The sequence below is a fragment of the Altererythrobacter sp. Root672 genome, from assembly GCF_001427865.1.
In the GTDB taxonomy this organism is placed as follows: Bacteria; Pseudomonadota; Alphaproteobacteria; order Sphingomonadales; family Sphingomonadaceae; genus Croceibacterium_A.
Window position 1 is genome coordinate 502,838 of record NZ_LMHH01000003.1, and the last position, 88,616, is coordinate 591,453.

An 88,616-nucleotide genomic window follows, 5' to 3' on the forward strand; every position below is an offset into this window, starting at 1 on the left:
CCGTCGTTGATTAGCAGGCGCTGGCCCGGCTCGAGCAAGCCGAACAACTCCTTGTGCGGCAGGCACACGCGCGTGCCGTCGCCCAGCGCGGTATCGCGGTCGAGCGTGAACTTGTGGCCGTGCGGGATGATCGCCTGGCCGCCGGCGAAGGCGCCGACGCGCAGCTTCGGACCCTGTAGGTCGCACAACACCGCGATCGGGCGGTTGAATTCCTTCTCCAGCGCGCGGATCGCGGCGATGGTTTCGGCGTGTCCTTCGTGTTCGCCGTGGCTCAGGTTGACGCGGAACGCATCGACCCCGGCCTTGAACAGGCGACGGAGCATGTCGGGGTCGCGGCTGGCCGGGCCTACCGTGGCGAGGATCTTGACCTTGCGGCCGCGCGGTTCGAACTTTGTCATGCCTTCGCGCCTATGGCAGAGCCGTACGACAACACAAGGACAGGAAATGCCCCAAAGCCCCGATCCGCTCGATCAATTACCCGATGACGTCGCCGCCGCCGCTTTTCGCCGGCTGGTGCGGCATCTTCGCCACCGCCACGACGCGCAGAACATCGACCTGATGGGCCTCGCCGGCTTCTGCCGCAACTGCCTGGCCGACTGGATTCGCGACGGGGGGTACGAAGGCGACAAGGCCGCGGCGCGCGAACTGATCCACGGCTTGCCGATGGACGAGTGGAAAGAGCGCTTCCAGACCGAGGCGACGCCCGAGCAGCTCGCGCGCATGGACGCGAGCCTGGCGCGCAACCCGGGAACCTGAGGTCCTTCGACAAGCTCAGGACGAACGGGGTGTGTGGTGGAGGCTCGGAGTCCGAGCCAAATCTTGCTTACTCCCCAAAAGCCGTTCGTGCTGAGCTTGTCGAAGCACGCCCGCCATCGCTATCGGACGGCCAACTGATTCTCACACACCGGAGTTCTTAAAATGGCCGAAACCGCCGACGACCGCCTGCGCCTCCTGATCGAACGCGTCGAGCGTCTCGAGGAAGAGAAGAAGGGCATCGCCGACGATATCCGCGACGTCTACATGGAAGCCAAGGCGGTCGGTTACGACGCCAAGATCATGCGCCAGATCGTCCGCCTGCGGAAAATGAAGCCCGACGATCGCGCCGAGATGGAAGCCATCCTCGACGTCTACAAGGCTGCGCTCGGCATCAGCTGAGGCTCGCTGGCGGGGGCGTTTCGGGCTAAAGCGCTTCGGTGCTCACGCTGATCCGCCCCGCCGATCCCAGCCGCGATGCCGCGGCTTGCGCGGCGATCTATGCGCCGTACGTGACCGACAACTGGGTCAGCTTCGAACTCGATCCGCCCGACGCGCCAGAGATGGCGCGCCGGATGGGCGAGTACGGCGATAGTCACGCCTGGATCGTGGCGGAGGCGGCTGACGGCATCGCCGGCTATGCCTACGGCTCGCCGCATCGCAGCCGCGCCGCCTATGCCAGCTCGTGCGACGTCGCGGTCTATGTCGATCCGGCTCACGCCAGGCAGGGCCTTGGCCGCGCGCTCTATGCCGAGCTGTTCCCCTTGCTCGCTCGCAAAGGCTGCCACGCTGCCTTTGCCGGGATCGCCTTGCCGAACGAGGCGAGCGTCGGCCTGCACGAGGCGATGGGCTTCACGCCTGTCGGTATCTATCGCGAGGTCGGCTGGAAGCTCGGCGGCTGGCGCGACGTGGGCTGGTGGCAGCGGTTGCTCTGAACCTTGCGCCCGGTGTAAGGCGCCGCATCGATTCAGCCACGAGAAAAAGACACCCATGGCCGGCCATTCCAAATTCAAGAACATCATGCACCGCAAGGGCGCGCAGGATAAGAAGCGCTCCGCGGCCTTTTCCAAGCTCTCGCGCGAGATCACCGTCGCGGCCAAGTCGGGCATGCCCGATCCCGACATGAACCCGCGCCTGCGCCTGGCCGTCAACAACGCCCGCGCGGCCTCGATGCCCAAGGACAATATCCAGCGCGCGATCGACAAGGCCAGCGCCAACGAAGGCGATGACTACGAAGAGATCCGCTACGAAGGCTATGGCCCGGCGGGCGTGGCACTGATCGTCGAGGCGCTGACCGACAACCGCAACCGCACCGCCACCAACGTCCGCACCGCGTTCTCCAAGAACGGCGGCAACATGGCGGCGACCGGCGCCGTGAGCCACGGGTTCGAGCGCATGGGCATGATCGAATATCCCGCGAGCGCGGGCGGCGAGGAAAAGGTCCTCGAAGCCGCGATCGAGGCCGGTGCCGACGACGTCGAAAGCGACGAAGAGGGTCACACGATCTGGACCGGCATGGACGGGATGCATGAAGTCGCCAAGGCGCTCGAAGCCAGCCTCGGCCAGGCCGAAAGCGTCAAGCTGGCGTGGAAGCCCAACCTCACGGTCGATGTCGCCGAAGGCGACGTGCAGACGCTGATGAAGCTGGTCGACGCGCTCGAAGACGATGACGACGTGCAGGCCGTATGGGGCAACTACGAAGTCTCCGACGAGGTGATGGAGAAGCTCTCCTGATCCTACCAGGAACGGGGAGGGGGACCGCCGACGAAGTCGGGGGTGGAGGGGCACTCCCGGTGCTCCATTTGCTCACAGGTTTCGTTTCCCTGCCCGTGCCCCTCCACCATCCTGCGGATGGTCCCCCTCCCCGTGCCGGGGAGGATTTATGCTGATACTCGGTCTCGATCCCTCGCTGTCATGCACCGGCTGGGGGATCGTGCGCAGCGAGGGAGCGCGACTCAGCCATGTTGCGCATGGGCAGGTTCCGACCGATCCCAAGGCGCCGATGGCCGCGCGCCTGCATCACCTGCACGACGCCATTGCTGCCGTGATCGGCGCGCATTCGCCCGATCGCGCGGCGGTGGAGGAAGTGTTCCTCAACAAAAACCCGCAATCGACGCTCAAGCTGGCGCAGGCGCGCGGGGCGGTGCTCGCGGCTTGCGGGCAGGCCTCGCTCCCGGTCAGCGAACACGCCGCGCGACTGGTCAAGAAGGCGGTCGTCGGCACTGGCGCGGCGGAAAAGCAGCAGGTCCAGGCGATGCTCAAGATCCTGTTGCCAGGCGTGAAGATCGAGGGCGCCGATGCTGCCGACGCGCTCGCCGTTGCGATTGCCGACGCGCATTTGGGAGGCCGCTGATGTTTCTCGTCGTATTCCGCAACCGCAAGCGCGCCGACATCGACTACGCCGCCTATCAGGCGGACTCCGAGCGGATGCTGCAACTGGCACAGGCTCAGCCCGGATACCTCTCGTTCAAGAGCTACGTCGCCGACGATGGCGAGGTGATCGCGATGTCCGAATGGGCCGACGAGGCCGCTGCCCTCAACTGGCGGCGGCAGGTCGAGCATCTCGAAGTCCAGGGCCGCGGCCGCAACGACTACTACGAGAGCTACACGCTGTTCGCCTGCGACAACCCGCGCATCCACGAATTCCAGCACAAGGCCCGGCAATGAGCATCGAGTTCTACGGCATTCCCAACTGCGACACCGTCAAGAAGGCGCGCGTCTGGCTCGACGCGCAGGGGATCGCCTACACCTTCCATGACTACAAGAAGGAAGGTGCCGATCCGGCCAGGCTGGCGAGGTGGGTCGAGCAGGCTGGCTGGGAGAAAGTGCTCAACCGCGCCGGGACCACGTTCAAGAAGCTGCCCGACGCCGACAAACAGGACCTCGATGCCGCCAAGGCCGTGACGGTGATGGCCGCCAACCCGAGCTGCATCAAGCGGCCGGTGGTCGAGTATCCGGGCGGCCTGCTGGTCGGCTTCAAGGAAGCCGATTGGGCGGTAGCGCTCGGCTAATCCAGATAGCGGGCGATTAGCTCCGCTTCGTCGCGCAAGCGCTGGGCGGGTTCATCTTGCCCGTGGCGTTCGTAGTCCTCGGCGGCGGTCAGGCGCTCGTGCCGTTCCTTCGTCAGGATCGCCTGCGTCGCGGCAGTGTCGAGCTCTAGCCGGGCCACCTCGCCGCTCGGGTCGCCGAATGCGCGCGAGCTGGTGTTGTCCTGCATTCCGGGCACGGCCTCGGCGTTGTCGAGCGCGGCGATCAGCACGCGCAGCAGCCGAGCTTCGTCGGCGGCGCGCGCCTGCACGGCGGCCTTGAGGTCCGCGCGCAGGCGCTGCTTGAGTTCGGTCGCGCTCATGTCAGCTCAGGTAGTAGTCCTTCGCCGCCAGCGGCTGCGGCGCCTTTTCGCCCAAGTGCGGGGCGAGGCTGATTTCCACCAGGCGGCAGATCGCGTCGAGCGGCAGGGCGTTGGGCGTGGTGCCGAACGGGTGGCTCAAGTCCTCGGTCACTTCGGCAAGGCCGAGGAAGACATAGGCGACGATGCCGACGAACAGCGGCGTCATCCAGCCGGCCGGACCGACCAGTGCCAGGGGGAACAACAGGCAATAGAGGTAGGTCGTGCGGTAGATCAGCAGCGAATAGACGTAAGGCAGCGGCGTGGTCGCGATGCGCTCGCAGGCGGTCTGCTGCTGAGTGAGGCTGCCGAGGCGCTCCTGCAGCGCCTTGGCGCCGAAGCCGTCGATCTGAGCCGCGCGATAGGCCCAGGCGGCCTCTTCGGCGATCGCGTCGAGCGCGGCGTTTGGCGGGTGGGGGGCATCGGCCAGCTTTCCACCGAGGGATTTGGCCTGCGGGTCGTTGGGCAACTGGCGCAAGTTGGCGCGGTGCAGGTGGATGAAGGCCAGCGAGAGGCGGATCATCTTTTCCTGGCTGGCGCGGTCGCTCACGAACATCTGCACTTCGCGGGCGAAGCTGCGCAGGTCCGCGAGCAGGCCGCCAAGCAGCTTGCGGGCCTCCCACCAGCGGTCATAGGCCGCGTTGTTGCGGAAGCCGAGGAACAGCGAGAGCGCGATGCCGAATACGGTGAAGCCGATCGCGTCGATCTCGGGGAAGGACGGCAGGGTGTCGTGGAGCACGACCATCACAGCGGAGAACAGCATCAGCAAGCCGATGCGTGGGGCGATCGCGGGCACTATCGAGCCGCGGATGGCGAAGGCGAGTTCGAGCTTGGTGGGTTTGTCGCGGACAATCATGGTGCGAGGCCCTTAGGGGCGGATTGGCCATGAGGGGAAGGGGGTTTGCGCCCCCTCCAGAGTTCGCGCGGGTGGGTCATCCTCGCCCTTCAACAGGCTTAGGACGAAGTGGGGTAGAGATGCGGTCGCTCGTGCCTCACCGAGCGAGCTCGGGGAGGATCTGATCAATCGACCAGCTTGCCGCCCTTCACCACGGCGGACACGTTGGTCAGCACCGTGACGTCCGCCAGCGGATCGCCGTCGACCGCCACTAGGTCAGCCCAGGCTCCCGGCGCCAGCGTGCCGACCTCGCCCTTCTGCCCCAGGGCATCAGCCGCGTTGACTGTCGCCGCGCGGATCGCCTCGATGGGAGTCATCCCGTAGTCGACCATGATGCGGAACTGCCCCGCCGCAGTTTCGTGCGGCATGATGCCAGCGTCGGTACCGAACAGCATCTTGACGCCCGCCGCATGCGCGCGGCGGAAGTTGTCGCGCTGGATCTGGGCGATCTGGCGGTCCTTCTCGAGGTTCTCTTCCAGCACGCCGTTCTTCTGGCCCTCGGCCTGGGTGTACTCGGTGTTAAAGATATCCATAGTGAGCCAGGTGCCGTGCTGCAGCGCGAGGCGAATGCCCTCGTCGTCGATCAGGCTGGCGTGCTCGATGGTGTCGATCCCGGCGCGGATCGCGGCCTTGATCCCGGCGGCGCCGTGGGCGTGCGCGGCGACCTTGAGGCCCCAGAAGTGCGCCTCGTCCGCAATCGCGCGCAGTTCTTCCTCGGTGAGCTGTTGCTGGCCGGGTTCGGTATTGCGCGAGAACACCCCGCCCGTGGCGCAGACCTTGATTACCTCGGCGCCGTACTTGCGCTGCTCGCGCACATGGGCGCGCAGTTCCTCTGCCCCATCACCGGCGCCGGGGCTCTTGGCGTGGAAGCTCGGCGGCAGGTAGGTCTCGTCGCAATGCCCGCCGGTGGCGCCCAGCGCATAACCGGCGTTGACGATGCGCGGGCCGGGCACCCAGCCTTCGTCGATCGCCTGGTCGACACCGGCGATGTTGTAGTCCTCGTCACCGACGTTGCGCACGGTGGTGAAGCCGGCATGCAGCATGCGGCGCGCGTTCTCGACTGCGAGCACGGTCCAGAACCGGTCGGTGAATTGCAGCGAGCTGTAGCCGCTATATTCGGGACGCCCGTCGAGGTGGACGTGCATGTCGATCAGGCCGGGCAGGATGGTCTTGCCGGAAAGGTCGATCACTGTGGCGCCAGCGGGGGCGGCACCGCTGCTGACCTCGGCGACCCGCCCGTCCTCGATCCGGATCAGCGGCGCTTCCACATAACGGCCGCGCTCGACGTCGAGCAGGCGCCCGGCGGTGACGTAGACGGTTTCGGCCTGGGCGGTGCTGGCCAGGCCAAGGGCGGTCAGCCCGGCAATCAGGTAACGCATTCTGGAAAGCCCCCCGGTTCTAGGTCCTCGTGGCGGTCACGATGTAGTTGAGCGACAGGTCGCTCGAGAGATGCAGGCCCTTCATCGGCGAGAACGCGATCCCGCGCGGCTCGCTCATGGTGAGGCCGGCCTCGGCGAGTAGCTCGCGCAGTTCGTCGGGCGTGGCGAAGTCGTCCCAGTGATGGGTGCCGCGTGGAACCATGCCGACTGCCTCGGCCGCGCCGATCAGCAGCAGGCGTGATTGCGGGGTGCGGTTTGGGGTTGAAAGCACCATCAGTGCGCCGGGCGCGAGACGGTCCGCCAGTTGCGAAACGAAGGCCGCCTTGTCGGCCACGTGCTCGATTACTTCCATCGAGGTGACTAGATCGAACTGACCCAGGCCGAGTGAGGAGAGCTCGCCTGCCATGTAGCGGATGTCGAGCCCGGAGCCTTCGCTGTGGATTGCCGCTGCCTCGACGTTCTCAGCCGCCGCATCTACACCGGTCATGTCCGCGCCGAGCCGGGCAAGCGGCTCGCACAGCAGACCCGCACCACAACCGACATCGAGTGCGCTCTTGCCCGCGAGCGGCTTCATGCTGGTGGAATTGCCGTCCCAATGGCGGTCGATCGCTTCGCGCAGAAAGGCCAGGCGCACGGGGTTGAGGCGGTGCAGCATGGCCGAGCTGCCCTTGGGGTTCCACCAGTCTTTCGCCAGCGCAGCGAAGTGCGCCGCTTCCTCCGGACGGATGGTTGCATTTGCGACAGTTGCATCGGGCATCGCTCACCCCTAACAGCGCGCGGAACTTGAGACCAGCAGGAGCGCTAATTCGTGGCCCGCATTGTGATGAAATTCGGCGGCACCTCTATGGCCGGGACCGAGCGCATCCGCCGCGTGGCCAATATCGTGCGCAAGCAGCAGGCCGCCGGGCACCAGGTTGCGGTGGTCGTTTCGGCGATGGCTGGCGAGACCGATCGCCTGGTCAACTTCTGCCGCGAGGCCAATCCGCTTTACGATCCGGCGGAATACGACGTCGTCGTCGCCAGCGGTGAGCAGGTCACGAGCGGCCTCCTGGCGCTGACGCTGCAAGCCATGGGCTGCAAGGCGCGTTCGTGGCTCGGCTGGCAGATGCCGATCCATACGGCTGAGGCGCACGCCAAGGCGCGCATCATGGACATCGATTCCGCGGCTCTTGTTGAGGCGATGGATGGTGGCGAGATCGCCGTCATCCCCGGCTTCCAGGGTCTTTCCGCAGAGAACCGCGTCACTACGCTCGGCCGTGGCGGTTCGGACACTTCGGCGGTCGCGGTGGCTGCGGCAATCGGCGCCGACCGGTGCGACATCTACACCGACGTGGACGGGGTCTACACCACCGATCCGCGGATCGTCGCCCGGGCGCGCAAGCTCAAATACGTTACGTACGAGGAGATGCTCGAGCTGGCGTCTGTTGGCGCGAAAGTGCTGCAGACGCGGTCGGTCAGTCTGGCGATGAAGGAAGGGGTGCGCGTGCAGGTGCTCTCCAGCTTCATCGACGAGGATGCCCCGCCGGCAGACGACCTGCCCGGCACGATGATCGTCTCCGACGAGGAAATGGAAGGTTCGCAGATGGAAAGCCAGCTGGTCACCGGCATCGCTCACGACAAGAACGAGGCCCGTGTCGTACTCACCCGCGTGCCCGACCGGCCGGGCGCCGTGTCGCACATCTTCGGCCCGCTGGCCGAAGCGGCGATCAACGTCGACATGATTATCCAGAATGTCGGCCGCGATAAGGGCGAGACGGACGTGACTTTCACCGTCCCCCAAGCCGACCTCGCCCGCGCCCAGGCGCTGCTCGAGGACAAGCGCGACACCATCGGCTTCAACCGCATCATCACCGACAGCAAGGTCGCCAAGATCTCGGTCGTGGGCGTCGGCATGCGCAGCCACGCGGGCGTCGCAGCGACGATGTTCCGTGCGCTGGCCGATCGCGGCATCAACGTGCAGGCGATCTCCACCAGCGAGATCAAGATCAGCGTGCTGATCGACGAGGACGAGACCGAGCTGGCCGTGCGCGTGTTGCACACGGCTTACGGGCTCGATTCGGACGAACCGGCGGAGTGATTTGAAAACCAATCCTCCCTGTCGCGAAGCGATGGGGAGGGGGACCGTCCGCGAAGCGGATGGTGGAGGGGCTGGCGTTGTGCAATTGGCTCCGGATACACCAATATTCATCAGTAATATCACGTATTTAAGTTTCAATCTGGTGAATTAGCCTTCCTGGAGCCGGTCAGCAAAACAGCGCTGCGGCTTTATGGGAGAAAACCGATGAAATGGACTAAAGGAAAGCCCGCCCTTTCGTTGCCAGAACTTGCCAGTCCCGTGGATAAGGCAGGCGCAACCGAGTCGGTAGCCATCATCGCCGTCATTTGGGCGATCGTTATCGCTTCCTGATTTCGGCCTCTGATTTCAAGAAGAGGGGGACTTCGTGTCCCCCTCATTCGAGGGGGCCAGGAGATGGAATTCAACGAAATCGCCCAACATCTCGATGATGAGATAATTAGGGCGCGTGATCCGGACGCCTTTTTTGATCTGTCATTGAGCGTCTTTGCGGAAGCTCTGGCTCGCAACCTGCACGTCGAAGTCATGAATGGCATTTTGACTCAGATACGCGACAATCACTTACCTATTACCGCTGACCGGACGTCTGGAAGTTTCATAGTATTACATAGAACTCCGTTCAGCGGATGGTCTGTAATATTTCATAATAGAATAACTAGATATTTGTACCTATCTCCTATTAACGCCATTCAATCAAATATAGGGAAGACCGACTCTGTAAAAGTCGTTCGATATCGCTGCAATCGGCCAAATGATTTTTCTGTCCTGGATCGTGATCTTTCAATAACTGAGATTGAAAGCGTGACCCCCGGCAAAAATCAGATCGTAATGCGGCCCGGATCGACTGATATATTGGATTGGCGGCCTGCCAGTGACACGGGGGCGAGGGGTTTGACCCTTCGCCTGAATGGCTCGCCGTTAGAGTCTTTCGAATGGACCTTTTCTCGAGAGACCAACAAGGCCATTGCCCTCGCGCCAATCGAATCATTTGAAAGCAATTTGACGACTTTATTGACGTTATTATCGACATGCGGAAACGGCGAAACAGTCGATCTAGTTCTTCCTCTTCTTCAGCATGAACGTCACTTTGTTCGTTGGGCTGCTGCGCAGACGATTGCTGCCATTGACGAAGAAGCTGGCCTTAAGGCGATCGCCAAGTTGACGTCCGATCCTCATCCTGAGGTGAGGTCTTTGGCTAGATCGAAGGAAAGCCCACTCCTTGGCGGGGAGATAATTCGATGAGTCAAATACTCGACATCGAAACAGATAAATCGTTCGAACTTGATGAATTTTTCGATTTCATCACGTCGAATGTCATCCCTGGAGACAGCGACAGCCTCTTAGAGCACGCATGGTCACTTCGAGCACTGGCAAACAATCGGGAATTTGTTCTGAATTGTTACCACAATGAATTAATTGATATAATTGATGGCGCGAGCAAAAATGGAAATCAACCTCAGTCTCTGCACATAAAGAGCAATAGTGATTTCTACCTTAGGGCAAATATCTGGTTGCCTATAAAGCTTGGTAAGCGAACGGAGGAGTTTGAGAAGAGATTATATTCATATGATTTGCCACACGATCACAACTTTGATTTCTTAACTATTGGGTATTTCGGTCCTGGCTATGAAACCGATATATATACGTATGACTATGCTCTGTATGAGGGGTATGCCGGAGAAGGGGTTGACCTCGAATATCAGGGTCGTTTTCAACTCAGTCCTGGGCGGATGATCAATTTTCGATCCGGAAAGGACCTTCATATTCAATATGTGCCGGAGGACGTGTCAGTTTCTCTCAATATTATTTGTCGAAATTCAATGCCGAATTGGCAGCAGCAGTATATTTTCGATGTAGAAGAGTCGAAAATCGTAGGGGGGGCAGGAGATCTACTTTCAAATCGGCTATTCATCATCGAGTCTGCTGGTTGGCTTGGGAACGATGAAACTGTTGGAATTCTAAAGGATATTATTCGCGATTTTCCATGCGATAAGACCAAGGCGGTGGCATTGAACGCCATTGGAGGCATTGCACCCGCCGAATTTGAACGCGCTGCCATAGACGCAACTTCTTCTGTTGTTGAGTTGGCCTCCAAGACACCAGTGACAGGCAATTTCGCGAGATCGCACGCCGGTGGGTGAACGTCCGGACACTCTTCCAGGTCGAAAAAGAGAAAGTGGTCGTCGGCTCGCTTCAATAATTTTCACGTTCGGCTTCCTGTTCATGGCGAGGTGGACAGCCGGAGCATTGCCCCCAGAACCAGTCGCAGGGTTCGTGTCAGTAAGTTCCCCGATCCTGGCGGCAATATGGGTTTGGAGAAGCGGCTCGCGGCCGCAAGGCATCGCGGACATTGCAAAAGTCTGGGCGGGAGCACAGCTTCTCCTTCTCCTGGTGACCTATCCCGAGTGGTTGTCCAGCGAACTCGATCAACCGCTCCTCTTAGCGGCACTAGCATTTCCGGTGGGACTTCACCTCATGCTTGGGTTTGTTCGGGTTCTGGTGGCGCGGCCGACGGCCCACGATTTGGATGAGCGCGTTCTTGAGGCGTTTTTTCCGGTGAAGATGGCCCCCGTGTTGCGTCTCGAACTTGGGATATTGTGGGCGGCTTTCACCAGTTGGCGTCGTCCGGGCCTTTCGACGGGCGAAAGGTCTTTCACATCATACGGCATGATTGCGCCAATGCTTGTTGCGGTACTGGTGCTCAGCTTCGTCGAGATCGCTTTGCTCCATATCGTCTTGCGGCAGCTGTCGCATGACCTCGCGTCAGTCGTCACCGCGATCGGAATCTTTAGTGCGATCTATATCTTCGGATTGCTGAAATCACTCCGCAATCGCCCGTCCATCTTGAGCGCCAATCACGTCACTTTGAGGATTGGGAATATCCAATGGGCAAGCTTCCCAAGAACCGTACTGGAAAAGGTAAGCCGAATTCTTCCAGGCGTGCCGATTGAAGAAGGCCTGGCCAAGATGGGGGCTGCCTCTTCTCCCAACGTCCTGATGCAATTTCATGGACAGATCACTTTGCACGGGCCGTTTGGAACTTCGAAGTCCGTCTCGAAACTAGGCATCCACGTGGATCGACCGGATGAATTCGTCGACGCATTGCGGTCGGACGGTCCCTAACAGCCCTCCTACTCCGTCGTCTTCCCATCAAAATGCTCGTGCGCCTTGTGCGCATCCTCGCAAGTCACGTGCACCGTCCCGTCGATATGCTCGGGCGGGCCGTAGATGGTGTAGAGCTTGAGCGGCGCTGAGCCGGTCGCCTTGACGTTGTGCTTCGCCCCTTGCGGCACGATCACCGCATCGTCGTCCTTCACCGCGTGGTCGACGCCGTCGATCGAGATGATCCCCTCGCCGCCTTCCACCCGGAAGAACTGGTCGCGGTCGTCGTGGACTTCGGCGCCGATCTCCTCGCCGGGATTGATCGACATCAGCACCAGCTGGATATTGTGCCCGGTGTAGATAACCCGGCGGAAGTCGGTGTTATCCAGTGTCAGCTTCTCGATATCGTCGACGAACCCCTTCACGCGCGGTCTCCTGCTGGTTGTGCAGGGAATATGCGGCAGGCGCGGGAATGGTTCCGGGAGGGGCGGGCGACGGCGCCGTGCCGCCGCCCGCATGAGGTCACTTCAGGTTAGAAGCGGCCCGCATCCATCACCTTGGTCCAGGCCTTGACGAAGTCCTTCACGAACTTCTCCTGGCCGCCCTTCTCGGCATAGACCTCGGCTACCGCGCGCAACTCCGAATTGGAGCCGAACACCAGGTCGGCGCGGGTCGCGCGCCAGGTCTCGTGGCCGCCGGCGCGGTCGGTGGCGATGTATTCCTCGTCATCCGAGCCATCGACCGCCTTCCACACGTTGGTCATGTCGAGCAGGTTGACGAAGAAGTCGTTCGTCAGCTGGCCCGACCGCTTGGTGAAGTGGCCGTGCCCACGCTCGCCGTGGTTGGCGCCGAGGACACGCAGGCCCCCGACCAGGACGGTCATTTCCGGCACCGACAGGCCGAGCAACGAGGCGCGGTCGAGCATCAGTTCCTCGGTCTTCACCGCCAGCTTCTTCGGCAGGTAGTTGCGGAACGCATCGGCCTGCGGTTCCATCACCGCGAAGCTTTCCGCGTCGGTCTGCGCCTCGGAAGCGTCGCCACGGCCGCCGGTGAACGGGACCGCCACGTTAGCGCCCGCATCCTTGATCGCCTTCTCAAGGCCAACCACGCCGCCGAGCACGATCGCGTCGGCCAGCGACAGCGAGCCGCGCAGGCCGTCCAGCGTGCCTAGCACCGTTGCGAGTATCGCCGGTTCGTTGACCTCCCAGTCCTTCTGCGGCGCCAGACGAACGCGTGCGCCGTTGGAGCCGCCGCGGAAGTCCGACTTGCGATAAGTGCTGGCAGAGGCCCAGGCGGCCTTAATCAACTGGCTCACGGTAAGTCCGCTCGCGGCGATCTTGGCCTTCACCGCGCTGACCTCGGCTTCCGAAGGGGTGGTGCCCGCGGGAACCGGATCCTGCCAGATCAGGTCTTCGGCCGGAACTTCCGGTCCGAGATAGCGGGCCTTGGGGCCCATGTCGCGGTGGGTCAGCTTGAACCAGGCGCGGGCGAAGGCATCCTTGAAGGCCTCGTGATCGTTGCGGAACTTCTCGCTGATTACGCGGAATTCCGGGTCGATCTTGAGCGCCATGTCGGCGGTGGTCATCATCGTCGGGACCTTGATGTTCGGATCCCACGATGCCGGTGCCATATCCTCGGGCTTCTGGTTGACCGGCTGCCACTGCTGGGCCCCTGCGGGCGAGTGGACGAGCTCGTAGTCATAGTCGAGCAGCAGGCGGAAGTAGTTCTCGCTCCACTCCGTCGGCGTATTGACCCACGCGCCCTCGATGCCGCTGGTCACGGCGTGTTCGCCAATGCCGCCGCTCTCGTGGCTGGAAACCCAACCGAAGCCCTGCGCCGCGAGATCGCCGCCAGCCGGAGCCGCGCCGAGCAGCGAGGCGTCGCCATTGCCGTGCGCCTTGCCGAAGGTGTGGCCGCCCGCCGTGAGCGCGACGGTTTCCTCATGGTTCATCGCCATGCGGTGGAAGGTTTCCTTGATGTCGCGCGCTGACAGCAGCGGATCGGGATTGCCGCCCGGTCCTTCCGGGTTGACGTAGATCAGACCCATCTGGATCGCGGCGAGCGGGCCTTCGAGCTCTTCCAGGCCTTGTTCGAGATCGATGCGGGTCTGCACGCCTTCGTTGACCCACTTGTCTTCCGAGCCCCAGTAGATGTCGCGTTCTGGCTCGAACACGTCGGGACGGCCGCCGCCGAAGCCGAAGACCGGGCCGCCCATGCTTTCGATGGCGACATTGCCGGTCAGGATGAACAGGTCGGCCCAGCTGATGGCCTTGCCGTACTTTTGCTTGATCGGCCACAGCAGGCGCCGGGCCTTGTCGAGGTTGCCGTTATCGGGCCAGCTGTCGAGCGGGGCGAAGCGCTGTTGCCCGCTGTTGGCGCCGCCGCGTCCGTCGGCCGTGCGATAGGTTCCCGCCGCGTGCCAGGCCATGCGGATGAAGAACGGGCCGTAGTGGCCATAGTCCGCCGGCCACCAAGGCTGGCTGTCGGTCATAAGGGCGGTCAGGTCGGCCTTGAGCGCGTTATAGTCGAGCGTGTTGAACGCTTCGGCATAGTTGAAGTCTTCACCCAGCGGGTTCGACGGGCCGTTGGGATTGAGGATCTCGGTCGCCAGCATTTCGGGCCACCAGTCCCTGTTGGTGCGGCCAAGCAAGCTGCGTACTCCGCCCGTATGTCCCATCGGGCAACCGTCGATTGAGCCTGTCTTCGCATCCATGATCCGTCTCCTCTGAGTGGCGATTCTTTCGTTGAGGCTAGCTCCGCCTTTGCATCGAGCGAAGCGATTAACTTGCGTCACCGAGTGCGGAAAAAGCGATTAATCGCCGGTCCAGATCCTCCCCGAGCTTGTCTCGGGGAGGTGGCGCGCGCTGCAAGCGCGTGACGGAGGGGTAGGCGGCCAAGCGCAACACCCCTCCACCACCGCCTCCGGCGGCGGTCCCCCTCCCCGAGCAAGCTCGGGGAGGATCTAGGTTGCGCCACGCTTGCAGCGAAAGCGATCGCCCATTAAGCGGCGCCGATGACAGCCTTTCCCAAGACTTCAGCCCTGATGCGCCGTGGATCTGAGTTCCTCGGTAGCGAACATGCCATCCTGTGCGGCGCCATGAGCTGGGTTTCCGAACGCAATCTCGTCTCGGCGATCAGCAATGCCGGCGGCTTCGGGGTGATCGCCTGTGGCGCGATGACGCCCGAGCTGCTCGACGCGGAGATCGCCGCGACCAAGACGCTCACGGTGAAGCCGTTCGGCGTCAACCTGATTACAATGCACCCCGACTTGTTCGAACTGATCGAAATCTGCGGCAAGCACTCGGTCGGTCACGTCGTGCTCGCGGGCGGCATTCCGCCCAAGGGCAGTGTCGAGGCGATCAAGGCGTTCGGGGCGAAGGTCATCGTGTTCGCGCCGACCTTGGCGCTGGCGAAGAAGTTGCTCCGTTCGGGCGGTGACGCGCTGGTGATCGAAGGAATGGAAGCCGGCGGTCACATCGGTCCGGTGGCGACGAGCGTGCTGGCGCAGGAATTTCTGCCCGAACTGGCTGAGAGCCACGTGGTGTTCGTCGCCGGCGGCATCGGCCGGGGCGAGGCGATGGCCGGCTACCTCGAGATGGGTGCGGTCGGCGTACAGCTTGGCACCCGTTTTGCCTGCGCGACCGAATCCATCGCGCATCCCGACTTCAAGAAGGCGTTCTTCCGCGCCAACGCGCGTGACGCCGTGGCCAGCGTACAGATCGACCCGCGCCTGCCGGTGATCCCGGTTCGCGCGCTCAAGAACAAGGGCACCGAGGAGTTCACCGCCAAGCAGCGCGAAGTCGCCAACCTGCTCGACGCGGGCTCGGTCGACATGGGTGAAGCGCAACTGCTAATCGAACGCTTCTGGGCCGGCGCGCTGCGCCGTGCGGTAATCGACGGCGATGTCGAGAACGGCAGCCTGATGGCGGGTCAGTCGGTCGGTATGGTCAGCAAGGAAGAGCCAGTCCCCGAGATCATCGCTGCCCTGATGGCCGAGAGCGAGTCTGCGCTAAACCGGCGGTAGTGATGGCTGGGGGCGTACAAATTAGGCGGGCGACACTCGCCGATCTTGATGCGCTGGCGGTGCTGTTCGATGGGTACCGGCAATTCTATCGGCAAGCGCCGGACCTTGATGGAGCGCGGACATTCCTGTCTGACCGGCTCACCAAAGCGGAGTCGGTGGTTTTCCTTGCGAGCGATGACGTCGGGGCCGTGGGGTTCACCCAGCTCTATCCGTCATTCACTTCCGCCGGCATGGCGCGCACCTTCATCCTGAACGACCTGTTCGTCGCGCCCGAAGCGCGCGGGCAGGGGGCAGGGTCGGCGCTTTTGCGACATGCGGCAGAGTTCGCCCGCAACGAGGGCTCGGTTCGCTTGACCCTGTCGACGGCGGTCGACAATCGCACCGCTCAAGCCGTCTACGAGCGCGAAGGCTGGCAGCGCGACGAGGCCTTCCTCACATACCAACTGGCATTGCTCACGAAATAGCCATCGGAAAGCGCGCGGTCGTTATCGGCGGGCTTATCGCCCAGAACTGGCCGGTGCCGCGACCTTGGCAACTGCCAGGTCCAGCATGATCTCGCGCAACTGTGCGGGCTGGTCGACCATCACGAAGTGGCTCGAATGGCTGTCGTGGTACTCCCAGCCGCCTTCCGCCTGCACTTGGTCGCGGAAGCGGACGAAGGGGGAGGGTTCCCAGTTGCTGGCGAAGATATAGGCCCGGCGGGGGATCTTCTCTTCCTCTCCGGTGAGGCGCACGGCTTCGGTCAGGGTTAGCAGTGGGTGGCGGCCGATCTGGCCGGGCACGGGCTCGAAATCGACCGAACCGATCGGGGCGACGAGGCCGGGCGTGTATTTCTGGCTGTCGATGTACCAGTTGTGCTCGAAGTCGCCGGTAATGTCCCACAGCGACTCCCCGTCGGCGGGCAGGAAGGCGTCGATATAGGCGATCGCGTCGATCTTCGATCCGAGCCGCGCCGCCACACCGGTGATGACCATGCCGCCATAGGAATGGCCGGCCAAAATGAAGCGCTTGAAGCCCGCATCCTCGATCTGCTCGCAGACGTCGCCGATGTGGTTGGATAGCGTAATGCCCGGATGCAATTGGGCCGATCGCGTTCCGAGGCCCGTGAGAGCCGCAACCAGGACCCGATGGCCTGCTTCGCGCAGATCGCCCGCCAATTGCTCGTAGCCATGCCCACCGCCCCAGGCGCCGTGGACCAGCACATAGTTCGCCATCGCACGCTCCTCACTTACCGTCCCCCCTGCGGGGGAGGAGCCGTCCCGAGAACGGTGCAGGAGCCGGATCAGAGCCGGTGCAGCCCTGGCACGGAACTTATCCGCCATCCCTTGGATGCCCCGCGGTAACATGCCCTGATGTGAGCCGTTGCCAAGGGGGACTAACCCCCAAAGCAATGGCCCATGAACCCGTAGGGTCCATGGGCCATCTTCGGGTAAGGCCTCGGGGGGGAGTGAGGCCTTGCCTAGCTTATTAGGCCGGAACGGCGTTCCGGCTGGTGCGCCAGCCAGTGGCGTAGGTGTCAGCCGCCATCTTGCCGTACGGCACCGGCGAAGCAATCGCACGGACGTTGAGCTGCTTGTGCGGCTCGACCGTGGTCTTCTTGGTGCCGCCGTTTTCCTCACCCCACACAACGTGGAGCTCAGTGCCGAGCGGGATTTCGTGGTCGATGGTGGCCAGGCTGAGCGCCTTCTTCTCGTTGTACGAGTAGCCGGTGAACAGCGACAGACCCACGGTGTTGCCGTCGGCATCCACGACGCGGTCGTAGTTGCTGTTGGCGTAGTTCGCGAGCGGAAGGTCGAAGAACTTGTACTGCTCGCCCTCGGGGTCGAACATCGAGCCTTGGATCTTCTTCATGTCGTCCGCGCTCCACTCGAGCGTGACCTTCTTGCGCTGGACCGACGGATCGATCTTCTTCAGCGCGTCGGCGCCGATGAAGTCGTGGTCGAACTTCACGAATGGGCCGTAGCCGAGTTCCCACGGGTTCAGGTAGTACTCTTCGATCGACTTGCCGACGAACGAACCACCGATCGCGCCGGTAGCTTCATAGCTGTCGGCACCGAGCCACTCGCGGTAATCCTTGAGTTCGTCGCCGGTGTAGATCGGAGGCAGCGGGCTCGGGATCCAGCCCGATTCCAGCGTGTTCGACGGATAGGCGCGCGAACCGACGGCGATCAGGCCGAATTCTTCACCAGCCTTGAGGATCTCGTCGCGGATGTAATCCTGCTCTTCGTACGGACCCCAGATTTCGAGACCCGGCGAGCCGGCCATGCCGTGACGCAGGGTGCGGACGGTCTTGTTGCCGATCTTCATCTCGCTCATGTTGAAGAACTTGAGCTTGTCGAGCTTCTCGCCGTTGAGCTTCTCGATCACGTTCCAGGCCTGCGGGCCCTGGATCTGGAAGCGCCAGGAGATGCGGTTCACCGGCTTGCCCATCGGGCGGCTCGGCGAGCGCGGATCGTTGATGATGTCGACGTTGTAGCCGCCCTTCTGGGCCTGGAACATCAGCCAGTTGGCAGCCGGCGCGCGGCCGACATAGACGAACTCTTCCGGAGCCAGGTAGAAGATGATGCCGTCACCGATGACGTGACCGGCCGGGGTGGTCGGAACGTACTGCTTGGCCTTGTTGACTTCCCAACCGGCCGGCGAGTTGACCATCGTGTCCGAGAGGAGCTTCAGCGCGTCCGGACCCTTGATGTACAGGTCGAACATGTGGTGCGACTGGTCGAACAGCACTGCGCTGTGCTGCCAGGCCCACTGCTCCGAACGCCAGTTGGAGAACTCAGGGGCAACGACCGGATAGACGTAAGCGCCGATCTGGGAATTGCGCAGCTTAGCCACGATATCGGGCGTATTCTGCAGGATCTGTTCAAGATTCTGGGCCATCAGACTTCCTCTCATCTGTGAATGAATCACGTATGCGAAATTGTATGCGCCGCATACAATATTGGGCTAGGCACGCAAGTGGAAAGCGGCCCTCCGATGCAGGAGGGCTGTGAGAGGACAAAGTGGCATGAATGTGGAAGCGCTCGATCACGTAAACATCATCACCGATAGGCTTGATGAGACGGCAGAATTCTACGGAAAACTGCTCGGCCTGGTGCGCAAGGACGCACCCCCGCCGCTCACGCCGCAGACGGCGACGTGGATGTTCGACGCCGAGAATCGGGCGATTATCCACATCAATTCGCTCGACTGTTATCGGACTTATGATCGTGAAGTTGAGCCCGGTTCGCTGACCGGCGCGCTGCACCATGTGGCGCTCAAGTGTGTCGGATATGACGAGGTGAAGGGTCGGCTCGACGCGATGGGGGCGGAGTATCAGGAGAACCTGGTGAGCGCGATCAACTTGCGGCAGATTTTTACGCCCGATCCGAACAACGTGCTGCTGGAGCTGAACTTCTTCGCCGATTGAGGCGCGGAGGGACAGAGATCACACCTGCCTCCCGTTCGTGGTGAGCTTGTCGAACCACGCTGGCGTCCTTCGACAGGCTCAGGACGAACGGAAAAAGAGAAAGGGCATGTCACGCAAAGGCGCAAAGGCGCAAAGGCGCGAAGAACTCGTTCAACATCGTCCCCCTTTTCGTCATTCCCGCGAACGCGGGAACCTAGCGCGGAGCAGCGCAAGGAGTCGACTGGGTCCCCGCGTTCGCGGGGATGACGACGGGTGGGTATTAGATCTTCGCGCCTTTGCGCCTTTGCGTGATCAAAAATCCTCCCCGAGCTTGCTCGAGGAGGATCTTTAGAACTGCTAGGTCGCAGCCGCCGTCGGCGTAGCGGCCGCCGCTGGAGTCGGCGCCGGCCGAACCGTAACCGGATCGCCTGTTGCCGGCGTGGCTGTGAACGAACCGTCAGCCGCAGGCGTGGTTTCGGTGTAGCAGGCCGCCTCTACGCCAGCGGTGGTCGGGGTGAAGCAGGTCTTGCCATCGACAACGGCCCAGGTGCCCTGCGCGGTCACGACGCCCTTTGCGTCGGTGTCGGTGTAAGTTCCGTCTGCGGCCAGCACGGTGTTGGACACTGTGCCGTCCTTCGTCGTGACCTGGTAAGCGCCTGCCGGAGAGCCGTTGGCCGAGACCAGGGCCACAGGCTCCGGTGTCGCAGTGGGCGTTTCGGTGGCTTCGGGTTCTTGTGCCGGCTGGTTGTTACAGGCGGCGAGGACCAGCGGTAACATCACCATCATCAACTTGCGCATGGAGGCTCTCCCTATTCAGGAAGCGACCGCGGCGCAGCAGGTACCACGTTGCTGATCCAAGAAGAACCAACTTCGAAGATCAGACCGGCTTGGTCCCCGCGGTCGTCGTCCGGTACATCTCGCGCCGGTAGCCGTCGTAGTCGTTGGGTCCGAGGTGCATCGCGGTGCGGTTGTCCCACATCGCCACCATGCCCGCCTCCCAGCGCAAGCGGCAGCAGAACGCGGCCTGGGTGCAGTGCACGACCAGGAAGTCGACGATCGGCTTGGCTTCGAAGGTGGTCATGCCCTCGAACCCGGCGGTGTAAGTGTCGCAGATGTAGAGCGATTCCTCGCCAGTCTCCGGGTGGGTGCGCACGAGCGGGTGGTAAGTCCCGCGCTGGCCCTGTTCGAACTGCTCCTTGTCGGCGAACGGGATCGCCTTGCCCATCAGCTTGGTCTGCGTGGCGTAGTTGTTTGCTGCGCTCATGTGCACCCGCAGGGGGCGGAGCATGTCCTGGTAGGTCTTGCTCAAGTGGCGGAAGGCGAGCGCGCAATTGGCCCAGCTGGTGTCGCCGCCGAACGGCGGAACCTCGACCGCGCGCAAGGTGGTGATCGCGGGCGGCTCTTCGAGGAACGGCGAGTCGGTGTGCCAGCCGCCGCCGAACAGGCTGGCGGACTTGGTCTCTGCTTCCTTGATGATCGGGTGGACCTCGCGATGGCCGGGCACCCCTTGCGTATAGGCATCGACCGCGAAGGGCCCGAGCCGCGCGCCGAATTCCTCATGCTCGGCATGAGTGAGGAACTGGTCGCGCAGGTAGATCATCTTGTGGCGATAGAGCGCCTGCTTGAGTTCCTCGAACGCGGCGTCGGATAAGTCCGGCAGGCGCACACCGACGATCTCGGCTCCCATGGCGCCCGAGAGCGGCTCGACCTTGATGTGCTCGTATTCGAGAGCATGGTTGTCGAAGTCACCGGCCGGGGTGACGCGGATTTCCCACATGGTTCAGGCTTCCTTTGGCGCTCCGGCGATCCGGGGGGCGGTCTCCGTCAGGAACAATGCCGCGAACCCGGCCAGCAAGGCAAGCGCGATGCAGATGATGAAGACTGCGGAGAGGCCGTAGCTATCGGCCACCTGGCCCGCGACCGGGGGCAGGATTACTCCGCCGACGAACTCGGCCGTGCCCATCGACAGGCCGACCGCCGTCGTGACCAGCGCGGGGCTGACGCTCTCGGCGGGAACGGTGGCGCAATAGAGCGGGGCGATGCCCAGCGGCAGCCAACCGATCAGGATGGCGCCTGCCAGCAGAGTCGGGTCGCCGGGCAGCAAGAGGAGCGCGAGAGGCGAGCCGACGCAGGCGAGCGAACCCCAGATCAGAACCGGCTTGCGGCCGATGCGGTCGGACAGGAACGGCAGGCCGATACCGCCGACGATGCCGGCAATGCCGCCCATCGAAATGACCCAGCCCGCAGTGGTGGGCGAAAGGCCTTTGTCCTCAGTCAGAAACAGCGAGAGGAAGGTGTTCTGCAGCACCAGCCAGGCGGTTACGCAGGCCGCGACCGCGAGGGCCACGCGCATGTTGCGCAGGGCTAGCAGGGTGCGGAGGGCCTGGACGAAGTTGGCAGCAGCTTCGTTCTGAGCGGGTGGCGTTTTCGGGTCGGGGCACATGAACACCGCGAGGAGCACGGCGAGCAGCAGTCCCGGCAGGATCGAGAGGAACATCGCGGTGCGCCAGCCGTGGTCGTCGGCCAGCTGGGTCGCCACGATTGGGCCGAGGAAGCCAGCCAGGCCGAAAGCGCCGACCATCTGCATGAAGCCCATGTTGACCCCGCGCCGCTCGGGTTGGCTGGTTTCGGCGATGACGGTCTGGCCGATCGGCACCATCGGTCCCTCGGCAATGCCGAGCGCGAAGCGGGCCGCGAGCAGGGTGGTGAAGGTCAGCGCCAGCCCGCCTGCGCCCGAGCCGAGCGAGAACACCAGGGTGCAGATGATCAGGATCGTCTTGCGCCGTCCGGTGCGATCGGCGAGGCGCCCGCCGAAGAAGGCGCTCAATGCCACCGCGCCCGATAGGGCTCCCGCGAGCCAGCCCACTTCGGCGTTCGAGAGGCCGAGGTCGGCGACGATGTACGGCGCAAGAAACGCCACCGTCAGCCGATCGAAGGCGACCACACCGTTCGCCAGCGTGAGCAGCAGCAGCAGCGTCAGTTCGTAGCGCCGGCCGGTAGGCGCAGCTTGAGCGATTGTGGCCATGTCTCTCCCTCTCCCCGTCGCCCGTCGTTGCGAGCGAAGCAATCCGGGGCGGTTCTACGCCGCCCCTGGATTGCGCAGGACGATGAGGGAGGGCTGGGCCCCCGTCAATCGGTCAGGCCAGTTCGATCACCGTCTTGGCGAAGCTCTCTGGACCCCAGGCGTGGGCATAGGCATCCTTGGCCTGGTCGAAGCCGAAGCGCCGGCCGATCAGCGGCTTGATGCCGTTGGCATCGACCGCCGCGTTGAGACGCCGGGCCATCGCGGCCGGGCCAACGAAGATCCCGCGCATCGAGCCCGCGGTCATCATCAACCCGCGCGGGTTGGGTCCACCTTCGGGAGACAGAACGCCGATCAGCGCCACTTCACCCTGGCTGCGCAGGGCAGCCATCGATTGCTCCGCCGTGCCCGCGCCGCCGACTTCGACGACCTTGTCCACGCCGCCCAGATCCTGGCCGACGAAGCGGCCCCAGTCGGGGATCGTCTTGTAGTTGACCGTGTGCGCGGCACCGAGCTCGCGGATGCGCTCCAGCTTCTGGTGGGAGGAGGAGGTTGCGATCACCTCGCACCCGCCAGCGCGGGCGAGTTGCAAGGCCAGCATCGACACGCCGCCGCTGCCGAGCACCAGCACCCGGTTGCCGGGGACGAGGGCGCGCGGTCCTTCGAACAGAGCGTTCCATGCCGTCACGCCGGCGCACGGGAGGCAGGAGGCCTCGGCATAGTCGAGGCTCTCGGCCATCGGCACGACTCCGCTCTCCGGCAGCACGACCAGTTCGGCGAGCATGCCCGGCGAGAAGCCATCGCCCAGGGCGGCGCTCATGCGCGGCGGGCCGTCGACCCAGTTCATGAAGAACGAGCCCTGAACCCGGTCGCCTTCCTTGAACTTGGTCACGCCTTCGCCGACGGCAACAACTTGGCCCGCACCATCGCTGAGCGGCACGGCCGGAGCCTTCAGCGCTCCGCCAAAGTACTTGCCCGCCGCCACGGCGAAGTCGCGGTAATTGATTGAACAAGCATGGACTTGAATCAGAACTTCACCTGGCCCCGGTGTCGGGTCAGGCAGGGTCTCGACGTAAAGCTTGTCGAACCCGTCCGAGCTCGCCGGCAACATCCATGCACGCATATATTGGTTTCCCCTTAGTCTTGCCCTGTGCTCTCCCACCGGAAAGGGAGAGGCGTTGCGGTTGGCAGTGTTCCGCCTAACCTACCTGGAGACGGTTAGCAGCGATGGCCGCCCGCCTCCAGTCATCTCCCCAGCCGGGACGATTTGGTCAGCGGTCGCCGCTCCAGGTGCGCAAGCCGGGGGCCGTGCGATCCTCGCCCTTCAAGGCTTCGGCAACGGCGGGACGAGCGGTAACCCGCTCGCGCCACTCGACCAGGCGCGGGTACTTGGCGGCGACGTCCTTCTCCGGGAACATCCGCTCCACCATCATCCCGCAGTGCGAGTAGAAGTTGATGTCCGCCAGGGTGTAGGCATCCCCCGCCAGCCACGCGGTTTCGCCCAGCTGCTTTTCGACCTTAGCGAGCGCGTAGTCGATCTTGTCGCTGGCGTTCTGCAAGTCGGCTTCGGAGAAGCCCGAACGCGCCGTCGCCCACTTCTTGCGCTGGTCGGGCAGCGGGATGTGGCTCAGCAGTTCCTCGAACGACCCATCGTCGATGTTGCGTGCGATCACGCCAACCAGGCGGTGCCAGCCGTGCATCGAGACGTGGTTCATCACGTGCTCGTCGACGAACTTGTTCCAGTACCGCATCCGCGCCGCACCGACCGGATCGCGCGGGCGAAGCGGCGGCGCGTCAGGGAAGGCGTCCTCGAGGTATTCGTTGATGACCGTGGTGTGGGTGATGATCGTCCCGTCATGGTCGAGCACCGGCACCTGGCCTTCAGGGTTGATCGCCACGAACCAGTCGGAGTGCTGCTCGAACTTGTGCAGGTCGACGTAGATGCTCTCGTAAGCGAGCCCCTTCTCCTTGAGCGGGAGCATGGACTTGAGCGAATTCGCCAGCGGTTCGGCGTGGTAGTACTTCAATGCCATTTGTTAGACCTCGATGCTTTCCAAAACGCCCCCGTCGACTGCCCAATCCTGCCCCGTGACATGGCTCGCCGCGTCGCTGAGCAGGAACGCCGCGACCTCGGCCAGTTCTTCCGGAGCGCCCATGTGACGCATGGGGATGCGGGCTTCGATCTTGCCTTGCTGCTCGGGCGGAATGCGGTCGAGCGCTTCGGTGCGGATGAAGCCGGGGATGATGCAGTTGGCGCGGACGTTGTGCGGCGCCATCTCCACCGCGATCGCGCGGGTCAGGCCGAGCACGCCGTGCTTCGAGGCGACGTAAGCCGGGTTCATCGCCATGCCGCGCTTGGAGCCCATCGAGCCGGTGACCAGGATCACGCCCTTCTTGGCCTCGATCATCGAGGGCAGGACTTTCTGGATCGCCCAGAACACGCTGGTGAGGTTCACGCGGATGGTCTGTTCGAACACCTCGGGGTCGAAGTGGACCGCGGGGGTGAAGCCGCCGGTGAGACCGGCGTTGGCGAACAGGCCGTGGATCGGGCCGAAGTGCGTGGCTGCCGCGTCGAGCGCGGCTTCGAGCTGGGCCTTGTCGCCGACGTCAGCAGCAAAGCCCGCGGCGTTGGCGCCGATCTCGGCCACGGCTTCGTCGAGCATCTCCTGACGGCGGGCGAGCAGCGAGACCCTAGCGCCCCGACTGGCGAGCAGCTTGGCCGCGACTAGGCCGATCCCGCTCGACGCGCCGGTGATGACGATATGCTGGCCGCCAAAATCCATCAGGTATCCCTCTCCCGTATGAAGGCCGCCCATTGCGGGGCGGCCGGATGGTCGCTTCGTTCCGGCGACCACTGTTGTTCCATGAGCGCCCGTGCCACAGGCTCGGGCATTCCGGCAACGTCGCGATTGTAGCGGTAGCAGAATGCCGAAGCACGCCAGTTAAGGATGCAATGGACGTGGACCGGCCCGTCGGTCGCTTCCAACGCCTTTGCGAATGCCTCGTAATGCGCTTCCTCGGGCGCGTCGAATGGCACGGGAATGTGGGTGTAGCCGATACCCTGTGCGGCGAATGCGTTGTCCGCATCCGGCAAGGCTTCGGGATTGTCGGCCATGGCGAGAAAGATGACGTGCTTGACGCCGATCTCGGCCAGTCGCTCCGGGTCGGCCTGCTCCAACTTCCCGGAGGTCGACAGGCGCTCCGACAGGCGCTGCCATGCGAGGATGTCGTCGGGGTCACGCATCGCAGCTTCTCCGTTCGTGGTGAGCTTGTCGAACCACGCTTAGCGCCTGCCTGTCCTTCGACAAGCTCAGGACGAACGGAGGGGGGAGTTTGAGCGGCGGATCAAGCCAGCCCCAGCACCTTCGCCGCGTTGTCCTTCATGATCAGCGGCATGACTTCCTCGCGGAAGCCCACTTCGGCCGCGGCGGCCATCCACTTGTCCGGGTGGATCAGCGGAAAGTCGGTGCCGAACAGCATCTTATGCTTGAGCTGGGTGTTGGCGTACTGGATCACCTGCTTGGGGAAGTACTTCGGGCTCCAGCCGGACAAGTCGATGAACACGTTGTTCTTGTGCAGCGCCATCGACAGGCTCTCGTCGACCCAAGGCCAGCTGGGGTGGGCGAGGATGATCTTCATGTCAGGGAAGTCGACCGCGACATCATCGATCAGGATCGGCTGGCCGTACTTGAGCCGCATGCCGCCACCGCCGCGCATGCCGGTGCCCATGCCCGAGTGGCCGGTGTGGAAGATCGCGGGCAGACCGTATTCGGCGATCACTTCGTAGATCGGGTAGGCCATGCGGTCGGCGGGATGGGCGTTCTGGGCGATGCCGTGGAACTTGAAGCCCTTGACCCCATAGTTCTCGATCAGGTCGCGCGCCTCACGGGCACCGTACTTGCCCTTGTGCGGATCGATGCTGGCGAAAGCCATGCAGATGTCGTCGTTCTTGGCGGCCTGTTCGGCGACTTCGTAGTTGCTCACGCGCTTGGCGCCCATCGCGCTTTCGCAGTCGACCGTGAACAGGACGAGCGCAATGTTGGATTCGCGGTAAAGCTCGATGATCTCGGGCATTTTCGGCCGTTCGCGCGGCGCCTTGAAGTAGGCGCTGGCGGCATCGAAATACTTGCCCATGACCGGATCTTCCGGATCGTGGCAGGAGACCTCCGCATGGACGTGGACGTCGATGGCGCGGATCTTGGCGAGGTCGATGGGCACGTCTGCGGTTCCTGAATCGGTTCGGTCGTTGCCCCCATGCATTCGGGGGGCAGGTATGACAAGGCCGGCCTGTCACGCTCCGCGACAGGCCGGCCTCGCTATCCCGCTCACGCGGGAACCATGGCTCCAGCGTTAGAGCTGGATGATGACCGTCTTGGTTTCCTGGTAGCATTCGAACCCGGCCTGGCCCTGTTCACGACCCAGACCCGACTCCTTGTAGCCGCCGAACGGCAGCGCGGTGTCGATCGTGGCGTGGCAGTTGCCCCACACGGTGCCCGATTTGATCTTCGAGGCGAGGCGATGCATCGCGCTGACATCCTTGGTCCAGACGCCGGCGCCGAGGCCGAAGTTGGTGTCGTTGGCCATCTTGGCGACCTCGTCGAGGTCTTCGAAGCGCTGTGCGACGACAACCGGTCCGAAGATCTCTTCGCGAACCACGCTCATTTGCGGGTTCACGTTGGCGAGGATCGTCGGGTTGACGTAGTAGCCGCCGTCGCTGGCCGGGGCGTCGCCGCCCATGACCACGCTGGCGCCGTCACGCTTGCCGGCTTCGATGTAGCCGAGCACCTTCTCGTGCTGCTCCTTCGACACCAACGGGCCCATGTGGCCGGCGGGGTCGAGCGAAGCGCGCGGGCTCCAGAAGTCGGCGGTCTTGGTCATGCCTTCGAGCACGTCGTCGAAGATCGACTTGTGCGCGAACAGGCGCGAACCGGCGACGCAGACCTGGCCGGAGTTGAAGAAGATCGCGCCGGCAACGCCCGGAGCGGTCGTGGCGACGTCGACGTCCGGCATGACGACGACCGGGCTCTTGCCGCCCAGCTCGAGCGTCACGCGCTTCATCGTGTCGGTGGCGTTCTTGTTGATCACCTTGCCGATCTCGGTCGAGCCGGTGAAGGCGATCTTGTTGACGTCGGGGTGCTTGACCATGCGGTCGCCCGCGGTGTGCCCGTTGCCGGTGATGATGTTGATCACGCCTGCCGGGAAGCCGGCTTCCTGCACCAGGTCGGCCAGCTTCAGCGCGGTGAGGCTGGTCTGTTCGGCTGGCTTGAGCACGGTGCAGCAACCCGCGGCGACCGCCGGAGCGATCTTGAGGCAGGCCATCAGCAGCGGGAAGTTCCACGGCACGATCTGGGCGCAGACGCCGATCGGCTCCTTGACGGTGTAGCTGAACACGGTGCCGGTCGGCATGGTGTAGGGGTTGATTACCTGGCCGCCGGTCTTGCTGGCCCAGCCGGCCATGAATCGGATCTGGCTGATCGCGCCCGGGATATCGACCGCGCCAGCCATGCCCTTGGGCTTGCCGTTGTCGATCGCTTCGAGCTCGGCAAACAGGTCTGCGTCGCGTTCCAGCAAGTCGGCGAAGCGGTGCATGACACGTTCGCGCTGCATCGGCGGCAGGCCGTACCAGCGGTTGTCGTCGAATGCGGTGCGTGCGGCGGCGACGGCCCGATCAACATCCTTGTCCGAAGCGTCGACGATCTTGCCGACGATTTTGCCGTTCGACGGGTCTTCGACGTCGAGCGTCTTGTCGTGCGAAGAATCGACCCACTCGCCGTTGATGAACAGCTGCGGCTTGCGTGCCAGGAAATCCTTGGCGGCCTGAGAATACTCCCGCTGAGTGCGGTCGATGGTGGTGACTTCGTTCATTTACAGGTCCTTTCCCGAAACGAATCCCTGTTTGCGGTCAGACTAGCAAACGGGGGACGGGCACGCCACGGCGCGCCTCTTGCTAACGGTCGTTACAATCGCGTGGCGGCTGTGTCGATTCCTATCCGTCAGGTGGTGGAGGGGCGGGCCGCCGCCTTCCCCTCCAGCACCTTGTCCTCGTTCGCGCGCTTGATGATGTACTGGCGGACGGCCTCGATCTGGTCGCGGCTGAGCGACGGGGCGAAGCTGACCATGCCGTTGTCTTTCAGGGCGCCGTCATGGACGATCGCCATGAAGGTGTCCTGACTCTCGATCGCCGCGCTACGCCGCAAGTCGGGCAGCACGGTCGAGCCGATCGCCGCGTCGTTGTGGCACTGGCTGCAATAACGGCCGAAGCTGTACTTGCCCGAAGCGACTTGCGCGGCCGTTCCGGTGAACGGCGGCGGATCGAGCGGGCGGCGGTCGAACGGCTTGGCCGGCGGAAGCTTGGCGGTGCCGCCGAGCTTGAATACCAGCAAGCGCGAGATGTTCGGCAACGGACCCGACTGCTCGGTCAGGATGCCGCCGGGCGAAAGCGGGAAGACCCCGCCCCAGCCGGCCAGCACCGCCACGTATTGCTCGCCGTTGATGCTGTAGGTGATCGGCGGAGCGATGATGCCGGTCTGGGCCGGGAACGACCACAGCTTGCGGCCGTCATGCGCGCCATAGGCGGTGAAGTTACCCGCCGCGGTACCCTGGAACACCAGGCCGCCGCCGGTCGAGAGCAGGCCGCCGTTCCACGGACCCGGATAGGGCACGCGCCAGCGCTCCTTCTGCGCCACCGGATCCCAGGCGATCAGCGCGCCCTTGGTGGCGGCTGCTGCGGCTTCGCGCACAGCGGCATCGGCCGGCATGGCGCCTGCCGAAAGGTCGATGCCGGTGTTCATGCCGCGGTTGAGGTCGGGCTTCCAACCGGCTTCAGGAAAGTAGGGGAAGGCGGCCTCGATCGCAGGGATGTAAACGAGCCCCTCGTTCGGGTTGAAGGCCATCGGGTGCCAGCTATGCCCGCCGCCCGCGCCCGGCGTGCTGACGAACGGCTTGCCGGTGAGGTCGAAGCGGGCCTCAGGGTTCACGATCGGGCGGCCGGTCTTCATGTCGATGCCGCTGGTCCAGTTCTGCGGCACGTAGTTGTTGGCCGAGATCAGCTCGCCCGTCGCGCGGTCGAGCACGTAGAAGAAGCCGTTCTTGGGCGCCTGCATCAGGACCTGGCGCATCTTCCCGCCGATCTCGATGTCGGCCAGCATGATGTGCTGGGTGGCAGTGAAGTCCCAGGTCTCGCCCGGCGTTTCTTGGTAGTGCCAGACGTACTCGCCGGTCTTGGGCCGGATGGCGACGATCGAGGACAGGTACAGGTTGTCCCCGCCGCCGGGCGAGCGGATGGCCTGGTTCCACGGAGAGCCGTTGCCGACGCCGATGTAGAGCAAGTCGAGCTTGGGATCGTAGGCCATCGCGTCCCACACGGTCCCGCCGCCGCCGAGCTTCCAGAAGTCGCCCTTCCAGGTCTCGCGCGCCTTGGCGAGGTAGTCGGGTTCCTTGCCGTCCTCACCCGGTGCGCCGGGCACGGTGTAGAAGCGCCACGCCTGCTCGCCGGTCTCGGCGTCATAGGCCGTCACATAGCCGCGCACGCCGAACTCGGCGCCGCTGTTGCCGATGATGACCTTGCCGTCGATCACGCGCGGAGCGCCGGTGATGGTGTAGGACTTGGTCTGATCGACCGTGACCTTGGACCAGGCTTCCTTGCCGGTGTTGCGGTCGAGCGCGACCAGGCGGCCGTCGAGGGTGCCGAGGTAGAGCTTGTCGCCCCACGCGGCCATGCCGCGGTTGACGACGTCGCAGCAGGCCTTGGGCCCGGTTTCGCCCGGCACCTTCGGATCATAGTCCCACAGCGGCTTGCCGGTGGCGCCGTCGTAGGCCTTCACCTTGCTCCAGGCCGTGGTGACGTAGATCTTGCCGTCGATGACCAGCGGCGTGCCTTCCTGGCCGCGCGCGGTGTCGAGATCGGCGAACCAGGTGAGACCGAGCTTGCCGACCGTATCGCCATTGATCTGATCGAGCGGGCTGTAGCGCTGCTCAGAATAATCGCGGCCGTAAGTCATCCAGTTGGCGGTGTCGGCGGCGGCGTTGACCAGCTGCTCTGCCCCGATGCCGTCGCTGACGGCGTCCTTCTTGCACCCTGCGAGCGCCAAGGCCGCGCAGGCTGCTGCGATCAAGATTCTGTGCTTCATGTCCGGCAGTGCTCTCCCTGGGGCACGTCGGCGACGTGACCCTTATCTTTGGGTCCTGCCTAATGTCGCCGCGCCCGTCCGGTCAAGCGGCGCGACAATACGGGATTTTCCCCGTTGCGGTGCAGCATGACTTAGGCTTATCAAGTGCACGTCAGTCGAGCGCGAGCCCGCGTTATGACCCTGGCCTAGCTTTGAACACTAGCCAGACAGGACACTTCCATGCCTACAAAGCTGCCGTCTCGCGCCGACCACGTCGGCTCGTTCCTCCGTCCCCGCAGCGTGATCGAAGCGCGCGAGCATCGCTCGGCGGGCAATATCGATTACTCCGAGCTTCGCGCGATCGAGGATCGGGCCATTGCGGACCTGATCAAATGGCAAGAGAGCCTCGGCCTCAAAGCCATTACCGACGGCGAGTTCCGCCGGTACTTCTTTCACACTGACTTCCTGCTCCAGCTTGATGGCGTCGAAGAGCATGGCGGCATTGCCAAGGCGTTCAAGAACGACACCGGCAAGGACGTCCACTTCGCTCCGCCGAAGATGGTCGTTTCGGGCAAAGTGCAGCACAAGAAGCCGATCCAGCTGGCAGACTTCGAGTACCTCGCCAGCCTGACCAGCGCGACGCCCAAGGTCTCGATCCCGAGCCCGACGATGTTGCACTTCCGCGCCGGGCGGGAAGGCATCCCGATCGATGTCTACCCGACGATGGACGAGTTCTATTCGGACGTCGCCGCTGCCTATCGCGCCGAAGTCGACAGCCTCGCCGCGGCGGGTTGCCGTTACATCCAGATGGACGATACCAACCTCGCCTATCTGTGCGACGACAGCCACCGGGCCGATGCAGCGGCTCGCGGAGTCGATCCGAACGACACCCCGCGCCAGTACGCCAAGCTCATCAACGAGAGCTTCAAGAGCGCCCCGGCCGACATGATCAAGGCCGTGCACCTGTGCCGCGGCAACTTCCGCTCAAGCTGGGCGGCAGAAGGCGGCTACGAGCCGGTGGCCGAGATCATGTTCAACGAGCTCGATATCGACGCGTTCTTCCTCGAATACGACGATCCGCGCTCGGGCGACTTCGCGCCGCTGCGGTTCCTGCCCAAGGGCAAGACCGTGGTGCTCGGTCTGGTCACCACCAAGCTCGGCGAGCTCGAAAGCAAGGACGACATCAAGCGCCGGATCGACGAGGCGACCAAGTACGCCGATATCGACCAGCTGGCGCTGAGCCCGCAATGCGGGTTCGCCTCGACCGTCCACGGCAACGACATCACCACCGAGCAGCAGGCCGACAAGATTCGCCTGGTGATCGAAGTGGCGGATGAAGTGTGGGGCTCGGTCCCGGCGATGGCGGGCTGAGGACCCAATCCTCCCCGACCTTGTCTCGGGGAGGGGGACCGTCCGCGAAGCGGATGGTGGAGGGGTGTTGCGTTTTGCCGCCTACCCCTCCGTCACGTGCCTGCGGCACGCGCCACCTCCCCGAGACAAGCTCGGGGAGGATTTGCGCACCCTCTCCCGCAAACGGGAGGGGGATGATACACCTCTCCAAAACCTGGGGAGGGAAGGATGCCGAACAACCGCATCGACATGGTCGATGCCCTGCGCGGCTATGCGCTGCTGGGGCTGTTCCTGGTTCACTGCGTCGAACGGTTCGAGCTCTACTGGCTCGATCCCATGCCAGACCCGTGGTTCGACGGGGTCATGGCAGTGTTCGCGGGCAAATCGTTCGCGATCTTCGCCCTGCTGTTCGGCTTCAGCTTCGCCACGATCATGGCCAACGAGCGGGCGCGGAAGAAGGACTTCACCCTGCGGTTCGTCTGGCGGCTGGTGCTGCTGTTCGGGATCGGCACCCTCCATGCGCTCGTCTATCGCGGAGACATCCTGCAGGTCCTGGCTGCGGTCGGGCTGCTGATGATCCCGTTCGATCGGGTGCGGTCGGACAAGGTCCTGCTGGCGATCGCCTTCCTGCTGTTCCTGCAGATTCCACTGCTTGCCCGAGCGTGGTTCGCGGGAAGTGCGGACTGGACGGCGGCGCAGCCATACTTCTTTGGGGACACTGGCCTCGCTACGCTGGCCACAGGGTCGTTTGCGGACGTGGTGCACGTGAACGCCGGACCGGGACTAACCGGCAAGTGGTCGTTCTATCTCGAAACCGGCCGCGTGCTCGAAGTCGCTGGCCTGTTCCTCATCGGGATGGTGCTGCAGCGGCGCAAGCTGTTCGCGCAAGCGGCGCAGCAGCGCGAGGCGTGGCTGGCGATCGCCGCCGCAGGAGCGGGCGTTTGGATCCTTGTCAGCCTGCTTGAGCCGCGGATCCTGCCTCCGGGACCGGACGCGGGCGGCTTGCCGATGCAGCGCCAGGCGATGGAATGGTTCACCGGTCAATGGCGGGCGCTCTCGGCGATGGCGCTCCACGTATCGTTGTTCGTGTTGGCCTGGCACTCGCCGCTCGGTCGCGGGCTGGCCACGCTAGCTCCCGCGGGGAAGATGACGCTGACGCTCTATGTCGGTCAGTCGTTGGTGGCTGCGCCGCTGCTTTACGGCTTTGGGTTGGGGTTGTTCGACGACCTCTCGTCGGCCCAGCTCGTCGGCCTAGGCGTCGTTACGTTCGCTGCCCAGATGGCCCTAGCGGCGCTGTGGTTTCGTTACTTCCGTTATGGCCCGCTCGAATGGCTCTGGCGGGCTGCGACCCGCACCGACTTCAGCCTTCCCATTCGCGCAAAGTAAAAGGGCGGCCCCGAGAGGCCGCCCTTCCACTTTTTCTCGCCGAAGCTCGATCAGAACGTCTTCTTGACGCTGACCGCCCATTCGCGCGGCCGTCCCGGCAGGCCGGTCACGAAACCGGCGCCAGCGCGGGTAAGATCGAACAGGGTCTGGAAGTAGTACTTGTCGAACAGGTTGGTAACTTCCAGTCCGAGTTCCAGATCGCCATCCTCGTTCTTCCACGTCAGCCTGGCGTTGGCGACGGTGTAGCCTTCGATCAGGTTCGTCGGTGCGTTCACGGCATTCGTGTAGACCGAGCTCTGATAAGCGGCGTCGACACGCGGCGTGAGCGACCCGGACGTACCCAGCGGCACTTCGTACTGGGCGCCGATCGACCACTTCCACTCCGGCGTGTAGGAGGAAACCATGCCCGCCGTGATCCCGCTCGCCGGATCCAGAGAGTCGCCGATGTAGTCGAAGTCGGTGTAGCTAGCCGAGCCGTCGATCAGTAGGCCATCGATCGGCTTGATCGTGGTTTCCAGCTCGATACCCTTCACGTGGGCGTCGCCCGCATTTGCCGGCAGCGCGCAGGGCACGGCAAAGCCGGCGCCTGCCTGCGGGCAGTTGCTGAGAGCGAGCTGGACGTCGTTGTAGTTGCTGTAGAAGGCAGCGACGTTGAAGCGCACAGCGCGATCGAACATCTGCGTCTTCACGCCAACTTCATACGATTCCAGCGTTTCCGGGTCGAACGGCAGAACCTGCTGGGCGAAGAACGGACGGGGGTTGATGCCGCCACCCTTGAAGCCCGTCGACCACTGAGCGTAGGCCGAAACGTCCGGAGTGATCTCGTACATCGCGTTGAGGCGATAATCGACCCGGCTGTTGTCGTAGTTGCCGGTCACGCCGTTCAGAGCGCCGAGCTGCGGGTGGACCTGCCCGTCGGGGGTGAGCCGGACGTAGGTGTAGTCCTTGTGCTCGTCGGTATAGCGAAGGCCGCCGGTCAGGGTCAGCGGATCGATCGGCCTCCACGCAACGTGCAGGAACGCGGCCTTGGTGTCGGCATTGACCGGATCGTCACCCACGAACGGAGCCAGCCCGGCATACCGCAGGTCCTGCTGAGTGGCGTAAACCGAACGCTGGTCCATGTAGAAACCGCCGAGGGTGTACTCGAGGGTATCGTCGAGCGCCGTACCGTTGAGGCGCAGTTCCTGGCTGAACGACCAGAACGACAGGTCGCCCGAACCGAGGCTGTGGGCCAGCGGCGAGAGATCGTCGTCGTTGCTGAACTGCGAGCGATAGTCGCGGTAAGCGGTGATCGAGGTAAGGTTCAGGTTGTCGGTCAGATCCCAGTCGACCTGGCCCGAAACACCCCAGCCCTTGAAGTTGACACGGCCGTCGACGATCGAGGTCGGCTGTCCGTTGTCTGCCAGCGACATGTAGGTCGCGTAGTTGCAGAACTGACCGCAGACGAAGCGCGAATCGTACGGGATGTCCGCGCCGAACGGATTGATGTCGAACACGCGAGCCGCCGGGTTCGGCGGGGACGGATAGTTCGGGCTGACAATCGCGCCGGCAGCGTTCCGGCGTTCCAGCAGGACCGAGCCGCCAGTGGTGCGGTCATCGTTCGTGAAGTCGGCGGAGATGTTGACGTCGATGCGGTCGTTGGGCTGCCAGCGGAGCTGTCCGCGCACGGCTTGGTAGCCGACTTCGCCTTCCTTCGCGAGGACGCAGTCCGAATTGGCCGGAAGGATGCGCGGCACGCCGTTCGTGGGGTTGAGCGCGTCGCTGCCGGCGGGGTGGACGCAGCCGAAGTCCATGCGGCTGATGTATCCATCCTGCGACTTCGAAACGCCGGAAATCCGCGCCGAGAGGCTGTCGGTCAGGCCAAGGTCGGCACTGGCGCGCAGGTCGATGCGGTCACGGCTGCCGTAGGTGGCGGACACGGTGCCCGTGTTCGAGCCGGTCGGACGCTTGGAGTAGAGCTTCACCGCGCCGCCGATCGAGTTACGGCCGGCGAGGGTGCCTTGCGGACCGCGCAGGATTTCGACACGGTCGAGATCGAGCAGGTCGAACAGCGAGCCCGTCAGGGTCGCGTAGTAAACGTCGTCGATGTAGAGGCCGACGCCCGGCTCGAGTGCGGGGTTGAAGTCGTACTGGCCGATGCCGCGAATGCTGGCGGTCATGGACGGGCCGTAGGCAGTGCCCTGCGGCTTCAGCGTGACGGACGGCGCCTGACCCGCAACTTGGGCGATGTTGGTCTGGCTGCGCGCTTCCAGCATCTGCGAGTTGACCGCGGTGATCGCCAGCGGCGTATCCTGCAGGTTCTGTTCGCGGAACTGGGCGGTGACAACGATTTCGTCGCCATCGGCGGCAGGCGCCGCAGCGGCTGCTTCATCCTGCGCGAAAGCCGGAGTTGCGGCCGTGGCGACTGCCAGGGCTACGAGGCTTGCGACCGGGAAATTGGCAATACGGGAATATTGGCGGAATCTCGCCATTCCTCTCTCTCCTGCATGTAAATCGACGGCGGGGGGGTGCCGTCAAATTGATCAGTAGTGCATACAAATTAGGCGCGGCAAGCGCCCCGCTGACCAACCGTCGAACATGGCCGGGGAGTGATGCAATTGTGTTACATCATGACAATCAGACCGGCAGCCGGAAAACCTTTTCCGCGTTCGTCTGCATGAGCATCTTCTTGAGTTCAGGGGAGATTTTCATCCGGTCGTAGGCGGCGACCTCGTCAGAGCTCTGCTGGTAGGGGTAGTCCATCGCGTAAAGCACGCGTTCAGGTCCGAGAACTTCCATGCAGAACTTGATCGCCGGCTCCCAGCCGACGCCGCTGGTGGTGATCCAGATGTTGTTGCGGAAGTAGTAGCTGACCGGATGCTGCAGCTTTACCGGCTCCTGGCCGCCTCGCAGCCCTTGCCGGTTGTCGGCGTTCCCCTGCATCCAGTCGAAGCGGTAGAGCTGCAGTGGCATGCATTCGCCCATGTGGCCGATGACGAGCCTGAGCTTGGGGAATCGGTCGAACGCGCCGGAAAAAATCAGGCCCATCGTGTGCAGCCAGACATCGTGCGGGAACCCGCCGAGCGCCCCGAAGAAGCCGCGCGATTCGTAGTGCGGCGCGTTGAACGGCGCGGTCGGGTGGATGTAGAGCGCCGCGTCCATCGCCTCGAGCGCTTCGAGAATCGGGAAGTACTCGCGCTCGTCGATGTAGTGGCCCTGGAAGTGCGAGTTGAGCACCGCGCCGTTGAGGCCGAGCGTGCCCATCGCTCGCTCGATCTCTCTCACCGAACCTTTCACGTCGCGCGGGTCGAAGGCAGCGCAGGCCGAGAAGCGATCCGGATGGCGGCGGCAGGCGTCGGCGGCAATGTCGTTGGCCTCGCGGGCGAGGGCGGTGCCTTCGGAGGGGCGCACGACCTGGACGCCGGGGGCGGTCAGCAGGAGCAGCTGCCGGTCGATCCCATATTCGTCCATGTGCGACAGGCGTAGGTCGCCCAGGTTCTGCATCATCTCCTGCAGCGAGGGCATCTTGGAGAACATGGCGGCCATCTTGAGGCTGTCATCGTTGGGCGCCTGGCCGCTCTCGAAGTATTCGACTTGCGCCTTTACCAGTGCCGGGAAGGTCCACGCCTCCTCGGTGGCGATGCGCTTGTACGGCGCGTTACGATCGACGTGTCCGGAGCGCGGGGCCATGCCGACGCGCGTGCGGTGGCTGAAGTCTTCCTTGAAGTGACCCTTGAGGCCCTTCTCGCTCCCATCTTCGAGCAATGGCATCCGTTATTCCCCCATGCCGGCCTTTGGCCGGTCAAAACATGCTGTTGTCGTTCTTGGTCGTCGAAGGGTCGGGCACTTCCTGGAGCACGTCCCAATGTTCGACGACATAGCCGTCCTTGATCCGCAAGATGTCGACCACGGCGTAACCGCGTTCGTCCTTGGTGCGGCGGAAGTGATGGTGGACCGCGACCATTCCTTCGCCGTCTTTCTCCTCGCCATGGATCACCCGCTTCACGTCATGGGTGAGGTCGGGGTTCGCGGCGATCGTGGCGCGCATCATGCCCAGCGTCGCATCGCGTCCGGTCGGCGCGTTGGGGTTGTGCTGGATGTAGTCCGGATGGACCCACGTCATGAACGCGTCCTCCGGATTGTCCTGGTGGTGGAACAGCTCGATGAAGCGTTCCGCGATCTCGCGCACCGAGAGGTTGTGGCGGTCGGAGTTATCCCGCGGGTCGAAGCCAGCCATGACTTCAGTACCTCTCGTTCAATGGGGCCGTGGAGGCTGGCGCCCCCACTATTGCGATAGTGAGGGCGCCGCGCATCAAGCCTTCTCCTGTCCGGCGAGCAGCGCACCGAACTTGGGGTGCGCGAAGTGCATCGGTACGTCCTGGCGGTGCGGCCAGGTCTTGCGGTATTCTTCCTTGGGCAGCAGCCGGTCCGGACCGAGCGGGTCTTCCGGGAACAGCTTTTCGGCGGGCTGCAAGTGCGCGGTGGTGTGCGCCCAACCGGCTTCGTAATCGCCCTGCCACTGCATCTTGTAGTCGAGCCGCTTGATCTTCCACACGCCGTTTTCGCGCACGTAATCGTTCTCGTAGATGCCGGCTTCCATGAACTGCTGCGGCATCATCTCTTCGCGGGTTTCCTGGAAATCGTCATGCCAACCGCCGAACAACACGCCGCGGAAACGGCCCTTGGCGGTCTGCCGGTCGGCTGAGACGGTGATGATGTCCTGCATCTGGAAGTGGTCGAGCAGCAGACCATCGACGGGGCCCGGCTTGCCGCCGGTGAAGCGCCCGGCGATCCAATCGCCATAGAGGCGAACCACGCCCGCGCGACCGACGTACTCGCCCGACAGGAACACGACCACGCCGTCTTCGGCGAACAGGTCCGCGACGTCTTCGGGGCGGTTGAAATCGATGTAGTAGCCATAGGCCCAGTGCAGGCGACGGATGGCGTTAATGTCCTCCATCTCACCGACACGATGCTCCAGCGCGGCGAGGCGCTGTTCGACGTCACTCATTGATCGACTCTCCCAAAAAGGTTTGTATGCAACACTAACGATCGTGACTGTTTTGGCGAGAGGTTTTGGCAATAATGAGTGAGACGGAACGGCCCTGGGAAGGGCGTGTAGCCTTCGTTACCGGAGCAGTGACCGGGATCGGCCTGGGCGTGGCGCAAGCCTTCGCCGACGCCGGAATGCGGCTGGCGCTCAGCTATCGCAACGAGGACGACAAGGCGCGCGTGGCCGAATGGTTCGCTGCCAAGGGCTACGAGCAGCCGCTGTTCCTCAAGCTCGACGTGACCGACCGCAAGCGCTTCGCCGAAGTGGCAGAGGAAGTGGTCGCGCATTTCGGCGAAGTCCACGTGCTGGTGAACAATGCCGGCGTCTCGGTGTTCGGCCCGACCGACGAGGCGAGCTATGACGACTACGACTGGATCATGGGCGTCAACTTCGGCGGCGTGGCCAATGGTCTCGTCAGCTTCCTGCCCAGGATCAAGCAGGCCAGCGGCCGCCGCCATGTGGTCAATGTCGCCTCGATGGCGGCGTTCCTGCCGGGCCCGCAGGCGGGCATCTACACCGCCAGCAAGTTCGCCGTGCGCGGGCTGACCGAGAGCCTGCGTTACAACCTTGCCCCGCACGGTATCGGGTGCTCGCTATGCTGCCCGGCGCTGACCCGCACCAACGCCTGGACCAGCGCGCTCAAGCGGCCAGATGGCTTTGGCGAGAGCGGTTTCCCGGATGTCCCGAAGGAAGCGCTCGAGCAGTTCGGCACCGCCTTCGAAGAAGGCATGGATCCCTACGAGGTCGGCACCAAGATCCTAAACGGCATGACCGAGCAGCGCGGCCTGATCCTGACCCATCCGGAACATGGCCCCGACTTCGAGGAAGTCCACGCCGCCGTCATGGCCGCCTTGCCGATCGAGGAAGCCCCGGCGGGCCGCCTCAAGATCGAGCAGCTGCGGCGCGATGCGATGAAGGCGGCCGAAGAGGGGCTGGTCATCAAGCTCGACGACCTGACCTGACGGGTTTCCGGACAGGCACCTCAACCCGTACTTCGTCGGACTATCCTTCGTCATCCCCGCGAACGCGGGGACCCAGAGCGTGCTCACGCAAGAGCCGACTAGGTTCCCGCGTTCGCGGGAATGACGAAAGGGGTGCTCGAGATCGCAGGCGCTGGACCTCTCGCTCCAACCCGCTATCCTCCTGGCTCGAAGGGGAAACTCGAGGAGCCTTGAGATGTGTGAGCTGGACCAGTTAAGCGATATGAGCCGCGTAAGCCGGCGGACATTCGGAACTCTCGGCGCCGTGGCCGGCCTTGGCGCGACATTCGCCCCCTGGGCCGTGGCCAATGCGCAAGGCGCCGGTGGCCTCACCGAGAACATGGTCAGCTTCGCCGCACCGGGCGGGACCATGGACGCGTTCTTCGTCCATCCGTCGTCGGGCAAGCATCCCGCGGTCATCCTCTGGCCGGACATCGCTGGCTTGCGTGATGCCAAGAAGGCCATGGGCCGTCGTCTCGCCAGCTCGGGCTATTCGGTGCTGGTGGTCAATCCGTTCTATCGCACCTTGCCGGCGCCGCAGTTCAAGGACTTTGCCGACTTCCGAGACAACGGCGGCTTCCAGAAGGTCGGTCCGTGGATGGCGCAGAATACGCACGAGAACGTGACCGAAACCGCCAAGGCCGTGGTCGCCTGGCTCGACCAGCAGGCCTCGGTCGATACCGCCAAGGGCATTGGCAATCAGGGCTATTGCATGGGCGGGCCGTTCACCGTGCGCACCGCGGCAGCCGTACCGAGCCGGGTCAAGGCGGCGGCCTCGTTCCACGGTGGCGGGCTGGTGACCAACCGGGCCGATCCCAACGATCCCAATGTCCCGATCAAGCTGATCCCGAAGACTCAGGCGAGCTTCCTGATCGCCATCGCCAAGAACGACGATGCGCAGGCCCCGACCGAGAAGGACGAGCTCAAGGCCGCCGCCCAGGCCGCCGGACGCCCGGCCGAGATCGAGGTCTACCAGGGCGACCATGGTTGGACCGTGCCCGACAGCCCGGTCTACAACGAGGCCGAGGCGGAGCGCGCCTGGGCGCGGTTGCTGAACCTCTACAAGACGGCGCTTTAAGTTGAATATTCCCATCCTCCCCGAGCTTGTCTCGGGGAGGTGGCGGACGCCGAAAGGCGGCTGACGGAGGGGCAGGCGGCCGTGCGCAGGTGGTTCGACAAGCTCACCACGAACGGGCCTACCTTTGGCCCCGTTTGTCCTGAGCTTGTCGAAGGACGCGGACGGTCCCCCTCCCCGAGCAAGCTCGGGGAGGATTTCCCACTCTTAACAACTCGTCAGCCCCTTTGAGGACGCGCTGCAATGAGTTATTCTCGTACCGGGAAACGGATGCGAGGGAGGGGAGTCATGTGCGACCAAGACCATCTTGCTGACATGGATAAGCGCCAGGAAAAGCGCAAAAACGCTGGCGGCATGAACCGCCGGGAATTCGCGGCGATGGGCGCGGTGGCGACGTTGATCGCTTGCACTCCCATGGATGACGTTGACGCGGCCGCAGGCGAAACCGAGCAGACCGTGAAGTTCGATGCGGCTGGCGGCAAGATGGATGCCTTCTTCTCCCATCCGGTAGAGGGGAAGCATCCCGCGGTCGTGGTCTGGCCCGACATTGCTGGTGTGCGCGACGCCTTCATGTCGATGAGCCGGCGTCTGGCGGGCGAAGGCTATGCCGTGCTGGTGCTCAATCCCTATTTCCAGGACAAGGAAGCGCCCCAGTTCGACGACTTTGACGACTGGCGCGCGCAAGGCGGGATGGAGAAGGTCGGTCCCTGGCGCGCCAAGCTGACGCCCGAGGCGGTCGCGGAAACTGCAAAGGCGGTGGTCGCCTTTCTCGACAAGCAGGATTCGGTCGACACCTCGAAGGGCATTGGCGTGCAAGGTTACTGCATGGGCGGACCGCTTGCGGTGTGGACGGCTGCTGCCGCGCCGGAGCGGGTCAAGGCCGTGGCGACGTTTCACGGCGGCGGACTGGTCGGGGAAGATGCGACCTCCCCCTCGAAGATGCTCGGGCAGACCCAGGCTAGCTTCCTGTTTGCCATCGCCCGCGATGACGACAAGAAAGCGCCTGGCGACAAGGATGCCTTGAAGGCCGCTGCGACGGCGGCGGGGCGTCCGGCGGAGATCAAGGTCTACCCGGCCGATCACGGTTGGACCGTGGTCGATTCCCCGGTCTACGACTACGACCAGGATGACGCCTCGTGGGCGCGGTTGCTTAACCTCTACAAGACTGCGCTCTAATGGCCCCACCGCGTCGTGGGTCGGGCGGCCGCGCGTGGCGTGCCGCCGCCCTGGCCGTCTGCCTGCTTGTCTTTGTCGGGCGACCGCTGGCGGCTCAGCCGATGGGGGGAGGTGGTACTGGCTTCACGCTCGACGGCACCCGGATCGACCGCGAGATACAGGACATGGTCGCCTCGGGACGTGTTGCCGGAGCCGAAGTGCTGGTGTGGAAGGACGGGCAGGAGGTTCACTACGGCAACGCCGGCCTCGCCGACCTTGAGGCCAAGCGCCCATTTACCCGCGATACCCTGGTGCAGGTCTTCTCGATGACCAAGCCGGTCACTGGCGTGGCGCTGATGCAGTTGTGGGAGCAGGGCAAGTTCGGCCTCGACGACCCGCTCGAACGCTACCTGCCGCAATTTGCCCAGGTCCAGGTCTACGACGCCAGCCTGCCCGATGGCGCAGCCAAGCTGCGTGCGCCGAGCCGCCCGATCACCATCCGCGACGTGCTGCGGCAGACGGCCGGGTTCACCTATGGCGGTGCCAATCACCCGACCGACGCGATCTGGAACCTGCTCCAGCCGCTCTCGCCAGACCACACCTTGGCCCAATTTGCCGAGCTGATGCCCAAGGTACCGCTGCTCTACGATCCGGGCACCCACTGGCATTACAGCGCTGGCGTCGATGTCCAGGCGCGGCTGGTCGAAGTGCTGTCGGGCCAGCCGTTCGACCAATACGTGACCGAACACATCTTCCGGCCGCTCGGCATGACCCAGTCGTGCTGGAAATGCAGCCCCGACATGCTGCCACGCCTCGCCGCGATCTACAGCGTGGGGAAGGATGGCTTCGAACGCATGCCGCGCGAGACCTGGCTCGAACCCAACTTCGCCGGCAAGCCGATGACCATGGGCGGTTCGGGCATCGTCACCACGATCGACGAGTACATGCGCTTCGCCCGCATGCTCCTGAACCAAGGTGAGCTAGACGGTGCGCGCATCCTCCAGCCCGCGACCGTCCGCCTGCTGTCGACCGACCAGCTCGACCCGCGGATCGAGAATAAGGACCGTCTTTGGCTACCGAGCAAGGGTTCGGGCGGCTTCGGCTTCGATGTCTTCGTCCGCACGCGCCCACCGCAGACGCCCCAGGAAAACCGCGGCGCTGTGGGTGAGTTCTTCTGGGACGGCTATCCCTCGATGCTGTTCTGGGTCGATCCGCAAAACGACATGGCCGTGGTCTTCGCGACGCAGAAGATCCCCTTCGACGGGACGCTGCATCACGACATAAGGGATGCTGTCTACGGGGAGGGGTACTCGGGGCAGTGAGGGCGCGGGGATAGGCCGCAGTCGCGGTCAGTCCGATCGAATGGCGTGGCTTACGGCATTCAAGAGTTCGTCCACCCGGAACGGTTTGCGCAACAGTTGCGCGCTGGTACCCACGGCCCGCTCGATCGAAGCGCTGTCGGCGTATCCGCTGGCGATCACGATCGGGATATGGGGATAACGCTCGCGAGCGGCTGCCGCGAACTCGGCGCCGGTCATGCCGGGCATGGCGAAATCCACGACCAGGGCGTCAGGGCGCGTGGTCTCCAGCACAGTCAGTCCTGATGGGCCGTCAGCTGCCTCGAGGACACTGAACCCCAGCGTTTCGAGCGAGTTCACGATCATCCCCCGCATGTCGATGTCGTCATCGACCACAAGAATGCGTCCGCCTCCGCTCCCGGTCGGCAGCGTCGCAGTGCCGTCACCTTCGGACGATTCGCAGGAAAGCTCGGTCCGCGGGAGCAGCACCCGCACGGCGGTACCTTCGTCGAGCACGCTTTCGATCCGCACGGTGCCGCCAGCTTGCCGCGCGCTTCCGTAGACTTGCGCCAACCCCAGTCCGGTTCCCTTGCCGAGCGCCTTGGTGGTGAAAAAGGGATCCATCGCGCGCGCAAGCGTCTGCGGGTCCATCCCTGTTCCGGTGTCGGCAACCGTCAGTTCGACATACTTGCCATCCGCCAGCTCAGCGTCGCCGCTAATGGTCCGGGCCTTGGTGGAGATGGACAGGCGGCCACCGTCGGGCATCGCGTCACGCGCGTTCAGCGCGAGATTGAGGACCATCATCTCGACTTGCGTGGCATCAGCGAGGACCGGCACTGGGTCCGGATTGAGCGCGAATTCCAACCCGATCATGGGACCCAAGGTACGGCTCAGCATCTCGCGCAAGTTCTCGATCACGTCGCATACGAAGATCGGCTTCAACTCGATCCGCTGCGACCTTGAGAATGCCAGCAATTGCGAAGTCAGCTTCGAGCCTCGCTCGGCCGCTTGCAGGCCCGCCTCGGCGAAGCGGCGGACACGTTCGCTCTCGTCGGGCCGGCGGCCGATCAGGTCGAGCGCGCCGATGACCGCACCCAGCACATTGTTGAAGTCATGGGCCAGGCCCGAGACCAGCTGGCCGACGGCTTCCATCTTCTGGCTCTGCCGTAGCGCGTCCTGCGCTTCGGCCAGACGCCGGTGGTCGTCCAAGCGCTCGGTGATGTCATGTGCGAACTGGTAGGCGCCGATCTGCTGTCCCTCGCTGTCGCGCAGGACATTGAACCGCATCTCATAGGACCGTTGGTTGCCCTCCCGATCGACGAGGTGTGTCACCTCGGCGAATTCTTCACCGGACAGCGCGCGTGCCCAGAGACGCTGGGCCATGGTCCAATAGGCAGGGTGATCCCTGCAAAGCTCAAGCTTGTTGTCACCTGCCTTGGGACGGAAACCAAACATGCGCTCGTATTCGTCGGCGGCGGCGCGATTGATGCCGAGGAAGGTGAAGTCGGGCGCGACGATCTGGACGATGGCGTCGGTGCTTTCGACGACATCGGCCAGCAAGTTGCGCTGGGCCAGTGCTTCTTGCACGCGCCGTTCGAGCGTTTCCTTGGTCCGCTGGTCCGACTGATAGAGGCGAGCATTGTCGATCGCGATCGCTGCTTGCGATGCGGCGCCGAGCATCAGTTGCTCGTGGCGCGCACCGAAGCGGCCCGGTTCCGGATGCCCGAAGAACAACCCGCCGATGACATCGCCTTCCCTCGAGGTGACCGGGACGGCGAGATAGCTCCGGACCGGCAAATGCCCGTCGGGCATGCCATGATGGGGCGCCAACTTCCCGTAGCGAAGATCGGCCAGGATATCGTTGGATCTAATGACGCCGGTTCCATCGAACGTCGGTTTGAACACGGGTGTCGCCCGCGGCATCCCCAAGCTCTCGAAGGCCGAAATGTCGGCGCCCGAGAGCGTGTAGAGCATGTAGCTTTCGCCATCCTGTCCGGCGACATTGTGGAAGAAGGCTCCGAACTTGGCGCCAGTCAGCTCCACGCCGGCGTCGGTGACCATTTGCACCACGCGCTCGAGATCGAGCTCGGCGGCCAGCGCGGCGCCGGTGCGGTTCAACGTTGCAAGGGCGCTTGTCTCTTCACGCAGCGCGGCCTCGGCGGCTTCGGTCTGGCGCTGCGATTGTACGCGCTCGGTCGTTTCAGTGAGCACGCAAAGCACGCCGCCCGGCTCGCCGCTCTCGTCGAGAACCGGTGAATAGGAGAGGTCCATGAACACCTGTTCCGGATGCCCGTGGCGCAGCAGCGTGAGTTCGTGATCCTTGTACGAGAGAGTTCCGCCGGCGAGGCCGACTCTCATCACGTTGTCATTGAAGTCCGCCACCTCGGGCCAGCCTTCGCGGACTTTGGTGCCGAGCAGCTCGGGATGCCTGCCACCGGCGAAGCGGGAGTAGGCATCGTTGTAGAGCATGACGCCGTCTTCGTTCCACAGCAGCACCATCGGCACGGTGCCGTGCATCATGATGCTCAGCACGGATTTGAGGCTTTGCGGCCACTGGTCGATGGAGCCGATGGACGTGGCCGACCAGTCTCGGCGTGCAATCAGCTTCGCGGTGTCGCTGTGACCCAGGAACGCGCGTTCGGCAGCGTCCGTCGCGCATCTGCTCCTTGACGTCACATCCATTCTGGCGGCCCCCTAGTCCGTCTACGGACGAACCCCTTGAGCAACTCTCTACAAAAGAACGGGTTCCTAGTCTGCCGTCTTCCCGGCGGCTGCGGCACTTTGTCGGGCACGCCTTGCCGCGCGCGCACACCGATGCGAATCGGTTCGAAATCATTAGGTGGCGACGGTGCTCATCGCGCGATGCCGGCAACTTAAGTTAGATATTTATGTCCGGTTGGTTCGAAAACGGTCGTATCGGCCGATTTACTAAGTTCCAATTCGCGTAATTTACGCCATCTTATCAAAAGTTACTGGATCATTTGGTAAATCAGGGTCTTAATGCTCTTGCGACCCAAAGGGCTCGAAGCAGCAATGCAACGGGTTCCACTTTTCCGGGCGGCTCTCTAGGGGGCCGCCCTCTTTTTGGGCGGTAGATGACGAGTGGCCCCAACCGATCGCGGGCCTTTCCCAACAGCATTCACGCCAGTAAGCGCGCCTCGGACTAACACCGGCTCCGGAGGACAAATGCCATTCGCGGTTTTCAAGCCGATGCTTGCCGGAGCCCGGCTGACTGATCGGATCGTCGCCTGTGTCGGGGCGACCATTTGCATTGCCCTGACGATCGTCGTCTGCAGCCAGTTGCCGATCGCGCTCGAGAACTTGCCGATCATCGTCGCCCCGCTCGGCGCCTCGGCGGTGCTGGTGTTTGCGGTGCCGGCCAGTCCGCTGGCGCAGCCGTGGTCGGTGGTCGGGGGGAACACGCTATCCTCGCTTGTCGGGGTGTTCGCCTTCCAGATGATCCCGGACCACACCATCGCGGCGGGCGTGGCGGTGGGGCTGGCAATCCTGGTGATGACACTGTGCCGCTGCCTGCATCCACCCGGCGGCGCGGCGGCGCTGACCGCAGTGATCGGCACCAATGACATTCACGCGGCGGGCTACGCATTCGCGTTCAGCCCGGTGGCGCTGAACTCGATCGCGCTGGTGTCGCTGGCGATGTTCTTTCACCGCTTCTCAGGTCACAGCTATCCGCACATCCCCATTCCTGCAGGAGACTCGCTGCAGGCGTCTGGGCTGCACCTTGAGGACATCGACCGGGCGCTTGCCGACCTGCCCGATCACTTCGACATCAGCCGCGAAGACCTCGACGTGCTGCTGACGCACGCTGAACTCTACGCGATTGAGCGGCGGCAAGGGCCGAAGCGCTGACTCGAGCTTATCGCAGCAGGGTGTTCGCATCGACCAGTTGCACGTCGTGCATCTGGTTCAGGTAGGCCTCGTAGTAGCCCTTGTGCGACGCGCCGACGATGGCGAGCAGGCGGCTTCCCGGGTGCTGGCCGAGCACGTCGCGAATGTTCGCCACCATGCGCAAGTTGCGGGTTTCCCAATAGCCCAGGTAGGCGCGGCCGAACCCTTGGGTTGACGGTTCGGTAAATGCGGCGCCGAAATCCGATTGGTAGGCGAGCTCTGCGGTCTGAGGCGCGTTGACCGCTCGGTACATCGCCATCAGCCCGTCGGGTTGCGACAGGCCGGCCTGGAGCTGCTTGTCTTCTTCGATGCGAGCTTTGGTGGCGGGGTTGTCCCACGCTTGCATGATAGCGGCCTCGTAGGCCTCTTGGTCGGCCGGGCCGGGGCTGTCGGCGGAGTGATCGTCGACACTCCACAAGCGGTCGAGACCGAGGCGGGCCGCGAGGGGGGCGGCAATCAGACTGTCCTCGTTGCGCAGGTCCTTCATGCGGTTGAGCGAGGCGACCAGTTCTGCGTTGAGGCCATCGCCTTCGCGGCGTTCTTCGGCCGGCAGGCGGAGCCATTGCACCAATGCGGAAACAGGCTCCCCAGCGGCCAGGAACACCGCCGCCAGGTTGCGGCGCTGAGCGGCGGACGGGGCCGAGGGCCACGCGGCAAGCAGCCGTTCGGCTTCGGCGTTGGCGGCATGGACATCTAGTCCGGTGGCGAGTCCGGCGGCGGAGGGATCATAGCAGTAGTCCTTGACCGACGCGGCATAGCGCGAAGGGTAGCGGCGCAAGGCGTCGCATTGCAGGCCGGAGACCCGCTCGATCGCGATGGCTTCCGGGCGCCACCCTGCAAGGCGGTCGAGCAGCGGGTCGAGCAGGGCGGGCTCGAACGTGTCGGGCATTTCGGACAGATGCTGGGTGCCGAGCACCAGCACTTCGTTCGGGCGTCCGGCGGGCGGGCCCTTGAGCTGGTCAGGACGGAAGGCGGGGCGATATTCTTGCGCGGTGGCCCATTGCGTGGGGCCCAGAACCCCCGCCATCAGGCCCAGCGCCGCGACCGTCGAACGATAAAGCATGCGGCCCATGACACCCCCTCTAAAGGAACATCATGGACGGCTAGCCTTACTGTATTATCCAGTCAACACACCTGAGGCGCCGACGTCTCACTCGAACCAGTAGCAGGTCCCGCGCATTTCCAGGCTGACCCGCGCAGGGGAGTCCGGGCCGGCGAGTGGGTTGTCGAACGCGCCGTGCGGCATGCACTGGGCGCGATCGGGGTCGCTTTCGCTGGTGGTGAACACGATCGCCTCGTCCGGCGTCATGTTCGAATAGTAGTACCAGCGGTGGTTCGGGTTGGGCGCCAGCAGGTAGTTGGGGAAGCCCCATTCCGGGCTGCCGTCTGGCGGATCGAAGATCGCGTCGCAGTCGAGCAGGTCTTCCGGGGCGACGCTGGGGTAAGCGCAGAGGCCGAGCGGCACGTCCTGCGGTGCGCCCGAGAGCGCGCGCCAGACGTTGTACTGGGCGCTGCGGATCACGGTCTTGCCGGCGGGCGCAGCCTTGTCGCGCATGGCGGCGGCGGCTTCCTTGGCCATGTCGACATGGACGAAGCGGGCGGGGTGCGAGTTGTCGTGCGCCTCGTTCTCGCCGAGCTTCTCGGAGAAGCGCAGGATGCCCATCGGGGTGATCACCACCTCGTCGCAGCCGGTCAGTTGCTTGAGCAAGTCGGCGATCTCGCCACGATGGATCTCGGCGACCGCCTTGAGGTCGGTCAGGTCCGCTACCGCGCTCTTGTGTTCGACCAGGGTAAAGCCTTCGCGGTCGAGCGTGCACCCTAGCCCCCGCGCATCGGCGATGGCGACTTCCTCGGGAGCCAGCGGGACGAAGTCCTTCTCGTGCGCATTGGCGTAGAAATAGGGCTTCTTCTCGGTGCGTTCCGAATAGCCGATCTTTGCGCGTACTTCGGTCATGCCGGTTCGAATTCCTCGGTGTCGATCGTGGGCCGGATGGCGTCGTGATAACGATGGCCGGCAACGGTGTCTTCGTTGATCAATTTGCCCGCGGCTTCAAGCACATCTGCAGGCAATTGCAGGTCCCAGGCGGCGTAGTTGTCGGCCAGGTGCTGCAGGTTCGTAGTGCCGGGGATCACGTGCACATGATCGCCGCGCGAAAGGACCCAGGCGAGGGCCAGTTGGCCCGTCGTGACGCCCACTTCCTTGGCGAGGGCGGCAAGGCCGTCGATCAACGCGAGGTTGTGCGGCCAGTTCTCCGCGTTGAAGCGCGGCATCTTGGTGCGCAGGTCGCTCTCCTCGAGCGTCGAGGGATCGCGCAGCACACCGCAGAGCGCCCCGCGCCCCACCGGCGAGAACGCCACCAACGGCACGCCGAGCTCGTGGCAGGTGTCGAGGACGGCGAGTTCGACGTTGCGGGTCCACAGCGAGTACTCGGTCTGCACCGCGCCCACCGCGTGGACGCCATGCGCCTCGCGGATATGGGCGGAGGACCATTCGGATACGCCGTAAGCGCCGATCTTGCCGGATTCCATCGCACGCGCGAGGGCGCCGACCGAATCCGCGATGCCGACGTTCGGGTCGAAGCGGTGCATGTAGTAGAGGTCGATGTGATCGGTGCCGAGCAGGCGGAGGCTCTCGTCGATCGCCCGGTCGATGGCTTCGGGCGAACAATCCACGCCCCGCTTCGGGCCTTCGACGACGATGCCGCACTTCGAGGCGAGGAAGAACTCGTTGCGCCGGCCTTTGAGAGCCTCGCCGATCAGCGCCTCGTTCTTTCCGCCGCCGTAGATGCGCGCGGTGTCGAGGTGGTTGTAGCCGAGGTCCAGCGCGCGGTTGAGCAGCTTCATCCCATCGTCATGGCTCGGCGGGGTACCATAGGCCCAGGACAGGTTCATGCATCCAAGGCCCACCGGGTGGAGCGCCTTGCCGGAGATCGTACGGGTTGTGTCAGTCATGCCTTCCCCTCTGGCGGAGAAGACGGCGGGAAGGCAACCCGGTTTAGAGTTCGGAGAGTGCCTTCTGAGCCCAGTTGTAGAACGAATCCTGCTTGCGCCCGAGCTCGTCGGTCGAGCGGCGGTAGCCGGCGTGATCTTCGTCGATCTGGGTGCTGCGCCACTTCGACTGGTGCTGGGCCAGGGCCTGGCGCATTTCGAAGAACTGGCTTTCGAATTCCTGGGCCACTTCCGGGCGCGCTTTGAGGCGGGCGTCGGCTTTGATCGACCCCATCATTTCGGCAATCAGTGTCGCAAAACGCGTCCGCAGACGGACGATGTCGCGCACAGCCCGCTCTTCAGTGGACTTTGCGGCTTTTTGCATCAGCAGGTGCGTTTCCTGGGCCTCGCCCAGGATCCGATCCAGTTCAGCCATGAGGCTCCCCAACTTTGTTCTGTTTTTGTTGGGGAGCCCTCTAGCATACTATTGGTTCAACAATACCTTAACGGCACGACGACCCGAGCAGCGATCAGGACCAGCCGTCCTGCGCTTCGAGGCTCGCGGCGAGTTCGCCGATCACGCGATAGCAGTCGAGCACCTGGGCGACCGAGCTGTTCGGTTCGCGTCCTTCGCGGATCGCGGCGATGAATTCGCGGTCCTGCAGCTCGATGCCGTTGTTCGACACGGTCACGCCGGTCAGGTCGATCGGTTCTTCCTTGCCGGTGACCAGATCGTCGTAGCGCGCGATGTAGGTCGCGGTGTCGCCGATGTAGCGGAAGAAGGTGCCGAGCGGGCCGTCGTTATTGAAGCTCAGCGACAGAGTGCAGATCGCACCGCTTTCGCTCTTGAGCTGGATCGACATGTCCATCGCGATGCCCAGTTCCGGGTGCTTGGGCCCCTGGATGGCGTTGGCGGTGACGATCTTGCCGGCCTGGTAGGCGAACAGGTCGATCGTGTGCGCCGCGTGGTGCCACAGCAGGTGGTCGGTCCACGAGCGGGCTTCGCCCTTGGCGTTCATGTTCTTGCGGCGGAAGAAGTAGGTCTGCACATCCATCTGCTGGATCGACAGCTCGCCGGCGACGATCTTGTTATGGACGTACTGGTGGCTCGGGTTGAAGCGGCGGGTGTGGCCGACCATGCAGACGAGGCCGGTTTCCTGCTGCTTTTTGAGCACGGCCTCGGCATCGGCCCAGGTGTCCGACAGCGGAATTTCGACCTGCACGTGCTTGCCCGCGTTCATGCAGGCGATCGCCTGTTCGGCGTGCATTTGGGTAGGGGTGCAGAGGATCACCGCATCGACATCGTCGCGTTCGAGCGCTTCGCTCAGTTCGGTGCCCGAGTGCCTGGCGCCGTACTTGGCGGCCACTTCCGCGGCCTGTTCGGCGCGGCGGGAAATGATCGAGACGATTTCGACGCCGTCGATGTTCTTGAGGCCGTCGAGGTGCTTTTCACCGAAGGCGCCGGCGCCGGCGAGAGCAATGCGCATGGGGGTCTCCTAATCAAGTGCCCCTCCCGCAAGCGGGCGGGGCTAGAGGTTTGTCGGTCCCCTCCCGCTTGGGGAGGGGAGATTTGGATCAGGCGTCGACCTGCTCGCGCACTGACGGCCCGGCAGCGCCGATGCCTTCGGGCTGCAGGATGAGCGCGCCGAGCGCGGTGTTCGAAGCCGGGATGTGGTAGAAGCGGTAAAGCTCCTCCACGCCCTTGTCGCCGAGCGCGCCGCGCATGATCAGCCACATGACCAGCTCGATGCCTTCCGAGCCCGCTTCGCGCAGGTACTCGATGTGCGGCATCTTGCGCAGGCGTTCCGGGTCTTCGATCAGGTCGCGGATGAACGCGAGGTCGAAGTCCTTGTTGATCAGGCCGGCGCGCGGGCCCTGGAGCTGGTGGCTCATGCCGCCGGTGCCCCAGACTTGCACGTTAAGGTCTTCCGGATAGCTCTCGACTGCGGCGCGGATGCTCTCGCCCAGCGAGTAGCAGCGGTTGCCCGAGGGCGGCGGATAAGTGACCACGTTGACCGGGAACGGGATGACCTTGCACGGCCACTTGTCGGGCTCGCCGAAGATCATGCTCAGCGGCACGGTGCAGCCGTGGTCGACGTCCATCTGGTTCATGATGGTCATGTCGAATTCGTCGAGGATCAGGCTCTGGGCGATGTGCCAGGCGAGGTCCGGATCGCCGATCACGTCAGGCACCGGGCGCGGGCCCCAGCCTTCGTCGGCCGACTTGAAGCTTTCGGCGCAGCCGATCGCGAACGTCGGGATGATGTTCATGTCGAACGCGGAGGCATGGTCGTTGTAAACCAGGATCACCACGTCGGGCATGTTGCCCGGCTGCTGGATCCACTCCTTGATCGGCTCGTAGCCCTTGAACACCGGGCCCCAGTAATCGTTGCCCGAAGTCCCGGTCTGCATCGCCGCGCCCAGCGCGGGGATGTGGCTCGAGGTGATGCCGGCGGTAATGCGGGCCATGTCAGTAACCTCCCTTGATCGAGCGCTGCCCCTGCGGCGCGCGGCCGCCCTTGAGCATCATCTCGGCATATTCTTCCTGGGTCATGCCGGTCATCGAGCCGGCCGCGAACTGGAAGCTCTTCTTGTCGGTCGAGAACAGCTTGGACAGGAAGTAGATGTTCCCGCCTTCGTCGATCATCGCGTTGTAGTCGCGCGCCAGCACCGCCTTCTTGGCGGCATCGGTTAGCTGCCATTCGTCGAGATAGGCCTTCTCGTCCGCCAGGAAGCGTTCGCGGTTTTCGGCCTTCATCAGGCTCATCGCGAACTGGTTCAGATGATAGCCCTGGCGAGCGCGCTTCGCTGTGAAGACGCGGGTGCCGGGGATGTCATCGAATTCCGCGAGGTATTCGTGGATGTCGATACGCTCTTTCTTGTCGCTCATTGGTCTTTCCATTCGTAGGTGAGCGGCGCTTCGCGGAAAGCGAAGCGGTCGATATGCCGTTCGATCACGCCGCGCATGTGAACATTGCGCTCCGCGTCGCCGGTGGTGAGAGTGATGGCGATGCCATCGGGACGCGCGGTCATGATCGCGGTCTCGATGTCCGAGAACGGGAACACGCCCATGCCGTCGCCCTCGTCATAGCTGGTCGCCATCTTGTGGCTCCAGTGGCTGACGACCTGCTGGATGTACCGTTCCGGCTTTTCGCACTTGGCAAAGCCGAAGGCGGTGATGGAGGTCTCTGGTTCGGTCATTTTCCCATTGCTTTCAATTTTGCGTCTAGCCGTGGGAACACCTTACGCGCGTTGCCTTCGAAGATGGCGTGTTTCTGTTCGTTAGAGATATCGAGCGCGTCGATATAACGCTTGGTGTCGTCGAAATAATGGCCGGTGGTCGGGTCGATCCCGCGCACCGCGCCGACCATCTCGCTTCCGAACAGGATGTTCTTGGTTTCGATCACGTCGGCCAGCAGGTCGATGCCTGGCTGGTGGTAGACGCACGTATCGAAATAGACGTTGTTCATCAGGTGGGTATCGAGGCTCGGTTGCTTCAACATGTCGGCAAGTCCGCGGAAGCGGCCCCAGTGGAATGGCACGGCGCCACCGCCGTGCGGTATGATGAATCTCAAAGTCGGGAAGCGGCTGAACAGATCGCCCTGCAGCAACTGCATGAAAGCAACCGTGTCTGCCGCGAGGTAGAACCCCCCCGTCGCGTGCATGGCCGGGTTGCAGCTACCCGAAACGTGGACCATCGCCGGCACGTCGAGCTCGGCCAGGACCTCGTAGATCGGGAACCAGGATTCGTCGGTCAGCGGCGGGTGGGTGAAGTGGCCGCCGCCCGGATCGGGGTTGAGGTTGCAGCCGATGAAGCCGAGTTCCTCGACGCAGCGGCGCAGTTCCTTGATCGAGGCGGTCAGGTCCGCCTTCGGGCTCTGCGGCAGCATGCACACGCCGGTGAACACTTCCGGGTAGAGCTCAGTCACGCGGTAGATCAGGTCGTTGCAGGCGATCGACCAGGCTTCGCTCACCGCCTGGTCGCCGACATGGTGCGCCATGGTTGAAGCGCGCGGCGAGAAGATCGTGTGGTCGGCGCCGCGCTCGCGGATCAAGCGCAGCTGGTTCTTCTCGATCGTCTCGCGGATCTCGTCGTCGCTGATCGCCGGGTAGGGCGGTGGAGCCGAACCGTCCTTGAAGGCGGCCTTCTGCGCGTCACGCCAGACGTCATGCTGGGACGGGGCAGTGGTGTAGTGACCGTGGCAATCGATGATCAGCGTCATATCCGCTCAGTTCCTCTTATCTTATTTCCGCAGGGCTGCGCGGCGCTGCCGTTCAGCCGTGTTGCGAGTCATCAAAGGCTCTACGCCCAGCGCTTCGAGCGTCCGGGCCGATTCTTCCATTTCTGCTGCACGCCGCGCGCCGTGCAGGTGCATGCGATCGAGATTGTAGGCGATCCGGTCCGCCCATCCCGTCTTCTTGTCCGAGGCATCGAGCGAGGCGACCACCTCGTCGAACACACCCGCGGCCTTGGCAGCGGCGGCGCATTCGTCGCTCAGGGCCTCGATGCCCTTGACCATGACCGAGCGGATCAGCTTGATCGCGGAGGCCCGGCCGATTTCGTCGCCGACGACGCGGACATTGGTGAAGCCGATGTCTCTCAATAGGGCCTCAGCGGCCTGACCGTGCGGGCCGGAAACCAGCAGCGGAACAGCGAGGTCACGATTGATCGGGGCCATGACCGCAACGTCGACATAGCGGCCGCCGGCAGCCTCGACGATCTTGGCGGCGGCCTGCTTGGTGTCCGGCGCGATCGAGTTCATGTCGCACCACACCGCGCCCGCGCTCAGCAGCGGCGCGCATTCGGCAGCGGCGGCCAGCGCGGCATCGGCGGTGACGAGCGAAATCGCGATCCCGGCGCCTTCGAGCGCTCCGCTCGCGCTATCGGCGGTCTCGACCCCGTATTGCGCCATGACCTCGCGGCGGTCGGGCTTGATGTCCCACCCGCGCGCACGACCGCCCCACTGTCCGGCGCTGGCAAAGCCTTCGCCGGCCTCGCCAAAGCCGATCAGCGCCAAGTGCGGCGCGGGGGAGGGTGCATTCGAGTCAGACATCCTATGGCTCCGCCGTTACTGAATGTATGTGTTGCTTACAAGTTTGCCAGAGTTCGCTGGGGACCCTTGACGCAAGGGGCCGCTCGGGTCCACCGGGCACCGCGTAACTGCTGCCGGGAGGAGTCGCACAGATGAGCGGTGTCGTCGTCCAGAATATCGAACGCGCGGACCTGGAGGTCGTCAACGGTCTCGGTGCCTGCGGGGTCGCCACGGTCCATGAATCGCAGGGCCGCACTGGCCTGCTCGCCAGCTACATGCGCCCGATCTATCCCGGCGCCCGCATCGGCGCGACCGCGGTGACGATCAGCGTCCCGCCGGGCGACAACTACATGGTCCATGCCGCGATCGAACAGTGCCGCGAAGGCGACATCCTGGTGATCGCGCCGACCAGCCCGTGCGAAGACGGCTACTTCGGCGATCTCCTCGCCACCAGCGCCCAGGCGCGCGGTTGTCGTGGCCTGATCATCGACGCTGGCGTGCGTGACGTGCGCGACTTGCACGAGATGAACTTCCCCGTGTGGTCGAAGCGCGTCTTCGCTCAGGGCACGATCAAGGCGAGCCTCGGCAGCGTCAACGTGCCGGTGGTTTGCGCCGGCGCCTACATCGAGCCGGGCGACGTGATCGTGGCCGACGATGACGGAGTCTGCGTGGTCAAGCGTGCCGATGCTGTGACTGTGCTCGAAAAGTCTCGTGCCCGCGAAGCCAACGAGGGCGACAAGCGCGCCCGCCTCGCTTCGGGCGAGCTTGGCCTCGACATGTACGGCTTCCGTCAGAAGCTGACCGACATGGGGCTCAAGTGGATCTGATTTGAACTCCCCTCCCGATTGCGGGAGGGGCTAGGGGTAGGTGAGTAGGCCGAAACAGGCCCACAACCGACCCCTCCCGCAGGCGGGAGGGGAGAAGGACGAGGCGAATGGTTCAATCATCAGCCCCAGTAATGTGGATGCGGGGAGGCACCTCCAAGGGCGGCTACTTCCTCGTGTCGGACCTGCCGCAGGACGTGGCCGAGCGCGACGCCTTCTTGCTCGGCGTGATGGGCTCGCCCGATCCGCGCCAGATCGACGGCATGGGCGGGGCCGATCCGCTGACCAGCAAGATCGCGGTGGTCAAGAAGTCGGAGCGCGACGGGATCGACGTCGACTACCTGTTCCTGCAGGTGTTCGTCGACCAGGCGATCGTCACCGACGCGCAGAACTGCGGCAATATCCTCGCCGGTGTTGGCCCCTTCGCGCTCGAGCGCGGGCTGGTCTCGGCGACGGGTGACGAAACCCGCGTGGCGATCTTCATGGAGAACACTGGCCAGGTCGCCATCGCCACCATCCGGACTCCGGGCGGTGTGCCGACCTACAAGGGCGAGGCCAAGATCGACGGCGTTCCGGGCAGCCATGCGCCGATCCCGCTCGAATTTCGCGACACCGCAGGCTCAAGCTGCGGCGCGCTTCTCCCTACGGGTAACGCTGCCGACGTGATCGAAGGTGTGCGCTGCACCCTGATCGACAACGGCATGCCGTGCATCGTGATCAAGGCCGAGGACGTCGGCGCCACCGGCTTCGAGACTCGCGAAGAGCTGGAGTCCGAGGCTTTCGCGGACCTCCGCACTAAGATCGAGACCATTCGCCTTGCCGCCGGTCCGCTGATGAACCTCGGCGACGTCAAGGAAAAGTCGGTCCCCAAGATGATGCTCGTCGCCCCGCCGCAGCATGGCGGCGCGGTGACCGTGCGCAGCTTCATCCCGCACCGTGCCCACGCCACCATCGGCGTGCTCGGCGCGGTCAGCGTGGCGACCGCCTGCCTGGTCGAGGGATCGCCCGCTGCCGAAGTGGCGCAGATACCCGAAGGCAACCGCAAGACCCTCTCGGTCGAACATCCGACAGGCGAGATGAGCTGCGTGCTCGAAGTGGACGAGACCGGCGCGGTCCAGAGCGCCGCCCTTTTGCGCACCGCCCGCAAGTTGATGGATGGAGTAGTCTTCGCGTGACCGATCGTATCGTTTCCTGGCACCCCAATCCCTCGAAGCCCAAGTTCACCCCGCCCCCGGGCGCGGTCGATGCGCACTGCCACGTGTTCGGGCCGATGGCGCAGTTCCCGTTCAGCGCGAAGGCCAAGTACCTGCCGGAAGACGCCGGGCCGGATAAGCTGTTCGCCCTGCGCGATTACCTCGGATTCTCGAAAAACGTGATCGTCCAGGCGAGCTGCCACGGGACGGACAACTCCGCCACGCTCGACGCGATCGCCAAGTCGAACGGCAATGCGCGCGGTGTCGCGGTGGTCGATCCGGCGATCTCCGAGGCCGAACTCGCCAAGCTGCACGAAGGCGGCATGCGCGGCATCCGCTTCAACTTCCTCAAGCGCCTGGTCGATGACGCGCCGAAGGACAAGTTCCTCGAAGTCAGCCGTCGCTTGCCCAAGGGCTGGCACGTGGTGATCTACTTCGAGGCCGATATCCTCGAGGAACTGCGCCCGTTCATGGACGCGATCCCGGTGCCGCTGGTGGTCGATCATATGGGCCGTCCTGACGTGACCCAGGGCCCCGACGGTGCCGACATGCGCGCGTTCCGTGCCTTGCTCGACAGCCGGTCGGACATCCACTTCAAGCCGACTTGCCCTGACCGGCTCGACGGGAATGGTGATCCCTGGAACGCCTTCGCCGAGGCCGTGGCGCCGCTGGTGGCGGATTACTCGGACCGCTGCATCTGGGGCACCGACTGGCCGCACCCGAACATGCAGGACAACACGCCGGACGATGGCCACCTGGTCGACATGATCCCGCGTATCGCTCCGACGGTCGAGCTTCAGCGCAAGCTGCTGATCGACAATCCGAACGCGCTTTACTGGGCCGACTGAGGCTCTGCCGGGGCGGCGTAGGCCTCCGATAGCTGGCGGTAATAGCGCGAGTTGAACGCGACGATTGTCGCCACTACGCCAAGCACTCCGGCAATGCTGAACACCAGCGCCATTCCGCGGTCGGGCCCGGTGCCGTACCAGTAGCCTATGGCCTGAGCGCCGCCGCCGGTGGTCATGAACGGGATCACCAGGAACTCGGTCAACGGCCCGACCACGAATGCGGTGAGCGGAGCGGCGGCCTGTTCGACGGATTGAGCAAAGCCGAATACACGACCCTGCCGTTCGAACGGAACGACCTTCTGTAGCGTGGTCTGTTCAGCCGCTTCGGCGAAGGGGTTGAGGAATAGCCACAAGAAGCAGGCGATCGCCAACATCACTACTGACGACTGCAGCGTGAACACCGCGGCAATCGACCACACGATCACATTGACCAGCAGCAGCGTGCGCAGCGGGTTCTTGCCCAGGCCTGTCTTGGCGATGACTAGGCCGCTGATGACAAAAGCGCATGAAGCGAAGGCCCACAGAAGGCCCCACTGTTGCACTTCGAGCAACGACAGGCCGTAAGCATCCATCAGCGCCATGAACACGCCGCCGAGCAGGTTGTTGAACGAGGCGAACAGGATCAGCGCGAACAGCCCCGGCACCGCGGCGATGACCTTGATCGTGCCGCGCAAGTCCACTTCCCGGCGCGCGCCGGTCGTCTCTGCATGGGGCGCAGGCTCGTCCAGCGGCACCAGCAGTAGGTGCACGAACGCAATGGCGGTCAGAGCAAGGGCGGCGGCGAGAGTCGCCCCCATGCCGCCCCAGGCGACGAGGAACCCGCTGATCGCCGAGGTCAGTACGAAGCCAATCCCGGTGACCATGCCGACGAGGCCGTTCGCCTTGTCGCGGCGGTCTTCGGGGATCAGTGCCGTCACGAGCGTGGGCAGGGCGATCATACGGATGTTTCCGCCGATAACGCCGAACATCACCAGCAGGATGAACAGCCACAACTCCACGCTCGCGACTTTGGTGAACGCCGCCTCGGGTATGAGGAAGTGGAACGCGAACGAGGCCGCGTAGAGCACGAACGACACCGCGCTCGAGGCGAGCATGATCCGGCGCTTGCGGTGATGATCGACCAGGCTGCCAAACCAGATCGCGAAGCCGGCGGTCATGATCAGGTAGATCCCGCCGATCGTTCCAGTCACGAAAACCGAGCGGGTTTCGAGGAAAGCCCAGAACACCAGCGCGAACCAAACGGTGAAGTTGGTCACGTTCTGAATCAGGTTGTTGGCGAGTATCTTGTGAAACGCGGTCATCCGGTGCAGCTATCGGCATCCGGAACAACAACGCAAGTTGAGGGTACATAATCCGGACGGCTCATGAGGGTGAAATAGGCCGAAAAACAGGGAGTAATACACTGCCCCAGACCCAACTGCTCCGCCGCGCGAGTTTGATCGCCGGCACACTAGCCATCGCCCTGGCCGTCCCCGCAGCCGCGCAGGACGAGGACGCCCAGCAAGAAGTGAAGGAACCACGGCGCTACCGCCTGACGGCCGGCCTCCAGTTCTTCCCCCGCTATCCCGGATCGGACGAATTGCAGCCAAGCCCGATGATCAACTTCGACGCCATCCGCGGCGACGATCCGTTCAAGTTCGAAGCGCCCGACGACGGATTTGGCATCGAGATCGTCAAGGCCGGAGGGTTTGCCTTCGGGCCGATCCTCAACTTCGAGGATTCTCGAACCGCCAAGGATGTCGGCGCCGACCTGCCCAAGGTCGACTTCAGCTTCGAAGCCGGCGGCGTCATCAAGTACGACCTCGGCGACCACTTCCGCGTCCGCGGTGAAATTCGCAAGGGCCTGACCGGTCACAAGGGCTGGGTCGGCACCGCCGGCGCAGACGTGATCCTGCGCGATCGCGACAAATGGCTGTTCTCGATCGGCCCGCGCCTGACCTGGAGCGACAACAAGTACCAGGACGCCTATTTCAGCGTCGCTCCGGCCGATGCAGTGGCCAGCGGCCTCCCCGCGTTCGACGCCAACGGCGGCATCCAGGCTTATGGTGCCACGGCCTCCTTCCTCACCCAGTTCTCCGAGAAATTGGGCATCGAGGTCTTCGCCAAGTATGACCGGCTGACTGGCGACGCCGCGAATTCGCCGATCGTCGAGACCTTTGGCTCGCGCGACCAGTTCGCCGGCGGCTTGGCGCTGACCTACACGTTCTTCGACGCTAGGCTCGACAAGATGTTCTGACCTCTACGGTCCGGGGGAGGGATTCCCCTGACTGACAGGGGTCCAGCCTGTGCCCTACTGTGCGCATCGTGCCAGGAGAGCGTGGCGATGCGCATGACATGGCTGATTGCGGCGGCGCTAGGTGTGGGGACCGGCGTTATGGCGCAGGAGATCGTCGAAATTCCGGCGAGCGAAGTCGACGTTGCCAAGCCGGAGGACCTCTACAAGCTCGAGCCTGGCCGCTGGCATCTAGCGCGCCAGCTCTGGGCCGGCTCCGAACCCTGCTCTCCGACCCAGTGCGAGGCCGGCTTCACCTCGGGCGATCTGGTCGTCAGCGCTGAGCATAGTGCAGGCAAGGTGACCATCGTCGCGGCCTTGCGCGGGTGCCCGTCGACCGCGTTCAGCGAACTGGACATCGGCGACAAGGCTTCCAAGTCGGAGCGCAGCAAGATCGCCAAGCAGGTGCAGCGCGTGGTCAAGGGTCTCGGCAAGACCTGCAACGTCACCCCGCCTGCCGTGACCGCCCTAACCGGGGACTGGCTGTTTCCGGACCCCGCAGCCGGTTGAGCGGTTTGGGTGAAACAAAGGAGATCGTAATGCGAGCACTCAAAACCCTTGCCGTTCTACTGCCGCTAGTTGCGGCCACGGCCTGCACGACCACCGATCAGTCCGCCACGGGTCCGCAGTCGCTTTCCGGCAACGCCTGGAAGCTCTCCTATTTCCAGTCCGCCGATGAAGCCAAGGGCCGCGAAGTGCCGCCGAGCCCCGAGAATTACTCGGTCGAATTCATGACCGACGGCACCGCAGCCTTTCGCCTCGACTGCAACCGGCTGACCAGCCAGTGGGCCAGCACGACGAGCGGGACGATCTCGTTCAGTCCAGGCGCGATGACCCGCGCATTCTGCGGCGAGGCGGCGTGGGACACACGGATCGCGCGCGATCTCGGTTCTGTCCGGAACTATGCGATCGTTGGCGATACGCTCAGCCTGACGCTCGCGGGTGAGAGCGGTACTTACGTTTGGAAGCGTTGAGAACCTGGATGGGGGCTTAGTTCAAGATCCTCCCCAGAATGGGGAGGGGGACCATGCGCAGCATGGTGGAGGGGCAGGCGCGACCAAACGCTCCCTCGAAAGGTCGGAGCAACGCGAGGGTGCCCCTCCACCAACCTTTGGTCGGTTCCCCTCCCCGTGCCGGGGAGGATTGGCGTCCTTCAACCGCGAGAAACTAACTTTCGTCAGTATGGTCCAAAATAGGACAGGCCCTCACGTCCCTCTAGCGGTCTACGCATTTCTCCGTAGACCCGGCAGCGAGCGCGCGATCTTTCTTTACGCGACCCGGAGGAAAGCGCGCTCACCTTTCCCAAAACATCGCCCTAACCGCCGACGCTGGTCTCAGCCCCGTCAGGATCGACGAACCGCGCGATCCGCCGTCCTGGGAGCTCGGTAGGCGGCATGATGAACTCGATCCCGCGCTGATCGCGCTCGGCGTAGAAGGCGTCGAGGTCGTCGCTGGCGAAGGCCAGCTCGCAGCTTCCCGCCGGATAGCCCTCGGACACCGGGTGCAGCGCCAGCGTGGTTGGCCCTGTTTCGAACTCGGTCCACTCGGGCGTCGCGAACTTGAGCGTCAGTCCCAAGGCATCGCGGTGGAACGCCACCGCACGGTCCATGTCGGCAACGAACTTGATGACGTAGCGCAAGCGCATGGCTTCCTCTCCCGAACGAGCGGCAGCGACCCAAGCGCGTTATACTTCACCCCGCGAGCACCGTCACAAACGAAAGAGGGCGCCGAAACCGGCGCCCTCGATCATGTTCGACAATACCGAGAGGCTTAGCCGCCCAAGGTCATCCGCACGAAGTCGACCGTCTGCCGGGTGGCAGCGGCGAATTCGGTTTCGGTCGCCTTGAAGGCGCCGAAGTGGGCGAACTGGTCGGGGGTCATGCCGTCGTACTCGTAAGCCGCGCGGAAGCTCGGCAGCTTGAGCAGCTTTTCGACGCTCGCCTTGTTCGGCTCGCGGTCGATCGCCTTGGGGTCGAACGGCTCGAGCCCGGCGGTCATCAGGCCGGCGATGTAGCCCGGAGGGCAGGTGTAGACCATGTCGCTGCCGGCGAAGTCCTGGATGTGGCGGCTGACATTCTTGCCCGTGCGGTCATCCTTTTCGACGCGCATCGAGCACTGCAGCATCTTCGACGGGTGGCCGATTTCCTTGCCGTGATGATAAGCGCGCTTGAGCACGGCTTCTTCGCCGTCGCGGATTTCGGACATGGTCAGCTCGATGCCGCGGGCCTTGGCTTCGGTCTTCCAATCGCTCAGCTCGCCGAGGCGGGCCGACATGTGGGTGATGACCGAGCGCCACTTGGACAGGTCGATACCAGCGGCCTGGGCGCGCAGCAGGCCGGCGCTGACCGCCGCCCGGCAACGCAAGTACTGCGGCACGGTGAAGCTGGTGGTGTTGTTGGTGCTGATGCCAAGCGCGGTCAGCTCTTCGAGAACCTCGTAGCCTTCCTTCGAGCCCGGCAGCTTGACCATGACGTTTTCGCCCTGCGCCGCGATGGTCAGGCCCTGGGCCAGCATCTTGTCGCCATCGCGCACGAAGCGCGGATCGACCTGGCCCGAGAGGAAGCCGAACTTGCCGCCCGACTTGTCGTAGACCGGGCGAATCGCGTCGGCGCCCTTCTTCACCAGGTCGAGGTACATCGCCCAGTACACGCCCTCGACATCAAGGCCGGGGTTCTTGGCGGCGATCTGCTTGATCTCGGCCGACCACATTTCCGGCGCCAGCTTGATCGCCTGGAGGCTCAGCGGCGGGTTGGTGGTGACGCCACGGAAACCCATGGTGCCCTGCGACTTGATCGTCGCGTCGTCATAGAAGCGGGTGAGCTGGGCATCCCATTCGGCGCGCTGGCCTTCGGGTGCCTTGGCCAGCGTCTCTTCCTTCCAGCTCGGGAAGATCAGCGGGCTGCTGTCCCACCAGATCTCGGCATCCGCGTTGGTCGCTGCGAGCTGTTCGAGCGGGTGAAGGGCGGAAGCGGCGACCGGCTTGGTCAGCACTTGTTCGTTCATCAATTCTCTCCGGCAAAGGCGCGCAAGACGTCGCCCATGAAATCGGAACCCCCCTAGCAAACTCAAGCCGCAGGATAACCCCCTTGCGTGCTTGGGGCGGCGACAGTTGTTCTTTTGCATCGCCCAGGGTTCTGACCGGCCTTCCCGTTCGCGCGGCGGTAGGTATGGGAAGTCCGAATTAAGCCAAGGAATTGATGCCATGCATTTGAGCCACGACCCGGCCGCGGCCCCCGCCGAAGAGATCGAGTTCGCGGACTTCCTGCGGGTCGACATTCGCGTCGGCACCATTGTCGCCGCCGAGCCCTTTCCCGAAGCGCGCAAGCCGAGCCTGAAGCTGCGCATCGATTTCGGCCCGACGATCGGGGTGAAGAGAAGCTCGGCGCAGATCGCCACGCTTTATGAGGCCGATACGCTGGTCGGGCGGCAAGTGGCGGCGGTCGTGAACTTCCCGCCACGCCAGATCGGCAAGGTCTTGTCCGAAGTACTGACCGTGGGGTTCGCCGATGAGGAGGACCGTGTGGTGCTGTTCTCGCCCGACAAGCCCGTGCCGAACGGTTCGCGGTTGTTCTGAGGATCCTCCCCGAGCTTGTCTCGGGGAGGGGGACCGCCGGCGAAGTCGGTGGTGGAGGGGCGCTGTGCTGTTCCGCCTACCCCTCCGTCACGCGCCTTCGACGCGCGCCACCTCCCCGAGACAAGCTCGGGGAGGAATTCCGTGTTGCTTAATTTGCAACTGGGGGTTCCCCTGCGCGATTTAGGCAGTAAGGGGCGCGCACTAAATTTCCGGAACTCCAGCCTATCTGGTAACGTTCGGCAGACAGGAGGGCCCCCCGGCCATGCGCACCCGCCTCTATTCGCTCGAAGAGCTCAACGACATTCCCGGCACCACGGTGTTCAACGCGATCCGCAGCCGGCAGGCCTATCACCTGCACAAGTTCTGCATGTCGCTGATGCAGGAAGAAAACCGCGAGGCCTTCAAGGCTGACGAGAACGCCTATCTCGATCGCTTCCGCATGAGCGACGAACAGAAGCAGGCGGTGCTCGATCGCGACTTCACCAAGCTGATCGACCTAGGCGGGAACATCTATTTCCTGGTCAAGCTGTCGAACACCGACGGCTGGAGCACGCAGAAAGCGGTGAGCTCGATGACCGACCTCACTCCGGATGAATACGCCGCGATGATGCGCGCCGGGGGCCGCTCGCCCGAAGGCCAGCGCTCGATCAAAGGGAAGAATTAATGGCGAAGATTACTGCTGGTATTGCCACCAGCCACGTTCCGGCGATCGGCGCGGCGTTCGATCAAGGACGTACCCAGGATGAATACTGGAAGCCGGTGTTCGACGCCTACGAATGGGTCAAGCGCTTCGAGGAAGAGGAAGACCCCGACGTCATCATCCTCTGCTACAACGACCACGCGAGTTCGATGATGCTCGATGTCGTGCCGACGTTCGCGCTCGGCATGGCGGAAGAGTTCGAAGTGGCTGACGAGGGCTGGGGCCGCCGCCCGGTGCCGACGGTCGTCGGCGATCCGGTGTTCGCCGCGCACCTTGCCGAACAGCTGGTGATCGACAACTTCGACCTCACCCTGATGAACGAGATGGCGGTCGATCACGGCCTGACTGTTCCGCTTTCGCTGATGTTCGGCAAGCGCGAGGAATGGCCGGTCCGGGTCATTCCGCTCGCGGTCAACGTCACCCAGTTCCCGACTCCTTCGGGCGAGCGCTGCTGGCAGCTCGGTGCGGCGATCCGCGACGCGGTGCAGTCCTACCCTGCAGGCCTCAACGTACAGATCTGGGGCACCGGCGGTATGAGCCACCAATTGCAAGGCGAACGTGCAGGGTTGATCAACCCGGAATTCGACAACGCCTTCCTCGACAAGCTCGCCACCGAGCCCGACGAATTGCGCAAGATCACTCGCCTCGACTACCTGCGCGAAGCCGGTACCGAGGGGATCGAATTGATCATGTGGCTGATCATGCGTGGCGCGCTTGGCGAAAAGGTGGAGGAGCTGAATCGCTTCTATCACGTCCCCGCTTCGAACACCGCGGTCGGCCACATCGTATTTCGTCCGGCCGAGTAAGGTAGACATTGCGGCCGAGTCCCACTAAGGGCCGCCCCCTTTCCTCCCTCGTAAGAGTTCTGATCCCATGAGCCTTCGCAACGTGGCAATCATCGCCCACGTCGATCACGGCAAGACCACGCTTGTCGACCAGCTGTTCCGCCAGTCCGGCACCTTCCGCGAAAACCAGCGCGTTGAGGAACGGGCCATGGATTCCAATGACCTGGAGAAAGAGCGAGGGATCACCATCCTCGCCAAGTGCACCAGCGTCGAATGGCACGGCACCCATATCAACATCGTCGATACGCCCGGCCACGCCGACTTCGGCGCCGAGGTGGAGCGAATCCTGTCGATGGTCGACGGGGTGATTCTCCTGGTCGACGCAGCCGAAGGCCCGATGCCGCAGACCAAGTTCGTCACCGGCAAGGCGCTCGGTCTCGGCCTGCGTCCGATCGTGGTGGTCAACAAGATCGACCGTCAGGACGCTCGCCCGAGCGAAGTGCTCGACGAGGTGTTCGACTTGTTCGTCAACCTCGACGCCAATGACGAGCAGCTCGACTTCCCGGTGCTCTACGCTTCGGGCCGCGCGGGCTTCGCCAGCGAAGATCTGACAGCGCGCGAGGGCAACCTCGATCCGCTGTTCAAGGCCATCGTCAGCCACGTGCCGGCGCCCGACCTCGATCCCGACGGCGCTTTCGCGATGCTCGCGACGCTGCTCGACCGCGATCCGTTCCTCGGCCGTATCCTGACCGGCCGGATCGAAAGCGGCCGCCTCGAAGTCGGCATGCCGATCAAGGCGCTCGACGTGAACGGCAAGGTGGTTGAAGCCGGCCGCGCGACCAAGGTCTTCGCTTTCGAAGGTCTCGAGCGCGTTCCCGTGCTTCATGCTTCGGCGGGCGACATTGTTGCCATTGCCGGCCTGACCGACGCCACGGTTTCGAACACGATCTGCGACCCGACGGTCAGCGTGCCGATCGCCGCGCAGCCGATCGATCCGCCAACGCTGGCCATGAGCTTTGCCGTCAACGACAGCCCCTATGCCGGGCGCGAAGGCGACAAGGTCCAGAGCCGCGTGATCCGCGACCGCTTGGAGCGTGAGGCCGAAAGCAACGTCGCCATCCGCATCACTGAAAGCCGCGACAAGGACGCGTTCGAAGTCGCCGGCCGCGGCGAGCTTCAGCTCGGCGTGCTGATCGAGAACATGCGCCGCGAAGGTTTCGAACTGTCGATCAGCCGCCCGCGCGTGCTGTTCCAGGACGGACCCGAAGGTCGCGAGGAGCCCTACGAAACCGTCGTGATCGACGTGGACGAGGAATTCTCCGGCACCGTGGTCGAGAAGATCGCCCAGCGTAAGGGCGAGATGACCGACATGCGCCCGAGCGGTGGCGGCAAGACCCGCATCACCTTCAGCGCCCCGAGCCGCGGCCTGATCGGCTATCACGGCGAGTTCCTGTCGGACACCCGCGGTACCGGCGTGATGAACCGCCTGTTCGAGAAGTACGGGCCGTACAAGGGTTCGATCAGCGGTCGCCAGAACGGCGTGTTGATCTCGATGGAGCAGGGAGAGGCCGTGCCTTACGCGCTCAACGCGCTCGAAGATCGCGGCGTGCTGTTCATCAACCCGGGCGAAAAGCTGTACCAGGGCATGGTGATCGGCGAAAACGCCAAGCCGCAGGACCTTGAGGTCAATCCGCTCAAGTCCAAGCAGCTGACCAACTTCCGCTCCACCGGCAAGGACGACGCCGTTCGTCTGACCCCGCCGCGGAAGATGACGCTGGAACAGGCCATCGCCTACATCCAGGACGACGAACTGGTCGAAGTGACCCCGCAGTCGATCCGCCTGCGCAAGCGCTACCTCGATCCGAACGAGCGCAAGAAGATGTCGCGCAAGGAAGGCTGAGGCCTTTCGATCCTCCCCGAGCTTGCTCGGGGAGGTCCTTCGCCAAGCGTCCTTCGACAAGCTCAGGACGAACGGAGGTTGGTTCTACCTCCAATCCCAAGGCACCGTTCGTGGTGAGCCTGTCGAACCACCGGCGTTTAGCCGCCTACCCCTCCGTCACGCGCTTTCAGCGCACGCCACCTCCCCGAGACAAGCTCGGGGAGGACCCAGGCTCAAGATGCCGGCAAGGCGGAGCCTTGCAGCGGGTCTTCGAACAGCACGGTGCCCTCAGTCGCGCCGACCGTAGCCGATTCGGGCAGGACGGTCGGGTTCGCCGGGTAACTCTTGCCATCATACTGCAGCCGGACCTGCCGGGATTCGGCCCCACCACCGCCCACGCCGACGCTGAGGTCGCGCCAGCCGTTGGTGATCGTCGCCAACTCTCGGATCGGTTCTTGGGTGACGGTGGTCTTCGTCACGGCGTGCAGTCCTGACGCATCCCGTTTGAACACCAGCAGGCTGCAGCCGCCCGATCCACAGGCCGTCGGGCCGTAGGCATAGACGATCACTTCGGCATTGCCGTCCGCGTCGAGATCGGAAGCGACGGTCGCGAAGAGTGTGTTCGGATCGGGGAAGGCGGCACGAAGCGCGTCCTTTACGCCTGGATCCGTGAGCAGGGCGTTGGCCGGCAACAGGGCCGGATTCGGGGCCGCGGTCTCCGTGGCAGCGGGGGTGGCTTCAGCCGTCGCCGCCTCGTCGCTGGTACTGGAGTTGTTGCAGCCCACCAGCACGAGGCTGGCTGCGACCCCAACGAGGGTTGAGCGAACATTGCTGGAAGTTGAAGTCATCGGCCGAGCCTCTCTCGAAGTTGGATTGACCCTGGCACCTTAGTATCGGAGCAAGCCGCTCATCATCGGGAATAATCCTGAGATCCTGTTTCCGGCGCGGAGCCGTGAACGGTCGCCCAAATCAAGCCTCTCGCCTCGAGACGGATAACATTTGCGACAAGTGTTCCGTTGCCCATTCCTCCTGAAAGGAGGATAATCTGCGCCAATAGAGTGCTGGAGACGGAACAATGCTTGCCCGGTTTCGCACAATCGCCCTTGGTGGTCTCATTGCGGCCTTGTTCGCCGCGGGGCCGGCCCAGGCCCGTGCCGATGAGCCGCTCCCGCGGTTCGAAGATGCTGTCTGCCCAGGCGTAGTCGGGCTCAAGCGGGACGCGGCCGAAACTGTCGTCGGCATGATCCGCGTCAATGCCGAGGCGCTGGGTCTTCCGCTTGCGAACGAACAGACTTGCGAAGCGAACGTGGTGGTCGCCTTCATCGATGACGGGGCCGACTATCTGAACCGGCTCGTCGGCCAGAACAGCACTATCTTCTTCGAAATGGACAAGGGGGAGCGCGAACGGATCCTGGCAGAGACCGGCGACGCGCGCGCCGTGCTGCGCGTCCGGGCGCGTTCGCGCGACGGCATGCCGATCCCTCGGCGAGAGAACATGACCGATATTCCCATTGCGGAAATGTGGGGCGCGCATTCGAAGATCTACACTGCGACCCGAAATGACATCCTCTCGGCCCTGGTCCTGATCGACCGCAAGGCGGTGACCGGCCTCAGCCTGCAGCAGCTGGCCGACTATGCGACGCTCCGTGCGTTCACCCACACGCTGCCACCGGCTTCGGCGCGGGGTGAGTCCATTGTCAGCCTGTTCGACGAGGGGGCCGATCGCCCCGCGGGCTTGACCGACTTCGATCACAAGTTCCTTGGCGCGCTTTACGAGGGCTTGCCCAACCTGCCGGGCTCTGCCCGGCTCGCAGCGCTGGAGGCCGCGACCGGCGCGCCGTTCACCGAATAAGCGTTACACCCTGAATCGAGCTGCCGCCCCGCGAGGGCGGTGGCGTTTGCCCGGAGAATTTAGACGATGCTGTTGTTGCGGACTGGGGTCCTGGGCTTGCTGGCAAGTGCGGCGTTGTTGGTCGTGCCAGCGCAGGCGCAAGACGCCGCTAACCGGGCAGCGGATTCCGGCAACGAGGACATCGTGGTCACTGGCCGCGCGGAAGAGCCCACGCACGCCGAAGTCAGCCGGCAGGCACGAGAGATCACCGAAACGCGCGGCGACCTAATGTACAACCCCCTGGCGCGGATCGAGGATCGCCTTTGTCCGGGGATCCTGGGGCTGAAGCCCGAGTTCGCGGCCCTGATGATCGACCGCATCCGCTGGACCGGCGAACGGCTGGACATGTGGATGGCCGACGACACCGACTGTTCGCCCAACCTCATCATCGCGTTCGTCGAAGATGGGCAAGCCGAACTCCAGCGCCTGGCCGAGAACAACGGTTACATGTTCCAGTGGATGGATCGGCACGATCGAGACGCTCTGCTGGCCGAGGAAGGCCCGGTGCGGGTCTGGACCACCTCGATGATGCGCGCCAGCAATGGCATGCCGCTGTCACGGCGGGAAAACCTCACCAGTCCGCCGGTGCTGCAGATGAACGCGGCCCATTCCAAGATCTACATCAACGTGCGCGAGGACATCGCCCAGACCGTGGTCCTGTTCGACCGCGAAAAGGTACGCGAAAAGACGCTGATCCAGCTGGCCGACTATGCGACGATGCGCGGCTTTGCAAAGACCAAGCCTGCCAGCAGCGCCACTGCCATGGACACGATCCTGGCGCTGTTCGACGAGAACGGCAGCCCGCCGAGTGGCCTGACCGATTTCGACCAGGCCTATCTGCGCAGCCTCTACGACGGCATCCCCAATCTCAAGGGCATGACCAAGATCAACGGCGTCGACCGGGAACTGCGCAACCTCCGTGAAGAGCAGGCCGAGGGCGGGAAGTAGTCAGCCCGCCGGCCGGGTGGGGATGACCGTACCGGGGTCCGAGTTTACCCGTCCCTGCTGCAGTCCTGACAACTTCCGGACGATCGCCGAGAGCAGCAGGCTGCTGCCCAGCGTAAGGCAGTCCGAGAGGATCGTCAGCGTTTCGGTCAGCTCGCCCATCTCGGGATAGCGTTCGGTGTCGGCCAGGCGGAATGCCGCAATGCCCGCGATATTGCTCGCCAGCCAGAAGGCCCACCATAGCCCCAACACCGCCGGTACGCGGACGATCTCCCAATCGCGCGGCTCGACGGTGGCCTTCCAGGTGTCGCGCATCGACTGGAGCGGCATGATCAGGTTGGCGATGGGAATGAAGTAGGACCCGACCGCCAGCCATGGGCCAAACCGCAGCCCTTCGGCGCGAAAGGCGTGCGCGTTGGCGGTGGCAATGTAAGTCCAGCGCAGAAACAGGGCGGCGGTCACAGCGAAGGCGACCAGTTGTAGCATCGAGATCAGGCCATAAGGCGCACTGCCCTCGATAAAACCGCTCCCGAACCTCCGCGCGACGATCACGGCGGCCCCTGCCAATCCCGCTTGAACAAGCAGCGATAGGCGAACCCAGCCACCAAGGGCGGCAATAGCGCGGGCCGTCGCGAGAGCGCTCATGCGCCGGTTGCGGCCGCTTTCGAGGACTGGCCGGTATCGGCCTCGAACTGCTGGCGGGCTTCCTTTTCGCCTTTGCCCATGAAGATCCACCCGACGACTGCGAGGATCATCAGGCCCAGGCCAAGCAGCGGGATTTCGCCGTCCACCGTCACCTTGAAGACGATCCACGCCAGGTTGATCAGGCCGAGGACCAGGAACAGCTTCTGGTTGTTCGTGGGGAAGGCATAGAGCGAGCGCCCGTCGGCCATGCGCACGCCGTGGAAGCCGCGGATGTCGAAGGCGTTGAAGAAGTAGAACCGGCCACGCGCGCCGGGCTTGAGTTCATCGGAGACCGGCTGCTTGACCACGGCCTTGGTCACGGTCCGATTGGAGCCGTCATCGAGTTTGAAGCGGATCGACTTGTAAACGGTGATCCCGCCGCGCTGGCGGCCGGTGACGACTTCTTCGACAGTGCCGTCGATTATCGAGGTGGACATGACCTGTTGCCCCCGCGCAGACTTGCGATCGTACCGGCGTAGGGGAACTTCGGACCGAGAGGGAGTCAGGGTTCTCCCCGAGCAACCCAGATCCTCCCCGAGCTTGTGTCAGGAAAGGTGGTTCGACAAGCTCACCACGAACGGACCGTTTGACATCTCACAAACTTCCGTTCGTCCTGAGCTTGTCGAAGGACCCATCGTCTCACGGAGCGGGTTTGGCCGGTCGCCACGCCGGCGGCAGGAAGCTCGGCGGTAGTTCGATGCTCACGCTGTCTCCCAGTTCGCGAGAACTGTGCCCGACGCTGATGGTGTAGGCGCCCGCTCCGTGCGTCCAACCCGGACGGCCGGTGAACCAGGTGGCGAGCACGCGCGGATCGATGTGGATGTCGAGCTGCTTGGTCTCGCCCGGGGCAAGCTCAACACGCTCGAAGCCCCCAAGCCTGCGCGGCGCTTCCCAGCCCATGCCGGAGACATAGACTTGCACCACTTCGGCGCCCGCGCGCTTTCCGGTGTTCGTCACTTCGACCATCGCGACCAGCCCTTCGCCCTCAGGCATGACGACCAGGTGGTCGATCTCGAACGTGGTGTAGGACAGCCCGTGGCCGAACGGGAACAGCGGTTCGTGGCCGTGCTTGTCGAACCACTTGTAGCCCACGGCGGCGCCCTCGTCGTAGACGATGTCACCTTTGCGTGGGTCGCCGGGATGCGGGAGCTGGTCGAGGCTGCGCGGGAAGGTCGCCGGCAAGTGGCCGGAGGGATTGACGGCGCCGGTCAGGATCCGGGCGATAGCCGCGCCGCCTGCGCGTCCGGGATACCAGGCCTCGACAATGGCCGGCACCTTGTCCGCCCAGGGCATCAGCACCGGCCCGCCGGTCTGGAGCACGACGACCGTGTTGGGGTTGGCAGCGGCAACGGCGCCGATCAGCGCGTCCTGTCCGTCACCGAGCGCGAGCGGCACGTCGATGCTCTCGCTCGCCCACTGAGTGCCGAATACGAGCACGACGTCCGCCTGGGCTGCGAGCCGTGCGGCTGCTGCCGGATCGGCCGTTCCCTCGGCATAGTCGATCTGCGCATCGGGCAGCAGCTTGCGCAGTTCCTCCAGCGGTGATGACGGATAGAACACGACAGGGCCCGGCCAGCTCGTCGGCTTGATCCCCGGCACGGCGTTGGTGCCGTCGGGATAGACTTGGCTCGACCCGCCGCCCGAGAGCACGCCCTTGTCCGCATGGCCGCCGATCACCGCGATCCGCCGGGCGGTGGCCGCCAGCGGGAGCACCTCGCGCTCGTTCTTCAGCAGCACCATGCCGGCTTCCGCCCCGCGCTGGCTGACCGCGCGGTTGGCGGTAAAGTCAATCGGCTGGCCTTCGCTCACCGGATTGTCGATCAGCCCGTGAGCGTAGATCGGGTGGAGTATCCTCGTGACCATCAGGTCGATCTGCGCCTGCGAGATTTCGCCCGCGGCGACGGCCTTGCCAAGCTTGTCGGCGCTGAACCAGTCGGCGCGTTGCAGGCCATAGCCCGACTCCTGATCGAGCCCGGCATTGGCCGCCGCGGCAGTGGAATGGGCAGCGCCCCAGTCCGACATGACATAGCCTGGAAAGCCCCACTCATCGCGCAAGACCTGGGTCAGCAGGAACGGCTGCTCGCAGGCGTAGAGCCCGCCGACGCGGTTGTAGGCGCACATGACCGAACCGGGATCGCCGCGCTCGATGGCGATCTGGAACGCCAGCAGGTCGGACATCCGCAGCGCGCCTTCTTCGACGATGGCGTTGCCGTTGTTGCGGTCGGTCTCCTGGTCGTTGACCGCGAAGTGCTTGACCGTCGAGATGATCTGGTTGGACTGGACGCCAGCGATCTGCGCGCCGGCCATGATCCCGGCGAGCAGCGGGTCCTCTCCGGTATATTCGAAGTTCCGCCCGTTGCGCGGCTCGCGCATCAGGTTGACGCTGCCGCCCAGCAGCACGTTGAACCCGTCGGCGCGCGCTTCCGATCCGATCATCTTGCCCGCCGCGAAGGCCAGCTCAGGATCCCAGCTCGCCGCCGTTGCCAGGCCTGAGGGCAGGGCCGTGCGGGGCCGTTTCTCCGCCGCTCCGCCCTGGGTCGCCACGCCGATCCCGGCGTCAGCCTGCCACTGCGGCGGAATGCCGAGGCGCGGAATGCCCGGCACATAGCCGGCCGAGCCGTTGCGCGCCGCCTTTGGGGCTTCGAACTTAGCGGGCGGAAAGTCGGTGCCGAAGTAGCCCTTGAGCAGGGTGAGCTTCTCGTCCTGCGTCATCTGCGCCAGCGTCGCAGCCGCGCGCTCTGCCGGCGTGCCCTTCGTCGCGGCGGCGAGCACGACTGGCGTGGCGGTCTGCTGCGCCATCAGCGCCTGGGCGCTGAGCCCCAGGCTTAGCGCTGCTGTCATCTTCCAGACATTTGCCCGGCTCATGGCGTCCTCCCCTGTTTTGGCCAATTGACCACAAGTGCGCCTCTCGCGCTACATCGGGCCGGTTGGTATGCGCTGAAAAGCAGGTTCATTTTGTCAAAAGGCTTGCCGCGATTCGGGCGCGGTATCGGGAGTATGCAATGATTTCGGACCGCCGTGTTTTCCTCCGGGCTACCGGCTCGGCCTTTGCAGCGCTGGCGGCCAGCGGCTGCCTGCGTTCCGGCTTTGCCGCCGCGGCTGATGGTCCGGGTGGCTATGGCCCGCTCTTGTCCGATCCCAACGGGCTGATCGACCTGCCTCAGGGCTTCAGCTACCGCATCCTCTCCAGCCTCGGCGACGCGATGAGCGACGGCGGCACTGTGCCCGACCATGCCGACGGTATGGGCTGCTTCGACCTTGGCGGTGGCAAGTGGGCGCTGGTGCGCAATCACGAGCTTATGCCCAACCACGATTCGGGCGGCGCGGTCGGACCGGCGTTTGATACGCTGGGAGACACCGGCGTGCCGCTTCCGGGCGGTACGACCACGCTGGTCCTCAATGCCGAGACGCTGGCTGTCGACCAGCAACATCGCTCGCTCTCGGGCACGATCCGCAACTGCGCGGGCGGCATCACCCCGTGGGGCAGCTGGATGACGTGCGAGGAGAACGTCAGCCGGGCGGACGGCAAGATCAACAAGGACCATGGCTTCGTGTTCGAAGTTCCGGCCAACGCCCCCGGCCCGATCGACCCGGTGCCGCTCAAGGCGATGGGCCGTTTCAATCACGAAGCCGCCTGCGTCGATCCGGCGACGGGCGTGGTCTACGAGACCGAGGACCGCGAGGATGGGCTGCTCTATCGCTTCATCCCCAACGTGAAGGGCAAGCTGGCCGAAGGCGGCAAGCTGCAGGCGCTGGCGATTGATGGCTTGCCCGACACTCGCAACTGGAGCGGGGTGACCTTCGAGCCGCAGGGCTGGCACGGCGTCCGCTGGATCGACCTCGACAATGTCGAAGCCCCCGACGACGACTTGCGCAAGCGCGGCGCGGCGGCTGGGGCGACGATCTTCGCTCGCGGCGAGGGCATCTGGATGGGCGAGGGCGAGCTCTACTTCTGCTGCACCAGCGGCGGCGCGGCCAAGCTCGGCCAGATCTTCCGCCTGCGGCCGCAAGCCAGCGGGCCCGACCGGTTGCAGTTGTTCTACGAGAGCACCTCGATCGAACAGTTCAACTTCGGCGACAACCTGACCGTGGCTCCGGGCGGGCACCTCGTGGTGTGCGAGGACCAGTACACCGAGCAGACCTCCAACCACTTGCGCTGGATCACGCCGGAGGGCGTGGCCTATCCGCTGGCGCTGTCGCGGATCGATACCGAGTGGGCCGGGGCGTGTTTCTCGCCTGACGGCAAGGTGCTGTTCGTAAACCTCTATCGCCCGGCGAAGACCGTCGCCATAACCGGACCATGGATCGCCTGATGCACTTTGCAGACCCCCGCGCCGAAGCCGTGTTCGCCCAGTACGACGCGCGCCACCGGCAAGAGCTGGACCTCTCGCGCGAGTTGCCGCGCGGTTCGTTCGGCGAACGCCGCGATGAATTCCTGCTGCCTGTGGGCGCCGATGCGGCGGAGTTTCTCCGCTCGCTCGCCGTGGGGCGAAAGCCCGCGCGGATCCTGGAGCTGGGGACGAGCTATGGCTACTCCACGCTGTTCCTGGCCGACGCCGCCCGCATCTGCGGCGCGCGTATGGTTTCGGTCGACGTCGATGCCGGGAAGCAGGCTTACGCCCGTGACATGCTGGAACAGGCCGGCCTCGCCGAGTTTGTGGAGTTCCGCTCTGGCGACGCGCTGGAGGTGATCGCCGCGGACGAGGGCGAGTGGGGCTTCGTCCTGCTCGACATCTGGAAGGACCTTTACCTCCCGTGCTTCGAAGCGGTCTATCCGCGGCTGGCCGAGGAAGGGATCATTGCGTCGGACAACATGATCTATCCCGAAGGCGCGCGCGAATCCGTGAGGGCGTTCCGCGAGGCGGTGAAGGCCAAGCCCGACCTGCAGACGCTGCTGCTGCCGATCGGCAGTGGGCTCGAACTCACCATCAAGTGGAGCGCGGGCAACCCGAAGCTGTGAGCGGTCGGTACGCGGTCCTGTTCGTCTGCCTCGGCAACATCTGCCGTTCGCCGCTGGCCGAGGCGGCGTTCCGGCTGGAGGCTGAGCGGCTAGGGCTGGAGGTCGAGATCGATTCTGCCGGCACGGCTGGTTGGCATTCGGGCAAGGCGCCCGATCCGCGGTCTTGTGCCGTGGCGAAGGCCAAGGGGGTCCCGATCGATCACTTGGCGGCGCGGCAGGTGACCGTGGCGGACTATCGCCGGTTCACGCACATCTTTGCGCTGGATGAGGACAACCTGACCGTGCTCCAGGCTCGCGCTCCAGCTGATGCGACAGCGGAGATCGGGCTGCTGCTGGACTGCGTGCCGGGACGTGAGGGGGAGGAAGTGGCCGATCCCTACTACGGCGACGCGGCCGGGTTCGAGGTGACCTGGCGAGATGTGAGCGAAGCCGCGCGGGCGCTGGCGGAACGGTTGCGGGGTTAGGATCCTCCCCGAGCTTGCTCGGGGAGGGGGACCGTCCGCGAAGCGGATGGTGGAGGGGGATGGCGTTTGGTCGCATGCCCCTCCGTCACGCGCCTGCGGCGCGCGCCACCTCCCCGAGCAAGCTCGAGGAGGATTTAGAGGGAAGCTACGATCTCCAGCACCTGCTCGGCATATTCCGGCCGGCAGATCAGCAGGTCGGGCAGGTAGGTGTCGGCGTTGTTGTACACCAGCGGCGAACCATCGATCCGCGAGCAATGCAGCCCATTGGCCTTGGCCACGGCAACCGGCGCGCAGTTGTCCCATTCGTACTGGCCGCCGGAGTGGAGATAGATCTCCGCTTGCCCGGTAACGACCGCCATGGCCTTGGCCCCGGCGGAGCCCATCGGCACCAGCTCGCAGCCGAGCTTCTCGGCGACAGCGACAGCCTCGGCGGCGGGCCGCGTACGACTCACCAGCATGCGCGGCGCGCCGTTGTGCGCAGCAGGCGTCACTGGCTCGCCCGAGTTTAGCACCAGGCCGCCATCGAGGCCCGGAAGGGCTACCGCGCCGATCTCAGCCACGCCGTCGATAGCCAACCCGACATGGACCGCCCAGTCGGGCCGCGCCTCGCCGTATTCGCGTGTGCCGTCGAGCGGGTCGATGATCCACACGCGCGACTTGGCCAGGCGCTCGTCAGTGTCCTTGCTCTCCTCGGAGAGCAGCCCGTCGTCGGGCCGCTCTGCAAGCAGGCGTTCGACGAGGTAGGCATTGGCCAACCGGTCGCCTTCCTGCCCGAGCGCCTTGCCCTCGAACTCACCGCGAGCACGTAGGTCGAGCAGGATGCGCCCGGCGGCTTCAGCGAGTTCGGCCGCCAGCGCGGCATCGGCCTGGCTCACAGATCGGGGGTCCAGGCGCCGATCAGGCGATTGACGATGAGTTCGGCCGCATCCTCCGGAGAGGTCTTGGTCGTGTCGATCCGGATCTCCGGGTTCACCGGCCGCTCGTAAGGACTGTCGATACCGGTGAAGTTCTTCAGCTCGCCCGAGCGGGCCTTCTTGTAGAGCCCCTTCACGTCGCGGTTTTCCGCTACTTCCAGCGGCGTATCGACGAACACCTCGATGAACTCGCCTTCGGGCAGCATTTGCCGCACCAGTTCGCGTTCGGCGCGGAACGGGCTGATGAACGCGGTGAGCACGATCAGGCCGGCATCAGTCATCAGCTTGGCGACCTCGCCCACGCGGCGGATGTTCTCGATCCGGTCGGCCTCGGTGAAGCCCAGGTCCTTGTTGAGCCCGTGGCGGACGTTGTCGCCGTCGAGCAGGAAGGTGTGGCGGCCGGTGGCGTGGAGCTTCTTTTCGACCATGTTGGCGATGGTCGACTTGCCCGAGCCCGACAGGCCGGTGAACCAAAGCACCGCAGGGCCTTGACCCTTGAGCGCCGCGTGCTGTTCACGCCCGACTTCCAGCGCCTGCCAGTGAACGTTCTGAGCCCGCCGCAAGCTGAAGTGGATCATGCCCGCCGCAACCGTGGCGTTGGTCAACTTGTCGACCAGGATGAACCCGCCGAGCTGGCGGCTCGTGGCGTAAGGTTCGAACACGATCGGCTTGTCGGTCGTGACCTCGGCCACGCCGATGGAGTTGAGCGAAAGGCTCTTCGCCGCGAGGTGTTCGAGCGAATTGACGTCGATCTCGTACTTCGGGTGAGCAACGCTGGCGCTGACGGTCTGCGTCGCCAGCTTGAGCCAGTAGCCACGGCCCGGGATCAGTGCGTCGTCGCTCATCCACACCAGCGTGGCTTCGAACTGGTCGGCGGCCTGCGGAGGATTGTCCGCTGCGGCCAGCACGTCGCCACGGCTGCAGTCGATCTCGTCGGCCAGGGTCAGCGTGACCGACTGGCCCGCGACCGCTTCGTCGAGGTCGCCACCCTGCGTGACGATCCGCGCCACGGTGCTGGTCTTGCCCGAAGGCACCACGCGCACCGCGTCACCCGGCTTGATCGTGCCCTCGGCGATCAGCCCGGCAAAGCCGCGGAAGTCGAGGTTGGGGCGGTTGACCCATTGAACCGGCATGCGGAACGCATGGCCTTGCGCCGCGGCGCTTTCGAGCTCGACCGTCTCGAGATGCTCGATCAGGCTCGGCCCGCGGTACCACGGAGTCTCGGCCGAAGGGGCCTGGGTGATGTTGTCGCCCTTGAACCCGGACAGGGGGATTGCGGTGAACCCGGCGATGCCGATCTCCTGCGCGAAGGCGTGGTAATCGGCGACGATCTTGTTGAACACTTCCTGGTCGTATCCGACCAGGTCCATCTTGTTCACTGCCAGCACGATGTGGCGGATGCCGATCAGGTGCGCCAGGTACGAGTGGCGCCGGGTCTGCACCAGCACGCCCTTGCGCGCGTCGATCAGGATCACCGCGAGGTCGGCGGTCGAAGCGCCGGTGACCATGTTGCGGGTGTACTGTTCGTGGCCCGGGGTATCGGCGACGATGAACTTGCGCTTCTCAGTCGAGAAAAAGCGATAGGCGACGTCGATGGTGATGCCCTGTTCGCGCTCGGCGGCGAGGCCATCGACGAGCAGCGCGAAGTCGATCTCCTGCCCTTGCGTGCCGACGCGCTTGCTATCGGCTTCGAGCGCGGCGAGCTGATCCTCGAAGATCATCTTGCTGTCGTAGAGCAGCCGCCCGATCAGCGTGGACTTGCCGTCATCGACACTGCCGCACGTGATGAAGCGCAGCAGGCCCTTGTTCTGGTGCAGTTCCAGATAGGCCTCGATGTCCTCGGCAATGAGGGCGTCGGTCTGGTAGATCGTTTCGGGGGAAGCCTGGTCGGCCATCGTCAAAACCTCCGCTCGCCCTGAGCCCGTCGAAGGGCCCCGGCACTGCGCTGCGGTGGTTCGACAAGCTCACCACGAACGGAAAGGGGAGAGGCCATCAGAAATAGCCCTCCTGCTTCTTCTTTTCCATGCCGGCACCGCCAGCATCCTTGTCGATCGCGCGGCCCTGGCGTTCGCTGGTGGTGGTGAGCAGCATCTCTTGCACCACTTCGGGCAAAGTCGCCGCCTCGCTCTCGACCGCGCCGGTCAGCGGATAGCAGCCGAGCGTGCGGAAGCGGATCGAGCGCATGACCGGCTCTTCGCCTGGAAGCAGCGGAAAGCGTTCGTCATCGACCATCAGCAGCAGTCCGTCGCGCTCAACGGTCGGGCGCGGGGCGGCGAGGTAGAGCGGCACGATCTCGATCCCTTCGGCCATGATGTATTGCCAGATGTCGAGCTCGGTCCAGTTGGACAGCGGGAACACGCGGATGCTCTCGCCCTTGGATTTCCGGGCGTTGTAGAGGTTCCACAGCTCGGGCCGCTGGTTCTTCGGGTCCCAGCCATGGGTCGCGGTGCGGAACGAGAAGATCCGCTCCTTGGCGCGGCTCTTTTCCTCGTCGCGCCGGGCGCCGCCGAAGGCCGCGTCGAAAGCCCACTTGTCGAGCGCTTGCTTGAGCCCTTCGGTCTTCCACATGTCGGTATGCAGGGGACCGTGGTCGAACGGGTTGATGCCCCGCTCCATCGCTTCAGGGTTGTGGTAGACCAGCAGGTCCATCCCCGCGTCCCGCGCGGCCTTATCGCGCAGGGCGTACATGTCCTGGAACTTCCACGTCGTATCGACATGCAACAACGGAAACGGCGGCGGGGCCGGGTAGAACGCCTTCTTGGCAAGATGCAGCATCACCGCGCTGTCCTTGCCTACCGAATAGAGCATCACGGGATTAGTAGCCTCGGCCACGACTTCCCGCATGATGTGAATACTCTCCGCCTCGAGGCGGGATAGGTGGGTCAGCGATTGCATGGACGCGAAGTGCCGTTTGGCGCGGCTATTCGCAAGTGCGCGAATGGGGAGAAATTCTTGTCCGCCATCAAGCGGGGAAGGGCGTCCATTCCTCCTGAAGAGGTAGTGGAGCGAAAATGGCATCGAGCATTTCGCCGGTGACACCTTCGGCTGTGGCCGGGTTCCAAGCCGGGGCGTTGTCCTTGTCGACCAGCACCGCGCGCACGCCTTCGGCGAAATCGGGCCGCATGATCATGCGCGCGGCGAGGCGGTATTCGAGCGCCATTTCCTCGGCGAAATCGCGCGTGGCGGCGCTTTCGGCGAACTCACGCAGAGCGACCTTCGCGGTGGCGGGGCACTTCGAGGCGACGGCCTTGAGTTCCTTGCCCGCCCACTCGGATGGGTCGTTGGCGAGCGCCTCGAGGACGCCTTCCAGCGTGTCGGGCGCGAAGAGCCGGTCGATGCGCTCGGCGTTGCGCGCCAGGCGCGCAGGAGGGGGTTCGCTGGCGAGGTCGCTGAGCACGGCTTCGATCTCGCTGGGACTTTCGGCGATTTGCAGCTTCGCTTCCGCCAGTCGTTCGCTCAGCAGGTAGTGCGTGGCGAGCCCGCTCCACAGGCACTCCGCGCCGTCGAGCCGGGCACTGGTTAGCGCGAGGAACTTGCCGATCTGCCCCTGCAGGCGCGGCAGGTACCACCCGGCGCCGACATCGGGGAACAGCCCGATCGCGCCCTCGGGCATGGCGAACAGCGTGTTCTCGGTGGCGATGCGATAGCGGCCGGGCAGGGCCAGCCCGACGCCGCCGCCCATCGTTACCCCGTCCATGAAAGCGATCACGGGCTTGGGGTAAGTGAACAGCAGGTGGTTGAGGCGATACTCCGCATGGAAGAACGCCCGGCCCGCCGCTCCGCCATCCTCAAGCGCCGAACGCCGCACCATCGCGACGTCACCGCCAGCGCAGAAGCCGCGGCCTTCGGCGTGGTCGAGGATAACGGCCGCGACATCCGTATCTCCGCGCCACTCCAGGAGCGCGGCGCTAATCGCCTCGCACATCGCTTGGGTCAGGGCGTGGAGAGCTTTGGGGCGATTGAGGGAGATGTGGCCAACGGAGGCGGTGCGGCGGATCAAAACCTCGCTCACAAATCCTCCCCGGCACGGGGACGGGAACCATGCGAAGCATGGTGGAGGGGCACCCTCGATTGACGGGACGCTGCGAGGTCAGGAGCGGCCGCACGTGCCCCTCCACCCCGCGCTACGCGCGCGGTCCCCCTCCCCGTTTCGGGGAGGATCTTTACGCCAGCCGTCATTCCCTCAACAAATCCCGTCCAACGATCAGCCGCATGATCTGGTTGGTGCCTTCCAGAATCGAATGAACCCTGAGGTCGCGCCAGAACCGCTCGACCGGGTAGTCCTGCAGGTAGCCGTAGCCGCCGTGCAGCTGCAAGGCCCGGTCGGCTATCGCGATGCCGGTGTCCGACGCCAGGCGCTTGGCCATCGCCGCAAAGCGCGTCTTGTCCCGCGTTCCGGCCGTGACCTTGGCGGCGGCGAGGTAAAGCAGGGCGCGGGCCGCCTCCAGTTCGGTCGCCATGTCGGCGAGAGTGAACTGGGTGTTCTGGAAATCGGCAATGGCCTTGCCGAACTGCCGCCGCTCCTTGGTGTAGCGAAGCGCCTCGTCCAAACACCGCTGCGCTCCGCCGAGCGAACAGGCGCCAATGTTGAGCCGCCCGCCATCGAGGCCCTGCATGGCGATGCGAAAGCCCTCGCCCTCGCGGCCCACCAGGTTCTCCGCCGGCACGCGCACGTTATCAAGGATCAGCGAGGCGGTCGGCTGCGAATGCCAGCCGAGCTTGCGCTCCGGCGCGCCGAACGAAACGCCGGGCATGCCCTTCTCGATGGCAAGGCAGGAAATGCCCTTGGGACCATCCTCCCCGGTGCGCACCATCGTCAGGTAGAGATCGTTCTCACCCGCGCCGCTGATGAACTGCTTGGTGCCGTTGACCACCCACTCGGCGCCGTCACGCACCGCAGTGGTCTTGAGCGCCGCTGCATCAGAGCCCGAGCCCGGCTCGGTCAGGCAATAGCTCGCCATCCAGTCCATGCCGACCAGAACGGGCAGGTATTTCGCCTTCAGTTCTTCCGAACCGAACAGGTCGATCATCCAGCTCGCCATGTTGTGGATCGAGATGAACGCGCTGGTGGAGGGACAGCCATAGGCCATCGCCTCCATGATCAGCGCCGCCTCAAGCCTGCCGAGCCCGATCCCGCCGTTCTCCTCCGTCACGTAGATGGCGGCGAAGCCCAGCTCCGCCGCCGCCTTGATCGTGTCCTTGGGGAAGACGTGCTTTTCATCCCACTCTGCCGCGTGCGGAGTGATCGCGTGGGCGGTGAACCGCCGTGCCGCTTCCTGGATCGCGAGCTGGTCTTCGGTAAGCTGGAACTGCTCGGTCACTGCCCGCTACCGATCACTGCCTCCGCCTCGATCTCCACTTTCCAGCGCGGATCGTAGAGCGCGGCGATCGCCACCAGCGTGCCCGTCGGCCGGGCGTGCTTGAGCGCGCGGCTGAAGGAAGCGCTGATCGCGTCGGCGTCCTTGATGTCGGTGACGAACATGCGGATGCGGATGACATCGGCCATGTGCCCGCCGAGTTGCTCGATATGCTGGCGGATCAGCGCGAAGCAGCGGTCCGCCTGGGCGCCCGCGTCTTCCTTGACCGATCCGTCAGCCTCGACCCCCACCGTGCCCGAAACGACGATCCGGTCACCCACGCGCAAGGCGCGGGTGAAGCCGATCTCTTCTTCGAACGGAGACTGGGCAGGGATGCGTTGGCGCCCGTCAGCCGGGTCAGCCACAGGTTACTCTCTCGATCACCATGTCCTTGTCGTAGGCGACGGTGACCCGCTCTTCGCGGAAGTCCATGGTCAGCGCGCTGTTCGGCGGGGCCCAGCGGAGGATGGCCGAGCCGGTCACCTTCTGGATTCCGGCGCCGGTCGCTACCGTGGCGCGCTGGCCGACGAAAGTCTGCCCAGGTTCAGCCTTGCATTTGCCGCCCACGAAGTCCTCGTGGTGGCCGGCATCGGTGGTGGCACATCCCCCTAGTATCAGGGCGGCGGCCGCGGCTGCTGCCAGTGCCATTACCTTCGTCATAGGCATGTCCTCTCCTTTTATGCGCACTTGGTATAGCGGAACGGACCGGGCTCTGCATCCTCGCCGTATTCGCGGCGGATCAGCGTCTTTCCCTGGTCCTGCGCGTCGAGCACCACGTCGCGGTTCCATTCCTGGCCTTCGCCGGTGAAGCTGAACGAGGCGCGGATACGGCTGGGATCGAATTCCTCGATTCCTTCCAGCTTGCCGACCGATTCGTAGAACCTGAGTTCGGTGTTGGAGATCGTCAGCAGGCCCTTGGCATCGTCGCGGCCGGGCTCGCAATCGGCGGGCACCATGCCCCAGCGGCCGCGGAGCGCCTCGGGGATGTCGGTCTCATTTTCACCCAGTGTGGGTTCGACCGCAGGTGGCGGGGATACCTCTGCAGCCGGTGTGGTGGCCGTGGTTTCGTCAGCACTGGATTCGTTGCTGCCGCAGCCAGAAAGCGCGACCAGGGCCAGGAGTGGGAAGGTGTAAGCTCTCATATCTGCTCCGTCATTGCCTCCGCGCGCATAACGGACGGCGCGCCATTCCTTTCCCCGCGCGTTGCACCGCGCTAGAGGTCGGCGCGAGAGGAGCAGCAAATGGCTGGATTATGGCTCGACGAATTTGAGGTCGGCAGGGTGTTCGACCATCCGCTGCGCCGTACTGTCACCGAGACAGACAACCTGCTGATGAGCACGCTGACGCACAATCCTGCGCCGCTCCACCTCGATGCCGAATACATGAAGGGCACCGAGTACGGCCGGATCCTGGTCAACTCCTGCTTCACTCTGGGCCTGATGGTCGGGATCTCGGTCAACGACACCACGCAAGGGACGGCGGTCGCCAACCTGGGCTGGGATGAGGTGCGGTTCCCCGTGCCGATCTTCGTCGGCGACACCCTGCGGATCGAGACCGAAGTACTCGACGTGCGCGAGAGCAAGTCTCGTCCCGGACAGGGGATCGTGACCTTCGCGCACCGGGCCTACAACCAGCACGGCGACCTGGTGGCGCACTGCAAGCGCTCGTCCTTGCAACGCAAGCGCCCGGATGCTATTGCTTAGCTTGCTAATTAAATCCCGGAGAGAGCGATGCCCCTTAATGTGAAGCCGATCTTGCCGCGCTTTGGTGCGGAATGCTCGGGCCTCGACCTGACGAAACCCCTCACTCAAGAAGAGGTGAAGCAGGTCACCGACGCGATGGATACCTGGGGTATCACGGTGTGGCGCAACACCGGCATGAACGACGACCAGCACGTCGAGTTCAGCCGCAACTTCGGCTACCTCGAGCGCGTACCGAAGCGCGAGGGCGCCCGTTTCCGCCTGCCGCACCGCGAGCTGTTCGACGCTTCGAACCTCAACGTCGACGGCGAGATCACGCAGGACGTGGCGGCGATCCAGTACCGCAAGGGCGATCGACTGTGGCACACCGACAGCGCCTTCCTGGAAAAGCGCACCAGCTATTCGCTGCTGCTCGCGCATCAGGTTCCGCCCGAAGGCGGCGAGACCTGGTTCGCGGATACGCGTAGCGCCTACGAAGACCTGTCGCAGGACATGAAGGATTTCCTCGAGGACAAGGTCGGCATCAACACCCTGTGGTGGAGCCGCAAGATGGCCGGCGCCGAGATCTCCGACGAGGAGATCGAAGAGCGGCCGCGCGCCAAGCACCCGCTGGTCCACGTACACAAGGGCTCGGGCCGCAAGACGCTGTTCATCGCCGCGCACACCATGGACATCGAAGGCATGCCCAAGGAAGAAGGCCGCGCGCTGCTCAAGCAATTGATCGAGCACGCGACCCAGCCGCAGTACATCTTCAGCGTGAAGTGGAACGTCGGCGACATGGTCATCTGGGACAACCTGGCCTCGATGCATCGCGGCGGCGATTTCGACTATTCGAAGTACCCGCGCGACATGCGCCGCACCACGGTCCGCGAAGGCACCGAGCCGCACCAGATGGAGACCGGCGACGATCCGTTCAGCGAACTCTTCGCGCGGACGCCGAAGATCGTCGACATCCAGGGCGCGCGCTACGCCGGGCGGTAGTTTGAGTTAATCCTCCCCATCGGCTTCGCCGTCGGGGAGGATTTTTGATCACGCAAAGCCGCAAAGGCGCGAAGAGGTTGTGCTGAGCCGAAGGCTCTCTCCCTCCTAACGACCTCGCGCCAACCGCAAGCTCGCCTTGGCAAAAGCGGCTGCGCCGCGAGGCCGTGCCTCTTCGCGCCTTTGCGCCTTTGCGTGACATATTCCTTCCCTTTTTCCGTTCGTCCTGAGCCTGTCGAAGGACGCCAGCGCAGCGCCAGCGTGGTTCGACAAGCTCACCACGAACGGGGGAATGGGGCGCATCTCGGGGGTTCGCGCAGCCCCACAACAAAAAACGCCCGGCTCCGTCATGGAGTCGGGCGCCTCTGTTCTTGCTCTCGAAGCGAGTCCCTAGATCAGGACGGCGCCAAACAGCATGGTGCTGATCGAGAGCGCAAAGACCGCCGAAATAAGGCGGTTGGCTACGTAGGTCATTGGTGTTCCCCTGTCTGAACCGCCGTTGGGGCGTGTTCGATGGGGCGCAGATGGTGCATTGCACAATATTTCGCAAGTGCGAAATATATGACAAGTGTTGCGTTTTGCGCAACTCAGCAAATAATTGACCGAAAACGAAAACGCCCGGCTCCTCGCGGAACCGGGCGCTTCGATTGCGTGACTGATCTATTGGATCAGAAGATACGCGCAGCCGTCTCAGCCGGAGCGTCGAGCAGGGCTTCGAGCTCGGCGTCGAGGCGCAGGATGGTCAGCGAAGCGCCGGCCATTTCCAGGCTGGTGCAGTATTCGCCAACGTAGTTGCGCACGACGGTGAAGCCGGCCTGCTCGGCCAGTTCGTGAGCCTTGGCGTAGATCACGTAAAGCTCGGTGATCGGCGTGCCGCCGAGACCGTTGACCATCAACGCGATGCGATCGCCCGAGTTGAACGGGATGTCCTTGGCCACGGCTTCGAACAGCTCTTCGGTGATCTTGTCGGCGCTGTGGATCTTCTCGCGACGACGGCCCGGCTCGCCATGGATGCCCACGCCCACTTCGATCTCGTCATCGCCGAGGTCGAAGATCGGGGTGCCCTTGGCCGGCGGAATGCAGCTGGTCAGCGCGACGCCCATGGTGCGGACGTTCTTGTTGACCTTGTCGGCAATGGCATAGACCTCGTCGAGGTTCTTGCCCTGGTCGGCAGCAGCGCCGCAGGCCTTGATGACGAAGAAGTTGCCGGCAACGCCGCGACGGCCGACGGTGTAGAGGCTGTCCTCAACCGCGACGTCGTCGTTGATCCAGAACTGCTTGACGTTGATGTCTTCAGCCGTGGCCATCTCGGTGGCCATGTCCCAAGCCATGCGGTCGCCCTGGTAGTTGTTGACCAGAACCAGCACGCCAGCGTCCGAAGCGCAGGCCTTGATCGTTTCGTAGCAGGCGTCGACCGGCGGAGCGGCGAACACGGCACCCTGGCAGGCGCCGGTCAGCATGCCCGGGCCAACGGCCATGACGTGCGCCGGCTCGTGGCCCGAGCCCGAACCCTGGACGATCGAAACCTTCGAGTTGCTCGGACCGCCCTTGCGGGTGATCATCTGGAACTCGGGGGTGTAGTCGAGCAGGTCAGGGTTGGCCTGCGCGATACCCTTCATGAACTCGGGCACGAACTGTGCGGGATCGTTGACGAACTTCTTCATGGGCTTTCCTCTCCCTGGAAATCAGTTGCGGGTAATCAAGCGGGTTGGTTGAGCACTTCGGCGGCCGTCGCGGTACGCTCGACGCCGAATTCCTTGCACCAGTCGTTCAGGATCACGGCGATCGAAACGATGCCCGGATCCGGCGTACCGGCGCTGCGCTCGCCGACTTGCGAAGCGCGGCCGCGGTGAGCGATCAGCGACTTGGTCTCGTCGATCGCCACTTCGGCGACATCGGCGCATTCGCACAGCGTCAGGCCCAGGTCGGGATTGGCACTGGCGGCATGCTTCTTGAGCGTCTCGTGCACCGGGATCAGCGCGTCGAGCAGGGTCTTGTCGCCCAGCTTGGCGCCACCGCGGGCCTGGATGCCTTCGATGGCCGAACCGAGCATGTCGGACAGGTCCTGCAGGGTGACGGCTTCCTTGCCCTTGCTCAGCATCGCGGCCCGCATGAAGCCAGTGCCCCAGATCGGGCCCGAGCTGCCGCCGACGTGCTTGCTGACCAGCATCGAGATCTTGAGCAGCATCGCGCCGATGTTGCTCTTGTCGATCTCGGGCCATTCGTTCTGGATCACGCGGTAACCGGTCGCGAGCGAGGTGCCGAAGTCACCGTCGCCGGCCAGGCCGTCGAGATCCGAGAAGTACAGTTCGTTGCGAAGCACGGTCGTGCAGGTCGTTTGAATCGCCCGCTCGATCTGGCTCTGCGAAATCTCAGTCATTCCATCCTCCCTCAAGCCGCCTTTGCGGCGGCCAGCTCGCCCAGATCGGCGAGCCTGACATTGACATTGGGTTCGTCACCCAGCTCCGGCACGATCTTTACCGCACCGGTGAAGTCTTCTTCCACCGTGTAAGTGCTGGTCGTGATCAGCGTCGGCAGCCCGGCGCCGGTGGCGGCGAGCAACCCGTTGCGGCTGTCCTCGATCACCATGCATTCGTGAACCGGCAGGCCGAGCGTTTGCTTGGCCAGCTCGTAGATTTCCGGGTTGGGCTTCTTCTTCGAAACCACGTCGCCTGCATGGACGAAGTCAAACTTCGCCTTCCGCTCCGGCCCGAACAAGTCGAGCACGGCGTCGATGAACTTGGGGTTCGAAGTGGTGCACACACCCAGCTTCACGCCGTTCGCGATCGCCTCGTCGATGATGCGCAGGATGCCGGGGCGGACGGGCAGGGTGGAAACCAGCTCCGAGGTGATCTGGGTCTTGGTCTTGTGCAAGGCCAGGATCAGCTCGTCCTTCTGCGCGTCGGTCTCGGTGCCGGCGGGCCAGCCGAACTCGTCGAAATAGGCCCGCATCCGCTCCTTGCCGCCGGCAACCAGCAGCAGCTTGCCATAGAGATCGACGTCCCATTCGGCGTCGATGCCCATTTCCTTGAACGCCAGGTTGAAGCCGACACGGTGCGCATCACGTTCCGTATCCACCAGCACGCCGTCGCAATCGAAAATAAGTGCCTTGATCATCTCTCGTCAGACCCCTCAGGCGGCCTTGGAGAGATAGGCGGGCGCGCGATCCTTGCCGCCGAACTTCTCGATGAAGCCCGAGAACATGTCCTTGCACGCCTTGTACTGCGCATCGATCAGCCGCAGCGGCTCGAAATCGGTCGGCTTGGCGGTGTGGTAATCGACGAAGCTCTGCACGAACACGTGCTTGAGGTTGGTCGAGATGTTGATCTTGGCGCTGCCGCGCTCGATCGCCTTGAGGAAGGTCTCGTCCGACAGGCCGGTGCCGCCGTGCAGCGCCATCGGCGTCTTGGTCAGCTCGTTGATGCGCTTGATGCGGTCGAAGTCGACCACCGGGTCACCGTGATAGAAACCGTGCGCGGTGCCGACGGCGCAAGCGAAGGCCGACAGGTCGAGCGCGTCGCAGAAGCGCTGGGCGTCTTCCGGATCGGTCAGGACCGAATCTTCTTCAGCCACATGCATGTCGTCCTCGACGCCCATGATCTGGCCGAGCTCGGCTTCCATGCCGACGCCATACTTCTCGGCGATGTCGCGCACGCGCTTGGACATCTCGAGGTTCTCTTCGAACGGCAGCTCGGACGCGTCGATCATGATCGAGGTCCAGCCGGCCTTGGCGCAAGCCTCGATCATCGCGAGGTCCTTGCAGTGGTCGAGGTGGAGCACGACCGGCACGGGCGAATCTTCGGCCACGGTGCGGACCCAGGAAACGATTTCCTTGTGGCTCCAGTACTGGATGGTCTTGGTCGAGGTCTGACAGATGACCGGCGCATTCAGCTCTTCGGCCGCGGCGACCATGGCCTTCGTCGTCCCGTAGTCGACGAGGTTGAATGCGGCGACAGCGTAGCCGTTGTCCATCGCGTCGCGAAGCAACGGCTTCATGTTCACCAGCGGCATAGGGTGCTCCCTTTCAGAATGATTCGGCGCGCGCCCCGGCGCGCTTGAGACTCGCCGCGCATAGAGCGCGTAACGGCAGAGTCCAATACCTATACGGGCACTTTGCGGCCACAGATATTGTCAACGAGACGGACGCGCACGCAAAGTTCACGGGAGCAAGGCGCGAAACTCGGGCCTTGCTCCAGTTTGGTCCGGGCCGGAGACGGGAAGTCGGCAGCGGAGTTTGCTCGGCCTCGAAACGCAGCCGATTGAAACCTTGGCAAATCGGGCTATCCGTTGCAGACACTGGTCAAAATAATAACGGGACACAGTCCCGATTGAGGGGATGACCATAATGCGCCTGCGATCGCGCCTGCTCCGT

General features: G+C 64.2%; 90 protein-coding genes and 1 pseudogene (1 of these 91 cut by a window edge). 38 read left to right on the forward strand and 53 right to left on the reverse strand.

Annotated features, from left to right (window positions below; translation table 11 throughout):
- A protein-coding gene (gene pyk, locus ASD76_RS16440; RefSeq protein ID WP_055925605.1) for a pyruvate kinase crosses the window boundary here: on the reverse strand, positions 1-398 show its 5' end (the start). Its footprint begins 1,069 nt before the window's first position; the window shows 398 of its 1,467 coding nt (coding positions 1-398); its start codon is at positions 396-398; the stop codon falls past the left edge of the window.
- A gap of 46 nt (positions 399-444) precedes the next feature.
- On the opposite strand from pyk, the gene ASD76_RS16445 reads away from it, so the two are divergent.
- The 7 genes from ASD76_RS16445 (at position 445) to ASD76_RS16475 (ending at position 3,764) form a co-directional block, all read left to right on the forward strand.
- Positions 445-756, forward strand: coding sequence for a DUF1244 domain-containing protein (locus ASD76_RS16445; protein ID WP_055925608.1), 312 nt, complete (start codon positions 445-447; stop codon positions 754-756).
- 162 nt (positions 757-918) lie between these two features.
- Complete coding sequence (locus ASD76_RS16450) at positions 919-1,155, forward strand: DUF2312 domain-containing protein (RefSeq protein ID WP_055925611.1); 237 nt, start codon at positions 919-921, stop codon at positions 1,153-1,155.
- Positions 1,156-1,193: 38 nt separating this feature from the next.
- Positions 1,194-1,688 carry a GNAT family N-acetyltransferase gene (locus ASD76_RS16455; protein WP_055925614.1) on the forward strand — a complete coding sequence of 165 codons (495 nt, stop codon included), beginning with the start codon at positions 1,194-1,196 and terminating at the stop codon, positions 1,686-1,688.
- Between the two features lie 55 nt (positions 1,689-1,743).
- Positions 1,744-2,487, forward strand: coding sequence for a YebC/PmpR family DNA-binding transcriptional regulator (locus tag ASD76_RS16460; protein WP_055925616.1), 744 nt, complete (start codon positions 1,744-1,746; stop codon positions 2,485-2,487).
- Positions 2,488-2,635: 148 nt separating this feature from the next.
- Positions 2,636-3,106 carry a crossover junction endodeoxyribonuclease RuvC gene (ruvC, locus tag ASD76_RS16465; RefSeq protein ID WP_055925619.1) on the forward strand — a complete coding sequence of 157 codons (471 nt, stop codon included), beginning with the start codon at positions 2,636-2,638 and terminating at the stop codon, positions 3,104-3,106.
- The gene (locus ASD76_RS16470; RefSeq protein WP_055925621.1) at positions 3,106-3,420 is read left to right on the forward strand and encodes an antibiotic biosynthesis monooxygenase family protein; all 315 of its coding nucleotides are present in this window, start codon (positions 3,106-3,108) and stop codon (positions 3,418-3,420) included. Before ruvC ends, ASD76_RS16470 begins: the two co-directional genes overlap by 1 nt.
- Positions 3,417-3,764 carry an arsenate reductase gene (locus ASD76_RS16475; protein ID WP_055925624.1) on the forward strand — a complete coding sequence of 116 codons (348 nt, stop codon included), beginning with the start codon at positions 3,417-3,419 and terminating at the stop codon, positions 3,762-3,764. The genes ASD76_RS16470 and ASD76_RS16475 overlap by 4 nt, the downstream gene beginning before the upstream one ends.
- On the opposite strand, the gene ASD76_RS16480 is transcribed toward ASD76_RS16475, so the two are convergent.
- The 4 genes from ASD76_RS16480 to ubiG all read right to left on the reverse strand — a co-directional run bounded on the left by ASD76_RS16480 (position 3,761) and on the right by ubiG (position 7,169).
- A complete protein-coding gene (locus ASD76_RS16480) occupies positions 3,761-4,102 on the reverse strand; it encodes a GatB/YqeY domain-containing protein (RefSeq protein WP_055925628.1) in 342 nt (113 codons plus the stop codon). The genes ASD76_RS16475 and ASD76_RS16480 overlap by 4 nt on opposite strands.
- Before the next feature lies 1 nt (position 4,103).
- Positions 4,104-4,994 (reverse strand): bestrophin family protein, encoded by an 891-nt coding sequence (locus tag ASD76_RS16485; protein WP_055925631.1) that lies wholly within the window; start codon positions 4,992-4,994, stop codon positions 4,104-4,106.
- Positions 4,995-5,158: 164 nt separating this feature from the next.
- Complete coding sequence (locus ASD76_RS16490) at positions 5,159-6,412, reverse strand: metal-dependent hydrolase family protein (RefSeq protein WP_055925634.1); 1,254 nt, start codon at positions 6,410-6,412, stop codon at positions 5,159-5,161.
- Between the two features lie 19 nt (positions 6,413-6,431).
- Positions 6,432-7,169 (reverse strand): bifunctional 2-polyprenyl-6-hydroxyphenol methylase/3-demethylubiquinol 3-O-methyltransferase UbiG, encoded by a 738-nt coding sequence (gene ubiG / locus ASD76_RS16495; RefSeq protein WP_055925637.1) that lies wholly within the window; start codon positions 7,167-7,169, stop codon positions 6,432-6,434.
- A 51-nt stretch (positions 7,170-7,220) separates the two neighbouring features.
- On the opposite strand from ubiG, the gene ASD76_RS16500 reads away from it, so the two are divergent.
- From ASD76_RS16500 to ASD76_RS16505, 4 genes are all read left to right on the forward strand, one after another.
- Positions 7,221-8,489, forward strand: a complete 1,269-nt coding sequence (locus tag ASD76_RS16500) for an aspartate kinase (protein ID WP_055925640.1) — start codon at positions 7,221-7,223, stop codon at positions 8,487-8,489.
- Between the two features lie 393 nt (positions 8,490-8,882).
- Positions 8,883-9,728, forward strand: a complete 846-nt coding sequence (locus tag ASD76_RS18385; protein ID WP_156457769.1) for a HEAT repeat domain-containing protein — start codon at positions 8,883-8,885, stop codon at positions 9,726-9,728.
- Entirely contained in the window at positions 9,725-10,627 is a 903-nt protein-coding gene (locus ASD76_RS18390; RefSeq protein ID WP_156457770.1) for a hypothetical protein, read from the forward strand. Before ASD76_RS18385 ends, ASD76_RS18390 begins: the two co-directional genes overlap by 4 nt.
- 82 nt (positions 10,628-10,709) lie before the next feature.
- Positions 10,710-11,609, forward strand: coding sequence for a hypothetical protein (locus tag ASD76_RS16505; protein ID WP_156457771.1), 900 nt, complete (start codon positions 10,710-10,712; stop codon positions 11,607-11,609).
- 8 nt (positions 11,610-11,617) lie between these two features.
- Here ASD76_RS16505 and ASD76_RS16510 read toward each other — a convergent pair whose 3' ends face one another.
- On the reverse strand, positions 11,618-12,013 hold the full coding sequence (locus ASD76_RS16510) for a cupin domain-containing protein (RefSeq protein WP_055925646.1): 396 nt from the start codon (positions 12,011-12,013) through the stop codon (positions 11,618-11,620).
- A 107-nt stretch (positions 12,014-12,120) separates the two neighbouring features.
- The gene (gene katG, locus ASD76_RS16515) at positions 12,121-14,301 is read right to left on the reverse strand and encodes a catalase/peroxidase HPI (RefSeq protein WP_055925648.1); all 2,181 of its coding nucleotides are present in this window, start codon (positions 14,299-14,301) and stop codon (positions 12,121-12,123) included.
- Between the two features lie 300 nt (positions 14,302-14,601).
- Between katG and ASD76_RS16520 the strand changes: the two genes are divergently transcribed.
- Together ASD76_RS16520 and ASD76_RS16525 are read left to right on the forward strand one after the other, a co-directional pair.
- Complete coding sequence (locus tag ASD76_RS16520) at positions 14,602-15,612, forward strand: NAD(P)H-dependent flavin oxidoreductase (protein WP_055925651.1); 1,011 nt, start codon at positions 14,602-14,604, stop codon at positions 15,610-15,612.
- A 2-nt stretch (positions 15,613-15,614) separates the two neighbouring features.
- Positions 15,615-16,076: a GNAT family N-acetyltransferase gene (locus tag ASD76_RS16525; protein ID WP_055925654.1), complete on the forward strand. Its 462-nt coding sequence runs from the start codon at positions 15,615-15,617 to the stop codon at positions 16,074-16,076.
- 33 nt (positions 16,077-16,109) lie between these two features.
- On the opposite strand, the gene ASD76_RS16530 is transcribed toward ASD76_RS16525, so the two are convergent.
- Positions 16,110-16,826 carry an alpha/beta fold hydrolase gene (locus ASD76_RS16530; RefSeq protein WP_055925657.1) on the reverse strand — a complete coding sequence of 239 codons (717 nt, stop codon included), beginning with the start codon at positions 16,824-16,826 and terminating at the stop codon, positions 16,110-16,112.
- Positions 16,827-17,079: 253 nt separating this feature from the next.
- Entirely contained in the window at positions 17,080-18,492 is a 1,413-nt protein-coding gene (gene ligM / locus ASD76_RS16535; protein WP_055925659.1) for a vanillate/3-O-methylgallate O-demethylase, read from the reverse strand.
- A 127-nt stretch (positions 18,493-18,619) separates the two neighbouring features.
- On the opposite strand from ligM, the gene ASD76_RS16540 reads away from it, so the two are divergent.
- Entirely contained in the window at positions 18,620-19,021 is a 402-nt protein-coding gene (locus ASD76_RS16540; RefSeq protein ID WP_055925665.1) for a VOC family protein, read from the forward strand.
- A gap of 336 nt (positions 19,022-19,357) precedes the next feature.
- On the opposite strand, the gene ASD76_RS16545 is transcribed toward ASD76_RS16540, so the two are convergent.
- The 10 genes from ASD76_RS16545 to ASD76_RS16590 all read right to left on the reverse strand — a co-directional run bounded on the left by ASD76_RS16545 (position 19,358) and on the right by ASD76_RS16590 (position 30,151).
- On the reverse strand, positions 19,358-19,798 hold the full coding sequence (locus ASD76_RS16545) for a hypothetical protein (protein ID WP_055925668.1): 441 nt from the start codon (positions 19,796-19,798) through the stop codon (positions 19,358-19,360).
- A 79-nt stretch (positions 19,799-19,877) separates the two neighbouring features.
- Positions 19,878-20,777: a TauD/TfdA dioxygenase family protein gene (locus ASD76_RS16550; RefSeq protein WP_055925671.1), complete on the reverse strand. Its 900-nt coding sequence runs from the start codon at positions 20,775-20,777 to the stop codon at positions 19,878-19,880.
- A 3-nt stretch (positions 20,778-20,780) separates the two neighbouring features.
- Positions 20,781-22,025 carry an MFS transporter gene (locus tag ASD76_RS16555; RefSeq protein ID WP_055925673.1) on the reverse strand — a complete coding sequence of 415 codons (1,245 nt, stop codon included), beginning with the start codon at positions 22,023-22,025 and terminating at the stop codon, positions 20,781-20,783.
- 112 nt (positions 22,026-22,137) lie between these two features.
- Entirely contained in the window at positions 22,138-23,145 is a 1,008-nt protein-coding gene (locus tag ASD76_RS16560; RefSeq protein WP_055925676.1) for a zinc-dependent alcohol dehydrogenase family protein, read from the reverse strand.
- A gap of 148 nt (positions 23,146-23,293) precedes the next feature.
- Positions 23,294-24,055: a glutathione S-transferase family protein gene (locus tag ASD76_RS16565; protein ID WP_055925679.1), complete on the reverse strand. Its 762-nt coding sequence runs from the start codon at positions 24,053-24,055 to the stop codon at positions 23,294-23,296.
- Positions 24,056-24,058: 3 nt separating this feature from the next.
- The gene (locus tag ASD76_RS16570; RefSeq protein ID WP_235506858.1) at positions 24,059-24,838 is read right to left on the reverse strand and encodes an SDR family NAD(P)-dependent oxidoreductase; all 780 of its coding nucleotides are present in this window, start codon (positions 24,836-24,838) and stop codon (positions 24,059-24,061) included.
- The gene (locus ASD76_RS16575) at positions 24,805-25,266 is read right to left on the reverse strand and encodes a protein tyrosine phosphatase family protein (protein WP_055925685.1); all 462 of its coding nucleotides are present in this window, start codon (positions 25,264-25,266) and stop codon (positions 24,805-24,807) included. The genes ASD76_RS16570 and ASD76_RS16575 overlap by 34 nt, the downstream gene beginning before the upstream one ends.
- Before the next feature lie 101 nt (positions 25,267-25,367).
- A complete protein-coding gene (locus tag ASD76_RS16580) occupies positions 25,368-26,240 on the reverse strand; it encodes an amidohydrolase family protein (RefSeq protein ID WP_055925991.1) in 873 nt (290 codons plus the stop codon).
- Positions 26,241-26,372: 132 nt separating this feature from the next.
- On the reverse strand, positions 26,373-27,887 hold the full coding sequence (locus ASD76_RS16585; protein ID WP_055925688.1) for an aldehyde dehydrogenase family protein: 1,515 nt from the start codon (positions 27,885-27,887) through the stop codon (positions 26,373-26,375).
- Between the two features lie 128 nt (positions 27,888-28,015).
- The gene (locus ASD76_RS16590; protein WP_055925691.1) at positions 28,016-30,151 is read right to left on the reverse strand and encodes a PQQ-dependent dehydrogenase, methanol/ethanol family; all 2,136 of its coding nucleotides are present in this window, start codon (positions 30,149-30,151) and stop codon (positions 28,016-28,018) included.
- 219 nt (positions 30,152-30,370) lie between these two features.
- Here ASD76_RS16590 and ASD76_RS16595 point away from each other — a divergent pair, with 219 nt between their 5' ends.
- Both ASD76_RS16595 and ASD76_RS16600 read left to right on the forward strand, forming a co-directional pair.
- On the forward strand, positions 30,371-31,501 hold the full coding sequence (locus tag ASD76_RS16595; RefSeq protein WP_055925694.1) for a 5-methyltetrahydropteroyltriglutamate--homocysteine S-methyltransferase: 1,131 nt from the start codon (positions 30,371-30,373) through the stop codon (positions 31,499-31,501).
- A 207-nt stretch (positions 31,502-31,708) separates the two neighbouring features.
- Positions 31,709-32,866 carry a DUF418 domain-containing protein gene (locus tag ASD76_RS16600; protein ID WP_055925696.1) on the forward strand — a complete coding sequence of 386 codons (1,158 nt, stop codon included), beginning with the start codon at positions 31,709-31,711 and terminating at the stop codon, positions 32,864-32,866.
- Between the two features lie 50 nt (positions 32,867-32,916).
- Here the strand turns inward: ASD76_RS16600 and ASD76_RS16605 are convergent, their stop codons facing one another.
- The 4 genes from ASD76_RS16605 to ASD76_RS16620 all read right to left on the reverse strand — a co-directional run bounded on the left by ASD76_RS16605 (position 32,917) and on the right by ASD76_RS16620 (position 37,856).
- A complete protein-coding gene (locus tag ASD76_RS16605) occupies positions 32,917-35,337 on the reverse strand; it encodes a TonB-dependent receptor (RefSeq protein WP_055925698.1) in 2,421 nt (806 codons plus the stop codon).
- Positions 35,338-35,482: 145 nt separating this feature from the next.
- Entirely contained in the window at positions 35,483-36,616 is a 1,134-nt protein-coding gene (locus tag ASD76_RS16610) for an amidohydrolase family protein (RefSeq protein WP_055925701.1), read from the reverse strand.
- 31 nt (positions 36,617-36,647) lie between these two features.
- A complete protein-coding gene (locus tag ASD76_RS16615; protein ID WP_055925704.1) occupies positions 36,648-37,082 on the reverse strand; it encodes a nuclear transport factor 2 family protein in 435 nt (144 codons plus the stop codon).
- A gap of 75 nt (positions 37,083-37,157) precedes the next feature.
- Positions 37,158-37,856 carry a nuclear transport factor 2 family protein gene (locus ASD76_RS16620; RefSeq protein ID WP_055925707.1) on the reverse strand — a complete coding sequence of 233 codons (699 nt, stop codon included), beginning with the start codon at positions 37,854-37,856 and terminating at the stop codon, positions 37,158-37,160.
- A gap of 74 nt (positions 37,857-37,930) precedes the next feature.
- Between ASD76_RS16620 and ASD76_RS16625 the strand changes: the two genes are divergently transcribed.
- From ASD76_RS16625 to ASD76_RS16640, 4 genes are all read left to right on the forward strand, one after another.
- Positions 37,931-38,860, forward strand: a complete 930-nt coding sequence (locus ASD76_RS16625) for an SDR family NAD(P)-dependent oxidoreductase (RefSeq protein WP_055925709.1) — start codon at positions 37,931-37,933, stop codon at positions 38,858-38,860.
- Positions 38,861-39,074: 214 nt separating this feature from the next.
- Positions 39,075-39,956, forward strand: a complete 882-nt coding sequence (locus tag ASD76_RS16630; RefSeq protein ID WP_055925712.1) for a dienelactone hydrolase family protein — start codon at positions 39,075-39,077, stop codon at positions 39,954-39,956.
- A gap of 285 nt (positions 39,957-40,241) precedes the next feature.
- Positions 40,242-41,129, forward strand: a complete 888-nt coding sequence (locus tag ASD76_RS16635; RefSeq protein ID WP_055925715.1) for a dienelactone hydrolase family protein — start codon at positions 40,242-40,244, stop codon at positions 41,127-41,129.
- Positions 41,129-42,430, forward strand: a complete 1,302-nt coding sequence (locus ASD76_RS16640; protein ID WP_235506860.1) for a serine hydrolase domain-containing protein — start codon at positions 41,129-41,131, stop codon at positions 42,428-42,430. The genes ASD76_RS16635 and ASD76_RS16640 overlap by 1 nt, the downstream gene beginning before the upstream one ends.
- A 27-nt stretch (positions 42,431-42,457) precedes the next feature.
- Here ASD76_RS16640 and ASD76_RS16645 read toward each other — a convergent pair whose 3' ends face one another.
- On the reverse strand, positions 42,458-45,088 hold the full coding sequence (locus ASD76_RS16645) for a PAS domain-containing protein (RefSeq protein ID WP_055925718.1): 2,631 nt from the start codon (positions 45,086-45,088) through the stop codon (positions 42,458-42,460).
- Positions 45,089-45,592: 504 nt separating this feature from the next.
- Here ASD76_RS16645 and ASD76_RS16650 point away from each other — a divergent pair.
- Complete coding sequence (locus ASD76_RS16650; protein WP_055925721.1) at positions 45,593-46,276, forward strand: HPP family protein; 684 nt, start codon at positions 45,593-45,595, stop codon at positions 46,274-46,276.
- Between the two features lie 7 nt (positions 46,277-46,283).
- On the opposite strand, the gene ASD76_RS16655 is transcribed toward ASD76_RS16650, so the two are convergent.
- The 10 genes from ASD76_RS16655 to ASD76_RS16700 all read right to left on the reverse strand — a co-directional run bounded on the left by ASD76_RS16655 (position 46,284) and on the right by ASD76_RS16700 (position 54,297).
- The gene (locus ASD76_RS16655) at positions 46,284-47,387 is read right to left on the reverse strand and encodes a DUF5694 domain-containing protein (RefSeq protein ID WP_235506862.1); all 1,104 of its coding nucleotides are present in this window, start codon (positions 47,385-47,387) and stop codon (positions 46,284-46,286) included.
- 78 nt (positions 47,388-47,465) lie between these two features.
- Positions 47,466-48,269, reverse strand: coding sequence for a CmcJ/NvfI family oxidoreductase (locus tag ASD76_RS16660; protein WP_055925724.1), 804 nt, complete (start codon positions 48,267-48,269; stop codon positions 47,466-47,468).
- The gene (locus tag ASD76_RS16665) at positions 48,266-49,267 is read right to left on the reverse strand and encodes an aldo/keto reductase (protein ID WP_055925726.1); all 1,002 of its coding nucleotides are present in this window, start codon (positions 49,265-49,267) and stop codon (positions 48,266-48,268) included. The genes ASD76_RS16660 and ASD76_RS16665 overlap by 4 nt, the downstream gene beginning before the upstream one ends.
- A 43-nt stretch (positions 49,268-49,310) precedes the next feature.
- Positions 49,311-49,679 carry a hypothetical protein gene (locus ASD76_RS16670; RefSeq protein ID WP_055925729.1) on the reverse strand — a complete coding sequence of 123 codons (369 nt, stop codon included), beginning with the start codon at positions 49,677-49,679 and terminating at the stop codon, positions 49,311-49,313.
- 94 nt (positions 49,680-49,773) lie between these two features.
- The gene (locus ASD76_RS16675) at positions 49,774-50,730 is read right to left on the reverse strand and encodes a Gfo/Idh/MocA family oxidoreductase (RefSeq protein WP_055925734.1); all 957 of its coding nucleotides are present in this window, start codon (positions 50,728-50,730) and stop codon (positions 49,774-49,776) included.
- A gap of 88 nt (positions 50,731-50,818) precedes the next feature.
- Positions 50,819-51,712 (reverse strand): class III extradiol dioxygenase subunit beta, encoded by an 894-nt coding sequence (locus ASD76_RS16680; RefSeq protein ID WP_055925737.1) that lies wholly within the window; start codon positions 51,710-51,712, stop codon positions 50,819-50,821.
- Between the two features lies 1 nt (position 51,713).
- Complete coding sequence (ligA, locus tag ASD76_RS16685; protein WP_055925740.1) at positions 51,714-52,133, reverse strand: protocatechuate 4,5-dioxygenase subunit alpha; 420 nt, start codon at positions 52,131-52,133, stop codon at positions 51,714-51,716.
- On the reverse strand, positions 52,130-52,444 hold the full coding sequence (locus ASD76_RS16690) for a DUF2218 domain-containing protein (RefSeq protein WP_055925743.1): 315 nt from the start codon (positions 52,442-52,444) through the stop codon (positions 52,130-52,132). The genes ligA (ASD76_RS16685) and ASD76_RS16690 overlap by 4 nt, the downstream gene beginning before the upstream one ends.
- Positions 52,441-53,466, reverse strand: a complete 1,026-nt coding sequence (locus ASD76_RS16695; RefSeq protein WP_055925746.1) for an amidohydrolase family protein — start codon at positions 53,464-53,466, stop codon at positions 52,441-52,443. Before ASD76_RS16695 ends, ASD76_RS16690 begins: the two co-directional genes overlap by 4 nt.
- A gap of 21 nt (positions 53,467-53,487) precedes the next feature.
- Complete coding sequence (locus ASD76_RS16700; protein ID WP_055925749.1) at positions 53,488-54,297, reverse strand: NAD(P)-dependent oxidoreductase; 810 nt, start codon at positions 54,295-54,297, stop codon at positions 53,488-53,490.
- Between the two features lie 131 nt (positions 54,298-54,428).
- Between ASD76_RS16700 and ligK the strand changes: the two genes are divergently transcribed.
- From ligK to ASD76_RS16715, 3 genes are all read left to right on the forward strand, one after another.
- The gene (gene ligK / locus ASD76_RS16705) at positions 54,429-55,103 is read left to right on the forward strand and encodes a 4-carboxy-4-hydroxy-2-oxoadipate aldolase/oxaloacetate decarboxylase (protein WP_055925752.1); all 675 of its coding nucleotides are present in this window, start codon (positions 54,429-54,431) and stop codon (positions 55,101-55,103) included.
- 107 nt (positions 55,104-55,210) lie between these two features.
- Positions 55,211-56,275, forward strand: a complete 1,065-nt coding sequence (locus tag ASD76_RS16710; RefSeq protein WP_055925755.1) for a 4-oxalomesaconate tautomerase — start codon at positions 55,211-55,213, stop codon at positions 56,273-56,275.
- Positions 56,272-57,141, forward strand: a complete 870-nt coding sequence (locus tag ASD76_RS16715; protein WP_055925758.1) for an amidohydrolase family protein — start codon at positions 56,272-56,274, stop codon at positions 57,139-57,141. The genes ASD76_RS16710 and ASD76_RS16715 overlap by 4 nt, the downstream gene beginning before the upstream one ends.
- Here ASD76_RS16715 and ASD76_RS16720 read toward each other — a convergent pair.
- A complete protein-coding gene (locus ASD76_RS16720; RefSeq protein WP_055925761.1) occupies positions 57,126-58,442 on the reverse strand; it encodes an MFS transporter in 1,317 nt (438 codons plus the stop codon). The genes ASD76_RS16715 and ASD76_RS16720 overlap by 16 nt on opposite strands.
- A gap of 134 nt (positions 58,443-58,576) precedes the next feature.
- Here ASD76_RS16720 and ASD76_RS16725 point away from each other — a divergent pair, with 134 nt between their 5' ends.
- The 3 genes from ASD76_RS16725 to ASD76_RS16735 all read left to right on the forward strand — a co-directional run bounded on the left by ASD76_RS16725 (position 58,577) and on the right by ASD76_RS16735 (position 60,387).
- Positions 58,577-59,377, forward strand: a complete 801-nt coding sequence (locus ASD76_RS16725; protein ID WP_055925764.1) for a MipA/OmpV family protein — start codon at positions 58,577-58,579, stop codon at positions 59,375-59,377.
- Positions 59,378-59,464: 87 nt separating this feature from the next.
- A complete protein-coding gene (locus ASD76_RS16730; protein ID WP_156457772.1) occupies positions 59,465-59,923 on the forward strand; it encodes a hypothetical protein in 459 nt (152 codons plus the stop codon).
- A 29-nt stretch (positions 59,924-59,952) separates the two neighbouring features.
- Positions 59,953-60,387, forward strand: coding sequence for an META domain-containing protein (locus ASD76_RS16735; protein ID WP_055925770.1), 435 nt, complete (start codon positions 59,953-59,955; stop codon positions 60,385-60,387).
- A 341-nt stretch (positions 60,388-60,728) separates the two neighbouring features.
- Here ASD76_RS16735 and ASD76_RS16740 read toward each other — a convergent pair whose 3' ends face one another.
- On the reverse strand, positions 60,729-61,058 hold the full coding sequence (locus ASD76_RS16740) for a VOC family protein (protein WP_055925773.1): 330 nt from the start codon (positions 61,056-61,058) through the stop codon (positions 60,729-60,731).
- 125 nt (positions 61,059-61,183) lie between these two features.
- Complete coding sequence (locus ASD76_RS16745; RefSeq protein ID WP_055925776.1) at positions 61,184-62,416, reverse strand: transaldolase family protein; 1,233 nt, start codon at positions 62,414-62,416, stop codon at positions 61,184-61,186.
- Positions 62,417-62,615: 199 nt separating this feature from the next.
- On the opposite strand from ASD76_RS16745, the gene ASD76_RS16750 reads away from it, so the two are divergent.
- The 4 genes from ASD76_RS16750 (at position 62,616) to typA (ending at position 66,372) form a co-directional block, all read left to right on the forward strand.
- On the forward strand, positions 62,616-62,987 hold the full coding sequence (locus ASD76_RS16750) for a tRNA-binding protein (protein ID WP_055925778.1): 372 nt from the start codon (positions 62,616-62,618) through the stop codon (positions 62,985-62,987).
- Between the two features lie 262 nt (positions 62,988-63,249).
- On the forward strand, positions 63,250-63,651 hold the full coding sequence (ligA, locus tag ASD76_RS16755; RefSeq protein WP_055925781.1) for a protocatechuate 4,5-dioxygenase subunit alpha: 402 nt from the start codon (positions 63,250-63,252) through the stop codon (positions 63,649-63,651).
- On the forward strand, positions 63,651-64,493 hold the full coding sequence (locus tag ASD76_RS16760) for a class III extradiol dioxygenase subunit beta (protein ID WP_055925784.1): 843 nt from the start codon (positions 63,651-63,653) through the stop codon (positions 64,491-64,493). Before ligA (ASD76_RS16755) ends, ASD76_RS16760 begins: the two co-directional genes overlap by 1 nt.
- A gap of 67 nt (positions 64,494-64,560) precedes the next feature.
- On the forward strand, positions 64,561-66,372 hold the full coding sequence (gene typA / locus ASD76_RS16765) for a translational GTPase TypA (RefSeq protein ID WP_055925786.1): 1,812 nt from the start codon (positions 64,561-64,563) through the stop codon (positions 66,370-66,372).
- Between the two features lie 212 nt (positions 66,373-66,584).
- On the opposite strand, the gene ASD76_RS16770 is transcribed toward typA, so the two are convergent.
- The gene (locus tag ASD76_RS16770) at positions 66,585-67,199 is read right to left on the reverse strand and encodes a hypothetical protein (RefSeq protein WP_055925789.1); all 615 of its coding nucleotides are present in this window, start codon (positions 67,197-67,199) and stop codon (positions 66,585-66,587) included.
- A gap of 227 nt (positions 67,200-67,426) precedes the next feature.
- Here ASD76_RS16770 and ASD76_RS16775 point away from each other — a divergent pair, with 227 nt between their 5' ends.
- Positions 67,427-68,203 carry a hypothetical protein gene (locus ASD76_RS16775; RefSeq protein WP_055925792.1) on the forward strand — a complete coding sequence of 259 codons (777 nt, stop codon included), beginning with the start codon at positions 67,427-67,429 and terminating at the stop codon, positions 68,201-68,203.
- Positions 68,204-68,269: 66 nt separating this feature from the next.
- The gene (locus ASD76_RS16780) at positions 68,270-69,190 is read left to right on the forward strand and encodes a hypothetical protein (RefSeq protein ID WP_055925795.1); all 921 of its coding nucleotides are present in this window, start codon (positions 68,270-68,272) and stop codon (positions 69,188-69,190) included.
- Here the strand turns inward: ASD76_RS16780 and ASD76_RS16785 are convergent, their stop codons facing one another.
- The 3 genes from ASD76_RS16785 to ASD76_RS16795 all read right to left on the reverse strand — a co-directional run bounded on the left by ASD76_RS16785 (position 69,191) and on the right by ASD76_RS16795 (position 72,736).
- A complete protein-coding gene (locus tag ASD76_RS16785; protein ID WP_082553911.1) occupies positions 69,191-69,832 on the reverse strand; it encodes a DUF4328 domain-containing protein in 642 nt (213 codons plus the stop codon).
- On the reverse strand, positions 69,829-70,308 hold the full coding sequence (locus ASD76_RS16790; RefSeq protein WP_055925800.1) for a hypothetical protein: 480 nt from the start codon (positions 70,306-70,308) through the stop codon (positions 69,829-69,831). Before ASD76_RS16790 ends, ASD76_RS16785 begins: the two co-directional genes overlap by 4 nt.
- A gap of 202 nt (positions 70,309-70,510) precedes the next feature.
- Positions 70,511-72,736 carry a glycoside hydrolase family 3 C-terminal domain-containing protein gene (locus ASD76_RS16795; RefSeq protein ID WP_055925803.1) on the reverse strand — a complete coding sequence of 742 codons (2,226 nt, stop codon included), beginning with the start codon at positions 72,734-72,736 and terminating at the stop codon, positions 70,511-70,513.
- Between the two features lie 137 nt (positions 72,737-72,873).
- On the opposite strand from ASD76_RS16795, the gene ASD76_RS16800 reads away from it, so the two are divergent.
- The 3 genes from ASD76_RS16800 to ASD76_RS16810 are packed head-to-tail and all read left to right on the forward strand — an operon-like array spanning position 72,874 to position 75,295.
- On the forward strand, positions 72,874-74,184 hold the full coding sequence (locus tag ASD76_RS16800) for an alkaline phosphatase PhoX (protein WP_055925806.1): 1,311 nt from the start codon (positions 72,874-72,876) through the stop codon (positions 74,182-74,184).
- Positions 74,184-74,831, forward strand: a complete 648-nt coding sequence (locus ASD76_RS16805) for an O-methyltransferase (RefSeq protein WP_162249692.1) — start codon at positions 74,184-74,186, stop codon at positions 74,829-74,831. The genes ASD76_RS16800 and ASD76_RS16805 overlap by 1 nt, the downstream gene beginning before the upstream one ends.
- Entirely contained in the window at positions 74,828-75,295 is a 468-nt protein-coding gene (locus ASD76_RS16810; RefSeq protein WP_082553928.1) for a low molecular weight protein-tyrosine-phosphatase, read from the forward strand. Before ASD76_RS16805 ends, ASD76_RS16810 begins: the two co-directional genes overlap by 4 nt.
- 134 nt (positions 75,296-75,429) lie before the next feature.
- On the opposite strand, the gene ASD76_RS16815 is transcribed toward ASD76_RS16810, so the two are convergent.
- The 8 genes from ASD76_RS16815 to ASD76_RS16850 all read right to left on the reverse strand — a co-directional run bounded on the left by ASD76_RS16815 (position 75,430) and on the right by ASD76_RS16850 (position 82,708).
- Complete coding sequence (locus ASD76_RS16815; RefSeq protein ID WP_055925815.1) at positions 75,430-76,170, reverse strand: 3'(2'),5'-bisphosphate nucleotidase CysQ; 741 nt, start codon at positions 76,168-76,170, stop codon at positions 75,430-75,432.
- Positions 76,167-78,104, reverse strand: coding sequence for a sulfate adenylyltransferase subunit CysN (cysN, locus tag ASD76_RS16820; RefSeq protein WP_055925818.1), 1,938 nt, complete (start codon positions 78,102-78,104; stop codon positions 76,167-76,169). The genes ASD76_RS16815 and cysN overlap by 4 nt, the downstream gene beginning before the upstream one ends.
- Before the next feature lie 97 nt (positions 78,105-78,201).
- Positions 78,202-79,227 carry a sulfate adenylyltransferase subunit CysD gene (gene cysD / locus ASD76_RS16825; RefSeq protein ID WP_082553912.1) on the reverse strand — a complete coding sequence of 342 codons (1,026 nt, stop codon included), beginning with the start codon at positions 79,225-79,227 and terminating at the stop codon, positions 78,202-78,204.
- Entirely contained in the window at positions 79,172-80,221 is a 1,050-nt protein-coding gene (locus tag ASD76_RS16830) for an enoyl-CoA hydratase/isomerase family protein (RefSeq protein ID WP_055925824.1), read from the reverse strand. The genes cysD and ASD76_RS16830 overlap by 56 nt, the downstream gene beginning before the upstream one ends.
- A 163-nt stretch (positions 80,222-80,384) precedes the next feature.
- The gene (locus ASD76_RS16835; protein WP_055925827.1) at positions 80,385-81,530 is read right to left on the reverse strand and encodes an acyl-CoA dehydrogenase family protein; all 1,146 of its coding nucleotides are present in this window, start codon (positions 81,528-81,530) and stop codon (positions 80,385-80,387) included.
- Positions 81,527-81,931 (reverse strand): Rid family hydrolase, encoded by a 405-nt coding sequence (locus ASD76_RS16840; protein ID WP_055925830.1) that lies wholly within the window; start codon positions 81,929-81,931, stop codon positions 81,527-81,529. Before ASD76_RS16840 ends, ASD76_RS16835 begins: the two co-directional genes overlap by 4 nt.
- Complete coding sequence (locus tag ASD76_RS16845) at positions 81,924-82,232, reverse strand: I78 family peptidase inhibitor (protein ID WP_162249693.1); 309 nt, start codon at positions 82,230-82,232, stop codon at positions 81,924-81,926. Before ASD76_RS16845 ends, ASD76_RS16840 begins: the two co-directional genes overlap by 8 nt.
- A gap of 11 nt (positions 82,233-82,243) precedes the next feature.
- Positions 82,244-82,708 carry a hypothetical protein gene (locus tag ASD76_RS16850; protein WP_055925836.1) on the reverse strand — a complete coding sequence of 155 codons (465 nt, stop codon included), beginning with the start codon at positions 82,706-82,708 and terminating at the stop codon, positions 82,244-82,246.
- Positions 82,709-82,804: 96 nt separating this feature from the next.
- On the opposite strand from ASD76_RS16850, the pseudogene ASD76_RS16855 reads away from it, so the two are divergent.
- Together ASD76_RS16855 and ASD76_RS16860 are read left to right on the forward strand one after the other, a co-directional pair.
- Positions 82,805-83,269, forward strand: a pseudogene (locus tag ASD76_RS16855) (MaoC family dehydratase); the annotation flags it as partial.
- Between the two features lie 27 nt (positions 83,270-83,296).
- Complete coding sequence (locus ASD76_RS16860; protein WP_055925842.1) at positions 83,297-84,247, forward strand: TauD/TfdA dioxygenase family protein; 951 nt, start codon at positions 83,297-83,299, stop codon at positions 84,245-84,247.
- A 665-nt stretch (positions 84,248-84,912) separates the two neighbouring features.
- On the opposite strand, the gene dhaK is transcribed toward ASD76_RS16860, so the two are convergent.
- The 4 genes from dhaK to ASD76_RS16880 are packed head-to-tail and all read right to left on the reverse strand — an operon-like array spanning position 84,913 to position 88,255.
- Positions 84,913-85,908 carry a dihydroxyacetone kinase subunit DhaK gene (dhaK, locus tag ASD76_RS16865; protein WP_055925845.1) on the reverse strand — a complete coding sequence of 332 codons (996 nt, stop codon included), beginning with the start codon at positions 85,906-85,908 and terminating at the stop codon, positions 84,913-84,915.
- A gap of 35 nt (positions 85,909-85,943) precedes the next feature.
- Positions 85,944-86,624 carry a dihydroxyacetone kinase subunit DhaL gene (gene dhaL / locus ASD76_RS16870; protein ID WP_055925848.1) on the reverse strand — a complete coding sequence of 227 codons (681 nt, stop codon included), beginning with the start codon at positions 86,622-86,624 and terminating at the stop codon, positions 85,944-85,946.
- Positions 86,625-86,635: 11 nt separating this feature from the next.
- Positions 86,636-87,361, reverse strand: coding sequence for an HAD-IA family hydrolase (locus tag ASD76_RS16875; protein ID WP_055925851.1), 726 nt, complete (start codon positions 87,359-87,361; stop codon positions 86,636-86,638).
- A gap of 15 nt (positions 87,362-87,376) precedes the next feature.
- Positions 87,377-88,255: a class II fructose-bisphosphate aldolase gene (locus ASD76_RS16880; protein ID WP_055925854.1), complete on the reverse strand. Its 879-nt coding sequence runs from the start codon at positions 88,253-88,255 to the stop codon at positions 87,377-87,379.
- Between the last annotated feature and the right edge of the window lie 361 nt (positions 88,256-88,616).

Coding starts and splice junctions, on each gene's coding strand:
- ASD76_RS16795 (WP_055925803.1), bottom strand. CDS start 72,736: ATGAGCCGGGCAAATGTCTGGAAGATGACAGCAGCGCTAAGCCTGGGG.
- dhaK (WP_055925845.1), bottom strand. CDS start 85,908: ATGAAGAAGTTCGTCAACGATCCCGCACAGTTCGTGCCCGAGTTCATG.
- ASD76_RS16660 (WP_055925724.1), bottom strand. CDS start 48,269: ATGACCGAAGTACGCGCAAAGATCGGCTATTCGGAACGCACCGAGAAG.
- ASD76_RS16575 (WP_055925685.1), bottom strand. CDS start 25,266: ATGCGTGACCCCGACGACATCCTCGCATGGCAGCGCCTGTCGGAGCGC.
- ASD76_RS16450 (WP_055925611.1), top strand. CDS start 919: ATGGCCGAAACCGCCGACGACCGCCTGCGCCTCCTGATCGAACGCGTC.
- ASD76_RS16490 (WP_055925634.1), bottom strand. CDS start 6,412: ATGCGTTACCTGATTGCCGGGCTGACCGCCCTTGGCCTGGCCAGCACC.
- ASD76_RS16680 (WP_055925737.1), bottom strand. CDS start 51,712: ATGGCCCGCATTACCGCCGGCATCACCTCGAGCCACATCCCCGCGCTG.
- ASD76_RS16645 (WP_055925718.1), bottom strand. CDS start 45,088: ATGGATGTGACGTCAAGGAGCAGATGCGCGACGGACGCTGCCGAACGC.
- ASD76_RS16530 (WP_055925657.1), bottom strand. CDS start 16,826: ATGGCGAACTATGTGCTGGTCCACGGCGCCTGGGGCGGTGGGCATGGC.
- ASD76_RS16610 (WP_055925701.1), bottom strand. CDS start 36,616: ATGCCATTGCTCGAAGATGGGAGCGAGAAGGGCCTCAAGGGTCACTTC.
- ASD76_RS16875 (WP_055925851.1), bottom strand. CDS start 87,361: ATGATCAAGGCACTTATTTTCGATTGCGACGGCGTGCTGGTGGATACG.
- ligM (WP_055925659.1), bottom strand. CDS start 18,492: ATGGCCCAGAATCTTGAACAGATCCTGCAGAATACGCCCGATATCGTG.
- ASD76_RS16670 (WP_055925729.1), bottom strand. CDS start 49,679: ATGGCTGAACTGGATCGGATCCTGGGCGAGGCCCAGGAAACGCACCTG.
- ASD76_RS16740 (WP_055925773.1), bottom strand. CDS start 61,058: ATGCGCTTGCGCTACGTCATCAAGTTCGTTGCCGACATGGACCGTGCG.
- ASD76_RS16480 (WP_055925628.1), bottom strand. CDS start 4,102: ATGAGCGCGACCGAACTCAAGCAGCGCCTGCGCGCGGACCTCAAGGCC.
- ASD76_RS16640 (WP_235506860.1), top strand. CDS start 41,129: ATGGCCCCACCGCGTCGTGGGTCGGGCGGCCGCGCGTGGCGTGCCGCC.
- ASD76_RS16590 (WP_055925691.1), bottom strand. CDS start 30,151: ATGAAGCACAGAATCTTGATCGCAGCAGCCTGCGCGGCCTTGGCGCTC.
- ASD76_RS16595 (WP_055925694.1), top strand. CDS start 30,371: ATGCCTACAAAGCTGCCGTCTCGCGCCGACCACGTCGGCTCGTTCCTC.
- ASD76_RS16730 (WP_156457772.1), top strand. CDS start 59,465: ATGCGCATGACATGGCTGATTGCGGCGGCGCTAGGTGTGGGGACCGGC.
- ASD76_RS16700 (WP_055925749.1), bottom strand. CDS start 54,297: ATGTCTGACTCGAATGCACCCTCCCCCGCGCCGCACTTGGCGCTGATC.
- ASD76_RS16800 (WP_055925806.1), top strand. CDS start 72,874: ATGATTTCGGACCGCCGTGTTTTCCTCCGGGCTACCGGCTCGGCCTTT.
- ASD76_RS16520 (WP_055925651.1), top strand. CDS start 14,602: ATGACAGCCTTTCCCAAGACTTCAGCCCTGATGCGCCGTGGATCTGAG.
- ASD76_RS16760 (WP_055925784.1), top strand. CDS start 63,651: ATGGCGAAGATTACTGCTGGTATTGCCACCAGCCACGTTCCGGCGATC.
- ASD76_RS16780 (WP_055925795.1), top strand. CDS start 68,270: ATGCTGTTGTTGCGGACTGGGGTCCTGGGCTTGCTGGCAAGTGCGGCG.
- ASD76_RS16550 (WP_055925671.1), bottom strand. CDS start 20,777: ATGTGGGAAATCCGCGTCACCCCGGCCGGTGACTTCGACAACCATGCT.
- ASD76_RS16710 (WP_055925755.1), top strand. CDS start 55,211: ATGGTTCAATCATCAGCCCCAGTAATGTGGATGCGGGGAGGCACCTCC.
- katG (WP_055925648.1), bottom strand. CDS start 14,301: ATGGATGCGAAGACAGGCTCAATCGACGGTTGCCCGATGGGACATACG.
- ASD76_RS16745 (WP_055925776.1), bottom strand. CDS start 62,416: ATGAACGAACAAGTGCTGACCAAGCCGGTCGCCGCTTCCGCCCTTCAC.
- ASD76_RS16600 (WP_055925696.1), top strand. CDS start 31,709: ATGCCGAACAACCGCATCGACATGGTCGATGCCCTGCGCGGCTATGCG.
- ASD76_RS16695 (WP_055925746.1), bottom strand. CDS start 53,466: ATGACGCTGATCATCGATTGCCACGGTCACTACACCACTGCCCCGTCC.
- ASD76_RS16790 (WP_055925800.1), bottom strand. CDS start 70,308: ATGTCCACCTCGATAATCGACGGCACTGTCGAAGAAGTCGTCACCGGC.
- ASD76_RS16565 (WP_055925679.1), bottom strand. CDS start 24,055: ATGGCATTGAAGTACTACCACGCCGAACCGCTGGCGAATTCGCTCAAG.
- ASD76_RS16880 (WP_055925854.1), bottom strand. CDS start 88,255: ATGCCGCTGGTGAACATGAAGCCGTTGCTTCGCGACGCGATGGACAAC.
- ASD76_RS16845 (WP_162249693.1), bottom strand. CDS start 82,232: ATGCCTATGACGAAGGTAATGGCACTGGCAGCAGCCGCGGCCGCCGCC.
- ASD76_RS16625 (WP_055925709.1), top strand. CDS start 37,931: ATGAGTGAGACGGAACGGCCCTGGGAAGGGCGTGTAGCCTTCGTTACC.
- ASD76_RS16505 (WP_156457771.1), top strand. CDS start 10,710: ATGGCGAGGTGGACAGCCGGAGCATTGCCCCCAGAACCAGTCGCAGGG.
- typA (WP_055925786.1), top strand. CDS start 64,561: ATGAGCCTTCGCAACGTGGCAATCATCGCCCACGTCGATCACGGCAAG.
- ruvC (WP_055925619.1), top strand. CDS start 2,636: ATGCTGATACTCGGTCTCGATCCCTCGCTGTCATGCACCGGCTGGGGG.
- ASD76_RS16770 (WP_055925789.1), bottom strand. CDS start 67,199: ATGACTTCAACTTCCAGCAATGTTCGCTCAACCCTCGTTGGGGTCGCA.
- ASD76_RS16540 (WP_055925665.1), top strand. CDS start 18,620: ATGAATGTGGAAGCGCTCGATCACGTAAACATCATCACCGATAGGCTT.
- ASD76_RS18390 (WP_156457770.1), top strand. CDS start 9,725: ATGAGTCAAATACTCGACATCGAAACAGATAAATCGTTCGAACTTGAT.
- ASD76_RS16650 (WP_055925721.1), top strand. CDS start 45,593: ATGCCATTCGCGGTTTTCAAGCCGATGCTTGCCGGAGCCCGGCTGACT.
- ASD76_RS16720 (WP_055925761.1), bottom strand. CDS start 58,442: ATGACCGCGTTTCACAAGATACTCGCCAACAACCTGATTCAGAACGTG.
- ASD76_RS16675 (WP_055925734.1), bottom strand. CDS start 50,730: ATGCGCATTGCTCTCGCCGGCGCCGGCGCCTTCGGTGAAAAGCACCTC.
- ASD76_RS16655 (WP_235506862.1), bottom strand. CDS start 47,387: ATGGGCCGCATGCTTTATCGTTCGACGGTCGCGGCGCTGGGCCTGATG.
- ligK (WP_055925752.1), top strand. CDS start 54,429: ATGAGCGGTGTCGTCGTCCAGAATATCGAACGCGCGGACCTGGAGGTC.
- ligA (WP_055925781.1), top strand. CDS start 63,250: ATGCGCACCCGCCTCTATTCGCTCGAAGAGCTCAACGACATTCCCGGC.
- ASD76_RS16635 (WP_055925715.1), top strand. CDS start 40,242: ATGTGCGACCAAGACCATCTTGCTGACATGGATAAGCGCCAGGAAAAG.
- ASD76_RS16785 (WP_082553911.1), bottom strand. CDS start 69,832: ATGAGCGCTCTCGCGACGGCCCGCGCTATTGCCGCCCTTGGTGGCTGG.
- ASD76_RS16585 (WP_055925688.1), bottom strand. CDS start 27,887: ATGAACGAAGTCACCACCATCGACCGCACTCAGCGGGAGTATTCTCAG.
- ubiG (WP_055925637.1), bottom strand. CDS start 7,169: ATGCCCGATGCAACTGTCGCAAATGCAACCATCCGTCCGGAGGAAGCG.
- ASD76_RS16560 (WP_055925676.1), bottom strand. CDS start 23,145: ATGCGTGCATGGATGTTGCCGGCGAGCTCGGACGGGTTCGACAAGCTT.
- ASD76_RS16775 (WP_055925792.1), top strand. CDS start 67,427: ATGCTTGCCCGGTTTCGCACAATCGCCCTTGGTGGTCTCATTGCGGCC.
- ASD76_RS16630 (WP_055925712.1), top strand. CDS start 39,075: ATGTGTGAGCTGGACCAGTTAAGCGATATGAGCCGCGTAAGCCGGCGG.
- ligA (WP_055925740.1), bottom strand. CDS start 52,133: ATGAGCGACAAGAAAGAGCGTATCGACATCCACGAATACCTCGCGGAA.
- ASD76_RS18385 (WP_156457769.1), top strand. CDS start 8,883: ATGGAATTCAACGAAATCGCCCAACATCTCGATGATGAGATAATTAGG.
- ASD76_RS16860 (WP_055925842.1), top strand. CDS start 83,297: ATGCCCCTTAATGTGAAGCCGATCTTGCCGCGCTTTGGTGCGGAATGC.
- ASD76_RS16690 (WP_055925743.1), bottom strand. CDS start 52,444: ATGACCGAACCAGAGACCTCCATCACCGCCTTCGGCTTTGCCAAGTGC.
- ASD76_RS16555 (WP_055925673.1), bottom strand. CDS start 22,025: ATGGCCACAATCGCTCAAGCTGCGCCTACCGGCCGGCGCTACGAACTG.
- ASD76_RS16545 (WP_055925668.1), bottom strand. CDS start 19,798: ATGCGCAAGTTGATGATGGTGATGTTACCGCTGGTCCTCGCCGCCTGT.
- ASD76_RS16445 (WP_055925608.1), top strand. CDS start 445: ATGCCCCAAAGCCCCGATCCGCTCGATCAATTACCCGATGACGTCGCC.
- cysN (WP_055925818.1), bottom strand. CDS start 78,104: ATGGCCGACCAGGCTTCCCCCGAAACGATCTACCAGACCGACGCCCTC.
- cysD (WP_082553912.1), bottom strand. CDS start 79,227: ATGCCATTTTCGCTCCACTACCTCTTCAGGAGGAATGGACGCCCTTCC.
- ASD76_RS16570 (WP_235506858.1), bottom strand. CDS start 24,838: ATGGGCGGCCTTCATACGGGAGAGGGATACCTGATGGATTTTGGCGGC.
- ASD76_RS16665 (WP_055925726.1), bottom strand. CDS start 49,267: ATGACTGACACAACCCGTACGATCTCCGGCAAGGCGCTCCACCCGGTG.
- ASD76_RS16735 (WP_055925770.1), top strand. CDS start 59,953: ATGCGAGCACTCAAAACCCTTGCCGTTCTACTGCCGCTAGTTGCGGCC.
- ASD76_RS16460 (WP_055925616.1), top strand. CDS start 1,744: ATGGCCGGCCATTCCAAATTCAAGAACATCATGCACCGCAAGGGCGCG.
- ASD76_RS16470 (WP_055925621.1), top strand. CDS start 3,106: ATGTTTCTCGTCGTATTCCGCAACCGCAAGCGCGCCGACATCGACTAC.
- ASD76_RS16850 (WP_055925836.1), bottom strand. CDS start 82,708: ATGAGAGCTTACACCTTCCCACTCCTGGCCCTGGTCGCGCTTTCTGGC.
- ASD76_RS16475 (WP_055925624.1), top strand. CDS start 3,417: ATGAGCATCGAGTTCTACGGCATTCCCAACTGCGACACCGTCAAGAAG.
- ASD76_RS16615 (WP_055925704.1), bottom strand. CDS start 37,082: ATGGCTGGCTTCGACCCGCGGGATAACTCCGACCGCCACAACCTCTCG.
- ASD76_RS16620 (WP_055925707.1), bottom strand. CDS start 37,856: ATGAGTGACGTCGAACAGCGCCTCGCCGCGCTGGAGCATCGTGTCGGT.
- dhaL (WP_055925848.1), bottom strand. CDS start 86,624: ATGACTGAGATTTCGCAGAGCCAGATCGAGCGGGCGATTCAAACGACC.
- ASD76_RS16525 (WP_055925654.1), top strand. CDS start 15,615: ATGGCTGGGGGCGTACAAATTAGGCGGGCGACACTCGCCGATCTTGAT.
- ASD76_RS16485 (WP_055925631.1), bottom strand. CDS start 4,994: ATGATTGTCCGCGACAAACCCACCAAGCTCGAACTCGCCTTCGCCATC.
- ASD76_RS16605 (WP_055925698.1), bottom strand. CDS start 35,337: ATGGCGAGATTCCGCCAATATTCCCGTATTGCCAATTTCCCGGTCGCA.
- ASD76_RS16805 (WP_162249692.1), top strand. CDS start 74,184: ATGCACTTTGCAGACCCCCGCGCCGAAGCCGTGTTCGCCCAGTACGAC.
- ASD76_RS16750 (WP_055925778.1), top strand. CDS start 62,616: ATGCATTTGAGCCACGACCCGGCCGCGGCCCCCGCCGAAGAGATCGAG.